109 protein-coding genes (2 of these 109 only partly in view) are annotated in these 110,687 nt (G+C 69.2%); 52 read left to right on the top strand and 57 right to left on the bottom strand.

The annotated features are described in order from the left end of the window. The 5 genes in view from DEIGR_RS02085 to DEIGR_RS02065 are tightly spaced (at most 57 nt apart) and all read left to right on the top strand, a layout consistent with a single transcriptional unit that may run on beyond the window. A protein-coding gene (locus DEIGR_RS02085; protein ID WP_058974870.1) for a TatD family hydrolase crosses the window boundary here: on the top strand, positions 1-523 show its 3' portion. The gene continues 248 nt to the left of window position 1, outside the view; 523 of the gene's 771 nt are visible here — the last part of the coding sequence; its start codon lies off the left edge, out of view; the stop codon is at positions 521-523. A 57-nt stretch (positions 524-580) separates the two neighbouring features. Beyond that, entirely contained in the window at positions 581-895 is a 315-nt protein-coding gene (locus DEIGR_RS02080; RefSeq protein ID WP_058974868.1) for a PadR family transcriptional regulator, read from the top strand. Next, positions 892-1,572 carry a hypothetical protein gene (locus DEIGR_RS02075; protein ID WP_058974866.1) on the top strand — a complete coding sequence of 227 codons (681 nt, stop codon included), beginning with the start codon at positions 892-894 and terminating at the stop codon, positions 1,570-1,572. The genes DEIGR_RS02080 and DEIGR_RS02075 overlap by 4 nt, the downstream gene beginning before the upstream one ends. Next, positions 1,569-2,147, top strand: coding sequence for a hypothetical protein (locus tag DEIGR_RS21150; RefSeq protein ID WP_058974864.1), 579 nt, complete (start codon positions 1,569-1,571; stop codon positions 2,145-2,147). Before DEIGR_RS02075 ends, DEIGR_RS21150 begins: the two co-directional genes overlap by 4 nt. Positions 2,148-2,184: 37 nt before the next feature. After that, the gene (locus DEIGR_RS02065; protein WP_058974862.1) at positions 2,185-2,790 is read left to right on the top strand and encodes a nitroreductase family protein; all 606 of its coding nucleotides are present in this window, start codon (positions 2,185-2,187) and stop codon (positions 2,788-2,790) included. 3 nt (positions 2,791-2,793) lie between these two features. On the opposite strand, the gene DEIGR_RS02060 is transcribed toward DEIGR_RS02065, so the two are convergent. Both DEIGR_RS02060 and DEIGR_RS02055 read right to left on the bottom strand, forming a co-directional pair. After that, positions 2,794-3,834 (bottom strand): alpha/beta hydrolase family protein, encoded by a 1,041-nt coding sequence (locus DEIGR_RS02060; RefSeq protein WP_058974860.1) that lies wholly within the window; start codon positions 3,832-3,834, stop codon positions 2,794-2,796. Further along, the gene (locus DEIGR_RS02055; RefSeq protein WP_083523899.1) at positions 3,834-4,826 is read right to left on the bottom strand and encodes an alpha/beta hydrolase family protein; all 993 of its coding nucleotides are present in this window, start codon (positions 4,824-4,826) and stop codon (positions 3,834-3,836) included. Before DEIGR_RS02055 ends, DEIGR_RS02060 begins: the two co-directional genes overlap by 1 nt. 383 nt (positions 4,827-5,209) lie before the next feature. On the opposite strand from DEIGR_RS02055, the gene DEIGR_RS02050 reads away from it, so the two are divergent. Both DEIGR_RS02050 and DEIGR_RS02045 read left to right on the top strand, forming a co-directional pair. Beyond that, positions 5,210-5,950, top strand: coding sequence for an Ig-like domain-containing protein (locus DEIGR_RS02050; protein ID WP_236704631.1), 741 nt, complete (start codon positions 5,210-5,212; stop codon positions 5,948-5,950). A gap of 22 nt (positions 5,951-5,972) precedes the next feature. Beyond that, a complete protein-coding gene (locus DEIGR_RS02045; protein ID WP_058974856.1) occupies positions 5,973-8,657 on the top strand; it encodes a S8 family serine peptidase in 2,685 nt (894 codons plus the stop codon). Between the two features lie 56 nt (positions 8,658-8,713). Here DEIGR_RS02045 and cmk read toward each other — a convergent pair whose 3' ends face one another. Next, complete coding sequence (gene cmk, locus DEIGR_RS02040) at positions 8,714-9,325, bottom strand: (d)CMP kinase (RefSeq protein WP_058974854.1); 612 nt, start codon at positions 9,323-9,325, stop codon at positions 8,714-8,716. A gap of 101 nt (positions 9,326-9,426) precedes the next feature. Between cmk and DEIGR_RS02035 the strand changes: the two genes are divergently transcribed. After that, positions 9,427-10,200, top strand: coding sequence for a peptidylprolyl isomerase (locus tag DEIGR_RS02035; RefSeq protein ID WP_058974852.1), 774 nt, complete (start codon positions 9,427-9,429; stop codon positions 10,198-10,200). Positions 10,201-10,254: 54 nt separating this feature from the next. Here the strand turns inward: DEIGR_RS02035 and DEIGR_RS02030 are convergent, their stop codons facing one another. The 3 genes from DEIGR_RS02030 to DEIGR_RS02020 are packed head-to-tail and all read right to left on the bottom strand — an operon-like array spanning position 10,255 to position 12,912. Continuing rightward, positions 10,255-11,139: a class I SAM-dependent methyltransferase gene (locus DEIGR_RS02030; RefSeq protein ID WP_058978488.1), complete on the bottom strand. Its 885-nt coding sequence runs from the start codon at positions 11,137-11,139 to the stop codon at positions 10,255-10,257. 34 nt (positions 11,140-11,173) lie between these two features. Then, positions 11,174-12,169 (bottom strand): tRNA (guanine(46)-N(7))-methyltransferase TrmB, encoded by a 996-nt coding sequence (gene trmB / locus DEIGR_RS02025; RefSeq protein WP_058974850.1) that lies wholly within the window; start codon positions 12,167-12,169, stop codon positions 11,174-11,176. Next, positions 12,166-12,912 carry an FAD-dependent oxidoreductase gene (locus DEIGR_RS02020; RefSeq protein ID WP_058974848.1) on the bottom strand — a complete coding sequence of 249 codons (747 nt, stop codon included), beginning with the start codon at positions 12,910-12,912 and terminating at the stop codon, positions 12,166-12,168. The genes trmB and DEIGR_RS02020 overlap by 4 nt, the downstream gene beginning before the upstream one ends. A gap of 67 nt (positions 12,913-12,979) precedes the next feature. Between DEIGR_RS02020 and DEIGR_RS02015 the strand changes: the two genes are divergently transcribed. Both DEIGR_RS02015 and DEIGR_RS02010 read left to right on the top strand, forming a co-directional pair. Beyond that, on the top strand, positions 12,980-13,891 hold the full coding sequence (locus DEIGR_RS02015; protein WP_058974846.1) for an RluA family pseudouridine synthase: 912 nt from the start codon (positions 12,980-12,982) through the stop codon (positions 13,889-13,891). Between the two features lie 72 nt (positions 13,892-13,963). Beyond that, on the top strand, positions 13,964-16,237 hold the full coding sequence (locus DEIGR_RS02010; RefSeq protein WP_058974844.1) for a sensor domain-containing diguanylate cyclase/phosphohydrolase: 2,274 nt from the start codon (positions 13,964-13,966) through the stop codon (positions 16,235-16,237). 232 nt (positions 16,238-16,469) lie between these two features. Here DEIGR_RS02010 and pyrE read toward each other — a convergent pair whose 3' ends face one another. Then, positions 16,470-17,054 carry an orotate phosphoribosyltransferase gene (gene pyrE / locus DEIGR_RS02005; protein WP_058978487.1) on the bottom strand — a complete coding sequence of 195 codons (585 nt, stop codon included), beginning with the start codon at positions 17,052-17,054 and terminating at the stop codon, positions 16,470-16,472. Positions 17,055-17,101: 47 nt separating this feature from the next. Here pyrE and DEIGR_RS02000 point away from each other — a divergent pair, with 47 nt between their 5' ends. From DEIGR_RS02000 to DEIGR_RS01980, 5 genes are all read left to right on the top strand, one after another. Next, positions 17,102-17,305 (top strand): hypothetical protein, encoded by a 204-nt coding sequence (locus tag DEIGR_RS02000; RefSeq protein ID WP_058974842.1) that lies wholly within the window; start codon positions 17,102-17,104, stop codon positions 17,303-17,305. A 175-nt stretch (positions 17,306-17,480) separates the two neighbouring features. Beyond that, entirely contained in the window at positions 17,481-18,233 is a 753-nt protein-coding gene (locus tag DEIGR_RS01995) for a ribonuclease H family protein (protein WP_058974840.1), read from the top strand. 14 nt (positions 18,234-18,247) lie between these two features. Then, positions 18,248-18,772, top strand: a complete 525-nt coding sequence (locus DEIGR_RS01990; protein ID WP_058974837.1) for a hypothetical protein — start codon at positions 18,248-18,250, stop codon at positions 18,770-18,772. Positions 18,773-18,807: 35 nt separating this feature from the next. Then, positions 18,808-21,270, top strand: coding sequence for a glycoside hydrolase family 31 protein (locus DEIGR_RS01985; protein ID WP_083523898.1), 2,463 nt, complete (start codon positions 18,808-18,810; stop codon positions 21,268-21,270). Positions 21,271-21,272: 2 nt separating this feature from the next. After that, complete coding sequence (locus tag DEIGR_RS01980) at positions 21,273-21,680, top strand: DUF1801 domain-containing protein (protein WP_236704630.1); 408 nt, start codon at positions 21,273-21,275, stop codon at positions 21,678-21,680. Positions 21,681-21,687: 7 nt separating this feature from the next. Here DEIGR_RS01980 and DEIGR_RS01975 read toward each other — a convergent pair whose 3' ends face one another. The 11 genes from DEIGR_RS01975 to DEIGR_RS01925 form a co-directional block, all read right to left on the bottom strand. Beyond that, positions 21,688-22,227, bottom strand: a complete 540-nt coding sequence (locus DEIGR_RS01975) for a VUT family protein (protein ID WP_058974833.1) — start codon at positions 22,225-22,227, stop codon at positions 21,688-21,690. A 177-nt stretch (positions 22,228-22,404) separates the two neighbouring features. Beyond that, complete coding sequence (locus tag DEIGR_RS01970) at positions 22,405-23,148, bottom strand: SDR family oxidoreductase (RefSeq protein ID WP_058974831.1); 744 nt, start codon at positions 23,146-23,148, stop codon at positions 22,405-22,407. Next, positions 23,145-23,678 carry a dihydrofolate reductase family protein gene (locus tag DEIGR_RS01965; protein ID WP_058974829.1) on the bottom strand — a complete coding sequence of 178 codons (534 nt, stop codon included), beginning with the start codon at positions 23,676-23,678 and terminating at the stop codon, positions 23,145-23,147. Before DEIGR_RS01965 ends, DEIGR_RS01970 begins: the two co-directional genes overlap by 4 nt. Before the next feature lie 11 nt (positions 23,679-23,689). Then, positions 23,690-25,735 (bottom strand): molybdopterin oxidoreductase family protein, encoded by a 2,046-nt coding sequence (locus DEIGR_RS01960; RefSeq protein WP_058974827.1) that lies wholly within the window; start codon positions 25,733-25,735, stop codon positions 23,690-23,692. Between the two features lie 72 nt (positions 25,736-25,807). Further along, complete coding sequence (locus DEIGR_RS01955; protein ID WP_058974825.1) at positions 25,808-26,473, bottom strand: Type 1 glutamine amidotransferase-like domain-containing protein; 666 nt, start codon at positions 26,471-26,473, stop codon at positions 25,808-25,810. After that, positions 26,470-26,850 (bottom strand): VOC family protein, encoded by a 381-nt coding sequence (locus DEIGR_RS01950; RefSeq protein ID WP_058974823.1) that lies wholly within the window; start codon positions 26,848-26,850, stop codon positions 26,470-26,472. Before DEIGR_RS01950 ends, DEIGR_RS01955 begins: the two co-directional genes overlap by 4 nt. Further along, a complete protein-coding gene (locus DEIGR_RS01945) occupies positions 26,850-27,275 on the bottom strand; it encodes a VOC family protein (RefSeq protein WP_058974820.1) in 426 nt (141 codons plus the stop codon). The genes DEIGR_RS01950 and DEIGR_RS01945 overlap by 1 nt, the downstream gene beginning before the upstream one ends. Before the next feature lie 16 nt (positions 27,276-27,291). Next, on the bottom strand, positions 27,292-27,738 hold the full coding sequence (locus tag DEIGR_RS01940; protein ID WP_058974818.1) for a YdeI/OmpD-associated family protein: 447 nt from the start codon (positions 27,736-27,738) through the stop codon (positions 27,292-27,294). 314 nt (positions 27,739-28,052) lie between these two features. Continuing rightward, on the bottom strand, positions 28,053-29,126 hold the full coding sequence (locus DEIGR_RS01935) for a M36 family metallopeptidase (protein ID WP_058974816.1): 1,074 nt from the start codon (positions 29,124-29,126) through the stop codon (positions 28,053-28,055). A 328-nt stretch (positions 29,127-29,454) separates the two neighbouring features. Next, positions 29,455-30,264, bottom strand: a complete 810-nt coding sequence (dkgB, locus tag DEIGR_RS01930) for a 2,5-didehydrogluconate reductase DkgB (protein WP_058974814.1) — start codon at positions 30,262-30,264, stop codon at positions 29,455-29,457. A gap of 36 nt (positions 30,265-30,300) precedes the next feature. Further along, positions 30,301-30,486, bottom strand: a complete 186-nt coding sequence (locus DEIGR_RS01925) for a hypothetical protein (RefSeq protein WP_058974811.1) — start codon at positions 30,484-30,486, stop codon at positions 30,301-30,303. Between the two features lie 81 nt (positions 30,487-30,567). Between DEIGR_RS01925 and pnp the strand changes: the two genes are divergently transcribed. Beyond that, positions 30,568-32,739: a polyribonucleotide nucleotidyltransferase gene (gene pnp, locus DEIGR_RS01920; RefSeq protein ID WP_058974810.1), complete on the top strand. Its 2,172-nt coding sequence runs from the start codon at positions 30,568-30,570 to the stop codon at positions 32,737-32,739. A 116-nt stretch (positions 32,740-32,855) separates the two neighbouring features. Here the strand turns inward: pnp and DEIGR_RS01915 are convergent, their stop codons facing one another. Continuing rightward, entirely contained in the window at positions 32,856-33,095 is a 240-nt protein-coding gene (locus DEIGR_RS01915) for a hypothetical protein (RefSeq protein WP_058974808.1), read from the bottom strand. Positions 33,096-33,139: 44 nt separating this feature from the next. Next, positions 33,140-35,533, bottom strand: coding sequence for a transglycosylase domain-containing protein (locus DEIGR_RS01910; protein WP_058974806.1), 2,394 nt, complete (start codon positions 35,531-35,533; stop codon positions 33,140-33,142). A 242-nt stretch (positions 35,534-35,775) separates the two neighbouring features. On the opposite strand from DEIGR_RS01910, the gene ttcA reads away from it, so the two are divergent. Both ttcA and DEIGR_RS01900 read left to right on the top strand, forming a co-directional pair. Continuing rightward, complete coding sequence (gene ttcA / locus DEIGR_RS01905) at positions 35,776-36,657, top strand: tRNA 2-thiocytidine(32) synthetase TtcA (RefSeq protein ID WP_058974804.1); 882 nt, start codon at positions 35,776-35,778, stop codon at positions 36,655-36,657. Positions 36,658-36,694: 37 nt separating this feature from the next. After that, positions 36,695-37,399: an HAD family hydrolase gene (locus DEIGR_RS01900; RefSeq protein ID WP_058974802.1), complete on the top strand. Its 705-nt coding sequence runs from the start codon at positions 36,695-36,697 to the stop codon at positions 37,397-37,399. On the opposite strand, the gene DEIGR_RS01895 is transcribed toward DEIGR_RS01900, so the two are convergent. The 4 genes from DEIGR_RS01895 to DEIGR_RS01880 all read right to left on the bottom strand — a co-directional run bounded on the left by DEIGR_RS01895 (position 37,394) and on the right by DEIGR_RS01880 (position 40,607). After that, entirely contained in the window at positions 37,394-38,029 is a 636-nt protein-coding gene (locus DEIGR_RS01895) for a LysE family translocator (RefSeq protein WP_058974800.1), read from the bottom strand. The two genes, DEIGR_RS01900 and DEIGR_RS01895, sit on opposite strands and share 6 nt — an antisense overlap. A 77-nt stretch (positions 38,030-38,106) precedes the next feature. Then, positions 38,107-39,060, bottom strand: coding sequence for an acetyl-CoA carboxylase carboxyltransferase subunit alpha (locus DEIGR_RS01890; protein ID WP_058974798.1), 954 nt, complete (start codon positions 39,058-39,060; stop codon positions 38,107-38,109). Continuing rightward, complete coding sequence (accD, locus tag DEIGR_RS01885) at positions 39,057-39,911, bottom strand: acetyl-CoA carboxylase, carboxyltransferase subunit beta (protein ID WP_058974796.1); 855 nt, start codon at positions 39,909-39,911, stop codon at positions 39,057-39,059. The genes DEIGR_RS01890 and accD overlap by 4 nt, the downstream gene beginning before the upstream one ends. 252 nt (positions 39,912-40,163) lie before the next feature. Further along, complete coding sequence (locus tag DEIGR_RS01880; protein WP_058974794.1) at positions 40,164-40,607, bottom strand: hypothetical protein; 444 nt, start codon at positions 40,605-40,607, stop codon at positions 40,164-40,166. Between the two features lie 180 nt (positions 40,608-40,787). On the opposite strand from DEIGR_RS01880, the gene DEIGR_RS01875 reads away from it, so the two are divergent. The 11 genes from DEIGR_RS01875 (at position 40,788) to DEIGR_RS01830 (ending at position 51,466) form a co-directional block, all read left to right on the top strand. Further along, positions 40,788-41,699: an SPFH domain-containing protein gene (locus DEIGR_RS01875; protein ID WP_083523897.1), complete on the top strand. Its 912-nt coding sequence runs from the start codon at positions 40,788-40,790 to the stop codon at positions 41,697-41,699. Positions 41,700-41,701: 2 nt separating this feature from the next. Then, complete coding sequence (locus tag DEIGR_RS21025) at positions 41,702-41,875, top strand: hypothetical protein (RefSeq protein WP_169796843.1); 174 nt, start codon at positions 41,702-41,704, stop codon at positions 41,873-41,875. A gap of 125 nt (positions 41,876-42,000) precedes the next feature. Next, on the top strand, positions 42,001-42,612 hold the full coding sequence (locus DEIGR_RS01870) for a deoxynucleoside kinase (RefSeq protein ID WP_058974793.1): 612 nt from the start codon (positions 42,001-42,003) through the stop codon (positions 42,610-42,612). Beyond that, positions 42,612-43,235: a deoxynucleoside kinase gene (locus tag DEIGR_RS01865; RefSeq protein ID WP_058974790.1), complete on the top strand. Its 624-nt coding sequence runs from the start codon at positions 42,612-42,614 to the stop codon at positions 43,233-43,235. Before DEIGR_RS01870 ends, DEIGR_RS01865 begins: the two co-directional genes overlap by 1 nt. Positions 43,236-43,304: 69 nt before the next feature. Further along, on the top strand, positions 43,305-43,949 hold the full coding sequence (locus tag DEIGR_RS01860) for a hypothetical protein (RefSeq protein WP_058974789.1): 645 nt from the start codon (positions 43,305-43,307) through the stop codon (positions 43,947-43,949). A gap of 170 nt (positions 43,950-44,119) precedes the next feature. Then, positions 44,120-45,589, top strand: a complete 1,470-nt coding sequence (locus DEIGR_RS01855) for a UDP-N-acetylmuramoyl-L-alanyl-D-glutamate--2,6-diaminopimelate ligase (protein ID WP_058974787.1) — start codon at positions 44,120-44,122, stop codon at positions 45,587-45,589. A 32-nt stretch (positions 45,590-45,621) separates the two neighbouring features. Further along, on the top strand, positions 45,622-47,670 hold the full coding sequence (locus DEIGR_RS01850) for a DUF3160 domain-containing protein (RefSeq protein ID WP_058974784.1): 2,049 nt from the start codon (positions 45,622-45,624) through the stop codon (positions 47,668-47,670). Further along, complete coding sequence (locus DEIGR_RS01845; RefSeq protein WP_083523896.1) at positions 47,667-48,554, top strand: CapA family protein; 888 nt, start codon at positions 47,667-47,669, stop codon at positions 48,552-48,554. The genes DEIGR_RS01850 and DEIGR_RS01845 overlap by 4 nt, the downstream gene beginning before the upstream one ends. Next, complete coding sequence (locus tag DEIGR_RS01840; protein WP_058974782.1) at positions 48,551-49,135, top strand: hypothetical protein; 585 nt, start codon at positions 48,551-48,553, stop codon at positions 49,133-49,135. The genes DEIGR_RS01845 and DEIGR_RS01840 overlap by 4 nt, the downstream gene beginning before the upstream one ends. Before the next feature lie 16 nt (positions 49,136-49,151). Then, positions 49,152-49,832: a hypothetical protein gene (locus DEIGR_RS01835; protein WP_058974780.1), complete on the top strand. Its 681-nt coding sequence runs from the start codon at positions 49,152-49,154 to the stop codon at positions 49,830-49,832. Positions 49,833-50,062: 230 nt separating this feature from the next. Beyond that, a complete protein-coding gene (locus DEIGR_RS01830; protein WP_058974778.1) occupies positions 50,063-51,466 on the top strand; it encodes an RtcB family protein in 1,404 nt (467 codons plus the stop codon). A gap of 542 nt (positions 51,467-52,008) precedes the next feature. Here the strand turns inward: DEIGR_RS01830 and DEIGR_RS01825 are convergent. Further along, positions 52,009-52,659 (bottom strand): HAD-IA family hydrolase, encoded by a 651-nt coding sequence (locus DEIGR_RS01825; protein WP_058974775.1) that lies wholly within the window; start codon positions 52,657-52,659, stop codon positions 52,009-52,011. Between the two features lie 102 nt (positions 52,660-52,761). Here DEIGR_RS01825 and DEIGR_RS01820 point away from each other — a divergent pair, with 102 nt between their 5' ends. Further along, positions 52,762-53,376 (top strand): DedA family protein, encoded by a 615-nt coding sequence (locus DEIGR_RS01820; protein ID WP_058974774.1) that lies wholly within the window; start codon positions 52,762-52,764, stop codon positions 53,374-53,376. Positions 53,377-53,494: 118 nt separating this feature from the next. Here the strand turns inward: DEIGR_RS01820 and DEIGR_RS01815 are convergent, their stop codons facing one another. Then, positions 53,495-55,843, bottom strand: coding sequence for an MMPL family transporter (locus DEIGR_RS01815; protein ID WP_058974772.1), 2,349 nt, complete (start codon positions 55,841-55,843; stop codon positions 53,495-53,497). Between the two features lie 146 nt (positions 55,844-55,989). On the opposite strand from DEIGR_RS01815, the gene DEIGR_RS01810 reads away from it, so the two are divergent. After that, complete coding sequence (locus tag DEIGR_RS01810) at positions 55,990-56,379, top strand: helix-turn-helix domain-containing protein (RefSeq protein ID WP_058974770.1); 390 nt, start codon at positions 55,990-55,992, stop codon at positions 56,377-56,379. A gap of 77 nt (positions 56,380-56,456) precedes the next feature. Here the strand turns inward: DEIGR_RS01810 and DEIGR_RS01805 are convergent, their stop codons facing one another. Then, the gene (locus tag DEIGR_RS01805; protein WP_058974769.1) at positions 56,457-57,242 is read right to left on the bottom strand and encodes an APH(3') family aminoglycoside O-phosphotransferase; all 786 of its coding nucleotides are present in this window, start codon (positions 57,240-57,242) and stop codon (positions 56,457-56,459) included. An 81-nt stretch (positions 57,243-57,323) separates the two neighbouring features. Between DEIGR_RS01805 and DEIGR_RS01800 the strand changes: the two genes are divergently transcribed. The 4 genes from DEIGR_RS01800 to DEIGR_RS01785 all read left to right on the top strand — a co-directional run bounded on the left by DEIGR_RS01800 (position 57,324) and on the right by DEIGR_RS01785 (position 60,190). Then, positions 57,324-58,025 carry a YqhA family protein gene (locus DEIGR_RS01800; RefSeq protein WP_058978483.1) on the top strand — a complete coding sequence of 234 codons (702 nt, stop codon included), beginning with the start codon at positions 57,324-57,326 and terminating at the stop codon, positions 58,023-58,025. 61 nt (positions 58,026-58,086) lie between these two features. Next, entirely contained in the window at positions 58,087-58,989 is a 903-nt protein-coding gene (locus tag DEIGR_RS01795; RefSeq protein WP_058974767.1) for a hypothetical protein, read from the top strand. Next, entirely contained in the window at positions 58,986-59,357 is a 372-nt protein-coding gene (locus DEIGR_RS01790) for a hypothetical protein (RefSeq protein ID WP_058974765.1), read from the top strand. The genes DEIGR_RS01795 and DEIGR_RS01790 overlap by 4 nt, the downstream gene beginning before the upstream one ends. 86 nt (positions 59,358-59,443) lie before the next feature. Beyond that, entirely contained in the window at positions 59,444-60,190 is a 747-nt protein-coding gene (locus tag DEIGR_RS01785; RefSeq protein ID WP_236704628.1) for a CDP-alcohol phosphatidyltransferase family protein, read from the top strand. On the opposite strand, the gene DEIGR_RS01780 is transcribed toward DEIGR_RS01785, so the two are convergent. After that, on the bottom strand, positions 60,169-60,843 hold the full coding sequence (locus DEIGR_RS01780) for a DUF2270 domain-containing protein (protein ID WP_058978481.1): 675 nt from the start codon (positions 60,841-60,843) through the stop codon (positions 60,169-60,171). The genes DEIGR_RS01785 and DEIGR_RS01780 overlap by 22 nt on opposite strands. Positions 60,844-61,216: 373 nt before the next feature. On the opposite strand from DEIGR_RS01780, the gene DEIGR_RS01775 reads away from it, so the two are divergent. Next, positions 61,217-62,545: a S8 family peptidase gene (locus tag DEIGR_RS01775; RefSeq protein ID WP_058974762.1), complete on the top strand. Its 1,329-nt coding sequence runs from the start codon at positions 61,217-61,219 to the stop codon at positions 62,543-62,545. A 48-nt stretch (positions 62,546-62,593) separates the two neighbouring features. Here the strand turns inward: DEIGR_RS01775 and DEIGR_RS01770 are convergent, their stop codons facing one another. The 6 genes from DEIGR_RS01770 to DEIGR_RS01745 are packed head-to-tail and all read right to left on the bottom strand — an operon-like array spanning position 62,594 to position 67,530. After that, entirely contained in the window at positions 62,594-63,238 is a 645-nt protein-coding gene (locus tag DEIGR_RS01770; RefSeq protein ID WP_058974760.1) for an MBL fold metallo-hydrolase, read from the bottom strand. Between the two features lie 33 nt (positions 63,239-63,271). Continuing rightward, positions 63,272-64,207, bottom strand: a complete 936-nt coding sequence (locus tag DEIGR_RS01765) for a DNA polymerase III (RefSeq protein ID WP_058974758.1) — start codon at positions 64,205-64,207, stop codon at positions 63,272-63,274. Positions 64,208-64,215: 8 nt separating this feature from the next. Continuing rightward, positions 64,216-64,977, bottom strand: a complete 762-nt coding sequence (locus DEIGR_RS01760; protein ID WP_058974756.1) for a metallophosphoesterase family protein — start codon at positions 64,975-64,977, stop codon at positions 64,216-64,218. A gap of 53 nt (positions 64,978-65,030) precedes the next feature. Then, on the bottom strand, positions 65,031-66,074 hold the full coding sequence (locus DEIGR_RS01755; RefSeq protein ID WP_407638331.1) for a S66 family peptidase: 1,044 nt from the start codon (positions 66,072-66,074) through the stop codon (positions 65,031-65,033). Further along, complete coding sequence (locus DEIGR_RS01750) at positions 66,071-66,580, bottom strand: GNAT family N-acetyltransferase (protein WP_058974754.1); 510 nt, start codon at positions 66,578-66,580, stop codon at positions 66,071-66,073. The genes DEIGR_RS01755 and DEIGR_RS01750 overlap by 4 nt, the downstream gene beginning before the upstream one ends. Next, on the bottom strand, positions 66,577-67,530 hold the full coding sequence (locus tag DEIGR_RS01745) for a carbon-nitrogen hydrolase family protein (RefSeq protein WP_058974751.1): 954 nt from the start codon (positions 67,528-67,530) through the stop codon (positions 66,577-66,579). The genes DEIGR_RS01750 and DEIGR_RS01745 overlap by 4 nt, the downstream gene beginning before the upstream one ends. 132 nt (positions 67,531-67,662) lie before the next feature. Here DEIGR_RS01745 and DEIGR_RS01740 point away from each other — a divergent pair, with 132 nt between their 5' ends. From DEIGR_RS01740 to DEIGR_RS01730, 3 genes are read left to right on the top strand one after another with little or no spacing between them, the layout of a single operon-like run. Continuing rightward, positions 67,663-68,220, top strand: a complete 558-nt coding sequence (locus tag DEIGR_RS01740) for a 5-formyltetrahydrofolate cyclo-ligase (RefSeq protein WP_058974750.1) — start codon at positions 67,663-67,665, stop codon at positions 68,218-68,220. A 49-nt stretch (positions 68,221-68,269) separates the two neighbouring features. Further along, a complete protein-coding gene (locus DEIGR_RS01735; protein WP_058974748.1) occupies positions 68,270-68,890 on the top strand; it encodes a hypothetical protein in 621 nt (206 codons plus the stop codon). 27 nt (positions 68,891-68,917) lie between these two features. Beyond that, on the top strand, positions 68,918-69,994 hold the full coding sequence (locus DEIGR_RS01730; protein ID WP_058974747.1) for a PilT/PilU family type 4a pilus ATPase: 1,077 nt from the start codon (positions 68,918-68,920) through the stop codon (positions 69,992-69,994). A 77-nt stretch (positions 69,995-70,071) separates the two neighbouring features. Here the strand turns inward: DEIGR_RS01730 and DEIGR_RS01725 are convergent, their stop codons facing one another. The 7 genes from DEIGR_RS01725 to DEIGR_RS20195 form a co-directional block, all read right to left on the bottom strand. After that, positions 70,072-70,440, bottom strand: a complete 369-nt coding sequence (locus DEIGR_RS01725; protein ID WP_058974741.1) for an endonuclease domain-containing protein — start codon at positions 70,438-70,440, stop codon at positions 70,072-70,074. Between the two features lie 56 nt (positions 70,441-70,496). Next, entirely contained in the window at positions 70,497-71,600 is a 1,104-nt protein-coding gene (locus DEIGR_RS20215; protein WP_153013592.1) for an Eco57I restriction-modification methylase domain-containing protein, read from the bottom strand. Further along, positions 71,590-72,435 (bottom strand): hypothetical protein, encoded by an 846-nt coding sequence (locus DEIGR_RS20210; RefSeq protein WP_160329902.1) that lies wholly within the window; start codon positions 72,433-72,435, stop codon positions 71,590-71,592. Before DEIGR_RS20210 ends, DEIGR_RS20215 begins: the two co-directional genes overlap by 11 nt. Beyond that, a complete protein-coding gene (locus DEIGR_RS20205; protein ID WP_153013590.1) occupies positions 72,419-74,251 on the bottom strand; it encodes an ORC-CDC6 family AAA ATPase in 1,833 nt (610 codons plus the stop codon). Before DEIGR_RS20205 ends, DEIGR_RS20210 begins: the two co-directional genes overlap by 17 nt. Next, complete coding sequence (locus DEIGR_RS20200) at positions 74,248-75,156, bottom strand: phosphoribosyltransferase-like protein (RefSeq protein ID WP_153013589.1); 909 nt, start codon at positions 75,154-75,156, stop codon at positions 74,248-74,250. The genes DEIGR_RS20205 and DEIGR_RS20200 overlap by 4 nt, the downstream gene beginning before the upstream one ends. Further along, the gene (gene dnaE / locus DEIGR_RS01720; protein WP_058974739.1) at positions 75,153-80,462 is read right to left on the bottom strand and encodes a DNA polymerase III subunit alpha; all 5,310 of its coding nucleotides are present in this window, start codon (positions 80,460-80,462) and stop codon (positions 75,153-75,155) included. The genes DEIGR_RS20200 and dnaE overlap by 4 nt, the downstream gene beginning before the upstream one ends. Positions 80,463-80,638: 176 nt before the next feature. Continuing rightward, a complete protein-coding gene (locus tag DEIGR_RS20195) occupies positions 80,639-80,860 on the bottom strand; it encodes a hypothetical protein (RefSeq protein ID WP_058974738.1) in 222 nt (73 codons plus the stop codon). Positions 80,861-80,969: 109 nt separating this feature from the next. Between DEIGR_RS20195 and DEIGR_RS01710 the strand changes: the two genes are divergently transcribed. Then, positions 80,970-81,551, top strand: coding sequence for a PAS domain S-box protein (locus DEIGR_RS01710; RefSeq protein WP_153013588.1), 582 nt, complete (start codon positions 80,970-80,972; stop codon positions 81,549-81,551). Positions 81,552-81,746: 195 nt separating this feature from the next. Here DEIGR_RS01710 and panB read toward each other — a convergent pair whose 3' ends face one another. The 3 genes from panB to DEIGR_RS01695 all read right to left on the bottom strand — a co-directional run bounded on the left by panB (position 81,747) and on the right by DEIGR_RS01695 (position 84,482). Continuing rightward, positions 81,747-82,568, bottom strand: coding sequence for a 3-methyl-2-oxobutanoate hydroxymethyltransferase (gene panB, locus DEIGR_RS01705; protein ID WP_058974732.1), 822 nt, complete (start codon positions 82,566-82,568; stop codon positions 81,747-81,749). Positions 82,569-82,650: 82 nt separating this feature from the next. After that, entirely contained in the window at positions 82,651-83,907 is a 1,257-nt protein-coding gene (locus DEIGR_RS01700; RefSeq protein WP_058974730.1) for an MFS transporter, read from the bottom strand. Between the two features lie 95 nt (positions 83,908-84,002). Then, entirely contained in the window at positions 84,003-84,482 is a 480-nt protein-coding gene (locus tag DEIGR_RS01695) for a DUF420 domain-containing protein (RefSeq protein ID WP_058974728.1), read from the bottom strand. Between the two features lie 169 nt (positions 84,483-84,651). Between DEIGR_RS01695 and DEIGR_RS01690 the strand changes: the two genes are divergently transcribed. The 7 genes from DEIGR_RS01690 to DEIGR_RS01660 all read left to right on the top strand — a co-directional run bounded on the left by DEIGR_RS01690 (position 84,652) and on the right by DEIGR_RS01660 (position 93,094). Further along, on the top strand, positions 84,652-85,638 hold the full coding sequence (locus DEIGR_RS01690; protein ID WP_058974726.1) for a COX15/CtaA family protein: 987 nt from the start codon (positions 84,652-84,654) through the stop codon (positions 85,636-85,638). Beyond that, positions 85,635-86,567 carry a heme o synthase gene (locus DEIGR_RS01685; RefSeq protein WP_058974724.1) on the top strand — a complete coding sequence of 311 codons (933 nt, stop codon included), beginning with the start codon at positions 85,635-85,637 and terminating at the stop codon, positions 86,565-86,567. Before DEIGR_RS01690 ends, DEIGR_RS01685 begins: the two co-directional genes overlap by 4 nt. Positions 86,568-86,839: 272 nt before the next feature. Further along, complete coding sequence (coxB, locus tag DEIGR_RS01680; protein ID WP_407638301.1) at positions 86,840-88,063, top strand: cytochrome c oxidase subunit II; 1,224 nt, start codon at positions 86,840-86,842, stop codon at positions 88,061-88,063. Further along, positions 88,060-90,516, top strand: coding sequence for a cbb3-type cytochrome c oxidase subunit I (locus tag DEIGR_RS01675; protein ID WP_058974720.1), 2,457 nt, complete (start codon positions 88,060-88,062; stop codon positions 90,514-90,516). Before coxB ends, DEIGR_RS01675 begins: the two co-directional genes overlap by 4 nt. Positions 90,517-90,697: 181 nt before the next feature. Next, positions 90,698-91,399, top strand: coding sequence for an SCO family protein (locus tag DEIGR_RS01670; RefSeq protein ID WP_058974718.1), 702 nt, complete (start codon positions 90,698-90,700; stop codon positions 91,397-91,399). A gap of 194 nt (positions 91,400-91,593) precedes the next feature. Continuing rightward, positions 91,594-92,586, top strand: a complete 993-nt coding sequence (ruvB, locus tag DEIGR_RS01665) for a Holliday junction branch migration DNA helicase RuvB (protein WP_058974716.1) — start codon at positions 91,594-91,596, stop codon at positions 92,584-92,586. Positions 92,587-92,734: 148 nt separating this feature from the next. After that, positions 92,735-93,094, top strand: a complete 360-nt coding sequence (locus DEIGR_RS01660) for an ArsC/Spx/MgsR family protein (protein ID WP_174518657.1) — start codon at positions 92,735-92,737, stop codon at positions 93,092-93,094. A 12-nt stretch (positions 93,095-93,106) separates the two neighbouring features. On the opposite strand, the gene DEIGR_RS01655 is transcribed toward DEIGR_RS01660, so the two are convergent. The 6 genes from DEIGR_RS01655 to DEIGR_RS01630 form a co-directional block, all read right to left on the bottom strand. Beyond that, entirely contained in the window at positions 93,107-93,613 is a 507-nt protein-coding gene (locus DEIGR_RS01655; protein ID WP_058974713.1) for a hypothetical protein, read from the bottom strand. Between the two features lie 159 nt (positions 93,614-93,772). Further along, on the bottom strand, positions 93,773-94,477 hold the full coding sequence (locus DEIGR_RS01650) for a hypothetical protein (protein ID WP_058974711.1): 705 nt from the start codon (positions 94,475-94,477) through the stop codon (positions 93,773-93,775). A gap of 124 nt (positions 94,478-94,601) precedes the next feature. Beyond that, entirely contained in the window at positions 94,602-95,558 is a 957-nt protein-coding gene (locus DEIGR_RS01645) for a GNAT family N-acetyltransferase (protein ID WP_058974709.1), read from the bottom strand. After that, the gene (locus DEIGR_RS01640; protein WP_058974705.1) at positions 95,555-96,541 is read right to left on the bottom strand and encodes a GNAT family N-acetyltransferase; all 987 of its coding nucleotides are present in this window, start codon (positions 96,539-96,541) and stop codon (positions 95,555-95,557) included. The genes DEIGR_RS01645 and DEIGR_RS01640 overlap by 4 nt, the downstream gene beginning before the upstream one ends. Next, positions 96,538-97,575: a GNAT family N-acetyltransferase gene (locus DEIGR_RS01635; protein WP_058974703.1), complete on the bottom strand. Its 1,038-nt coding sequence runs from the start codon at positions 97,573-97,575 to the stop codon at positions 96,538-96,540. The genes DEIGR_RS01640 and DEIGR_RS01635 overlap by 4 nt, the downstream gene beginning before the upstream one ends. 75 nt (positions 97,576-97,650) lie before the next feature. Then, positions 97,651-98,052 (bottom strand): hypothetical protein, encoded by a 402-nt coding sequence (locus tag DEIGR_RS01630; RefSeq protein ID WP_058974701.1) that lies wholly within the window; start codon positions 98,050-98,052, stop codon positions 97,651-97,653. Between the two features lie 232 nt (positions 98,053-98,284). On the opposite strand from DEIGR_RS01630, the gene DEIGR_RS01625 reads away from it, so the two are divergent. After that, positions 98,285-98,950 (top strand): PIG-L deacetylase family protein, encoded by a 666-nt coding sequence (locus DEIGR_RS01625; protein WP_058974699.1) that lies wholly within the window; start codon positions 98,285-98,287, stop codon positions 98,948-98,950. Between the two features lie 33 nt (positions 98,951-98,983). On the opposite strand, the gene DEIGR_RS01620 is transcribed toward DEIGR_RS01625, so the two are convergent. Further along, positions 98,984-99,277, bottom strand: a complete 294-nt coding sequence (locus tag DEIGR_RS01620; protein WP_058974698.1) for a hypothetical protein — start codon at positions 99,275-99,277, stop codon at positions 98,984-98,986. Positions 99,278-99,448: 171 nt separating this feature from the next. Here DEIGR_RS01620 and DEIGR_RS01615 point away from each other — a divergent pair, with 171 nt between their 5' ends. Then, on the top strand, positions 99,449-101,350 hold the full coding sequence (locus DEIGR_RS01615; protein ID WP_058974696.1) for a putative bifunctional diguanylate cyclase/phosphodiesterase: 1,902 nt from the start codon (positions 99,449-99,451) through the stop codon (positions 101,348-101,350). A gap of 9 nt (positions 101,351-101,359) precedes the next feature. On the opposite strand, the gene DEIGR_RS01610 is transcribed toward DEIGR_RS01615, so the two are convergent. Continuing rightward, complete coding sequence (locus tag DEIGR_RS01610) at positions 101,360-102,475, bottom strand: M20 family metallopeptidase (RefSeq protein WP_058974695.1); 1,116 nt, start codon at positions 102,473-102,475, stop codon at positions 101,360-101,362. A 93-nt stretch (positions 102,476-102,568) separates the two neighbouring features. Beyond that, positions 102,569-102,760, bottom strand: coding sequence for a hypothetical protein (locus tag DEIGR_RS01605; RefSeq protein ID WP_058974693.1), 192 nt, complete (start codon positions 102,758-102,760; stop codon positions 102,569-102,571). A 312-nt stretch (positions 102,761-103,072) separates the two neighbouring features. Here DEIGR_RS01605 and DEIGR_RS01600 point away from each other — a divergent pair, with 312 nt between their 5' ends. After that, complete coding sequence (locus tag DEIGR_RS01600) at positions 103,073-105,067, top strand: S9 family peptidase (protein WP_058974691.1); 1,995 nt, start codon at positions 103,073-103,075, stop codon at positions 105,065-105,067. A 64-nt stretch (positions 105,068-105,131) separates the two neighbouring features. Here the strand turns inward: DEIGR_RS01600 and DEIGR_RS01595 are convergent, their stop codons facing one another. The 3 genes from DEIGR_RS01595 to DEIGR_RS01585 all read right to left on the bottom strand — a co-directional run bounded on the left by DEIGR_RS01595 (position 105,132) and on the right by DEIGR_RS01585 (position 108,701). Then, a complete protein-coding gene (locus tag DEIGR_RS01595) occupies positions 105,132-107,372 on the bottom strand; it encodes a beta strand repeat-containing protein (protein ID WP_058974690.1) in 2,241 nt (746 codons plus the stop codon). A 184-nt stretch (positions 107,373-107,556) separates the two neighbouring features. Beyond that, positions 107,557-108,336: a hypothetical protein gene (locus DEIGR_RS01590; protein WP_058974689.1), complete on the bottom strand. Its 780-nt coding sequence runs from the start codon at positions 108,334-108,336 to the stop codon at positions 107,557-107,559. A 161-nt stretch (positions 108,337-108,497) separates the two neighbouring features. After that, entirely contained in the window at positions 108,498-108,701 is a 204-nt protein-coding gene (locus tag DEIGR_RS01585) for a hypothetical protein (protein ID WP_058974688.1), read from the bottom strand. A 162-nt stretch (positions 108,702-108,863) separates the two neighbouring features. Between DEIGR_RS01585 and DEIGR_RS01580 the strand changes: the two genes are divergently transcribed. After that, positions 108,864-109,811 (top strand): ABC transporter substrate-binding protein, encoded by a 948-nt coding sequence (locus DEIGR_RS01580; protein ID WP_058974686.1) that lies wholly within the window; start codon positions 108,864-108,866, stop codon positions 109,809-109,811. Between the two features lie 55 nt (positions 109,812-109,866). Here the strand turns inward: DEIGR_RS01580 and DEIGR_RS01575 are convergent, their stop codons facing one another. Continuing rightward, a complete protein-coding gene (locus tag DEIGR_RS01575; RefSeq protein WP_046843552.1) occupies positions 109,867-110,088 on the bottom strand; it encodes a hypothetical protein in 222 nt (73 codons plus the stop codon). Positions 110,089-110,182: 94 nt separating this feature from the next. On the opposite strand from DEIGR_RS01575, the gene nth reads away from it, so the two are divergent. Next, positions 110,183-110,687: the 5' portion of an endonuclease III gene (gene nth / locus DEIGR_RS01570; RefSeq protein ID WP_058974684.1), read on the top strand. 176 nt of this gene lie beyond the right edge of the window; 505 of the gene's 681 nt are visible here — the first part of the coding sequence; its start codon is at positions 110,183-110,185; the stop codon falls past the right edge of the window.

Genomic DNA, 110,687 nt, shown 5'->3' with positions numbered 1-110,687 from the left:
CGGCGAGAGTGGCCTGGACGACTACTGGGACGACACGAAACGCGCCGCGCAGGTGTCGGCGTTCGAGTGGCAGCTGGACCTCGCGCGGCGCAGCGGGAAGGTCCTGGTCATTCACACCCGCGATAAGGCCGGGCAGGACAGCGCGCACCGGGGCGTGATGGACGTGCTGCGGGCGTGGCCGGACGTACCGGTCATCCTCCACTGCTTCAGCGGGCACGCCGGGCTGCTACGGTTCGGCCTGGAGCGGGGCGAGCACACGTACTTCGGGTTCGCGGGAAACACGACGTACAAGAACGCACAGGAGATCCAGGCAGCCGCCCGCGACCTGCCCCTGACGCGGATGCTGCTGGAAACCGACGCACCCTTCCTGGCGCCCGTCCCGAAACGCGGCAAACCCAACCGACCCGGTTACGTGCGCCACACCCTGCAGTTCATCGCGGCCCTGCGCGGCCTGGACTCCGCCGAACTGGAGGCCGCGACCGACGCGAACACCCGCCGCGCGTACGGGCTGCCTACCGCCTGACCGCACAGCACGATACCTCGGCTTGAGATGCATCGAAATCAGAGGTATCGTGCAGACATGAACGCCCGCGAGCAACTCCGCCTGCTCATCCTGGCCGTCCTGGGGCGCCAGCCTGAACACGGCTATGCCATCGCCCAGGCCATCAACACCCGCAGCGAAGGCCTCCTGCGCGCCCGCGAAGGCACCCTCTACCCCGCCCTGCACGCCCTGGAAGCCGAGGGGCTCATCGAGAGCCAGGAACACGAGGTCGCGGGCCGCACCCGCCGCGAATACCGCCTGACCGACAAGGGCCGCGCCGCCCTGGCCCGCACCCGCCGCGACTGGCAGGCCCAGGTCGGCGCCGTGCAGGCCGTGCTGGGAGGGAAGGCATGACCGGCGAACTCCGCAGCCTGCTCAGTCCCCGCCTCCAGCCTCCCCGGACCGTCGCGGAGTGGCTGGAGGTCGCCACCGACGGCCTGACCTCCGAAGCCGCCCGCCGCGTCCGCCACGACTACCTGAACCACCTTCAGGACACCCTCGCGGGCCAGCCCGACCTGACCCACACCGACATCCTGCGCCGCTGGGGCTCCGCGCACACCGCCAACCGCGAACTGCGGCGCACCCACCTGACCGTCCGGGACGCCAGCCGCCTGCCCCCCCGACACCTCAGCTTGGGCGGCAGCCTGTGGTCGGCGTCCGCCCCGATAGCTGGCCTGACGGTCGCCGCACTGCCGGACCTGCGGCGCGGCGAAGCCGTCACCCCCTTCCTGCTGAGCGTGGGCATCCTGACCGCCCTGGCCCTGCTGCGCTGGTGGGTGCTGTCCCGACCGCTGCCCCCCACCCGACGCGCCGCTGCGTACTGGCTGACCGAGCCCCTCGGCGGCGCCCTCATGGCCGGTCTGGTGGCCGCGCTGTGGTTCCTGCACACCGGCACCCTGACCCCCGACCGACTGATCGCCTGGACCCGCGAACCCGCCTTCTGGGTTGCCCTGAGCTGCTTATCCTTCCATATCTGGCGACTCTCGCTCGCCGTGAACGCCAGCCGCAAACTCGGCGCGGAGACAGCGTGACCCTGCACGACTGGCTGACCGTGACCCTGTCGGGGCTGGCGCCGGAGGTCGCGGCGCGGCTGCGGGCCGAGTACCTGGGGCACGCGCAGGACATGCTGGAGGGGGGCGAGCCTGTGGAGGCGGTGCTGAGGGCGCTGGGTGATCCGGCGCGCCTGAACGCGGAGTTGCGGGAGCGGTACCTGACGGAGTACGAGGCGAAGGTGCTGGCGGCGCGTTCGCGGGCGTGGTCGGCGCGGGCGGTCCGGGTTCCGCTGCTGATGGGCGTGCTGGGGGCGCTGGCGGTGTCGGTGCTGAATCCGGCGGTGGGGGCCTGGGCGCTGTTGCTGCCGCTGCTGGGCCTGGTGGGCAGTGGGTGGTTGTGGTGGCTGGCGCGGCGGTTGCCGCCGGAGAGGCTGGCACTCCGGGGGTCGTCGGCGCTGGTGTTTCTGAATGCCGTGATGCTGGCGGCAGCTCAGGGTGTGAACTCGTCGCGGCCGGAGCTGATCCTGCCGTTGTTCGTGGGCGCGGCGGCCCTGGTGTTCGCGTGGTGGGAGTACGGTCTGAACGGACAGCTGCACGCCAAACTGGGACGGTAGGCGTACGGGGCAGTGCGGGGCGCGGCATCATGCGGGCATGAACGCTGTGACTGCTAACCCTGCCGCCTTTCCCCCCGCTGCCCTGACGGTGCTGGACGTGATCCGTGCGCGCCGCACGGTGGATATTGGTCTGCTGAGGCCGGACGCGGTGCCCCGTGAGGTGGTGGAAGCGATTCTGGAGGCGGGGATCTGGGCGCCGAATCACGGGCGCACCGAGCCGTGGCGCTTCACGGTGTTCACAGCTGCGGGCCGCGCGAGGCTGGCGGAGGTGTTCGCGCAGGCCTACGCGGCGGGCAGCGCGCCCGACCGGGACAGCGAATCGGCGCTGGAGGCGCAGCGCGCCCGGGCGTGGCGGGCCCCGCTGTGGATCAGCCTGGAACTGCACATGCCCGAGAAACCGAAGATGCCCGAGTGGGAGGAACAGGCGGCTCTGGCCTGCGCGGCGCAGAACATGTGGCTGGCGGCGACGGCGTTCGGGCTGGTCGGGAAGTGGGTGAGCGGCCCGGTGATGGTCAGTCCGGTGGCGGCGCAGGCGCTGGGCGCGCCGAAGCTGCTGGGGCTGCTGGTGCTGGGCTACCCGGCGGCCGAGTTGCCGTCCGCGAACCGCGCGCCACTGGCGGACAAGGTCACCTGGGTGGAGTGACCCCTACAGGTTCTCCTTGAAGAACTGCACGCTGCGGTTCAGCGCCGTGCGGAGGTTCCCGGAGAGGTTGTGGTTGTCGCCGTCGTAGCGGTAGGCGTCCACGCCCTGTCCGGCGTTTCTCAGGTCGTCCGCGAGGTTCTTCTGGAACGAGTACGGGACGTCTTTGTCGTTCGTGCCGTGGTGCAGCTGGATGGGCCGCCCGTTCAGTTCCCGCAGGTACGCGTTGGGGCTCAGCAGGCGCAGGTAGCGGCGGTTGACGGCGTCCAGGGTGCGTTTCTCGCCGGGGGGTGGGTTCCAGTCGGTCGCCAGGACGTCGTAGCTGGCGATCACGCCCGCCCACAGCGACGCGGCTTTCAGGCGGGGGTCGACGATCATGGCTTTCAGGCTCAGCTGCCCGCCCATGGAGTGCCCCCACAGGCCCAGGCGGTCGGGGTTCACGCGCGGGTCGCGCCGGAGGCTGGCGGCGGCGTTCAGGACGTCCACGGTGTAGCCGGGGTCGTCGTACCCGCCGCGCGCCTGTCCCTCGCTGCTGCCGTGCCCGCGGTAGTCGCTTTTCAGGGTGACGAAGCCCGCGCGGGCAAAGGCGTCCTGGTACGCCACGTAGCGTTCGGTGGTGCGGTACTCGGCGGGTGGGATGTACCCGTGGTTGAACACGATGGCGGGCCACCCGCCCTGCGGCGGCGTGCCGCGCGGGACGGTCAGCAGCGCGTTGATCCGCAGCCCCTCGGACTGGTAGCTCACGACCTGCCGGGTGTAATTCTCACCCGCCGCCAGGGTCTGCCGGACGGTCAGGAGGCTGCCCGGATACTCGCGGGTCTTGAGGGCCTGAATGCTGATGGGGTTGCGGGCCACGGCGGCCTTCAGCGCGGTGTCACCCAGGTTCTGGAGGGGGTCCCCGGTCGCGGGCGGGGCGGGCTGGGCCGGGTCGGTCGCCTCCGGCTGGGTCCAGGGCAGCCGCAGCGGCAGGGCGTCCGGCTGGGTGACGGCCACGTACCCGGCGCCCGCCAGCAGGGCCAGCAGCGTGAGGTTGATCAGCGCGCGCATTACAGCCGGTCCCTGAAGAACTGCACGCTGCGGTTCAGGGCCACGCGCAGGTTCCCCGAGAGGTTGTGATTGTCGCCCGGGTAGACGTAGTTCCCGCCCAGTTTCCCCAGTGGGCGCAGCTGCGCGGCCAGGGTCGTGTGGAACGCGACGGGCACGTCCTCGTCGTTCGTGCCGATGTGCAGCTGGATGGGCCCGCCCAGGTCACGCAGGTAGCTGTTCGCGCTGAGGGCGTTCCAGAAGGCGGGGTTCGCGCGGGGCGTGCCGTACTGCTCGACGGCCCGCTTGCGCAGGTTCAGCACGGCGCTGGGAATGCTGGCCGGGACGGGCGCGCGGCGCGTCCAGCTGTTCATGAGCTGGTCGTAGTCGCCGACCACGCCCGCCCAGATCACCCCGGCCTTCACGCTGCGGTCGATGACCATGGCGCGCAGGGTCAGGAAGCCGCCCATGGAGTGGCCCCACATCCCGATCCGGGCCGGGTTCACGCGCGGGTCGCGTTTCAGGCTGCCCAGGGCGTTCATCACGTCGGTGGTGTAGCCCGGCGCGTAGTACCCACCGAGCGCCTCGCCCTGCGAGCTGCCGTGCCCCCGGTAATCGCTTTTCAGCGTGACGAACCCGGCCCGCGCGAAGGCGTCCTGGTACGCCACATAGCGTTCCGTGGTGCGGTACACCTTCGGGGGCACGTACCCGTGATTGAACACGATGGCGGGCCAGCCGCCCTTCGGGGGCGTGCCGCGCGGCACAGTCAGCAGCGCATTGATCCGCAGGCCCTCGGACTGGTAGCTGACCACCTGCCGGGTGTAGTTGCTGCCCGCCGCCAGGGTCTGCCGCACCGTCAGGGCGCTGCCCGGATACCCACCCTTCTGGAAGGTCTGGCGGGCCGCCGGGATACTCATCTGCGCGGCGTCCACGGCATTCAGGGCCGCCTGCGACTGCGCCAGCGCCCCGGTGACGTGCAGCAGGCCCAGCACAGGCAGCTTTCGGAGGGAGATCATGCCCTCAAGCTACGGGGCCACCCGCCCGCTCCACCGCGTCCTGGACGACGTTTCAGGCTTGAGTGATCGCACAGCCGCTCCTCATGACGGTCGCCCGGCGTTCCCCACACCCGGACAGGCCAGTCCGCACACCTCGGCAGCGTCCCCCACGCATATCCATGCACGCACACCCGCCCGGCGCTGAGGGATTTTTCCCACTAGCACTGAGACCAATCTGAGATTGTGCTGAACAAACCTTGCCCCCAGCCGGGGGTGCGCGTATCATCTACAGCCATAGCAACACAATTCCCGGCGTCAACCCGGGAGCCCAGACAAGTCTCACCTCCACCCTAGATGACCCGGGGAACAGGTGACGGTCCTGCATGGGCATTCAAGGAGATCACATGAAGCGACACGGCCTTCTGTTCCTCGCCCTGACCGGCGCGCTGCTCACCAGCTGCGGCGGCCCCGCCGACGGCACGCCGCCCACCCCCAGCGTCACCGCCAGCCCCAATCCCCTGATCGCACCCGGCACCGTCACCTTCACCGCGCAGGCCAGCGACGCCAGCGGCGTGAATCAGGTGATGTTCTACGACAACGGCACCCTGATCGGCACCGACGGCACCAGCCCCTACCAGGCCACCAAGGCCTACACCTTCGCCAACAACGGCGACCATGCCATCACGATCAAGGTCGTCGACAACAAGGGCAACATCGGCCAGGCCGCCACCACCCTGAAAGTCGCCATCGCCGACGCCTTCGAACCCAACGACAGCGTCGCTGCCGCCGCGCCCCTCACCATCGGCGGCACCGCCAACGGCGTCATCACCGCGCAGGGCCGCGACATGGACTACTTCAAGTTCGACGCCGCCGCGGGCGACATGCTGAAACTCACCGTCAAGAGCGTCAGCGTGGACGCCAACAGCACCCTCGACCCCTACGTCATGATCCTGATGCCCGACGGCAAGACCATCCTGGAAAAAGACGACGACACCGGCGCAGGCCTGGAATCCGAGATCCGCTTCAACGCCCCCGTCGCCGGAACGTACACCGCCGTCGTGACCAGCTTCGACATCCACGACGACGCCAGCGCCACCGACGACAAGACCACCAACACCTACCAGATCGCCCTGACCCGCCGCTGAGGCGCCCCCGAGGAGTACACCCGTGAAAAAGACCTTCCAGACCGCGTCCCTGCTGAGCCTGGCCCTCGTGCTGGGCGCCTGCGGGAGCAACAACGCCCCCCAGGCCGTCACGCCCACCGGCCAGTCCCTGAACAAACTGAAGGTGCCGACGCACGTCACGGACCGCTGGTTCGTGGAACTCAGCGGTGACCCCACCGCGCTGAGCAGCCAGAGCGTCGGCGCGCAGCAGGCCGCCTTCCGCACGCAGGCCGCGCAGCTCGGCATCACGTACCAGGAAGTCATGAGCTACCACACGCTCTTCAACGGCTTCTCCGTGAAGGCCAGCAGCGCCGAGATCAGCCGCATCTCCCAGATGCCCGGCGTGCTGGGCGTGTACCCCGTCAAGGAGATCGCCGCGCCCGTCGTGGAACGCAACCTGACCGACGCCCTGACCCCCGACATGTTCTCCGCCATCAAGATGACCGGCGCCGACATCGCCCAGAACGAACTGGGCCTGACCGGCAAGGGCATCAAGGTGGGCGTGATCGACACCGGTATCGACCTGGAACACCCTGCCTTCGCGGGCCGCGTCGTCGCGCAGTACGACTTCGTGGGTGACGACTTCGACTACAACAAACCCGCCAAGCCCGACCCCATCGCCGACGACTGCGGCGGGCACGGCTCGCACGTGGCGGGCATCGTGGGCGGCAACGACCCCGCCAAGGGCTTCAAGGGCGTGGCACCCGAGGTCAGCTTCGGCGCGTACCGCGTCTTCGGCTGCGAGGGCAGCACCACGGAAGACATCATGGTCGCCGCCATGGAACGCGCCTACGCCGACGGCATGCAGGTCGTGAACCTCAGCATCGGCTCCGCATTCGAGAACTGGGAAGCGACCCCCTCGGCCAAGGTCGGCAGCCGCATGGTCAAGAAGGGGATGGTCGTCGTGGCCTCCGCCGGGAACAGCGGCGCCAGCGGCTCGTACTCCATGGGCGGCGTCACCATGGGCGACAACGTGATCTCCGTCGCGTCGGTCAGCAACACCGAGATCGAGGTCAACAGCTTCAGCATCACCCCGGACGGCAGCAAGATCGGGTACTTCGCCGCGACCGGCGCGCCTGAAGCGGTGGCTGGCAGCAGCCTGCCCATCAGCAAGAACGCGGCCAGCAGCCCCACCACCACCAACGACGGCTGCCTCGTGGGCGGCGTCAGCCCCTACGCAGCCGGCAGCATGACCGGTAAGGCCGTCCTGATCCGCCGCGGCAGCTGCACCTTCTACGAGAAGGCCAAGAACGCCCAGGACGCCGGGGCCAGCGCCGTCATCCTGTACAACAACACCGCCGGGTACATCAGCCCCACGGTGGCGGGCGACAGCCCGATCACCATTCCGGTCGTGTCCATCAGCGCCGCGGACGGCGCGAAGATCAGCGGCTTGATCGCCGGTGGCGTGACCATGACCTTCCAGAGCGGCACCATCAACATCCCCAGCCCCACGGCGAACACGCTGGACTCCTACTCCTCGTACGGCATGAGCGCCGAACTGGAGCAGAAGCCGGACATCGCTGCGCCCGGCGGGAACATCCGCAGCGCCTACCCGCTCACCGCGGAACCCACCGGCTACGCCACCCTGAGCGGCACCAGCATGGCCTCCCCGCACGTCGCCGGGGCCGCCGCGCTGATGCTGCAGGCCTTCCCGAACACCAAGGCCAAGGACATGCGCGGCCTGCTGATGAACAGCGCCACGCTGCGCTGGTACCGCGCGGCCAGCGGCACGCTGTTCACCGGCCTGCCCGACTACGTGCAGCGCCAGGGGGCCGGCATGGTCGACATCGTCGGCTCGTACTACAACACCGTGCGCGCCACCCCCAACAAGCTCAGCCTGGGCGAGAGCGCCAGCTTCGCCACCCGCAACAAGGTCGTCGTGCTGAAGAACACCTACAACCGCACCGAGACCTTCACGGCGTACCACTACCCGGCCCTCACGGTCGGCGGGACAACCCTGGCCCCCACCCCCAGCCAGGCGTACGCCACCATGACCATCAACGGTCAGGACGCCGACAAGTCCGACGTCGAAGTGGTCGTGCCCGCTGGCGGCGAGACCGAACTCAACGTCGTGATCACCGCGCCCGCCGGCGCACCCGACAAGAGCCAGTACGGCGGCTACATCGTGCTGGAAAGCAAGTCCGGCCAGAACATGGTGATTCCTTACGGCGGCTTCAAGGGTGACTACCAGAGCATCAAGGTGCTGGGCGACCTGATCATCGGCGGCAGCGCACAGAACTTCCCTGCCCTGGCTGACGACGTGGCGGACACGTACTACACCGAGGGCGAGACGGTGGCGGCGCCCATCGACTACACCTTCAAGCAGGTGGCCCTCGACCCGAACAAGCCCACCGAACTGACGCTGGACGCCCCGTACGTCATCGCGCAGATCTCCCACCAGGCCCGCAAGCTCACCATGGAACTGCTGGACAGCAATGGCATGGTCGTGGAAACCCTGCGCAAGCAGGAGTACCTGGGCCGCAACTGCACGAACAACCTCGCGCAGGCCAGCGACCGCTGCGACGCGTACAACACCTACGGCTGGGACGGCAAGCTCAGCGGCGGCAAGACCGCGCCCAACGGCACGTACCAGCTGCGCGTGAAGGTCCTCAAGGCGCTGGGGGACGAGAGTGTCGCCAGCGACACCGAGGTCTACACCAGCCAGAAGTTCAGCGTCGCGCGCCCCTAAGGGTCCGCACTCGAAACGCCGCTCCCGGTTCCTGGGGGCGGCGTTCTTCATACGGTTCAGCGCAGGTCGTTCAGGATGGTGTCGATCACGCCCTGGAGGGTCAGTGGGCCGGTGTCGATGATGCGGGCGTCGGGGGCGGGGGCGCTCTGGGTGGTGTCCTGGCGGTCGCGTTCGGTGAGGGCGGCTTCGATGGCGGGGATGTCCTCGGGGCGCTCGCGCGCGCGGCGTTCGGCGCGGACGCGGGGGCTGGCGGTCAGGTAGAACTTGTGCGGGGCGTGGGGGAAGACGTTGGTGCCCATGTCGCGCCCTTCGGCGACGAGGGGAGCGGGGAGGGCGCGCAGCTGGGCGTCCACCCACTCGCGGATTTCGGGGAGGGCGGCGACGGTGCTGACCCCGCCGTCCACGCGGGTGCTGTGCAGGTCGGCGGTCAGGTCATGGTCGTCGTTCCAGACGCGGTTGCCGCTGGCGAGAGGTTCCAGACGCACGCCGGAGAGCAGGGGCAGCAGGGCCGCCGGATCGGCGAGGTCGGCCCCGGCCTCCAGTCCGAGGAGGGTCACGGCGCGGTACAGCAGGCCGCTGCTGACATAGGGCACGCCGAGGGCCTGCGCGACGCCGGAGGACACGCTGGATTTTCCGCTGGCGGCGACGCCATCAATGGTCACGATCATCAACTGAACAGTCTACCGCGCCGCGCCCTGTCCCCTCCGGTGCTGCGGTGCACCCTTCGGGTGACGCGCCGCACGCGCAGGCCGCTAGACTGTCACGGACCATGAAACACGCTGCCCTGATCCTCACGGCCCTGCTGGCCCTGACCGCCTGCCAGAAGAAGGACGACGCGACCACGACCGACACGAAGACGGACACGGCCGCGACGGACACCACCCCGGCGACCGATAAGCCCGCCACCGACACGAAGGCGGACGCGACACCCGCCGTCACGAAGCCCGGCCCCGTCCCCGCCGGGTACACCGAGGTGCCGTTCCTGACGACCGAACCCAAGCGCGAATTCAAGGCCGAGCCCGACATGGCCCTGACGGACGGCAAGGACTACTACGCGCTGATCGACACGAGCAGGGGGCAGATCCTCGCGGACCTGTACGAGCAGGAGACGCCCGTCACGGTGAACAACTTCGTGTTCCTGGCCCGCAACCACTACTTCGACGGCATTCGCTTCCACCGCGTGATCGACGGGTTCATGGCGCAGACCGGCGACCCCAAGAGCGTGGACGAGGCGAAGAAGGCCGAGTGGGGCACCGGCGGTCCCGGCTACCAGTTCGCGGACGAGTTCCGCCAGAAACTGACCTTCAACAGCGGCGGCATCCTGGCCATGGCGAACAGCGGCCCCGCCACGAACGGCAGCCAGTTCTTCATCACCTTCGAACCCACCGACTTCCTGAACGGCAAGCACACCATCTTCGGGAAGGTCGTGACCGGCGACGACCTGCTGCCGAAACTGACCCGCACCATGGACCAGAACAACGCCGAGGTGGCGGGCGCCGTGGCGGACCAGATCCTGACCGTGCGCATCCTGACCAAGGGCTGAAGGCCCGTTTCACGGCGGCGCGCTTCCCGGGCGGGGGGCGCGCCGCTTTGTTGCCTACAGTTCCAGGTCAGTGGGCGTCGTGGAGTGCGCGGGAATGGCGGTCAGCAGGACCTCGTACTTGCCGGTCACGAACACCTTGTAGTCGTGTTTCTGGAGGCCGCGCCGGGCGTTGGTCACGTCGGCGGCGAGCAGGCTCAGGTCCGGGCGGGCGTAGTTGCGCATCCGCGCGCCGTACGAGAGGGTGCCGTCCCGGTAGCGGGCGTTCGGGTACCCGAGGATCAGGCCACCGCCCGGCGTCAGGTGCTGGCGGCGCAGCGTGGCGAGCAGCACGTCCTGCCGCACGCCGGGGCTCTGGAGGAGGCTCAGGGCCAGGATCAGGTCGAAGCGGCCCAGGTCCGGGGGCAGGGCGTTCACGTCCGCCGCGTGGATGACCGCCTGGGGATGGCGGTCGCGGGCGGCCTGCGCGGCGGCCGGGTCGAGGTCCACGCCCACCACCTCGAAGGTGCGGTCCGGGAAGGCCAGCGGCAGGGCGTCCAGTTCATGCCCGGCGTTCACGCCGAGCGCCAGCACCCGCCCGCCCTGGGGGGGGTTCACGCGGCGCAGCGCCTCGACGAACGTCGCCAGGAAGACGGGGTCCTCCAGCTTGTTCACGCGGGCCCAGTCGCCGTCCGGGCCGTACCCGGCGTGATCGGGGTCGCGGGCCGGGGCGTGGGCGCGCAGGGTCAGGCGGACCCGCCCCTGCCCTGCCCTGTCCGGGGTCAGCAGGTGCGCGCCGAGCAGGTCCGCGAGGTCCGTCCAGGTGCTCCAGGGGCGGTGCGTGCCGTGCGGGGTCCCCTCGCCCGCGTAGCGGCCCAGGCCCGCGTCGGGGTCGGGCACCTCGAAGGTCACCTCGCCCGCCGCGCGCAGCCGATCCCGCACGGCGGGCAGGAGGACGCTCATGGGTTCGGTCGTGAAGCGCACCGGCACCGGCCCGTCAGTACCCGTGGTGCTTGACGACGGCGCCCTGAGCCTCCAGCCAGCGGGTGACGACGCCCACGGCGGCCTTCACGCCGGTCGTGATGATCGGCCCGCCGAACTTGGCGAGGCGCACGAGGTGCGTGCCGTCCTCGCGGGCGGTGATGCCGATCAAGACCTCCTGGGTCAGTTCGCCCTCCACGACGTGCGCCAGGACGACCCAGCCGTCGCGGCGCAGGCCGGCGTACAGGTCGAGCAGGATGACCGTCCACGCGCCGCCCTCGTCCACGTTGCGGCTGCCGGGGTTGCGTTCGGTGACCTTCTCGAAGGTCTGGGGATTGAAGGTGTCGGGCAGGGTCAGGACGGCGTGGGGCACGGTGGTGGGGTCCTCCGGGTAGGGCGTGGTCGGCCCGTGCGGGACGGGCTGGTGGGCGGTGGGGATGAAGCGGGCGTGGTTGACGCCCAGGCCGAGGTCACGCCACTTGAGGGCGTACTTGGTTTCCAGCGCGGCGGCGGGCGGGTCCGCGCGTTCGACGCGCATGACGCCGCTGGCCCCGGCCTGTTCGCACGCGAACTCGAAGTACTCGTCGTGGTCGGTGGTCAGCAGGATCATCCCGCCGGGCTTCAGGCGGCTGGCCGCGAGCTGGAAGAACGGGACGCGCAGGAGGCGGTGGTCGGTGTGGCCGGCCTTGGGCCAGGGGTCGGGGAAGTTCACGACGATCAGGTCCAGGCCCGCGTGCGGGATGACGGACCGCACGAGGACGTCGGCGGGCATCTTCGTGAGGATCGCGTTGTCCAGGCCCGCGTCCCGCAGGCGGCGGTGCGCCTTGAGCAGCGACACGCCGGAGAGTTCCACGCCCAGGTAGTTGGGCGCCTCGGGGAAGGTCGCGGCGAAGTGCGGCCAGAAGCGCCCGTCCCCGAAGCCGACCTCCAGCACCCAGGGGCGGTCCGGGGTGTCCGGGTACAGGCGCGCGGCGGCGTCGGGGAACCGGAAGTCGCCGAGGCGGGCGATCATGCGCGCACCTCGGCCTGGAGTTGCTCGGCGAGGCGGGCCGCGCCTTGCAGCACACTGCCGTACGTGTGCTCGCCGGGCGTGCACTGCCCCAGCATCCGCACGCGCTCCAGTCGGTTCACGCGGAAGCCGTCCAGTTCACTGGGCGCGGGGGTCAGGAAGCGCACGTCGTAGGGCGGCTCGACCCCCTCGCCCTCGGCGCGGCGTTCCGCCCCGATCAGCCAGATGCCGCTGGCGGTCAGGTCGTCCGCCAGGAAGTCGTACGCGACCTCGCTGAGACGCCCGGCCTCGTCCATGGTGTCCCCCACGAGCAGGCGGCCCTTCAGGAACGCCCCGACGGCCAGCACGCCCAGCCGCGCGTGGAGTTTCGGCCCCTCCCAGGTCGAGAGCACCACCTGCGTCTCTTCCTCGTCCAGCGCGGTGACGGTGCTCTGGAGGAGGTGAATGCCACTCGTCTCCTCCACGCGGGCCTTCAGGTGCCGGTGGAAGGTCCAGCCGTCCGTATCGGGGAGCAGCGCGGCGCGCACCTCCTCGAACAGACTGCCCTGGGGGAACGTCACGCCCGCCGTGGTCGGCTGGTACAGGTTCCCCAGGTGATCGAGCGCCTGCGACACCAGCAGCACGTCCAGTCCCGCGCGGGCCAGCCGCCACGCCAGCTCGGTGCCCGCCAGTCCGGCACCGACCACGGCCACGTCATACAGATGCCCCGGTTGCGGGCGACTTCTCGGCGAGGGCGAACCAAACATCACCGACCAGTGTACGGTTTCAGGGGAAGTCGAACGCGGAACGGCCGCACCCTTTACCCTGTCCCCCATGTCCGACGACGTCCCCTCGAACAGTGGTTTCGCGTTCCGGTCGCAGGTGCGCGCGGGTGGGGAGCGGGTGCTGGCGTTCCTGGCCCGCGAGTACCGGCACTCGGACGGGGCCACCTGGGCGGCGCGGCTGGCGGCGGGCGAGGTGGAGGTGCGGGGCGCCCCTGCGCGCGGGGACGAGGTGCTGCGCGCCGGGGACGTGGTCGTGTGGCACCGCCCCCCGTGGCGGGAGGAGGCGGCCCCGCTGGACTACGCCGTGCTGCTGGAGGACGACGCGCTGGTGGCGGTCAGCAAACCGTCGGGTCTGCCGACGCTGCCGGGCGCGGGGTTCCTGACGCACACGCTGCTGACGCAGGTGCGGCTGCGGTATCCGGGCGCGAGTCCGCTGCACCGGCTGGGGCGCGGCACGAGCGGCGCGGTGCTGTTCGCCCGGACCGGGGCGGCGGGCGCGGCGCTGTCCCGCGCGTGGCGGGAGCATGAGGTGGGGAAGGTGTACCGCGCGCTGGGCTCGGGCGTGCCGGACTGGGACACGCTGGCCATTCAGACGCCCATCGGGCCGGTGCCGCACCCGCGCCTGGGCAAGGTGTTCGCGGCCAGCGCGGACGGCAAGGCGTCGCGCAGCGTGGCCCACGTCCGGGAGAGCCGGGAGGACCGCACGCTGTTCGACGTGGCGATCCACACCGGGCGGCCCCACCAGATCCGCATTCACCTCGCCGCCGCCGGGCACCCGCTGGTGGGCGACCCGCTGTACGGACCGGGCGGCCTCCCGCTGCCTGGTCTGCCGGGCCTGCCGGGCGACCTGGGGTACCTCCTGCACGCCTGGACGCTGCACTTCACGCACCCCGTCACGGGAGAGGCCGTGCGGGTGGAGGCGCCGCCGCCGGACGCGCTGCGGACCGCGCCGGAACGCTGAACCCGGTGCAGACCGGCCTGAAGGGCACTTCCTGTCAGATGCGGGAGAGGCGCGCCGGGTCATGATGACCGCATGGCCCCCGACCCGCCCGTTCCCACCCGCCGCGCCGCGTGGCGGGTCGCGGTCAGGGAGAGCCTGCTGGGCGCCCCGGCGTGGCTGTACGCGCTGCTGACCCTGACGCTGCTGTCCGCCGCACTGAGCGCCGTGGTCATTCAGGACGTCGCGCGGCACCAGCGGACCCTGCTGACCCTGGCCGACGCCCGCACGGCCGCGTTCGCGCTGAATGCCGTCGAGTGGCAGGCCCGCGCGCGCGGCTCACTGGACGCCGACCTGAGTGCCGAGGCCCGCGCGTGCCTCGCGGAGCTGCGCCGCTTCACCGCCCGGCTCGAGCAGCTGAGCCGGGAGGACCTGCTGATCGCGCGGGTGCATCCACATACCCCCGGGGATCACACGCTGAACAGGCAGGTTGCGGCGTACACCGGCGCCGTCCAGACCCTGCTGGACCTGATCGCACGCGGACAACTGGAGGCCGCCGCGCAGGTGGACGACACGCAGGTCGACCCGGCCTTCACGGCGCTGCGCGACCGCATCAGCGACGTCCGCGCCGCCGAGGAAGCCACCGTCGAGATCGGCCGTCAACTGACGCTGCTGCTGACCGCCCTGACCGCGCTGGGCGCGCTCGTCACGGCGGGCCTGCTCGCCGCGCGCCTGAACCGCAGCCTGAACCAGGCCCGCGCGTGGCACGCCGAGGCCAGACGCCAGCGGGAACGGGAGGAACGCGACCCGCTGACCGGCCTGTGGAACCGCCGCAGCCTGCAGCGGCAGTTCACGCTGGCGCAGGCGGCCGGGCCGCTGTGCGTGGCGGTGCTGGACCTCAACCGCCTGAAGGCCATCAACGACCTGGGCGGGCACGGCGCCGGGGACGCGCACCTGACCCGCGTCGCCCACGCGCTGCAGGCCGCGCTGCCCGAGGGGGGCGTCGCGGCCCGGCTGGGCGGGGACGAGTTCGCGCTGCTGCTGCCGCGCCTCACGGGCGACCAGACCGCGCAGCTGCTCGAGGACGTCGCCGCGCAGCTGAACGCGCCGGGCGAGACCCTGCCGCCCTTCGCGGTGGGGGTCGCGCCGGTCACGGACGTCACGTCCCTGGAACGCGTGCTGGCCCTGGCGGACGCCGCCATGTACGAGGACAAGGAACACCAGCGGGCCCAGGCGGGCCGCGACACCCGCCTGGGCGCCAGCGTCGAGGAGTTCACCAGCCGCCTCGAACAGCTCGAGACGCCGCAGGAGGTGCTCGAGGAGGGCCTGGGCATGGCGCGGGACATGCTGGGCTTCCAGGGCAGCACGTACCTGGAACGCCAGGGGGACGCGTTCGTCCTGACGCACCTGGACGGCGAGGTGCCCGCCCCGATGCGTGGCGCGCTGGGGCAGCCCTTCACCGGGCGGCGCGGCCTGACCGCCGAGGTGATCGAGCACAGCGCCACCCGCTGGAGCAACGACTACCCGGCCGAACCGCACGTCCTGACCTCCTGGCTGGAGGCGGGCCTGAAGAGCATCCTGCTCGTCCCGGTGCGGTACGGGGGGCGGCTGATGGGCGTGATCAGCCTGCTGCACTTCGGCACGTGGCGGGTCGTGACGCCGCAGGCCCGCCGCCTGACCGAGGCGCTCGCGTCCCGCCTGGGGCACACCTTCGAGCAGCAGGCGGCGCTGGAGCACCTGCGCCACGCCGTGCAGGGGGGCCTGCTGGCGCTGGGCGCGGCGCTGGAGGAACGCGACCTGGAAACCGCCGGGCACACCGCGCGGGTCGTGACGCTCTCCGAACGGCTGGGCGCCCGGCTGGGCCTGGGCGAGACGGCGCTGCACGCCCTGCAGCAGGGCGCGTCCCTGCACGACATCGGCAAGCTGGCCATTCCCGACGCGATCCTCCTGAAGCCCGGCCCGCTGGACGCGCAGGAGTGGGAGGTCATGCAGCATCACGCCGCGCGCGGGCACGACATCGCCCACCGCCTGCAGGGGCTGCTGCCCGCCACGCTGGACGTCATCCGGCACCACCACGAGCACTGGGACGGCAGCGGCTACCCGGACCGGCTGCGCGGCGAGGAGATCCCGCTGGCCGCGCGGATCTTCGCGGTGTGCGACGTGTACGACGCCCTGACCCACCCCCGCCCGTACAAGGACGCGTGGCCGCACGAGCGGGCCGTCGCGGAGATCCGCGCGCGGCGCGGCACGCAGTTCGACCCCCGCGTGGTGGACACCTTCCTGACCCTGATCGAGGCGCAGCGCGCCGCCCAGGCCGGAACCGCCCCCCAGGTCACCGGGGTCCCGGACCAGCCCCTCAGCGGCTCCTGACCCGGGCCGACGCCTTCAGGTCGGGGCGCGGAGGGGTCCGGGTCAATCGGGATTCGTCCGGATTCCGTCTGTTCCATCGGCCACCCGGTACCCGGATCATACGGACTCCGGTTGAAAGGTTTGCAAAATCTTTCAACCCGAGCGGATGCGAGAAGGAGCAAAGCGGGTTCCGGACGTGGAGCTGGCAATCCGGTGAAGTTCCGGATTGTCAGCGAAACAAACGGAATCCGTATCAGATCTCCTGCAGGGGCAGCGCGGCCAGCCATGCGGGCACCGCGTCCGGGGGGTAGGTGTCGAACACCAGCCGGGTCAGGGCGACCAGGGGGTAGCCCTGGAGGTCGCCGCCGTCGGCGCGGCGGTCCACGATGCACGCGATGCCCACGCAGCGGCCCCCGGCGGCCTCGGCGGCGCGCACGGCCTTCAGGACGCTCCCGCCGGTCGTGAGGACGTCCTCGACGGCGACGAAGGTCTCGCCGGGCTGCAGGGTGAAGGCCTCGCGGATCTTCATGCCGCCCTGCCCGTCCTTCTCGGCGAAGATCGCGCGGGTGCCGTAGTGCCGGGCGGTTTCGTAGGCGAGGACGACGCCGCCCATGGCCGGACCGATGACCAGCTGCGCGTCGATGCCTGCGCCGCGCAGCGCGCCGGCCAGCGCGCGGCCGATCTGCTCGGTGTACTGCGGGTACTGGAGGACGGTGGTGCTCTGCAGGAACTTGGGGCTGTGGCGGCCCGAGGCGAGCAGGAAGTGCCCCTCGTGGTACGCGCCGGCCTGGCGGTACAGGTCGAGAATGTCGAGGCTGGTGGGGTCGGCGTGGGTCATGGTGCCAGTATCCCATTCCTGGCGGGCGGGGCCGGGCATCATGGCGCATGGACACCGTGACCTTTCCGGGAGGAGTGAAGCTGGGCGCGCGCCGCCGACTGCTGGGCATTCCGCTGGCGCAGCTGGCGCGGGACGCCGCGTTGCAGCCCGAGCTGCTGCGCCGCCTGGAGGCCGGGGAGTTCGATCCGCGCAGCCTGCACCGCCTGGCGCGGCAGGTGCTGTCGCGCACGCTGGACACCACCCTGGACTGACCCGCTGGCCCCCGTGCCCCCGTGCGCGTAGGCCGGGTGGCGGATCCGCCCGGCGCGGCCCGCGCGGCATGCTGGTGACCCTGAAGGCTGTCTCAGCCTGCCGCCCGGCCGGGCAGGCCAGACTGAGTGCCGACCGCCCCCGACCTCTCCCCCACCCCTTCCGGAGGACCCCCGCGTGAATCAGGCGTTCGTGGATGCCAGCTGGCAGGAACAATCCGGTCCCGACGGCCTTGCGCGCGGCGTGGGCGGCTGGGGGCTGGTGCTGCTGCGCCCCGGCACGCTCCCCGCGCGGTTCCAGGGGCAACTGCTCGCGCCGGACAACAACGCCGCCGAGGTCCGCGCGGTGCTGGAGGCCGTCCGGGCCGCGCCCGCCGGGGAGGCCCTGACCGTGCACACCGACAATCAGGCGGTGATCGCGTCGGTCGGTCGGGGGCGCGGCCCGGCGCTGCTGGACGAGGACGCCCGCGAGGTGCACGCCGAGGCCCTGGCGCGCGGCGTGACCCTGCGGGTCGTGTACGCGCCCCGCACGCGCCGCCACATGCAGAGCGCGCACGATCTGGCGAACGACGCGCGGCGCGGCACGGGCGCGGCCGGGCTACTGGGCGTGCAGTCGGACGTGCTGATCGAGCAGCGGCCCGCGCAGCCCGAGGCGCGCGTCAGCCTGCGCCGCCCCGGCGAGCGCGTCACCGCGCACGTCCCGCTGGACCTGAGTTCCGACGTGCCGCCCAGCGCGCAGGCCCTGCTGGCCGCCGTGGGTCTCGCGCTGCCCGGCGAGGCGCTGCTGATCCGCCGCGCCAGCCGCGTCGCGCAGGCCCTCTGGCAGCGCCCCGAGCGCGCCCTGCGGCCCGCCGCGCAGGCCCAGTTGCACCACGCCCGCCGCGCCGCCGACGAGAACGGCGTGCAGGTGGACTTCTTGGGCGTCAGCTGAAGTGGTTGGAAACAATGTTGGAAGTTGTCACAGAGACCGTTGCGCTGGAGCGCCTCCGGCAAACGGGGGAACTCTCGCATGTCCGTCTGGCCTCCCTGGATCTGGAGCAGGTGATGGGAGACAGCCTGGAAATGAATATCCGCATCACAGATTGCGTCATCGACGTTTTGAGCGGCGTAAACGTGAGTTTTCTCAGTCTCCTCTCCGTGACCCGTTGCCAGTTGACGACCCTGAACTTCCTTATGGCCTACCTGTCGGGGGGAGCGGTATTCCGCGACTGCCTCGTCACCGGAACCGCAAGTTTCGAAATGGGTGGACACAACGACCCCGGGTGCCCGTTTCACCTTCAGGGCTGCACGTTCGGGGGTTTCGTGAGCTTCTGGGACTGCTGGTTTCGCTCGGATGTCATCATCGAGGACTGCGACTTTCAGTCTGGGAGTAATCTTCTGGGCAACGAAGGAGAGCCGTACCGGGTTCAATTCGACGGGCCGCTCGTCCTGCGAAACGTGAGAGGGGAGCTTCATCTGCCCGGCGGCTGATGTCGGGTGGGCGCAGGCATTACGCTGGTGGGCACATGAGGTTCTCTTCGTTCGCGGTGGAGTCGGGTGGGGTGAGCGCGCCGGGTGGGCAGGGGCCGGAGGTGCGCGTGTGGGGCGAGTCGGACGTGCTGGTGGTCAGTGCGCCGCTGCCCGGGGTGCTGCGGGTGCGGCTGTTTCCGGAGGCCCGCGCGAACGCGCTGGGGTTCCCGCGCATGCCGGTCAAACGGAGTTTCGCGCTGCGGCCGGACCTGCCGGGCGGCGTGACGCTGAACGCCGCCGAGCTGGACGACGAGCTGCTGGTGATCGGCGGGGGGTTGTCGCTGCGGCTGGACCGCGCGAGTGGCGCGTGGCGGGTCTCGACGGGCAGCGGCGCGACCGAGCGGGTGCTGGTCAGTGCGCTGGGCTGGTCGGGGGAGGCGCCCACGCAGCGGCCCGCGCTGGACGCCGAGCGCTTCAATCTGCGCCGCACGCGCCTGAACCTGGATGCCCCGGACGGCGCGATGTACCTGGGTTTCGGGGAGCGGGTGGGGCCGCTGGACAAGCGCGGGATGCACCTGACGTTCTGGAACACCGACTGCTTCCCGCACCATACCGAGACGGACCCGCTGTACGTGTCGGTGCCGTTCACGACGGTGCTGCAGGATGGCCGGGCGCACGGGGTGTTCGTGGACGAGTCCTGGCGGATGGAGGTGGACGTGGCGCGCGCGCACCCGCACGAGTTGCGCTGGGCGTCCTCGGGGCCGGAGCTGGACGTGTACGTGCTGGCGGGGCCGCGCCCGGCGGACGTGCTGCGCCGTTACGCGGACCTGACCGGGTACGCGCCCATGCCGCCGCTGTGGGCGCTGGGGGCCGCGCAGAGCCGCTGGGGGTACCGCACGGCGGACGACCTGCGCGCCGTCATCCAGGGCTACCGGGACCGGAATTTGCCGCTGGACAGCGTGTACGTGGATATCGACTACATGGACGCGTACAAGGTCTGGACGGTGAGCGGCGCGAACTTCCCGGACCTGCGGGCGTTCGTGAAGGAGGCGGGCGCGCAGGGCGTGAAGCTCGTGCCGATCGTGGACCCCGGCGTGAAGCTGGAGGCCGGGTACGACGTGTACGAGGAGGCCGCGCGGGGGGATCATCTGGTCCGCACGGCGCGCGGGGACGTCCTGGTGGGTGAGGTCTGGCCTGACCCGGCGGTGTTCCCGGACTTCACGCGGCCCGAGGTGGTCGCGTGGTGGGCCGGGCGGCACAAGGTCTTCGCGGACGCCGGGATTCAGGGGCAGTGGAACGACATGAACGAGCCCGCGTGCTTCAGCCTGCGCCAGCCGCGCGAGACCGAGGGCAAGACCCTTCCGTACGACGCGCGGCACGGCACCCGCACGCACCTGGAGGTCCACAACGCGTACGCGAACGGCATGAGCGAGGCCAGCCGCCTGGGCTACGCGAAGTTCAGTCCGCAGATCCGCCCGTGGGTGCTGACCCGCGCCGGGTACGCCGGGATTCAGCGGCACGCGACCGTCTGGACCGGGGACAACACCGCCACGTGGTCGCACCTGGCCCTGAGCCTCCCGATGATCCAGGGCCTGGGCCTGAGCGGCATTCCGTTCGCGGCAGCGGACGTGGGCGGCTTCGCGGGCGACACGACCGGGGAGCTGCTGGCCCGCTGGTACCAGGCGGCGGTCGGGTACGCCTTCGTGCGCAACCACGCCGCGCTGGGCACCGCCGACCAGGAACCCTGGCGCTTCGGGGAGGCCGTCACGGACGTGATCCGCGCCGCGCTGGACCTGCGCTACCGGCTGCTGCCGCACCTGTACACCCTGGCGCAGGGAGCGACCCGCACGGCCCTGCCGGTCATGCGCCCGCTGGCGCTGCACTGGCCCGCCGACGAGGACGCCGCGCGCGAGGACACCCAGTACCTGCTCGGCGAGGGCCTGCTGGTCGCGCCGGTCCTGCGGGCCGGGCACCGGCGTCGGCTGGTGTACCTCCCGGCGGGGCGCTGGGCGGCGGTGTTCAACCTGGCTCAGTTCGGCCCCATCCACGCGGGCGGGCAGCACGTCGTCGCGGACGCGCCGCTGGACACGCTGCCCCTGTACCTGCGCGCCGGGACGGCCCTGCCGGTCACGGAGCCCGCGCCTCACACCACCTCGGCCCTCTGGGCGCGGCTGTCGTGGCTGGTGCACGCGGACCGCGCCGGGTTCGTGGGTCAGCTGTTCGAGGACGCCGGGGACGGGCACGCGGGCGGGCGCCTGACCCGACTGGTCGGCGAGCGGCAGGGCACGCGCCTGACCATCCGCCGCGACGCTGAGGGCGACATCGGCACCTTCGAGCAGCGGGAGACCATGCACGTCCTGGGGCTGGGGCACGTCCGCGCCGTGCAGGGCGCGGCCAGCTTCGCGTACGAGGACGGCGTGCTGCGCCTGACCCTCCCGGCCCGCTGGCAGACCGTCACCCTGGATCTCGACGAGGACGACGAGGAACCGGGCGAGGTGGACGCCCTCCCGGTGGACTGACTGTGACGACTCCCGACCCCGTGACCGAGCGCATCGAGGCCCTGACGGACTGGCGTGGCGACACCCTGCGCCGCGTGCGGGGTCTGATCCGGGAGGCGCTGCCAGGCGTGCAGGAGAGCGTGAAGTGGGCCAAGGCGACCTCGCCCGGCGTGCCCGTGTGGGAGCACGCGGGCATCGTCTGCACCGGCGAGTCCTACGCGCGGGCCGTGAAACTCACGTTCCCGCGCGGGGCCAGCCTGCCCGACCCGGCCGGACTGTTCAACGCCAGCCTGGACGGGAACGCCCGCCGCGCCATCGACCTGACCGAGGGGGCCACGCTGGACGAGGCGGCCTTCCGGGACCTGATCCGCGCCGCCGCCGCCGCGAACGAGCAGGCGCAGGCGGCCCGGAAGAAGCCCCGCCGGACCTGACGGGGGATCAGGCGGTGCGGGCGGCGTGCCGGACGCGGATGGCGAACAGCGCGGCGATCAGGTACTTGATCACGACGTCCGCGAAGATGATCTGCGCGATCTGCGCGGGCGGCATGTCGCCCCAGAAGGCCAGCAGGTTGAACAGCACGCTGTCCAGCGGGACGCTCACGGCGTTGCTGGCCAGCACGCGGGTCCACCAGCTGCGTCCCATGAGGCGCTGGTACACGGCGGTGTCCGCGAGTTCCCCGGCCAGGATCGCCAGGAAACTGGCGCCAACGAAGCGCCACGGGGTGCCCGTGAGCAGGGCGACGACCGTGTTCACGATCAGCGCCGCCGCGATGGCGATGTACACGGCGTTCAGGCCGCCCGCGCGGTGGATGCGGTCACGCAGCGTGAACACCGCCGCGAAGAAGATCGTGCCGACACTCAGCAGGCCGTACACGGGCAGCGGAATGAAGGTGTTCAGCGTCAGGTTCGCCAGCAGGATGCTCAGGGCGTACAGGGCGATCAGCAGCAGCGGCAGCGCCGCCTTGGGTGCATGGGTCATGGGGACCTCGGGCCGGGATCGACAGGACAGGTCGAGCGGCAACGCAGGCGCGCAGGCAGGCGCCTGGACGGGGGGTGAAGACCGCCGGGCGGTCGGGGGAAGCGGGCGGAACCGGCAGAGCCCCGGGGACGGGGTCAACCGCGCACCCCGCAGCATACCCCGCGTGACCGTCCGGGTTCAGCGGCCCCCACTGACGTCGAGGGTGGTGCCGGTCACGTACGCCGCCTGCGGGGACAGCAGCCAGAGGATGGCCTGCGCGACCTCGTCGGGCGTGCCGCCGCGCCCCAGGGGGACGCTGCCCGCGAGCCGCGCCACGCGGCCCGGTTCGCCGCCCAGCGCGTGGATGTCGGTCTCGATCAGGCCGGGGCGGACGCCGCACACGCGGACGCCCTCGGCGGCGACCTCGCGGGCCAGGCCGACGGTCAGGGTGTCCACCGCGCCCTTCGAGGCGGCGTAGTCGACGTACTCGCCGCCCGAGCCGAGGACGGCCGCGCGGGAGGAGACGTTCACGATCACGCCGCCCGGCCCGCCGTGCCGGGTGGAGAGTCGCCTGACGGCGGCGCCCGCGCAGAGGAACGCGCCGACCACGTTGGTGGTGAGCACCCGCTGGAGGCGGGCGGAGTCGAGTTCGTCCACGCGCGCCTGCCGTTCCAGCGTCCCGGCGTTGTTGACCAGGGCGTGCAGGCCACCCAGTCCGGTCTGGGTGGTTTCGAAGAGGCGTTCCACGTCGTCGGGGTTGCCCACGTCGGCCTGCACGGCCAGCGCGCGGCCACCCATGGCCTCGATCTCCCGGACGATTCCGGCAGCGGCTTGCGCGTCCTGGCGGTAGCTGAGGCCGACCGCGTATCCGGCCTGGGCGGCGAGGCGGGCGGTGGCCGCCCCGATGCCCCGGCTGCCACCCGTGATGAGGACGGTGGTCATGGGCGCGCCGGGCCGTACGTGAGCAGGAGGACACCCGTGCCCAGCGCCCGCGTGGCGAGCAGGGTCAGGGGGAGGTGCTCCAGGGTGTCGAAGATGCGCTTGCCACGCCCCAGCACAAGCGGGAAGACCATCAGGCGCAGTTCGTCCACCAGCCCACGGCGCAGCAGCGTCTGCGCGAGGGTGCCGCTGCCGTACAAGAGCAGCGGGCCGCCCGGCTGGGATTTCAGGGCCTGCACGTCCGCTGGTACGTCCGGGCCGAGCGCGGTGGCGTTCCACCCGAGCGGGCCGGGGCGGGAGGTCGCCACGTACTTGGGCAGGGCGTTCATGCGGTCCGCGAACGCACCGGTCGCAGTGGGCCAGTACGCCGCAAAGGCCTCGTAGGTGGTGCGGCCCAGCAGCAGCGCGCCGCTGGCGAACAGTTCGTCGCGTTTGAACGGCCCGTCGTCCGGGTCGTACGGCGCACGCCAAGGCGAGTGTTCCTCGTACACGCCGTCCAGGGACACGAATTCGGTGACGATCAGGGGGCGCACGTGGTCCCTCCTCAGCCCTGAGCGGGTTCGATGCGGATGCGGGTGTTGTGGAAGGTGCTCCCACCCCCCAGGTCCGTCAGGGTCTGCGCGGTGAGTTCGTTGATGCTGCGCCCGTCCGGCGCGCTGAGGCCCCACCACGTCCCCTCCAGGATGGCCGCGCCGGGCTGGGCGGCGTCCGTGACCTTCACGCGGCGCTGCACGCTGCCGACCTCGCTGGTCAGCGTGGCGAGCGCCCCGTCGGTCACGCCGGACGCCTGCGCGTCACTCGGGTGCAGCAGCAGGTGCGGTTCCCCCCCCTCGGCGCGGTTCAGATTCGCCAGATTCCCGTACGTGCTGTTCAGGAAGTGATGCGCGGGCGGCGTGAGCAGCCGCACCGGGTACTCGGCGTTCAGAGCGGCCAGGGGTTCGCGGTGGGCGGGCGCCGGGCTGAGCTGCACCTTCCCGCTGGGCGTCTCCGCGCCGTGCGCGTACGGCAGGAACCCGTCGGGGAGGTTCAGGCGGACGCTGCCCTCGGCCTTCAGGCGCTGCGGGGTGATGCCTGCCACGAGGGGGTGGTCGCTGGTCAGCAGCTCGGCCAGCAGGTCGTCCACCGTCCAGTACACGCTGGGCTCGGTGACGCCCAGGCGGCGCGCGAGTTCCTGGAACACCCAGGAGTTCGGTTTCGCCTCGCCGGGGGCGTCCAGCGTGGCGGGGTTGTACCCCAGCCAGTGGTGCCCGTAGCTGGTGTACACGTCGGCATGCTCGGCGAAGGTGGTGGCGGGCAGCAGGTAGTCGGCCAGCCGCGCCGTCTCGGTCATGGCCTGCTCCAGCACGACGACCAGCAGGTCCTCGCGTTGCAGGCCCGCGCGGACCCGCCCGGCGTCCGGGGCGACGACCGCCGGGTTGCAGTTGTAGATGAACGTGGCCCCGAAGCCCCGTTCCGGGCGCAGGGCGGCGGCATACTCGTTCATGTTCACGCGCGCCGCGTCCGGGCGGATCAGGTGCGCGGCCCCCAGCCGGGCGCGGTTCAGCCGGAACGCGCCGCTGGTGCTCAGGGTGCAGCCCCCACCCCGATGCCGCCAGTCGCCCGTCAGCGCCGGGATCAGCGTCACGGCACGGAGATTCGTGCCGCCGTGCTCGTGGCGGGTCATGCCGTACCCCACCCGGAAGTACGTGGGGCGCGTCGTGCCGACCGCGCGGGCGAAGGCACGGATCACGTCCGCGTCCAGCCCCGTCACCCCGGCGGTGCGTTCCGGGGTCCACTCGCGGGCCGCCTCACGCAGTTCGTCGATGCCGGTGGTCGCCTCGGCGATGTACGCCTCGTCCGTCCAGCCGTGCGCGAACAGCTCGTGCATCACGCCCAGCGCCAGCGCGGCGTCCGTGCCGGGAATGATCTTCAGGTGCTCGTCCGCGAAGGCCGCCGTGCGGTTGCGGTACGGGTCCACGCACACGATCCGCGCCCCGGCCTTGCGCGCCGCCGTCAGGTGCGGCGTCAGGTGACTGTTCGTACTCAGGGAATTGATGCCCCACAGCACGATCAGCCGCGCGTGCGCCACGTCCGCCGGGTCCACCCCGAAGCGCGTGCCGTAGCCCAGGCTCCAGGCCTCGGTGCCCGCCGTGGCGCAGATCGTCTCGTCGAGTTCCGGGGCGCCCAGCGCGCGGAACAGCGCGTGCACGTGCGTGCCCTCCATCAGGCCCATGGTGCCCGCGTAGTTGTACCGCAGGATGCTGCCCGGCCCGCGCGTGTCCAGCAGCGTCCGCAGGCGCGCGGCGATGTCGTGCAGCGCCTCGTCCCAGGTCACGCGCGCCCAGACCGGCTCGGCCTCCGTCTTCGCGTTCACGCGTTTCAACGGGTACAGCGGCCGGTCCGGGTGGTTCGCGCGGGCCGGGTAATGCACCGTCTTGGCGCACGCGAAGCCCTTTGTCACCGGGTGCGCGGCGTCGCCCGTCACCTTCAGCATCCGCTCCGGCCCGCCCGGCGCGTCGCGGCCCACCGTCACCTTCAGGCGGCAGGCGTCCGGACAGTCCAGCGGGCAGGTCAGCAGCACATCACGCGAAAGGGAATCGGGCGCGGTCATACCGCGAGGATACCCGCCCCCACCCCACGCCGGGAGGGCCGGTTCAGGCGGGCAGGGCCGGTGAGGTGGCGGTCACGGGAACGCCCGCCACTCCCCTTCCGAGATGACTTCAGTCACGCCGTCCACGATCCGCAGGGCGCTCTGGTCGTCCAGCGCGTAGGCGGGTCCGCCGATCTGCGCGGCCCACGCCTTGGCGTTCGCCATGCGGTTGTCGGGGAAGTCGGGGTAGTTCAGGTGCGGGAAGATCGAGACGTCCACGAGGCCCAGCCCGCGGTCGTCGCCGTCCGTGCCGGGCCAGGACAGGAACTGCGAACCGATGCGGGGGGTGAGGGCCATGCTGCCCGCACTCACGCCCACCCAGACGGTGCCTTCCAGCTCGGGGAGCAGGTCGGCCAGCCCGGACTGCCGTAGCCAGTGGGTCAGGAAGGCCGCGTCGCCGCCGTCCACGAGCAGCACGTCGGCGGCGCGCACCCACGCCTCCCAGCGGTCGCGGGGTCGGTGGGGCAGGGCGAGGAGTTCCAGCAGGCCCACGCTGGCCCAGCCCAGGTCGGTCATCGGGGCGGGGCTGTGTCCGGCGACGAAGCGCCACGCGCTCTCGGGGGTGCACCAGGGGTGTCCGTGCTGCGCGGTGGGGATGCACAGCGCGCGGCACTCCGAGACGGGCTTGCCGAGCAGTTCGACGAGCGCGGCGTGGATGCTGGCGTTTGTGACGCCGCCGGAGGTCAGCAGCAGTTTCATGGCGCGTGGGGCAGGTTGACCTGCCAGGACACGCCGTGCGGATCGTTCAGCCACGCGAAGCGGAGGCTGAAGCCGTAGTCGTCCGGGGGCATCAGGTACGCGCCGCCTGCGCCGAGCGTGTCGCACACCCGGTCGAATTCCTCGCGGGTGTCGCAGTCGAGGAACAGGGACATGGACGGCGTGAACGTGAACGCGTGCGGGATGGGCGAGTCGGTGACGCGCACGCGCTGCCCGCTCAGGTCCAGTTCGGCCAGCTGCACGCGCCTTTCCGGGGTGTCCTGGCGGTGCAGGAGGCGCGCGCCGGGCAGGGTGAGGTACAGCGTCAGGGCGGGCGCGGCTTCGCCCTGGAACATCAGGAACGGGGTGACGGCGCGCATCAGTCCTGGCCGTTCGTCTGGGGTTGCGGGATGACGTTCATCATCCAGTGGTGCCCGTAACGGTCGGTGAGCTGCCCGAACATCCCTTCCCAGAACGAGGGGCTCAGGGGGTGGGTGACGGTGCCGCCCTGCGCCAGCGCGTCGAAGACCTGCCGGGCGTGTTCGAGGTCGTCGCTCTGGAGAGCCAGGGTGACGCTGTGGGTGCGGCCCACGTCCTCGGTCATGTCCGAGGCGTTCAGGATCAGGGGGCCGCTGGTGAGGCTGCCGTGCAGGATGAACGCCTGCATGTGCGCCGGGATCTGTGCGGCGACCGGGGAGTCCGCGACGGTCATGAGGTCCAGGGTGCCACCCAGGCAGGACCGGTAGAACTCCAGGGCCTCGCGGGCCTGACCGCCAAAGCCGAGGTAGGGGTGCAGGGTGAGCATGGGGGACCTCCAGGGGTCAGGTGTGCGTGAGGCTGGCCAGGACGGCCTGAATGCGGCGGGTGCGGGTCGCGTCTGCCCTGGCCGTCTCGACCTGCCGGGCGTGTTCCCGCTGGCGGCTGGGGCTGAGTCGGCTGAAAGCGTCCCGGGCGCCGGGCTGCGCGTCGAGGGCGGATTGCAGGTCGGTGGGGAGGGTCACCTCGCGCGGGGCCGCGTCGGGCGTCAGGGTGACGGTCACGGTGTCCCCGGCATTCAGACCGGCAGCGGCGCGGTGTTCGGCACTGACGGGCAGCAGGGTCTGCCCCCCCATGACGCCCAGGGTGGAGCGGTAGCTGTACGTGCCGTTCAGGGTGACGTGGACGGGCGGGCGGCGGCCCGAGTTCAGTTCCGTGATGACGTGCTCGGGGACGCTCAGGCCGGTGGCGGTCTTGCCGTGCAGGGTCAGGGTGGCGGTGAACGTGGGCATGAGCGCTCCTGGGGGGGTGCGGGGACAGGGCAGTGGGGGGGGCCCGCCTGCGATCTGCGGCAGGTATGGCGGACGTCCGTAATGCCACTGCCCCATCAACGAATACTTATGACCGATTTAGCCTACAGCAGAACATATTGGAATGCAAGTCGCTATTTGATCGCAGTCAAGCCGGGAACCGGATAACGCAGTCTCCTCGCTCCAGCCATAGCCTTCAGAGGCCCTGAAGATGACCCTCAAGACCTCTGCCATTGGGTATGCCACTCGCCCCGCCACGCACTCGACATCCGCGGCGGTGACCGCTGCTGGACGCCCTACTTCAGGATGCCGCGGTCCACGAAGGCCGCCTTCACCGTGGCGGCCGCCTGGGCGCCGTACATCGCCTGCGCGGTGTCCACGGTGTGCTGCGCGGCCGCCGCGAAGGTGGTGTCGGGTGCGAAGCGGAACTGCGCGTTGATGATGATCCGGTCGGCCTTGCGGACGTCCTTCAGTCCCTGGCGGATGTCCCACAGCGCGCGGGACCAGATCTCCCCGTCGGCGTGCACCTCGCCGCGCACGTCCTGGGGGTACTTCTTGTCCGTGTCGGTCCGGCGCAGGCAGTGCGGGGCCGAACTCGTGTAACTCACGGCGTCCCAGTCGGCGATGCAGGTGACGGGCGCCCGGGCCGGCGCGCCGCTGGCCTTCGCCACGGCCTCCCCGACCGTCAGCGCGAGGTAATCCCCGAAGGCCTCGCCGATACTCCCGGCTTCCAGGCTGGTCCCGAAGCCCGGCACCTGCGCGTTGTGCACCGCGTGCCCGTACTCGTGCACGATGACCTCGCCGTCCTCGGCGTCGTCCACGCCACCCTTGCCCAGGCGGATGATGTCGGGCTGGTCGTTCTGGTACGAGTTGTCGATCCCGTACTGGCTGACCTTCAGCGCCTGCTGCCGCCTGTTCACGGGCCGCAGTTCGCTGCCGAAGCCCAGCGACTGGATGTACTTCTGCGCCTTGGTCACCCAGAAGTACGCCATGACCTGCTCGAAGCCGTCCTGATCGCGGGTGAAGTTGAACGGCCCGCTGCCGTACACGGGCGTGCCGGTCTCCGTGACGACCTTCGCGTAGTCGCCGCTCAGGTACCCGCTGCCGTCCAGGTTCGTCAGGGTGACGGGGTAGTACGCGCTGGCGGGCACGGCGGCGGCGCTGTCCTTCCCGTCCGTCAGGGACTGGTCGCCGGTCGTCTGCACGGGGTTCGGCACGAAGGCGCGCGCCGCGACCGAGGTCAGGCCGGTGGCCGGTTTGCCCGCGCCGCCCTGCGCGCTCAGCGTGCCGCCGGCCGGGGTCTGCCCGCACGCGGCGAGCAGCGAAAGACCGAGGAGTCCCGTCAGGGCCGACCGAGGGTTGAATTTCATGGTGCGGGCAGTCTACCCCACCCGCCGGGGGGGAACGGACGCCGCCCGCTCTCACCCCCGGACGGGTGGGCAGAATGAAGGGTTACCGACTCCATGCCCGGCAACCCGCTGTGCTCTTTTCCTGCGGGGCAGCTCTGCGAGTCGCAGCCGCCCGGGTTGAACGTGTTGGCACACCGTTCAACCGGAGCCCGTTTCATACGGATTCCGTTTGTTTCGTTAACAGATCGGAAAATCACCGATCTGCCAACTCCACGCCCAGAACCCGTTTTTCTCCTCCTCGCTCCGCTCGGGTTGAAAGTTTTTGCAAACCTTTCAACCGGAGTCCTTATCAGTCCCAGACGGGCCGGGCGCTCTCCGGGCTGGCGATGCGGGCGGCCTCGCCCACGTCCAGCGCCGCAATGCGGTCCAGGTCCTCGGCGGTCAGCTGGAGGTCCTGCGCCCGGAGGTTCCCGGCGAGGTTCTCGCGTTTCGTGGAGCTGGGAATCACGCTGAACCCCTGCGCCAGCGCCCACGCGAGGGCCACCTGCGCGGGGTTCGCGCCGTGCGACCCGGCGATGTCACGCAGCACCGGGTCGTCCATGACCTTCCCGACCGCCAGCGTCATGTACGACGTGAGGTGCAGACCCTCTGAACGGGCGAATTCCACCAGTTTTCGGTTCTGAAGGTACGGGTGGATCTCCACCTGATTCGTCGCCAGCGGCACGCCACCCAGGATCTCCCGGGCCCGGCGCAGCCCCGCGATGTTGAAGTTCGACACGCCGATCTCGCGCGTCAGGCCCTGCTCGCGCGCCTCGGCCAGCGCCGCGAGGTACTCCTCGGGGCGCACCTCGCCGTTCGGGACCGGCCAGTGGATCAGGGTCAGGTCCACCTGCTCCACGCGCAGCTTCTCCAGGCTGACGCGCAGGCTGTCCAGCAGCGCGTCCCGGCGGTAGTTGGCGGGCTTGATCTTCGTGGTGAGGTACACGTCCGCGCGCGGCACGCCACTCGCGGCGAGCACCTCGCCGATCTCGCCCTCGTTGTCGTAGCCCTGCGCCGTGTCGATGGCGCGGTAGCCCAGCTCCAGCGCGTCCGCGACCACGCGGCGCACCACGTCATCCTTCAGGCGGAACGTTCCCAGTCCGAACTTCGGTACGGTCATGGCCGCACTCTGCCACGCCCGCCCCCCGGGATGACTTCAGCGGATCTTCAGGGACAGCAGCAGCGCGCCGGCGGCCAGTCCCCCCAGCCACCCACTGCCCAGCAGCGCCGCGCCCGCCGCGCACAGCACGGCCAGCCAGCGCAGCGTCCAGCGTTTCGAGAACGGCCCGGCCTCCAGAACCTGACCCGCCACGTTCACCGTGAGTTCCAGCATGTGTGTCATGCCTCCGTCTACGCGCCGGGTGGCGCAGAGGTTGCCGCGCGTCACGGCGCGGGCCTGTCCGGGCGGGATAGACTGGATTTCATGATCGGAAAGACTTACAAGACGATGCTCGGGGAGCGCGAACTGAGCATCGAGACGGGCAAGCTCGCCAAGCTGGTGAGCGGCTCCGTGACCCTGCGCTACGGCGACACGGTCGTGCTGGTGACCGCGCAGGCCCGTGAAGAGAAGAGCACCCTGGACTTCCTGCCGCTGACGGTGGAGTTCGAGGAGCGTCACTACGCCGTCGGGAAGATTCCCGGCAGCTTCCACCGCCGCGAGGGCCGCCCCGGCGAGAAGGCGATCCTGTCAGCGCGCATCACCGACCGTCAGATCCGCCCGCTGTTCCCCAAGGGCTACCGCCACGAGACGCAGGTGATCATCACGGTCCTCAGCGCCGACCAGCAGAACCTGCCGGACGTGCTGGGCCCCATCGGCGCGTCGGCGGCGCTGAGCATCAGCGACATTCCCTGGAACGGCCCGACCGCGTGCGTGCGCGTGGGCCAGATCGACGGGCAGTTCGTGCTGAACCCCACCGCCGACCAGCTCGAGCGCAGCCGCATGGACCTCGTCGTGGCGGGCACCCGCGACGCCGTGATGATGGTCGAGGCGGGCGCGCAGAACGTCGCCGAGGAAGATCTGGTGGCCGCGATCGAGTTCGCGCACGCCGGGATGCAGGGCGTCCTGACGCTGATCGAGCAGATGCGCGCCGAGCTGGGCCAGGAGAAGTTCAACTTCCTGGCCGACGGCGACCTCAGCACGGACCTCGTGCCGGAACTGGCCGAGGCGGCGCGCGCCGCGGGCCTGCGCGACGCGCTGCTGACCGCGAAGAAGAAGGACCGCTCGGCGGCCATCAAGGCGCTGCGTGACCGCCTGATCCAGGCGCGCATCCCTGACGGTGAGGTCGAGGGTGCCGAGGAGCGCCTCGCGGCACTCAAGAGCGCCTTCGGGAAGGTGGAGAAGCAGGAACTGCGCCGCCTGATCCTCGAAGACGACCTGCGCGCCGACGGCCGCAACAGCCGCACCGTGCGGCCCATCTGGATCGAGACGCGGGCGCTGCCCCGCGCGCACGGCAGCGCGATCTTCACGCGCGGCGAGACGCAGGTGCTCGGCGTGGCGACCCTGGGCACCGAACGCGACGAGATCCTCGTGGACGACCTGACCACCGAGACCGGCGACAAGTTCCTGCTGCACTACAACTTCCCCCCCTACAGCACGGGTGAGGTCAAGCGCATGGGCGGCCAGTCCCGCCGTGAGATCGGGCACGGCAACCTCGCCAAGCGCGCCATCCGCGCCGTGCTGCCCACCTTCGAGGAGTTCCCGTACGTCATCCGCCTCGTGGGCGAGGTGCTGGAATCCAACGGGTCGAGCAGCATGGCGACCGTCTGCTCCGGCACGCTGGCCCTCATGGACGCCGGCGTGCCCATCAAGGCCCCCGTGGCGGGCGTCGCGATGGGTCTGGTCATGGAAGGCGACAAGTACCGCGTCCTGACCGACATCCTGGGTCTGGAAGACGCGCTGGGCGACATGGACTTCAAGGTGTGCGGCACCGCCGACGGCATCACCGCCCTGCAGATGGACATCAAGGTGGGCGGCATCACCCCCCAGGTCATGCGTGAAGCCCTGGCGCAAGCCCGCGAGGGTCGCCTGCACATCCTCGGCAAGATGGCCGAGGTGCTCGCCGCGCCCCGCGCCGAACTGAGCCCCACCGCGCCCCGCATCGTCAGCATCAAGATCAACCCCGAACTGATCGGCAAGGTCATCGGGCCCGGCGGCAAACAGATCCGCGAACTCGAAGCCATGGGCGCCCAGGTGACCGTGGAAGAGGACGGCACCATCCGCATCTTCAGCGCGGACGGCGCAGCCGCCGAGGCCGTCAAGGCCCGCATCGAGGGCATCACCCGCGAGGCGAAGGTCGGCGAGGAATTCGACGGCACCGTCGTCAAGACCGCCCCCTTCGGCGCGTTCGTCAACCTGTTCCCCGGCCAGGACGGCATGCTGCACATCAGCCAGATGAGCGAGGAACGCATCAATGCCGTCGAGGACGTCCTGAACGTCGGCGACAAGCTGCGCGTGAAGATCGCGAACATCGACGACCGCGGCAAGATCGACCTGATCCGCCCCGAACTCGAAGGCAAGATCGCCCCCCGCGAACCCCGCCCCGCCCGCAGCGGCGACCGCGGCGACCGTGGCGGCCGCCCACCCCGCCGCGACTGAGGATCAGGGTCGCAGGTTGAACGTTGACAGTTGAAGGAGGGGGCGTGCGGATCAATCGCACGCCCCCCTCCTTCTGCCCTTCCTACAACCCACAGCCCACACCCCACACCCCTCCCCTAGCGGTTCAGCAACCGGTACAGCCCAAAGGCGGTGCCGATCAGTCCGGCGATCAGGGCGGGCAGCAGGGTCGCCAGGGGCGCGTCCAGCAGCAGCAGGGCGCCCAGCAGCGCGAAGGTCAGCACCTCGCCCACGATGCCGGGAATGGACACGCGCGGCAGGTCGCGGGTGAGCAGCAGGACGCTGCCGAACGCCAGCGCGGCGGCCAGCAGGGACATCAGCCAGAACAGGGCCGTCATGCGCGCAGTGTAGAGCGCGGGGGCGGCCCTGTTCCTGCCCGGGGTCAGTTCAGCGGGGGAATCTCGCCTGCGGGGTCGGTGGTGTCCTGCCCGTCCGGGGTGGTCGGGTCGGCGGGGGTCTCGCCCTGATCGCCGGGGTTCTGATCCGGGATGACGGTGGGGTCGGGTTCGACCGGCAGCGGTTCGGGCGGGTTCTGCACCGGCACCTCCGGGGCGGGGTCCGGCGTGACCGGTTCGGGGGTGGGGGTGGGTTCCGGTTCGGGCGTGGCGGGAATGGCGTCCACTGGGGTGGGCTCGGCGGTCGCCTCGGGGGTGGGTTCGGGGGCCGCGACCTCCTCGGTGGGGACGGGCGCGGGTTCCGGGTCGGGCGCCGGGCTGGGCTGCGCGGGCCGCGTGGGCTGGCGGCGGCGGCCGAAGAACCCGCTGGTGCTGCCGCTGCCGTCGCGGGCGACGGGGTCGTTGTCGGCCTCCTCGGTGCGGAAGGCCATGTTCACGTTCCGCACGACGCGGTACGTGACGCCGTCCGGCTCGCGGAAGGCAGCCTCGGGCTGCCCGGCCAGTGCGCCCGCCACGGCCTGCTGCCAGATGGGCGTGGGGATCTCGCCGCTGTACGCCCAGTCGGGCAGCGCCCCGCCCTCCTGCTTCCCGACCCAGACGGCCCCGGCGACGGTGGGGGTCACGCCCGCGAACCACAGGTCCTTGATGTCGTTGGTGGTGCCGGTCTTCCCGCCGACGGGCCAGCCGGGAATCAGGGCGCGCGTGGCGAGGCCCCCCTGGGACGCCGTCAGGTCGTTGACGACGCCGCGCAACATGTCCAGGCCCAGCCAGGCGGCCCGGGCGTCCCACACGCGTTTCGGGGTGGGGGCGGCGCGGGTGTAGATGACCTTGCCGCGCGGGTCCTCGACCTTGCGGACCAGCGTGGGCGCGTAGTACAGCCCGCCGTTGGCGAAGGTGGCGTACGCGGACGCCATCTGGAGCGGGCTGGCTTCCAGCGTGCCGATGGTCAGGGACAGTCCGGCGTTCGCGGGGGGCGTGAGGCCCAGGTCGCGCAGTTTCGCCTCGAAGGTCGGAATGCCGAGTTCCTGCCCGATCCGGACGGTGGGGAGGTTCAGGCTGTGGTCCAGCGAGTAGCGCAGGGTGACGTACCGGCCGGTCCAGCGGCGGTTGTAGTTCATGGGCTGGTAGTCGCCCTGGATGGGCGCGTCAAGGACGGTGTCGCTCTGCTTCCAGCCCTTCTCGAGCGCCAGGGCGTACAGCAGGGGCTTGACGCTGCTGCCCACCTGCCGCCGGGCCTGCGTGGCGTTGTTCCAGTCGCTGGGCCGCGCGTCCGTGAGTTTCTGCCCGACCAGGGCCAGCACCTCGCCGCTGTCCGGGCGGACCAGCGCCGCACCCAGCGTGGCGCCGTCGGGCAGGCGCGCGCCGCGGCTGGCCTGCTCGGCGGCCGCCTGCGCCTGGGCACTCATGCCGGTGTAGATCTTCCCGCCTCCATACAGCGCTTTGCGGCCGATCAGGGGCAGCAGTTCCTTTTCCACCGCCTGCAGGTAGTAGAAGTTCGGGTAGCGCTGCGCGCCCTCGGTCCGCTGGAGGTTCTCGCCCAGGCGGTCCGGGCGTTCCAGGTTTGCGGTGCGCAGCGTGCCGTCCGCGTTCCAGCCGATGCGCCACCCGGCGGGGTAGATGGGGGTCTTCCAGGCGGCGTCCGCCTCGGCCTGCGTGACCTGCCCGTCCTCGACCATGCGGTCCAGCAGGCTCTTCATCAGGGGGCGGTACGACTTGAATTCCTTGTAGCGGCGGTTCGGGGCGGGGATGATCGTGGCGAGGTACACGCTCTCGGCGAGGTTCAGTTCCGACGCGTCCTTCCCGAAGTACGCGTGCGCGGCGCCGCCCGCCCCGATGATGTCGCGGTTTCCGCCGTCGCCCCAGTAGATGACGTTCAGGTACGCGTTCAGGATCTGCTTTTTGTCGAAGTTGCGTTCCAGCTGGTAGGCCAGGACCGCCTCCTTGAACTTGCGTTCCGCGGTGCGCGCGCCCTGCAGGTCGGCGAGCAGGGTGTTCTTCACGACCTGCTGCGTGATGGAACTGCCGCCCTCCAGGTCGTTTTTCAGCAGGCCCTTCAGGAGGCCGCGCCCGATGCCGATCACGTCCACGCCGCCGTGCTGGTAGAAGCGGCGGTCCTCGCTGGTCACGACCGCCTTCTGCAGCCAGGGGCTGATCTGCCCGGCCTTGAGCAGGTCGCGGTTCACGCTGCCGCCACTGCTGAGGCTGGGGGTCAGGGTGCCGACCAGCGTTCCGGCGCGGTCGTACACGCGGGTCTGCCCGCTGAATTCCAGGACGTCCAGGTCGGACACGCTGGGCAGGTCGCGGCCCCAGGCGACCCACAGGCCGCCCACGCCGACCGCTCCGGCGAGCAGGACGCCGCCCAGGACATTGAACGCTCTCATCCGCGCCACTCTAGCGGGTGAGTCTGAACGGAAGCTGCGGCCCCGGAGGCAATGAATGGGGTGGCGGTGGAGGGGGCGGCGGGGGCCGTCATGACAGGCAGTCTGCCACGCGCGGGCCGCTACGCCGTCCACAGAAAGCATGAGCGTCCCTTGTGGCTTGCGGGCCCCCGGGCGGGGGGGCGGGGCGAGGCAGGGAACACTTGCCCCGCCCCGCAGCGCGTACCATGACCCGTTAGCGCGCCATGACCCAGACTGCCCCCACCTCTACCACCGACCCCCGCCTCTTCCAGACGATCGTGAAGGGGGTGGGACAGGCCATCGGCGACTACCGCATGATCGAGGACGGCGACCGCGTGATGGTCTGCCTGTCCGGCGGGAAGGACAGCTACACCCTGCTGGACGTGCTGCTGCACCTGCAGAAGAAGGCCCCCATCGACTTCGAGATCGTCGCCGTGAACCTCGACCAGGGCCAGCCGGGCTTCCCGAAGGACGTCCTGCCCCGCTACCTGACGGAACTGGGCGTGCGCTTCGACATCCTGACCGAGGACACGTACAGCGTCGTCAAGGAGAAGACGCCGGAGGGCAAGACCACCTGCGCGCTGTGCAGCCGCCTGCGCCGCGGCATCCTGTACGCCCACGCCCGCAGGATCGGCGCGACGAAGATCGCGCTGGGCCACCACCGCGACGACATCCTGGAAACGCTGTTCATGAACCTGTTCTTCGGCGCGCGCCTGAAGGCCATGCCGCCCAAACTCCAGAGCGACGACGGCACCAACGTCGTCATTCGCCCCCTGGCGTACGTCGCGGAGGCCGACATCATCCGCTACGCCCAGGCACGCCAGTTCCCTATCATTCCCTGCAACCTCTGCGGCAGCCAGGAGAACCTCCAGCGCAAGGTGGTCGGCGAGATGCTCGAAGGCTGGGAGCGGGAACACCCGGGCCGCCTGACGAACATCGCCCGCGCCCTGACCCGCGTGACGCCCAGCCACCTGATGGACCGCGACCTGTTCGACTTCGCGTCCCTGAGCGTCACGCCCGCCGAGGGCGACCGAGGCTTCGACCCGGACGAGTACCCGCAACGCGAATTCCTGAGCGGCGTTCAGGAACTCGACATGCTCGGCTGAAGCAGCGCGCACGAGGTGGGGCGGGTAGGCTGCCGGGGTGCGTCCCGACCTGCCCGCTCCGCTGCGCTTCCTGGCCTTCGATTTCGACGGCACGCTGACGGATTTCGTCGCGGCGGACATTCATGCGCTGGACACGCTGCGGCGCGCGGCCTGCCCGGACGTGCCGCCAGCAGCGTTCGAGAATCGCGCCGTGGACGAGATCATGGCCTTCCACGACCGGGTGGAGGCCGGGCAGGCTGACCCGCTGCGGCAGGATGCCGAGCGGCTGGGGCGGACGCTCACGGCATACGGCGTGACGCTGACGGAGGAGCACCTGGGCCTGTACACGCGGGCGCTGGTCGCGGCGACGGTGCCCATGCCGGGCGCGGCGGAGCTGCTGCGTGACCTGCGGGGAGCCGGGGTGCGGCTGGCGCTGCTGTCCAACGCGTACGACGGCGCGGCGCAGCGGGCGCGGGTGCAGGCCTGCCTCCCTGACGTGTTCGAGGTGGTGGTCATCGCGGGGGAGGTGGGCGCGCTGAAACCCGATCCCCTGCCGTTCCGGGTGATGCTGGACGCCCTGGGTCTGCCTGCCGGGGCGGGCGCGTACGTGGGGGACAGCCCGGAGCATGACGTGCGCGGTGCGGTCGCGGCGGGCCTGAGCGCGTGGCACGTCCACGCGCACCCGCGCGTGCGCGAGCGGGCGCTGGCGGGCGGCGCGGCGCTCAGCGTGGCGGCGCTGGCCGACCTGCCCCGGCCCTCATGACCCGTGGGGGATCAGGGCGGTGCCCACACCCAGCGCGACGTACACCCCGCCGGACACCTGCTGCTGCCGCCGGGCGAAGGTGCGGCTTCCCTGCCAGCGCTGCCCCAGGCTGCCGGCCAGCAGGGCGTACGCGCCGTCACTCAGGGTGGCGAGGCCCAGGAACACCAGCCCCAGCGTGAGGGTCTGCGCCCACACCGGCCCGTGACCGGGGTGCACGAACTGCGGCAGGAACGCCAGGAAGAACAGCGCCGTCTTGGGGTTCAGGGCGTTCACGACGGCCCCTTGCCGGTAGATTCGCGTCAGGGGCGGCGCGTCCGGCACGGTGACGGTCAGGGCGTCCGGGGTGGGGGCGCGCAGGGTGCGGATGCCCAGCACGATCAGGTACGCGGCCCCCACCCACTTCAGGACGCTGAACAGCAGCGCGCTGGACAGCACCAGCGCCGAGACGCCCAGCGTGGCGGCCAGGACGTGCACCAGTCCGCCGGTCTGCACGCCCAGCGCGGACACCAGCCCGGCGCGCCGCCCCTGATGCAGGCTGCGCGCCACGATGTACAGCACGCTGGGACCGGGAATCAGGATCAGGGCCAGCGCGGCGGCGCTGAAGGCGAGCAGGGTGGGCAGGTCAGGCATGCCCGAGCATAGCCGCGCCCTGCCAGAACAGGCGCGGACCGCCCGATCAGTGACGGGTCCGCGCCGGGTGGGGTGGGTCAGGGCGTTTCGGTGTAGGCACCCAGACGGCGGAAGCGCGCGGCCCGGTCAGTTCGCAGGGTCGCGGCGTCCTGCGCGGCGAGTTCCCGCAGGTGCCGGGTGACGGCCTCGCCGACGGCGCGGGCGGCCTCGTCGGCATTCTGGTGCGCGCCGCCGGTGGGTTCGGGAATGACTTCCTCGACGATCCCGAGTTTCAGGAGGTCCGGGGCGGTCAGGCGCAGCGCCTCGGCGGCCAGGGGGGCCTTGCTGGCGTCCTTCCAGATGATGCTCGCGGCGCCTTCCGGGGAGATCACGGAGTACCACGCGTTCTCCTGAATCAGGACGCGGTTCCCCACGCCGATGGCGAGCGCGCCGCCCGAGCCGCCCTCACCGATGACGACGTTCACGACCGGCACGCGCAGGTTCAGCATGCGGCGGATGCTCTCGGCGATCGCCCAGCCCTGGCCGCGTTCCTCGGCCTCCAGGCCCGGGTAGGCGCCCTGGGTGTCCACGAGGGCCACGACGGGCAGCCCGAACTTGTCCGCGAGGTCCATCAGGCGCACGGCCTTGCGGTAGCCCTCGGGGTTGGCGCTGCCGAAGCGGCGTTTGATCTTGCTCTTGGTGTCGCGGCCCTTCTGCTGCAGCAGCAGCATGACGGGCACGCCCTGCCAGCGGGCAGGACCGCCGATCAGGGCGGGGTCGTCGCCGTAGCGGCGGTCGCCGTGCAGTTCGGTGAACTCGGTGCACAGGCGGTCCACGTAGTCCAGCGCGGTGGGGCGGCCCTGCGCGCGGGCCAGCTGCACCCGTTCCCAGCGGGTCGGGGTGACCCTGGGCTGCGCGGCGCGCAGGCGGTCCACCTCGGCCCGCAGGGGGGTCAGGGCGGCGTCGAGGTTCTGCCCGGTCTTCTGGGCAGTGACTTCCAGGTCGCGCACGCGGGCCTCGAGTTCCTTCAGGGTGTCGATGGGGGCGGTCACGCGCTCACCTCGCGGCGGGTCAGCAGGCCCAGCAGGGACGCGAGGTACGCGCGCTGCTCGCGGCGGTCCACGACGGCGTCCACCATGCCGTGCTCCAGCAGGAACTCGGCGCGCTGAAAGCCCTCGGGGAGGTTCTGGCGGATGGTCTGCTGGATCACGCGCGGGCCCGCGAAGCCGATCAGCGCGCCGGGCTCGGCGACGATCACGTCCGCGATGGTCGCGAAGCTGGCGGTCACGCCGCCCGTGGTGGGGTCGGTGAGCAGGCTGACGTACGGCAGGCCCCGCTCGGTCAGGCCTTCCAGGGCGACGGTGGTCTTGGCCATCTGCATCAGGGACAGCGCACTCTCCTGCATGCGCGCCCCGCCGCTGGCGGTCACGATGATCAGGGGCGTGCCGTGCGCGGCGGCGTGCTCGGCGGCGCGGGCGATCTCCTCACCGACGACGCTGCCCATGCTGCCCCCGGAAAAGGCGAAGTCCATGACGGCCAGCGTGACCGGCACGTCCAGGATGGTGCCGGTCCCGGTCAGGATCGCGTCGGGACGGCCGGTCTTCTTCTGCGCGCGGCGCAGGCGGTCGGTGTAGGCCTCGGTGTCCTGGAAGTTCAGGGCGTCGGTGGGCTGCACCCGGCCGGACAGCTGCGTGAAGCTGCCCTCGTCGAGCAGCACCTGCACGCGCTGAGCGGCGTCGAGGCGGATGTGGTGCCCGCACTTGGGGCACACGTAGGCGCCCGCTTCGAGGTCGCGGTTGTACACCCCTTCCTTGCAGGCGGGGCACTGGGTCCACAGGTCAGGCACGTCCGTGCCCGGCTGCTGCTGGGGGCGACGGCGGCGGAAAAAACGGTCAAGGGCCATGCGGTGTACTCCTCCGTGGGCATTCTAGGCGGCGCGGCCCGCGCGGTTTGCACCGGGTGCAAGGAGCGTCCAGCCGCGCCGCCCGGCGCCCGCACCTCATACGGATTCCGTTTGTTTCGTTGACAGATCGGTAGTCTTCCGATCTGTCAACTCCACGCCCGGAACCCGCTTCTCTCCCGCTCGCTCTGCTGCGCAGTTCTCCGAGTCCGCTCGGGTCGAAAGATTTTGCAGACCTTTCAACCGGAGTCCGTCTCAGCCCAGCTTGGTCTTCAGGTAGTCGTCCATCTGCGCCAGCTGCACGTTCAGGTCGCGTTGCAGGGCGTCCACGCGGGCGTTCAGGGCGGCGACGTCCGCGCCGCCGCTGCCCTGGCCCAGGACCCGGAAGCGCTCGTCGAGGTGCGTCTGGAGCTGCGCGAAGCGGCTGCCCTCCTGCTGGTCGAGGCTGGTCCGCAGGGCTTCCATGTCGCGCAGCAGCTTGGCGCTGTCCGCCTGGGCGCGCAGGCCCGTGATGCCCGCCCAGAAGTAGAAGACCAGGGTCAGGAGGGTCGCCACGATCAGCAGGATCAGGCCCATGGGCACGCCGGTGTACGTGACGAACCCCAGGCTCAGCGTGTGGGGGAACATCAGCGCGTTGGTGTTCAGCACGGCGAACAGGCCCAGCAGCACCAGCACGACGATCAGCACGACGGTTCTCATCCGCTCAGCGTACCGGCGCGCGGGCCGGGCGGCCTTGCGGGAACGTTGACGCTGCGGGCGTCCCCTGCCGGGGGTGGGGCGGGGGTGGCCGTCCGCGCTCGCGGGCCGCGCCCCCTGGTGGACTCGGGTTCAAAGTGATATCACTTTGATAGTCATTCGAGATCGCCCGGAGGTTCCATCATGAACGAACTGCAACAGGCTCCCGTTCCCGCTCCGCAGGGCGGCGTCTCCACCCGCAGCGGCGTCGCCAGCGCCGAACGCCCCGCCTTCGGCCTGCCCGGCATCCCGGTCTTCCTGGTGTGGCTGCTGGCCATGGTGGGCACTGGCGCGCTGTACATCACGTCCGGGTACTGGGCCCTGCTCCCGGTCCTGGCGCTGCTCGGCCTCATCCCGTTCGGCTTCTTCATCGTGCAGCCCAACCAGGCGACCAACCTCACCCTGTTCGGCCGCTACGTGGGCACCGAACGCCGCAACGGCCTGTACTGGACCAACCCCCTGACGGTGCGAAAGAGCGTCAGCCTGCGGATCCGCAACTTCAACAGCGAACGCCTGAAGGTGAACGACGCCGCCGGGAGCCCCATCGAGATCGCCGCCGTGATCGTCTGGCGGGTCGTGGACAGCGCCCGCGCCGTGTTCGACGTCGAGGACTACGCCGAGTTCGTCGCCATCCAGAGCGAGACGGCGCTGCGGCACCTCGCCAGCCAGTACCCCTACGACGAGTACGACGGCGCGGGCATGAGCCTGCGTGGCAACGCCGACGAGGTCGCCGAGGCGCTGGGCCGCGAACTCGCCGCCCGCCTGCGCCACGCCGGCGTGGAGGTGCTCGAAGCGCGCCTGTCGCACCTCGCGTACTCCCCCGAGATCGCCGGGGCGATGCTGCAGCGCCAGCAGGCCAGCGCGATCATCGCCGCCCGGCAGCAGATCGTGCAGGGCGCCGTGGGCATGGTGCAGATGGCCCTGAAGGAACTCAGCGAGCAGGACATCGTGCAGCTCGACGAGGAACGCAAGGCGCAGATGGTCAGCAACCTGCTCGTCGTCCTGACCAGCGAGCGCGGGACACAACCGGTCGTGAACGCCGGTAGCCTGTACTAGCCATGCCGCCGCGCAAGAACTTCCCCCTGCGCATCAGCCCGGAGCTGTACGCCGCGCTGGAACGCTGGGCCGCGGACGACCTGCGCAGCGTCAACGCCCAGATCGAGTACCTCCTGACCCGCGCCGCAAAAGACGCCGGACGCCTGAAAGACAAGAAGAAAGAGGACGGGGAATAGAGGGGCGAGGGTGGAATCCACCCATCCTCCATGTCTCGTCCCCCCTCCCCTCCCGGTCCCCCCGCGCGTGTCAAGGTCTTCATCCACCCTTGAGACTCGCGGGGGACGCTATGCTCAGCCCTGCCATGTACGTTGTCGTCGAAGGGCCCATCGGGGTCGGGAAAACAAGCCTCGCCCGGCGGCTCGCCGCGCGTCAGAACGCCGAACTGAACCTGGAGATCGTCGAGGAGAACCCCTTCCTGGCGAAATTCTACGAGCAGCCCGAGGCGTACTCCTTCCAGGTGCAGGCGTTCTTCCTGCTCTCGCGCTTCAAGCAGCTCTCGGCGCTGTGGCAGCCCGGGCTGTACCGCGACTCGGTCGTCAGCGACTACCTGTTCGACAAGGACTTCATCTTCGCGTCCATGAACCTGCGCGACGCCGAGTTCGCGCTGTACGAGGACCTGTACTCGCACCTGTCGCCGCGCCTGCCCACCCCGGACCTCGTGGTGTACCTGCGCGCCGACACCGACGAGCTGCTGCGCCGCATCGCGCTGCGCGGCCGCCCCTTCGAGCAGGACATGCAGGCCGAGTACCTCGCCAACCTCACGGGGCGGTACGACGAGTACTTCCGCACGTACCCGCACCCGCACCTGATCATCGACGCGGCCGGGATCGACTTCGTGAACAACCCGGACGACGAGCGCGGCCTCCTGGCCCGCATCGACGAGGCCCTGCGCGCCGGACAGGCCGCCGACTGATGTACCTCGCGATCTCCGGGAACATCGGCAGCGGCAAGAGCACCCTGACCCGCATGCTCGCCGGGCGCTACGGCCTGCGCCCCGTGTACGAACCCTACGCCGAGAACCCCTATCTGGAGGACTTTTACGGCGACATGCGCCGCTACTCCTTCCACTCGCAGGTGTACTTCCTGTCGCGGCGGCTGGAGCAGCACCTGAACCTCGTGACCGGCGCCCGCTACGTCATCCAGGACCGCACGGTGTTCGAGGACGCGAACATCTTCGCGCGCAACCTCTACGAGAGCGGGCAGATGGAGGAACGCGACTGGGCCACGTACCGCAGCCTGTACGAGGGCGTGCTGCCCGCCCTGCGCGTCCCGGACCTGCTGATCCACATCGACGCGAGCCTCCCCACCCTGAAGCGGCGCATCGCGCAGCGCGGCCGCGCCTACGAGCAGGACATCCCCGAGGCGTACCTGGGCGGCCTGAATCGCCTGTACGACAGCTGGGTCGCGGGTTTCGACGCCTGCCCGGTCGTACGCGTGCCCGGCGACCAGCTGGACTTCGTGGCGGACCCGCAGGCCTTCGAGTGGGTGTGCCAGCGCGTGCAGGCCAACGGCTACGGGCTGCCGCTGCTGCGCTGACAGGCCCGCAACCGGATGCCCGGTCAGATGAGGCGGCGCGCCGTCCTGCCGCCCGATACGCTGACCGGGATGCCTGCCCTGTCCCGTTCCGTCCTGACCCTGGCCCTGCTGGGCGCTGCCGCCCCCACCCCGCTCGCCCACGCCCAGGGAGCGCCCGCATCCGCCCCGGCGACCCAGCTGGGCTGCCCCGACTGGCTGACCCTGGATCCCGGCGACCTGCGGGCCGCCCGCGTGTCGGCCAGCCGCGCCGTGTTCACCGACGCCGGCGGCCAGCCGGGCAGGGCGTACGTGGTCCAGGGCGACCTGCTCCTGCAGGGGCCCGCCGTGAACGGTCGGCGCTGCAGCTACTTCGTGCGGGGCGGCGTGCCGACCGGCGTGGGCGGGTACCTGAACACCATGCAGGTGCAGAACGTGCCCGCCAGTCCCGCCCTGAGCGGCACCTGGAAGTCCGGGACGGGCACCCTGATCCTCGCGAAGACGGCCGCCGGCACGTGGCGGGTGAAGGGGGACGCGCTGTACCCGACGCCCGGCGGCAGCGCGAACCTGGGCGAGGTGGACGGGACCCTGACCCGCCGGGGCGGCGCGTGGCAGACCGCAGCAGACGGCTGCGAGCTGAGCCTGTGGCCGGTCGGCCCGTGGCTGGTCGCGCTGGACAACGGCGCGTGCGGGGGCCTGAACGTGACGTTCAGCGGCCTGTACACCCGCCAACGCTGAGGGGCTCATACGGACTCCGATTGAATGGGCTGCAAAGCCCATTCAATCCGAGCGGAGGCGAGAAGGAGAGAAACGGGTTCCGGACGTGCAGCCGGCAATCCGGTGAAGTTCCGGATTGTTGGCGAAACAAACGGAATCCGTATCAGGTGGCGGCCCGCTATGATCCCGGCATGCGCCTTGCCGAGCTGGCCGACCACCTGCACGCCCACCTGACCCCTGTTGGCCCGGAGCTGAACCCGGAGGTGACGGGGGTCACGCACAATGCCGACTGGGTGCAGCCCGGCTCGGCGTTCGTGGCGATCCGCGGGGCGCGTTTCGACGGGCACAGCTTCATGGACCGGGTGGCGCAGGCGGGCGCGGTGGCCGTGATCGGCGAGGGCCTCCCGGACGGCGTGACGAGCCCCCTGCCGTACCTGCGCGTCACCAGTGCCCGCGCCGCGCTGGCGGACGCTGCCGCCGCGCTCGCCGGGCACCCCAGCCGTGACCTGCGGGTGGTGGGCGTGACCGGCACGGACGGCAAGACCACCACCAGCTGGCTGGCCCGGCACCTGCTGCGCGCCGCCGGACAGCGCACCGGCCTCCTGAGCACCGTCGGGTATGAACTGCCGGACGGGACGCTGCGGCACTTCCCGGCGCACTTCACGACCCCCGAGGCCCCGCAGGTGCAGGCCACCCTGGCCGACATGGTCGCGGCGGGCGCGGACGCGGCGGTGCTGGAGGCCAGCAGTCACGCCCTCGCCCTGGAGCGCGTGCGGAGCGTCGCGTGGGACGTGGCGGTCTGGACGCACCTGAGCAGCGAACACCTGGACTTCCACGGCACCCTGGAGAACTACTTCGCGGACAAACGCCGACTGGTCGAGGCCGCGCCGTTCGCGGTACTGAACGTGGACGACCCCTGGACCGCGCAGCTGCGCGGCGTCGCCCCCGCCGAGATCACCTACTCCGCCGAGGGGCAGCACGCCGACTGGCGCGCCACCGACATCGAGGAACGCAGCACGGGGCTGCACTTCCACGTGATCAGTCCGCTGGGCGAGTTCGACGCGCACCTGCCGATGATCGGGCGCTTCAACGTCGCGAACGCCCTGGCCGCCATGGCCGCCGCCGCGCACCTCGGCGCGGACTGGGAGGCGCTGGTGGCGGGCCTCGCGTCGTTCCGGGGCGTGCCGGGCCGCATGGAACTCGTGCCGGACACGCGCGGGCGGCGCGTCGTCGTGGACTTCGCGCATACGCCCCCCAGCCTCGAGAAGGCGCTGGGCACCCTGCGCACCACCACGGCGGGCCGCCTGATCGTGGTGCTCGGCTCGGCGGGCGGGCCGCGCGACCCCGGCAAGCGCGCCCCGCTGGGCGAGGTCGCCACCCGCCTCGCGGACCACGCGATCTTCACCGAGGAGGACTGCCGCGACACCCCGCTGGCTGACATCCTGCGTGAGATGGCACGCGGCGCGCAGGAAGCCGGACACACCAACTTCCAGTCCATTCCCGACCGCCGGGACGCCATCCGCGCTGCCATCCGGCTCGCGCAGCCCGGCGACACGGTCCTGCTGGCCGGGAAGGGCCCAGAGGACACCCTGGAACGCGCCCACGAGACCATTCCCTGGAACGAGACGCAGGAGGCCGCGGACGCCCTGCACCTGAGCTGACCGGGCGCCCAGCGGCGTGGTATGACGACCGCATGCGTCCTCTTGCATGCGTCCTGACCGTCAGCCTGCTGGGCAGCGCCCTGGCCGTCCCCACGCCGTACTCGCTCCCCGTGAACCTGGGGCCCCTGAAGTCGCCACTGGTCAGCGGGAACGCCGACCTGGACCTGCCCGGCCTGAACGCCGCGCAGCGCTCGGCGCTGTCCCGCAGCGGCTTCGTGATCACGCCCGCGCAGTGGCGGCAGTTCGACGCCGTGTACGAGAGCACCCGCTACGCGGAGCAGCCGGTGTTCGTCACGGCCGACGCGACGCTGCACGTGTACCACCTGATCTTCGACAAGCTGCTGCGCGACCTGGAACGCGAGTCCCTGGCGCCCGCCGCGCGCCGCCTGACCGCGCTGCTCGTGGCGGACTCGCGGCGGCAGCTGACGGCCCTGAAGGGCACGCCGCTGGAGGCCGACGCCCGGCTGACGCTGGCGTATCTGGCCGTGGCGCAGAAACTGGCGGATCCGGCCGTGACCCCGCCCGCCGAGGTCGCGGCCCTGGTGGCGGCGGAACTGAAGCTGATCGACGCGCATCAGGGCATCGCCGGTTCCCCCATCTTCAGCGGCAGCGGGCTGCGGGAGGATTACTCGCAGTACGTGCCGCGCGGGCACTACACCCGGAGCGAGGCGCTGAAACGGTACTTCCGGACCATGATGTGGCTGGGCCGCATGAACCTGCGGGTGGAGAAGGCCAGCGAGACGCGCGTGGCGGGCCTGCTGACGTCGCTGATGGGCGCGAACGCCGAGGCGCAGAAACTCTGGGCGCGCATCTACGACCCGACCGCGCTGCTCGTGGGTCGCAGCGACGACCTGAACTACCGCCAGTACGCGCAGGCCCTCCGGGCAGCGGCGGGCGGACAGGTGCGCCGACTGGCGGACCCGGCCGTCCTGGCGGCCTTCCAGGCCGAGTTGCGGAAACTGCCGCCCCCGCAGGTGAACAGCGCCGTGGTCGTCGCCAAACCCGGCGAGGGCCGCGAGGTGCGCGACGCGCAGACGCTGGGCTTCCGGCTGATGGGGCAGCGCTTCACGCTGGACGGCGCGGCCTTCCAGCGCCTCGTGTACCGCGAGGTCGGCACGGACGAGCAGCCGCGCCTGCTGCCCAGCGGCCTGGACCTGCTGGCCGTGCTGGGCAGCGACGCCGCGCTGAACGAACTGCGCCGCAGCGGGCAGGCGAAGTACGCGAACTACGAGGCGAACATGGCGAAGCTCCGCGCGAACTTCGCCGCGCTCAAACCGGGCGACTGGACCGCGAACGTGTACAGCGGCTGGCTGTACGCGCTGCAGGCGCTGGCGAAACCCGAAGCGCGCGACGCGCGCTACCCGGCGTTCATGCGCACGCCCGCCTGGACGCGCAAGGACATGCTGACCGCGCTGGGCTCCTGGACGGAACTGCGGCACGACACCATCCTGTACGCCAAGCAGACCATGGCCGAACTGGGCGGCGGCGGGGACCCCCCGGAACCCCCACGCGGATACGTGGAACCCAACCCGGCCCTCTGGGCACGCCTGCAGACGCTGGAGGCCCTGACGCGGCGCGTCCTGAAGGACCAGGGGGTCCTGTCGGAACGCACTGAACTGAGCCTCGACAAGCTGCGCGACATGCTGGGCGTCCTGAGCCGCGCCACCACCAAGCAGCTGGCGGGCACGCCCCTGACCGCCGAGGGGTACGACCAGATCCACTACTTCGGCGGGTGGCTGGAGGAGATGAAGACCGCCAGTGCCGACCCCCAGGACGGCGAGAACGCCAGCGAGTTCGACGAGGACGCCATGGCCGCCGTCGTCGCGGACGTCGCCACCGGCGGGGACAGAACGGGAAATGTCGTTGCCCTGGAGGAAGGCACCGGCTTCATCCACGAGCTGTACGCCGTCGTGCCCGACGGACGCGGCGGGCTGCAGGTCGCGCGGGGCGGCGTGTACTCGCAGTACGAGTTTACGGTGCCCGTCTCGGGCCGCCTGACTGACGAGGCGTGGCGCGCGCAGCTCCAGCGGGGCAAGGTGCCGCCCGCGCACCCCTGGCTGGACGGCGTGCTCGTGAAGTGAAGCGCGCCTGCGCGCTGCTGGCGGGCCTGCTGCTCACGTCGGGCGGGCGGGAAGCCCCCGCGTCCGGCGTGGTCACGCTGGCGCTGGGTGGGGACCTGAGCCTCGCGCGAGGCGTGGCGCAGGCGAACGCCGCCGACTGGCCCGCCACGCTGCGGCCCATCGCGCCGCTGCTGCGCGCCGACCTGACCGCCGCGAACCTGGAATCCCCCCTGACGGACGCGCCGCGCGTGACCCGGGGCATCGACCTGCGCGCCTCTCCCGGCGCGGCGGCGGCCCTGTGGGCCCTGACTCACCTGGGCGTGGTGAACAACCACAGCCTGGATGCCGGGCCAGCCGGGCAGGCCCAGTCGCGGGGCACGCTGAGCCGCGCGAACCTGCATCCGGTCACCGCCGCCCCGATCTTCAGCGTGGTGCGGGGGCAGCCGGTCGCGCTGCTCGCGTGGCTGGACGACGGCGCGACGTCCCTCCCGCTGGCCGCCGTGCGCGCGGCGGCCCGGCGGGCGGACACCGTGATCGTCCTGCCGCACTGGGGCGAGGAATACGGCCTGACCACCGCCCGGCAGCGGACGCAGGCGCGGGCACTCGTGGCGGCCGGAGCGACCGTGATCGCCGGGAGCGGCCCGCACGTCCTCCAGGGGCACGAGGTCCTGACCGGGCCGCGCGGCGCGGCGCTGGTACTGTACAGCCTGGGGAACCTGCTGTTCGACCAGCCGTTCCCGTCCGCGCAGCTCGGCGCGGTGGTGCGCGTGCCCCTGCCGGACGTCACCCGTGCCTGCGCGGCCCCCACCCGTACCCGCGCGGGCCGCGTGAGCCCCGCCAGCGGCGTGCAGCGAGCGCAGGCCCTGATCCGCCTGGGCCTCCCCGCCTGCCCGGAGGCCCGGTGAAGGGATCCGCCCTGCTCCTGCCCCTGCTGCTGGGCGGCGCGCTCGCGGGCGGCGGCAGTCTGCCCTGGCGCAGCCTCACCCCGGCGGGCGACTGGACCACCAGTGCGGCCGTGCAGCCCGCGCAGCCCTGCCCGTCCCTGACTCTCCCCCCCGACTGGGAGGTGCGAACCGGCGTCCTGGCCGACGTGACCGGCGACGGCACCCCCGAATGCGTACTGGCCGTGTGGCGACCCTGGCGCGACTGGCACACCGCCCGCTGGAGCGCGCGCCCCACGCCCATCCAGGGCAACCGCGACGCACGCGGATTCAGCAGTCACGTGGCGGTCCTGCGCCCCCTGGGCGGCGGCCGGTACCGGGAGGTCTGGGTGGGCAGCGCCCTGTTCCAGCCGGTCTCGGCGCTGACCGTGCTGCCCGGCGGGACGCTCGCCACGCTGGAAACCACCTACGCCGCGCCCGGCGCGCCCGCCCGAGCGCTGAGCCTGTGGCACTGGACGGGCTTCGGCTTCCGCCTGGACCGCCGCGCCCCCGCGCTGGCCCGCGAGGTGCACCCCGACGCGCTGGGCCGCCCCGCCGTCCGCTGACCCGGCATGATGGGGCATGCGCCGCCTCTGCCTGCTGATTGCCGCCTCGCTTCTGCCCGCACACGCCGCGCAGGTGCCGGTCCCGACGCCCACGGGGGGTATTCCCGCCGGGGCGACCGTCGCCCGGCACGAAGGGCCTGCCGTGACCGTGCAGACCACCGCGCCTGCACGCGCCGGATGGTTGACCGGCCTGCGCGTCACCGCAGGAGGCACCAGCCGCACGTTCCCCAAGTGGCGGACGATCAGCAATCCCACCTTCTGGCCGGGCCTGAGCGTCACGGACGTGACCGGCGACGCCCGGCCCGAGGTCCTCGTGACCCTGATGACCGACGAGGGGACCGGCGTGGCCGTGTTCGATGCCCACGTGCTGAGCCTCCCGGACCTGCGCGAGTGGCCGGTCACGCCGCCCGTCCCGTACCTGCGGCAACAGGTCCGCTTCGGGGCGAACAGCCTGACGCTGCCGGGCCGCAGCGTGAAGCTCCCCCCGCTGCCCGGCGTGCCCCCCGGTGAGGCGACCCGCATCGGCGATCAGGTCCGCTGGACCGTGCAGGGCGGCCAGTTGACCGCGCTGGTCGAGGTGCAACGCGCCTGGGCGTTCACGGGCCGCCTCGTCCTGACGTACCGCGCGCAGAACGGGCGGCTGATCCCCGACCGGGTCCGCTTCGACCCCACGCCACTGGACGAGCTGCCGGAGTAGGCACTGGCCTACGCCGCCCATCCGCCACCATGCGGATGCCCGCTGCCCCACCCGCGCGGCACACTCACCCAGACCCGATCAGGGAAAGGAGGCGACCATGCCCGCAGGTACACCCGACAGCACCACAGCCGACGCCCCGGACGGCGATCCCGGCGACCGGACACCCACACCCGGAGGCTCCACACCCAGAGGCGCAGTCGCCTCCCCACCCACCTGAAAGAGAGACACCCATGAACGGCAAACACCTCGTGAAACTCGGCCTGGAAAAGAAAGCCATCGCCCTCGCCCAGACCGCCGCCACCCAGCGCGAAACCGCCGGACTGACCCGCGACGACATCCTCAGCGAACTACGCGCCGTGCAGCAGAACCCCGCCGCGTACGCCGAGGGCGGCGTGTACGCCCCGCTGGCCGCCGAACTCCTCGCGCAGCAGGCCGTCCTCGACGCCCGCCGGGGCAGCGACCTGCGCGCCCAGCCCCTCCCCTACCCCACCTGGGGCGCGGACCTGATCGACCCCGGCGCGCACCGTCAGATGGACGTCGCCATGCGCCTCCCCGTCAGCCGCGCCGGAGCGCTCATGCCCGACGCGCACGTCGGTTACGGCCTCCCCATCGGCGGGGTGCTCGCCACCGAGAACGCCGTCATCCCCTACGGCGTCGGCGTGGACATCGGCTGCTCCATGATGCTCTCGGTCCTGCCCATCCAACCGGGCGCGCTGCGCACCGACGACGCCACCACCCTGCTGCTGAAGCACACCCGCTTCGGCGCGGGCGTCGCCTTCGAGAAACGCGACCGCCAGGACCACGACGTCCTGCACGAGAGCACCTGGCAGGACCAGCCCATCCTGCGCCACCTGTACGACAAGGCCGCCACGCAGATCGGCACCAGCGGCAGCGGCAACCACTTCGTCGAATTCGGCACCCTCACCCTCCCCACCGCCGACCTCGGCCTGGACCCCGGCGAGTACCTCGCCGTCCTCTCCCACAGCGGCAGCCGCGGCTTCGGCGCGCAGGTCGCCGGACACTTCACCGCCCTCGCCGAACGCCACCACCCCACCCTCGCGCCAGAAGCGAAAAAACTCGCATGGCTCCCCCTCGACCACGAAGACGGACAGGCGTACTGGCAGGCCATGACCCTCGCCGGCCGCTACGCCCTCGCCAACCACCACCTCATCCACACCCGCCTCGCCCGCGCCCTGAACGTCACGCCCCTCGCGCAGGTCAGCAACAGCCACAACCTCGCCTGGAAACAACAGGTCGGCGATCAGGAACTCATCGTGCACCGCAAAGGCGCCACCCCCGCCGCCCAGGGCCAACTCGGCCTCATCCCCGGCAGCATGGCCGACCCCGGCTACGTGGTGCGCGGCCTCGGCCACCCCGGCGCCCTGAGCAGCGCCAGCCACGGCGCCGGACGCCAACTCGGCCGCAAAGCCGCCGCCAGCACCCTCAACAAAAAAGACGTCCAGGCGTACCTCACCACGCGCGGCGTCACCCTCATCGGCGGCGGCATCGACGAAGCCCCACAAGCGTACAAACGCATCCAGGACGTCATCGCCCGCCAGGACGACCTCGTGAACGTCATCGCCAGCTTCCAGCCACGCGTGGTCCGCATGGATACCGGGAGTGAGGACATCTGACGAGCTGACGGTTGATGGGCTGCGTCTGCGGAGGGCTTCCCCACCCCCCAGCCCCCTACCCCAGAGGGGCAGGGGGAGCTTTCGCTGCGCTCGGCAAGGTATTGCTCTGAGGTGGTCGGCGAGTATGGGGCGGGGACGGCCACTGATGGGGCTGCATGCCTCCGAACTCGCCGCGTGCGCCCCGCGCGCTGCGCGCACGACGGGCTCCGTTGCCACGACGATGGGTTGGCCCCATACCTTGGTGCGTGCCGCAAGGTTCTACCTTTTCTCGCTTTGGCAAAAGCGTGGTTTTCAAAGTCGATCAGCGGATCGCTTCAGGTTGCCCTGCCACCGAACGCAGACCACCACCGGCCGTCGTGCGCGAAGCGCGCGGGCCAACGTGGGGGGCGGAGGATGGCGTCGAAGCCGGATACGTTACTGCCCAACACAAACGCGCCGCAGGAGTAAAAACTCTTGCCCAGTGCCAACGTAAGCCCCCCCTGCCCCTCTGGGGTAGGGGGCTGGGGGGTGGGGCAGCCCGCCGCAGGCGCAGCCACACGACTTCACCCCCGAACGGTGCCCAGCAGGGCTTCCAGCCCCCCCTCGTACCCTTCGACGCGCCCCCATTCGGGCAGGAAGGCTTGTGTGCGGGTGACGTCGTTGGGCACGACGACGACGTGGAGTCCGGCGGCGGCGGCGGCGGTGGCGCCGTTGAGGCTGTCTTCGACGGCGAGGCATTCGTGGGGGTGCAGGCCGAGTTGGTGGGTGGCGAGGGTGTAGAGCTCGGGGTGGGGTTTGACGCGGGTGACGTCGTCGCGGGTGGCGAGCGTTTCGAAGTGGTCGTAGAGGTGGTGGTGGTGGAGCCAGCGGGTGACCCAGGCGCGGTCGCTGCTGGTGGCGAGGGCGAGGCGGAGTCCGGCGGGTCGGATGGCGTCGAGGACGTGGCGGACGCCGGGGCGGAGGTCGCTGCGTTCGATGGTGTGGTGGATGTCGGCGCGCAGGCGTTCGTGGGTGGCGTGGCGGTCCTGTTGGACGCTGTCGGGGAGGCCGAGCCAGGGGTCGAAGGCGTCCCAGGTGCCGATGCCGCGTTGCCAGTCGCTGAGGTTCAGCTGGCGGTCGTGTTGGTGGTAGAGGGCCTGCCAGTGGGTGAATTCGGGGGTTTCGGTGTCGAGGATGGTGCCGTCGAAGTCGAAGATCACGGCTTTGATGGTCATGCGCCGAGTGTAGGGGGTGGGGGGTGGGGGGCGGTCGTGCGTGAAGTGGGCTTCACTTTGGGTGGACGCTTGCCCTGTGGTGGGGCGGGTACGCTCGGGGGTATGGCCGAGTGGGTGCAGAATTTGATGGACAGCATGGGGTACCTGGGGATCCTGCTGTTGATGGTGCTGGAGAACGTGTTTCCGCCGATTCCGAGTGAATTGATCATGCCGTCGGCGGGCTTCGCGGCGTCGCGTGGGGATCTGAATCTGGTGCTGGTGATCCTGATGGGGACGCTGGGGAGTGTGATCGGGACGCTGCCGCTGTATTACATCGGGCGGGCGTTCGGTGAGGACCGGCTGGTGGCGTGGGCGGATAAGCACGGGAAGTGGTTGACGCTGAGTGGGAAGGACATCAAGAAGGCGGACGACTGGTTTGACCGGCATGGGTCGAAGGCGGTGCTGTTCGGGCGGATGGTGCCGGGCATCCGGTCGCTGCTGAGTCTCCCGGCGGGCATGAGTGAGATGCCGATGCCGAAGTTCCTGCTGTTCAGCGCGATCGGGTCGGGCTTGTGGGCGTCGTTGCTGGCGGGGGCGGGGTTCCTGCTGGGGGAGCATTACGACCGGGTGGAGCAGTACGTGGGTCCGGCGAGCAAGATCATTCTGGGGGTGCTGGTGGTGGCGGCTGTGGCGTGGTTCCTGCGCCGCAAGCGCGAGCAGGAGCACGCCGAGGTGTAAGTGGGCAGGGAGGAGTGGGGTGTGGGTTGTAGGAAGTCAGAGGGGCGACCGCAGATGCCGGTCGCCCCCTTTCTTTTGCCCTTCCCACTCCCCACGGCCTACTCCCCACAACCTCTGTTCAGTGTTCGAGGCGGATGTGCGGCAGGCGTTTGTCGAGCCATGCGGGCAGCCACCAGTTCCACTTCCCGGCCAGTTTGAGGAAGGCGGGCACGAGGACGAGGCGGACGAGGGTGGCGTCGAGGGCGACGGCGATGGCGAGGCCCAGGCCGATGCTCTTGCTGGCGACGACGCGTCCGAAGATGAAGGCGGAAAAGACGATGAACATGATGATGGCGGCGCTGGTGATGATGCGGGCGGTGTGGCCGACGGCGAGCACGACAGCCTCGTCGTTGGGGTGTCCGGCGAGGTATTCCTCCTGCACGCGGGAGAGCAGGAAGATCTCGTAGTCCATGCTGAGGCCGAACATCACGGCGAACAGCAGCACCGGGAGGCTGGCGTCGAGCACGCCGACGTCGCCGGGAATGCCGAGGGGCGCGGCCAGGACGCCCTCCTGCACGATCAGGGTGACGAGGCCGATGGCGGCGCCGACGGTCAGGGCGTTCATGAGGATGCTTTTCAGGGGGATCAGGAGGCTGCGGAACGCGACCATCAGCAGCAGGAACGTGCCCGCGAAGACGGCAAGGACGACGGTGGGCAGCGAGTCGGTGATGGCGCGGCTGAATTCCTCGCCGCCGACGGGCGCACCGCCGAGCAGGTAGGCGTAGCCGCTGGCCTCGATGGTGCCCCGGATCTGCCGTTCGAAGGCGGGAATCTCGCGGGCCGGGAGGGTCCGGTCGGGGATGACGGTGACGCGCAGCAGGGTCCGGTCGCGGCTGAAGGAGCGGGTGGTCAGGGCGCTCAGCGCGGCGAGCTGGTCGGTGCTGCTGGCACTCGTGCCTGCGAGGTCGCTGGGGGTCAGGAAGGGGCTGAGGACGCCCTTCACGCCGGGCAGGGCGCGCAGGTCCGTCACGAGCGCCTGGAACTTCGCTCGGCCCTGCGGGGTGTAGCGCTGGCCCTTCAGGTCGAGGATCACCTCGAACTGGCTGAGCAGTCCGCCCGCGCCGAGCGCCTCGACGTCTTTCAGGGTGTCCCGGCTTTCCACGCCGGGCGTGAGCCCCCACGCCCCGGCGTACCCGGTGCGGATGTTCAGGGCGGGCGAGGCGAGCAGCAGCAGGAAGGCGGTGCTGCTCAGCACGGCGATCCAGGGGCGGGCGGTGACGCGCCGCGCGAAGGCCGTCCACGCGCCGGAGGCCGCGCCGCTCTGCGCCCAGCTCAGGCGGGTGAAGCGCGGGTGGTTCACGCGGTCACCCAGCAGCGCCAGCAGCGCCGGGAGCGCGGTGAGGCTGGCCAGCACCGTCAGCAGCACGGCCAGCACCCCGCCGATCCCGATGGAGCGCACGAACGCGATCGGCGGGAGGATCAGGCCTGCCATGGCGATGGCGACGGTCAGGCCGCTGAAGGCGACGCTGCGCCCGGCGGTCTGCACGGTGCGTTCGGCGGCGCGGCGCGGGTCGGGCGTGCGGGGGCGACCGGATTCCTCCGATTCCCGGCCCACTGGAACGGCACCAGTGGCCCGTCCATCTCCTGAACTCCGGTCGTTGTGGCGGCTCCCTCCGGTCGGGTTCGTCTGCGACTCACCGCCATCTTTATTCAGTTCCTCGCGGAAGCGGTTGACCATCAGCAGGGCGTAGTCGATGCCCGCGCCCAGGCCGAGCATGGTGATCACGCTTTGCGCGAAGGTACTGACGTCCATGACGTGCGTCAGGCCGTACAGGGCGGCCATGGCGACACTGATGCTGAGCACCCCGACGGCCAGCGGGAGGCCGGTGGCGACGAGCGCGCCGAACACGACGAGCAGCAGCGCGCCGATCAGCGGCAGGGCCACGAGTTCGCTGCGTTTGGTGTCGCTCTCCGCGAAATGCGTGAAGTCGTCGGCGATGGCCTGCCCGCCAGTCACGCGGATGTCCAGCGCGGCGCTCTCTGTCCGCGCGGTGTAGGCGCGCACGCGGCGCAGGGTGTCGCTCGCGCCGTCCAGCAGCGGAATCTGCGCGAGGGTCAGGGCCAGGGTGCCGTCCTCGGAGCGGGTGCGGTAGGGGCCGCCGCTCTGCGCGGCGGTGACGCGGGTGACGCCGGGTACGTCCTCCAGGCCGTCCAGGAAGCGCTGGTAGGTGGCGTCGCCCTGGGGGGTCCCCAGCGGCGGCTGGCTGCGGGTGACGAGGACGACGGTGTTCGTGTCGCGTTCCCCGAAGCGGTCGCGCAGAAGGTCGGTGACGCGGGTGGCTTCGGACCCGGTCAGGCCCCCGGCGGGGTCGGCGGTCAGGGCGGCGGGGGCGCGCGCAGCGAAGGGGAGGCTGAGGGCGGCGGCGAGCAGCCACGCGAGCAGCACCGCCCAGGGGTGCCGGGAGACGAGTCGGCCGAGGGTGCGCATGAGCCCGAGTAGAGCACGGGCAGGCCGGGCAGACCGGAGGGCATGCGACGAAGCGCATTCGGCATCAATTGGCACCATCTTTCACCATCTATTGACATCAGCTATCAGATAGCGCAAGATAACCTCACCTGAGAGGAGGTGCCGGAATGAACGAGACGAACATCCCCACGGACGAGGTGCTGACCCTGGAGGAACTGGCCGCCTACCTGAAGGTGAGCGAAACCACCGCCTACACCCTGGTGCGGAGTGGTGAGATCCCGGGCCGCAAGGTCGGCCGGGAGTGGCGTTTCCTGAAAGCCCGCGTGACCCACTGGCTGATGCAGGCCGGGACGGAGGAAGACATGGAGAAGACCGGATTCGTGCAGCGCGATGAACTGGGCGGGGAATTCAGGCAGGAAGGGGGCCAGGAGTACGTGGCCCTCTGGCTCCCCATCACCCGCGAGGAGAAAGCCGCCCAGATCGAGAAGGCCACCCGCGACGGCGTGAACGTCAGCGAACTGATGGCCGACTACCTCCGCAGCTGGGTCAAGGCGTAAGGGCAGGAAGTGGGAAGTGGTGAGTGGACGGTGGAACCCCCACCCCGCTCACCACTTCCTACTGCCCACTTCCAGGTTCAGAACAGTTCGTCGTGCAGGCGGTAGTACGTGAGTTTCGTGTCGTCCACGAGGGCGCGGCCGTACAGGTCGAGGAACATCCCGGCGTAGCGTTCGCCCAGTTCGCTGCGGACGCTGCGGTGGGCCAGTGCCAGGTCGGCGTGCCGGTCGGCGATGCCGAGGCGGCCCACGTCGATCAGGCCTTCGACGTACTCGCCGTTCAGGATGATGTTGTCCAGCGTGGCGTCGCCGTGCGCGACCACGAGGTCGTCCTGGGCGGGGCGGGTGCGGGCCAGTTCGTTGAAGACACTGGTGGCGCTGCGTCCGGCGTGGTCGTCGTCGAAGTCCTGGCCGTCGATCAGTCCGGCCTGCACGCGTTCGCGGGCCAGGGGCAGGGTGACGTCCAGCGTCTGCCGGAATGGGCAGTCCCGGATGGGCAGGGCGTGCAGTTCGCGCAGCGCGCGCGCCAGGAGGTTCACGACCCGTTCGGGGTGCAGCCGGGCGTCGGGGTGGCTCATGGGGATGCCGGTCAGGCGGGTCATGGCCAGGAAGTCCCGGTCCGCCCCGGTCTCGAAGGCCACGACCTGCGGGGCGGGGATGCGCCCGGCCAGCCAGCGGAGCCGCTCGCGTTCCTGTTGCAGCGTGCTCGTGGCGTGCGGGGTGCGGGGCTGCATCTTCAGCACGTGGCGGGTGGATCGCCAGACCTGCGCGCCGCTCTGGCCGCCGCTCACGCGTTCCCAGCGGGCGGCGGGCAGCACGCGTTTCAGGGCGTCGGGCAGGGTGGGGCGGTCCGGAACGTCGGTCACGCCGGGCAGTCTGGCAGCCGCCCTGACCTTCAGGCAAGCGTGAAGGTCCGCCCCCACCGCGCGTCCCTGCGGCCCGGGATGATGGGGGGCGTGACCCGCCCCTCCTCTGCCCCGCGCTCCCCGAACCCCGAACCGTCCAAGCGGGAGTGGTTCAGCGAGATCATCGGCCGCACGCGCTTCGTGGTGCTGATCGCGGTGATCGCCGTGCTGCTCGTGTCGTTCAGCCTGTTCCTGCAGGGGACGCTGCTGGCGCTGCACACCATCTGGGATTCCTGGCGGGACACGTTCACGCAGGGCATCGCCAGTCAGCAGGGGCGGCTGGCCGTGGAATTCCTGGAGATCGTGAGCACCATGCTCAAGGCGGTGGTGTTCTACCTGATCGGGGTGGGGCTGTACTCGCTGTTCATCACGCCGCTGAACCTGACGTCCGCGCTGGGCGTCGAGAGCCTCGCGGATCTGGAGCAGAAGGTCGTGTCGGTGATCATCGTGATTCTGGGCGTGACGTTCCTGGAGCATTTCGTGCGCTGGGACAAGCCGCTGGACACGCTGTACTTCGCGGGGGCGCTGGCGCTGGCGGGGGGCGCGCTGGTGTTCTTCCAGCGGGTGCACCGGGGCAGCGGCGGCGACCTGGGGCAGCCGCAGTCGAAGGTCCGCGCGCGGCAGGAGCTGTTCGAGAACCACACCGAGCAGCGCCACATCGACGATCACGAGGTCGAGGTCGCCGAGCAGGCCACCCAGGCCAAGCAGGAGGGCAAGGTGGACGCCCAGGAAGGCAGCGGCTGAGGTCCCGCCGCGCGCAGGGCCCTGGACACCTGGCCCCCCGCGCGCGGGTACACTGTTCAGAATGAGGGTTGGTCTGCTTGAAACTCACGCCGCGCGCCTCCCGGGCTACTGGGCGGCGTTCCTGAAGGAACTGGGCTCCGAGCCGGTTCTGCCCGCCCTGGACGACACGGAGGCCCTGACGCTGGGCCGCGAGAGCCTGCCGAACGAACCGCTGGGCGTGCAGCTCGCGCTGGGCCGCATCCTGTCGATGGGCCGCGTGGACGCCGTGCTGATCGCGCAGTGGCCCGCCGCGAGCGGCGACGCCTGGAGCGAGGCGCTGCCCGACCTGCTCGCGCGGCGCATCAGCGGCCTGCCCACCCTGATCGGCGTGCCCGACGGTCCCGAGGGCCTGGAGGGCGCCGCGACCGAGCTGGGCCTGCGCGTGTCGCAGAACGCCGGTCGGGTGCGGCTGGCGCTGGAGAAGGTGCGGCCCATGGCGCAGGACCCGCGCGCCGCGCAGCCCGCCCTGACCCGCGCGAGCCGCGCGACGGTCGCCGTGATCGGCCCGCGCGCCCTGCTGAGCGAGCCGCTGGTGGCCGCTCCGCTGCGCGCGGCGCTGGACGACCTGGGCCTGTACGGCGTGTTCAGCCATGAGCTGCCGGTCGCGGACGTCCTGAAGCGCGCCGAGCGCATGGAGCAGCCCCGCGCGACCGCCGGGGACCGTGAACTGTTCGGCGCGGTGTCGCTGCTGGGCGGCAAGGGCGCCGTGAAGGGCTTCGTGTTCGTGAGCGGCGCGCGGGACGGCGCGACCGCCAGCGCGCTGTCCCGCCTCGCGGAGCGGCAGCACAAGCCCACGCTGCTCCTGAACGTGGACGGTCAGGCGGACTTCCCGGAACTCGCGGCGTTCCGCGACCGCGTGGCGTCCGGCGGCACGGCCCGTCCCGCCCCCGGCGGCGCGGACAGCGCGGAGGGTGAGGGCGCGTGAAGCTCTGGCGCTGGCTGACCACCCCGGACCCCGCGCCGGGCTTCACGGCGGGCAAGATGCTGAAACTCACCGCGCGGGTCATGCTGTTCGCGCTGGTCGCCACGCTCCTGAGCGGGCTGCTGCAACTGACTCCGCTGAAGGACACCCTGAACACCTGGTGGGGCAGCCTGCTGTTCGTGCTGCTGCTGTACATTCCCGCCGCGCGTTTCCTGACCATGGACACCTTCGCGCCCCGCCGCCCGGTCACCACGCCGGGCACGGGCGCGAAGGGCGCAGCGGCGAAGGGCAGCAGCGCGCAGCGCCGCAAGGAACGCAACCGCTACGCCGGGGTCCGCAAGGGCGCCCCCAAGTACGGGGGCCGCCGATAGAGTCCGGGCTCGCCCGCACGCGCAAGGCCCGCCCGGCGCGCGAGTGGGCGGGCGAACGTCTGTTCCGCCCGGCAGCGCAGCTGCTCGTGCCGCCCCTGGCGCGGCTGAACGTCAACCCGCAGCACGTGGTGTTGCTGCACACTGCCCTGGGCCTGTACGCCGCGCTGCTCATCCGGCGCGGCGAACGCCTGCGGCCCGCCGCGCTGCTTCAGGTCAAGACCGTTCTGGACAACCTGGACGGGCAGCTGGCCCGCGCGACCGGGCAGACGACCGAGACCGGTCGCTACCTGGACACCGAGGGGGACCTGCTGGTGAACCTCGCGCTGAACGTGGCGATCCTGGGCCGCCCGGGCGTGCCGGTCACGCTGCTGCAGAGCCTGATCCTGACCGTGGATTTCCTATGGGAGCGGGAGTACCGGGCCGCGCGCGGTGAGGTCTTCCGCGAGGGCGCCGCGCAGGCCGGGGATGACCCGGTCGTGCTGGGGGCCCTCCAGGCGGTGTACAGCGCGTATTTCGTGCCGCAGGAACGGGCGCTGGACCACGCCTTCCAGAGCCGGCTCCGCCGCGTGACCGGGTCGGCCACGCCGGGGGCGGCGCAGCGGCAGGCGTACACGCCGCTGGCCGTGAACACCCTGAGCGCCAACCTGGGGCTGGCCACGCAGTTCCTGCTGCTGGGCGCGTGCGTCCTCGCGGGGCGCCCGCACTGGTACGCGCGCAGCCTGGGCGTGCAGGCGCTGGCCCTGGCCGGCACGCAGCTGTGGCGGGAAGCGCAGGTCCGCGCGGCAGGACCGGACGGGCCGGACCCTGCCGGTCAGCCCTCTTCGAGCGGGTAGGTGCGCGCCGCGCGGGCGGCCAGGGCGATCAGGTGCGCGTAGAAGCCGCCCACGAGCGTGAACACCAGCCAGCCGGGGAAGTTCCCGATGTCCGCCAGGGAGAACGCCGCCGGGAATTCCAGCACCCAGCCCTTGGGCTGCGCGAGGTCCAGTTTCGCGAACCACGCGGCCAGCACCGCCGCGTAGATCCACAGGTAGTTGCGGTTCAGCCGCCAGCCCAGCGCGTCGGCGCGGCTCATGGGACTGCGCGGCTTGCTCAGTTCCGCCAGCAGCAGCTGGTGCCAGCCGGGATCCACCCGGTCGCCTAGCATGGCGGGGTAGAAGAAGCGTTCCATGATCCGCACGCGGTGGTGCGCGATCTCGTACGTGCGGAAGCGGCGGGCTTCCAGGCGCAGGAAGAAGTAGTTCATGAACATTGCGAACAGGAAGGTCGCGTGGCTGTTGTTCACGTCACCCAGCGCGAAGGACGCCAGGCCCGCGGTGGTCACGACCGACCAGTTGGTGGTCATGTCCAGCCGCTGGCGGTAGGCGGTCATCTTACCGACCTCGGCGCGGTACAGGTGGATCAGGGCGTTGGCGGTGTTCGTGCTGTAACTCACGTCGGTGAGGCCCGCAGCCGCCTGCGCGCCCGGTCCCAGCCCTGTTCCCGGCATCACGTTCTGCATTCTTGCACGGTGTTCATGGAGGGGCCTGTCAGAGGCATGATACGGATTCCGTTTGTTTCGCCAACAATCCGGAACTTCACCGGATTGCCGGCTCCTCGTCCGGAACCCGTTTCTCTCTTACTCGCATCCGCTCGGATTGAACGGGCTTTGCAGCCCATTCAATCGGAGTCCGTATGAGGTCCGGCGCGGCGCATGCTGAGCGGTGGGGCGACGGGCGCCTCCCCCCAGGTGGCGGGGTGGGCCGCGCAATGGAACTCGCTTCACAAATGACCACCCGGGCCGCGTCCTATGGTTTCCAGACCGTTCCCACACGACCCACTCACCGTGACCGGGCCCCGCTGCCCTGCACGCCGGAGGTTGCATGAACCGTACCCGTCTGTTTGGCCTGCTGACCCTCTCCGTCCTCCTGGCTGCCTGCGGGCAGACCCCGGCCCAGCTGACGCCCGACGCCACGCAGGCCGCCGCGCCCGCCTTCGTGGACGGCGAACTGCTCGTGCAACTCAAGGGCGGCGTGAACAGTCAGGCGCTGACCAGCCTGAGCGCGCTGGGCGTGCAGTCCGTCGAGACGCTGACCACCGTGAACGGCGCTGCGCTGCTGCGCGCCCGCATCACCGACGGTCAGGGCGTGACCGCCAAGGCCCAGCAGCTGCAGGCCAGCGGCCTCGTGCGTTTCGCGGAACCCAACTGGACGTACCAGACCCAGGCGCTGCCCAGCGACAGTTACTACACCAACGGCACGCTGTGGGGCATGAAGGGCAACTTCGGTTCAGGCGCCGAGACCGCCTGGGCCGCCGGGAAGACCGGCAGCAAGGGCGTGTACGTGGGCATCATCGACGAGGGCTACCAGTTCGACCACCCCGACCTGCGGGGCAACGCCTGGCTGAACCCCTTCGATCCGGTGGACGGGAAGGACAACGACGGCAACGGCTACGTGGACGACACGCGCGGCTGGGACTTCGCGAACAACGACAACACCATCTATGACGGCGGCACGCGCGGCAGCCTGGACGCGCACGGCACGCACGTCGCCGGGACGATCGGCGGCACCGCGAACGACGGCGGCGTGGTCGGCGTGAACCACAACGTGACGTTCATCAGCGGCAAGTTCCTGGGCCGCCGCGGCGGGAACACCGCCGACGCCATCAAGGCCGTGGACTACTTCACGGACCTCAAGACCCGCCACGGGCTGAACATCGTCGCCACGAACAACAGCTGGGGCGGCGGCGGCTACAGCCAGGCCATGTACGAGGCGATCGTCCGCGCCGCCAAGGTGAACATCCTGTTCGTCGCGGCCGCCGGGAACAGCGGCACCGACAACGACGCGACCGCCAGCTACCCCAGCAACTACGACACGACCGCCGGCGCCGGGTACGACGCCGTGATCGCCGTGGCCGCCATCGACAAGGCCGGCGCGCTGGCCTCGTTCAGCCAGTACGGGAAGACCAGCGTGGACATCGGCGCGCCCGGCGTGGCGATCACCAGCAGCGTGCCGTACAACAAGTACGCCAGTTACAACGGCACGAGCATGGCCACCCCGCACGTCACCGGCGGCGTCGCCCTGTACGCCAGCCTCAACCCGAACGCGACCGCCGCGCAGATCCGCGCCGCGATCCTCGGCAGCGCCACGCCCACCGCCAGCCTGAATGGCAAGACCGTCACCGGCGGCCGCCTGAACGTCAGCGGCTTCTAAACCCTCCTCTACCCGGCGCCGCCCCCGTTGACTGGGGCGGCGCCCTTCTCATTGCAGGAACGGGTTCGTCTGGATTTCCGTGGCGACCGTCGTGCGCGGCCCGTGCCCCGGGTACACCACCGTGTCGCCCGGCAGGGTCAGCAGCTGCTCGCGGATGCCCGCCAGGAGCTGCGGGTGGTTCCCGCCCGGCAGGTCCGTCCGGCCGATTCCGCCCCGGAACAGCGTGTCCCCGGCGACCACGAGGCCCGGCGCGGTGAACACCACGTGCCCCGGCGCGTGCCCCGGCAGGAAGCGCGCCGTGAGGGTCAGGTCGCCCGCCGTGAACGTCTGCCCCGGCGTGATCTCATGGTCGGGATCGGCGGGCTGGATGAACGGGAGGTTCCAGCGGGCGGCACTCTGCGCGCCCGCGCGGTACAGCGGCAGGTCCGCCGGGTGCAGCCACACCGGCACCTGCAGCGCCTCGCGCAACGGCTGCACGGCGCCGATGTGATCGAAGTGCGCGTGCGTGAGCAGGATGCCCCGCACCGTCACGCCCGACCCGCGCACCAGCGTCAGCAGGCGCTCGGCGTCGTCGCCCGGGTCGATCAGGAACCCCTCGTTTCCAGCCCCGGCGATCAGGATGGCGTTCTCCTGGATGGGGCCGGTCGGCACCGACCAGAGGCGCAGCGCGCCGTGCGTGAAAGGAGCACTCATGCCCGGCAGTCTACGCCGGGGGGACCGTCCACTTCAGGCGTGCCCGAAGGCGTCCCGCAAGGCCAGCGCGAACACCTGGAAGCTCAGGCTGGGGCTGGCGTACGCCTCCAGCGCCTCCTGAAGGGCGGTCAGGGCCGTGTCGGCACGCGCGCGGACGTGCGGGGGCTGATCCCGCCACGTGAAGCGCAGCGTCTCGGGGTGCCACGCCGGATCGAAGCGTTTCTCCAGCGCCTCGGCGGCCTCCAGGGCGCCCAGCAGACTCTCGCCGAGCGCGTTCGTGAGTTCACGGGCGTCCTGCAGCGCCCCGCGCACCGGGTCCGGGTCGGTCAGCACCCCGGTGCGTCCTGCGGCGAACGCCACGAGTTCCGCGTCGGGGTCCTGCCCGGCGCGCAGCAGGGCGCGTTCCAGCGCCGGGTCGCTGACCGGCGTGACGGTCAGGCGGGCGCTGCGACTGACAATGGTGGGCAGCACGGCGCGCAGGTCCTCGGCGAGGAACACGAACAGCGCGCCGTGCGGGGGCTCCTCCACCAGTTTCAGCAGGGCGTTCGCGGCCTCCGGACCGAGGTACTCGGCGCCCTGCACGATCACGACGCGCCGGTTGAAGGTGGGGCGCACCTCCAGGAACTCGAACACGTGCGTCTCGTACTCGCGGGCCTTGTCCCGGCCCGACAGGACCGCGCCGATGGGAATCAGTTTGCGCCGCGCGGCCTTGCCGGTGCTCGTCGTGGCGCGCGGCTCGACGAGCAGCAGGTCCGGGTGCGCGCCGGCCGCCAGGGCCCGGCACGACGGGCAGGTGCCGCAGGCCTCGCCGTACATGCCCCGCGCGCCCTGACAGTTGTGCTGCGCGGCCACGGCGCGCGCCACGTCCAGTTTCCCCACGCGGGCCGGGCCGGTCAGCAGCAGGGCGTTGCCGCGGAAGGCCCCGGTCTGCTCCAGCAGCGGACCGTGCGGGTCGGCGGCGGTCGTCACGGCCGCACCTACTTGCCGATGGCGAGGCGCGCGGCGAGCACCTGCGGCAGGCCGGCCTCCAGCGCCGCCTCCTGCGCCCGCTCGATGTCGTAGGCCACGCGGAACACCTCGAAGTAGCCGCGCGCCGAGTCGTAGATGGCGTAACTGGCCTTCGGGTTCCCGTCGCGCGGCTGCCCGACGCTGCCGGGGTTCAGGATCACGCGGGTGCTGGGCGCCACCATGTAACTCCCGCCGTCCGGGAAGGCCTGCACCTTCACCCAGTCCCCCACCGGGGAGTTCAGCGTGGCGTACGCCGCCGGGACGTGCGTGTGCCCCACGAACCCCAGGCGGCCCTGCCACTGCGTGAAGGCCTCGCGGGCCGCCGGGACGGAATCGGTGTAGTGATCCAGGCTGACCGGCGTGCCGTGCCGGTACCGGGCGCCGACGTCCGGATCGTCGATGCCGTCGCGCCACAGCCGCACCCACGCGACGTCCCGTTCGGACAGGCGCGACAGCTGCCACGTGAGGGCCATGCTGACGATCGAATCGCGGGATTCCTTGCGTCCGGCGGCGTACTGCAGCAGCATCTCGTCGTGGTTGCCGAGCACGCAGATGGCGTCCAGTTCCCGCAGGGCGTCCAGCACCTCGCGCGGGTGCGGGCCGTAGCCCAGCGCGTCGCCGAGGTGGATGACCTGATCGAAGCGGCGTTTCTCGGCGTCGTTCAGAACCGCCTGCAGGGCGGTGTGGTTCGCGTGAATGTCAGACAGCAGCAGCAGCCGCACACCGCCCATGATAGCGCGCCGCGCGTCTGGAACGGATGTGGCGGCCCCGGCCGGAGGTGAGGTCAGGGGAACACCGTCACGCGACCCGCCCCGGGGTCGAGCCGCGCCGGGGCGCCCAGCGGCAGGGTCAGCTGCGGACTGGTGTGCCCGAAATCCACGTTCGCCACGACCGGCAGGTCCGGACGGCCCGCCTCGTGCAGGACGCGGCGTACCCAGGTGTACAGGTCCGCGACCATCTCGGGCGTGTAGCGGCGCGGGCGGGCCAGCAGCAGTCCCGCCAGCCCACCCAGGATGCCCTGCGCGGCGAGGTTGCGCAGCCAGTACCCCACCTGCCGGGGTGGGGGGACGTCCTCGCTGGTCTCCAGGGCCAGGACCGCGCCGCGCCAGAGGGCCGGTTCGGGCCAGCCGGGCGTGCCACTGAACATGTCCAGCACCTCGATGCAGCCGCCCAGCAGGTGCCCCTGCGCGGGCGCGTCGCCCTGCAGCCACACCCAGCCGTCCCCGGCGTCGAAGGTCCGGGGGACTTCCTGCGCGGCCTCGTCGGCCCAGTCCGGGCTGACCTGCGTCCAGCCGGGCGCGGGCGCCAGGTCGAATGGGGCGGGCGGATCGATCAGCGCGCGCCTCACCCCCTGCACCACGTAGGGGTGCATTCCGCCGTTCTCCGCGAGGTCGGTCAGCAGCGCCGGACCGTGATACGCCATCACGCCCGCCCGCACGAACTGCGTGAGGGTCACGGTGGTGTCGCTGAAGCCCAGCAGCGCCTTCGGGTGCGCGCGGATCACCTCCGGGCGGAGGAACGGCAGCAGGCGCACGCTGTCGTCCCCGCCGATGATGCTCACCATCCCGTGAATGTCCGGCGACTCCAGCGCCCAGTGCAGGTCGTCCGCGCGGGCCTGCGGGTTCGCCGCCAGGAACGCCGGGCCACGCAGCGCGTTCGGGGCGGCCACGACCTCCCACCCGAATTCCCGCGCGACCTGCCGCACCCCGGCCCGGTAGCGGTTCATGACCTCGGTCACGAAGCCGCTGGAGAGGCTCAGGGCCGCTACCCGCGACCCCGGAACCAGCCGCGGTGGGCGCACAAAGGTGGGCGCTGGCGGCGCCGTCAGCACTCCAGGACCAGCCAGTGCTCGGCGTGCACGCGGCCGTCCCGGCGCACCGCGTCCGGCTGGGTGCCCCACACGCGGAACCCGCAGCGTTCGTACAGGCGCCGCGCGGCGTCCTGCGAGTCCATGACGGCGAGGTGCAGGGACGTCACGCCCACCCACGAGCGCGCCAGCGCCACCCCCGCCCGCACGAGCGCCGCGCCGAGGCCCTGCCCACGCGCCCCCGGGGCGACCGACACGCCGTACACATTGACGCGGTGCGCCAGCGGCGGGGCCGTTTCGCGCACCAGGGTCAGCAGGCCCAGCAGCTGACCGTCCACGAAGGCCCCCAGCGTGACCCCCGCCGCGTCCGGCGCGAGGCGGGCCGCCAGCGCGTCCTCAGGTTGCGCCGCGAACTCCGGGGCAGTCATCATGAATGCCGCCGGGTCGGCCTGCAACGCCGCCAGCCGCGCGGCGCGGTAGGCCGGGGCGTCCCCGGGCGTCAGGCGGCGGACCTGCACGGCCGTCACACGCGCTCCGGGACGCCACCCAGACTCACGACCTGCGCGGGCGTCGGGCGAGTCGCGCCCACCACGCGGTCGCGCCAGTTCAGGACGTGCCCGTCCACGCGAACCGCGCGGGTCAGGCGCAGGTCCAGGTCCGTGACCAGCCAGCCCGGCTCGTTCCAGCCGAGCTGCGCCACGACGCCGTCCTCCGGCAGGCCGTTGTCCGACGGGGCGTACACGCCCGCCGCGCCGTGTGCGTCCTCGACCGCGTACGTCCAGGGGGCGTCCGCGATCAGCGGGGCGTGCAGCGCGTACAGCTGGTTTTCCAGCGCGCGGGCCATGCTGCCCACCCGCACCCGCGTGAAGCCCGCGCGACTCCCGGTGAAGGACGGCACGACCAGCAGCTCCGCACCGCCCTCGGCGAGTTCGCGCGCCAGGGTAGGGAACTCGCTGTCGTAGCAGATGGCGATCCCGAAGCGCAGCGTCCCGCCCGGCAGGGGCAGGTCGAACACCGCCGCGCCCTCGCCCGGCGCGATGTGCCACTCCTCGGCCTCAAAGCGGGTCATCAGCAGCTTGTCCTGATGTGCGTGCGTGCCGTCCGGACCGAACACGAACGCCCGGTTCACGAACACCCCCCCCTGCGCCACCGGGTAGCTCCCGGCGACGATGCCCACCCCGTACTCGCGGGCCAGCCGGGCGTGCAGCGCCAGGAAATCCGGCACGAACGCCTGCAACGCCGGGCGCATGCCGATCACGTCATGATGCAGGTCCGTGGGCAGCAGGCTGATCAGTTCCAGCGGCGCGTACTCCGGGAACACCAGCAGCCCCGCGCCCTGCCCCGCCGCGTCCGCCACCCAGCGCGAGAGTTTCGCCTCGTACGCCGCCCAGTCCGCCAGGAAGTCCACCGGGTACGCCGCCACTGCCACCCGCACCGCTGCCACCCGCACCACCTCTGCCCGCACGCCATCACTCATGCGCCCGAGTGTAGACCCCGCGCCCACGCCGCGCCGCCGCCAGATGACCTATGTGGGAGGGTGTGGGTTGTGGGATGTAGGAGGACCACCATCAGCCATCCTCCATTCCCCACGCTCTGCTAGCGTGCGGGCATGACCACGGCAGGCGCAGTCCGGGAGGGCGTGTGGGACGACCTGATGGGCCGTCAGGCCTGCGCGTACCCGCTGCCGCCGCACGGGCACTGCCCGAACTTCACGCACGCGAAGAAGGCCGCCGCGCAGCTGCTGGCGCACCCTGACCTGATAGGACAGCACACCCTGATCGTCGGGCCCGAACGCGCGCTGCTCCCGCTGCGGCAGCAGGCGCTGAAGGCCGGGAAGACCCTGTACGTCCCCCACCAGAAGAAGGACGGCTGGTACTGGCGCGTCACCGACCCGCGCGGCGCGCGCCTGAGCACCCTGCCGGAGTACGGCGAACCCACCCTGACCCCCGAGGGTGCGCAGGGGGCAGTTCTCGCGTGCGTCGCCGTGGACACGCGCGGCGCGCGGCTCGGGAAGGGCTTCGGCTGGGGCGCACGCGGCCTGAATCTGGACCTGCCCGAGTACACCCTGGCGCACCCGCTGATGCTCCGCGAGGCCCTCCCCTGCCCCGCCGACTCGCACGTCAGGCTGATCGGCCTGCCCGACCGGGTCCTGACCTGCCCCCCCTGACCCCCCCGGCGGACGGAACCCCACCCCCGCAAAGCGCGTACCATGCGGCATGAGCCAGCGAAGAACCAGCCCCGCCGTGCCCGCCCTGATCACGGTCGCCACCGTCGGCGTGGCCGCCGGCGCCGCGTACCTCGCCCGCACCCGCCAGCGCGACATCAAAGGCGCCGTCGTCAGCCGCGTCCTCGAGCGCCCCGCCGGCCGCAGCTCCTACCAGGAACTCGCCCACAGCCTCGAAACCAGCGGCACGCACCTCACCGGCCGCGCCGCGCGGGCCGCCGACACGCACGCCAACCGCGAAGTCCTCGCGCACATCATCGGCATCGAACGCTGGGGCCAGCACCGCCTCGGCGCGGCACTCGGGAAGCACCCCGACCTCAGCGCGCCCTACCACGCCCACCGCCCCCCGCAGGACACCACCCTGCCCCAGCTGCAGGCCCTGATCACCAGCACCCGCGCCGCCAGCGTCGACCTCGCCCGGCAACTCCACACCCGCCCCCCCAACGACGACCAGACCATCCCACACAACAGCCTCGGCCCCATGACCGCCAAGGCCTGGCTGCGCTACCTGACGCACCACGCCGACCTCGAAAGCCGCAAACTGCGCGGCGCGGCCCCCCAGACGGGGGTCATGAACCCCGCCGAAACCCACCCCAGCGCAACGAAACTGTAAGACCCCAACCCCTACCCTGAGGGCACCATGAGTGTCCTGAACAGCGTACTGACCGCCATTGTCAAAGAAGGAGCCAGTGACATCCACCTGCGCACCGGCAGCGCCCCCGCCGGGCGCATCAACGGCGAGATCAAACGCTTCGGGGAAACCCGCCTGGGCCACGAACACGTCGAAGCCTTCACCCGCGAAATGATGAACGGCCCCATGTGGGACGACTTCACCACCCGCCGCGAAGCCGACTTCGCGTACGGCATCCCAGGCCTCGCCCGCTTCCGCGTCAACGCCTACTGGCAACGCGGCAGCATCGGCCTGATCATGCGCGTCATCGAAGACAAACCCATCCCCACCTTCCAGCAACTCGGCCTCCCCGTCGAGACCTTCGAACAGCTCGCGCAGCACGAACGCGGCCTGATCCTCGTCACCGGCCCCACCGGCAGCGGCAAGACCACCACCCTCGCCAGCCTCCTCGACCACATCAACGCCACCCAACCCGTCAACATCGTCACCCTCGAAGACCCCATCGAGGTCCTCCACAAAGACCGCATGGCCATGATCAGCCAGCGCGAACTGGGCCTGGACACCATGAGCTTCGCCAACGGCCTGCGCGCCAGCATGCGCCAGGACCCCGACGTCATCCTCATCGGCGAGATGCGCGACAAGGAAACCGTCGAAGCCGCCCTCAGCGCCGCCCAGACCGGCCACCTCGTCTTCAGCACCCTGCACACCCAGGACGCCATCCGCAGCGTCAACCGCATCATCGACTTCTTCGCCCCCCACGAACGCGACCAGATCCGCCAGGGCCTCAGCGAAAGCATCGTCGGCATCGTCAGCCAGCGCCTCCTGCCCAAAGTCGGCGGCGGCCGCGTCCTCGGCCTCGAAATCATGCTCGGCACCCCCACCGTCCGCGAATGCATCAAAGACCCCGAACGCATGGAAGAAATCAAACAGGCCCTCCAGGAAGGCGGCGCCCGCGGCATGCACACCTTCGACCAGCACCTCGCCCACCTCGTCCAGGAAGGCCTCATGCACGAAGACGACGCCCTGCAGAGCGCCACCAGCCCCCACGAACTCAAGATCATGATGATGCGCGCCAAATACGCGTAAGCGGAAAAACCCCTCTGCTGCGCAGAGAACCCCTCAGTCAGCTGCGCTGACAGCTCCCCTCACAGGGGAGCCTTTTTTTATCGCTGGAGTGCCGATTCGATCAGGGCGGCCACACCCGGCAGGTTCAGCATGACCTCCACGTTCCGCACGCGCAGCACCCGGATCCCCGCCCCCGCCAGCACCCGCGACCGCTCGGCGTCATACGCCACAGCATCCGGCGAATCATGCGACGCGCCGTCCACCTCCACGCACACCCGCGCGGACGGCGCGTAGAAATCCAGGATGAAACCCAGCAGCGGCACCTGCCGACGAAACCGCGCAGGATGCGACCGCAGCAGATCGAACCACAACCGCCGCTCCGCAGACGTCATGGCCCGCCTCAACTCACGCGCACGCGGCACCAGAATCTTCAAGTTCAGGTCACGGAAAACGCGAATTGACAACATGGTTCATCTAGGTCAACACATTTTGCTTTTTACAGATTCAATAGTTTTTTGACGTGTTATATGACAGACTGCACCATAGATCTTTCGCCCACTCTTTCATCACTGCTATTTTCTAATTCAAAATTAAAAAGCAACTCATTCAAACGAGAAATGGTTGTGTATTTTGCACAGTGTCCTGAGTATATAGCTTCTAGTTTTAGATAATTATTAACTAAATACCAGTGCAGCAAATCTATCATGTCTCCCTGTATAACTATTACACAGTCGGAAACCGCCAGTTCGCCTTCATGTATTTTGATTTTATTTAATTTTGGACTCCCTACTCGAGGCAGCAATATAAATCTACCAGAAACAATCCTATATTTAGTATTCCTGTTTATAAACAACGCCTTGGTCGCATCAATATTTGTAGTATGCACAAATGGAATTCTATTCTTGCCAGATCGAGTGTAAATACGGCCGTCCAAAGAGTGAATTGGCACATTGCCTCTCGTTAAGCTGAAACTAGATGATTTTTCTGATTCTCCAGGTATACCACTTTTACATAATTTACAAAACTCTACATCTTTATAATTTTCAATACGGATTAAAACCGTTTCTACACTAGCAGATGCAAAATGACCTCTTCCGAATCTCTTTATTTCTGTAATATCCGCACTGTTTACTAATGATAAGATTATCTTTTTATCCATTTCGGACGTTAATATATTAGTAGGAACTATACAATACATTACTCCATTGCTAGATAGGAATCTAAGAGCGTGCAAAATATGTTTCATGGCTCTGCTAGATTTAATGCTTACATTGCCTATATTTGTGTTATATTTACTAGCTCCACGCATACTGTATGGGGGATTTAATATTATCAGATCACATTTTCCGTAAAATCCCAAAAAGTCAGCGCATTCCTCTCTTTCAAAATCTACATTAAATATTTCTGTCTCATAATTAAAAAACAGGTTTTTATTTATCACTGCACGGTCAATATCGTTAAGAATAATTTTTCGAAGAGATATATTATCTATAATTTTTTTAATGAGTTCACCACTAGCGCAAGAGAAATCCGCAGCTATGCCAAAATACTTTCTTCCCCCTTGGATCAAATCATTGATTATGTGCGCCGAAATAGCTTCCGGGGTAATATGTCTGTCAATTTTCATTTATCTCCGCGTGGCTTACTTCGACCTTTATTCTTTTTAAGGGCAATACAGGAGCATAAGGCTTTGGATGATCATAAATTAGCTCGAACTTATCCGGATTTCTACTGGCGCACACGATAGCACCGAGACATTGAATTCGGGGACCCAGTAGGCCTATACGAATTTTATGTTCAGGAAATTTTTGCGCCAGCTCTTGCAAAAAATTGACGGTTTCTTTATATCCGAACACATATATATGCTTAACCCTTCTATATATAGCATCTTTAAGTAAAAACACTCGATTAGATATTAGTGCATCTTGGTAGTGCGTTGGTTTTAATCCCCTAAGACTGATAATGGGGTATATATCTGCAGATCTGGGCTCTATTGCATTATAGAGATATAATGCTCGGTTTCCTTGGAAACCAAGTATTGGCACAAATATCTGAGGCTGATCTGAGGAAAAGACAGGAGTAAAACCCTGTATTGGCTCGATTTTTGTACTTATTTCAGTATTAATCCCACCAAAATCGCGGTCTATAGGGAATACATCCCAATATTCGGAAGGCGCATGGTAAATCACATTTGTTTTCAATTTCCCCAACACAAGAGCTCTAACTATAGGCGCCCATACTGTCAAATCTAAATCAGTTATATCCAAGGTAAATTGATCTGAAATTGAGCCAAGTCGCTCTTGGATGGCCTCTTCGTCAAAAAGTGGCAATTCAAATGTATCTTCACCGAAAAGCATTACTACCTTTCCATTCTTATCGGATGAAGGATTAACATAGATTGTATTTTCTTTAAAATTTTCCAATTTACCTAAATATGCAACCATCTTAATCAAAAAGCCCACCTTTTTCCTCGATACGGGCCGAATCTTTAAGAATAGACTTAACCCCATATTCTGGGTTTTGCTTTATTTTTTCGAATGACTCAGAAGTGATGCTGAATTTTCTGCCCCTTCTATTACTATAATTAAACTTTGGAGAAAATATAGGATGCAATGAGTAATCATACTCGCTAATCTCATCCTTTCTGGTCTGTTTTGTCTCCTTAGATTCCAACAAAACATAATGCATTACACATCTTCTGACAAATTCTTCTGTTTCTTTATGTAATGATATATCGCTTATGTTAAATTGATTCAACTCTGGAGATTTTTTGACTATATTTCTGGCATAATAACCAAATATTTTACCAAACCCTACCACAATTTGCTGATATTGAGGACCATCATATGATAGACCAGCGATTTCATCGAACACCGATTGAGCAACATCTTTGCAAGATTTGGTTTGCGTTTCAGCATCAATCTTAGACGGCAGACTGCCTTTATTTTCTTTCACGGCAGTGAGTAGGGTGCTTTCCAGCAACATTAAGATAAACCTGATATTGTTACCCGACAGACCAACATAAGTTTCCCAACCGCAATAATATTTTACTACCCCTACTTTTCCGGTTCTTATTTTGAATAGGAGGTCGAATTTATAGTTCTCAAAATTCGTAATCCAATTCGAGTCCTTTTCCAAATAGGCCTTTATTTCCCTATCCAACGAACTTTGGTTTTTTTCTACTAAGTAGTAAATATAGAATTTCTGCAACTCAGTTAGCTGGTGTATTTTATCAATATTGACCAAACTGGTCAATCTAGATATGCTCTCATTAGTAGATTTGTTTCTCTCTTTGATTCCGAGCTTGATGGCCTCTGCTTCCATGTCCAGTTTCTCTAGCAGAAGTTTTATGTTAATTTCCGGACAACGGATAGCACTACTTCCCTCTTGAATGCGACGTAACCTAATATTGCACACATTTCCCGCAAATTCACTGAACTCACTAGTCGACACGCGCTCATCTATGTCTATTTTCGCATAATCTTGAGGCGAGAATAAAGGCTCATCGTCAGCTAATGTATATTTTGTTTTTAATCCATTCTTTTTCGCGCCTACCTTATATACGAAATTCCCTCCACAGTGTTTAACTAGAGTATTAAATATTTTTTGCTGCCAACTATGCAAGTTTTCGAATTCATCAAAAATCAGATATATGAATTTTTTTGATAAAGACTGGGACTCCGATATACTACTAAATAATTCACCTACAGGGATATTCAATATAGATGTATTTATCTCTTGAATTTTTTTGGGATTATTAATAGCTCGAGAGAACGATGAGATTTCCATTCGAAGACTGGCGAACGCGCCGGTTATAGAATTAACGGGACTCAAACCGAGACTAACCATCATTGGATTAAGATCTACTTCTTCGTCTTTTATAATATTGTCATTTACCAAATTTTTAAGCAAATCCAATGTCATCAAGCATATTCTTAAATTTAAGTAATGGCTAAATAAAACTGTCCAAGCTTCGCTACTTATATCTTTACCCGAAAATGAGTTAGCAAGCCCAATCTCAAATTTATGATAGATTCCAAAATAATTTCTATCAATTTTTTTAGATATTTCTTCTTTTTGGAAACTATAAGCCATAGATTTCAGAGCAGTAGTTTTACCAGTGCCCCGCCCACCTATGAGGAAACACGGTCTAGGAGTGACCAATTCAGGAAAGTATTTTGGCTCGGTATAGTATGAATGTAAATCCTGCATCCATTCACTTCTATAGCTCGAAAAAGCCGCAGTTATTACAGACTCAATAGCCATTTCATCACTCATGCGTGCCTCCTCAACAGATGTATTTCGCTTTCATCCTTAGACCATAGTAATGGAAGTGTTGAGTCTGGAGTCGAGTTAAAAAATGCCAAAGTTAGCGCCAATTCTCCCTGGCCCGCTATTCCAAGACCAGATTTATTAAGCTTTTTATTCATAGAATTGATGGCTTCAAATACATTAATAGTATTAGTCAGCCATTGAGGGAAGTATTTAGGTATATTTGTGAGCAAATTGTATTCATGGTCAATGGTAAAACACGGGTAAATAATTGAGCCGTATTCCTCAAATCTTTCTAAAGAATATTCCGTAGCGACTATTGGAATATAAGCAATTTTGGCACGCCTAGAACGCCATAGATCAAAAAGAGAAGTATTCTGGCCGCATATTATAAATTCTTTTTTCATAAGAGCATCAAATTGCTGGCCAGTTGACATTATATCATCAACAAAAATGATCTCTAGCATCTCTCCATTTTTACAACTTCGGATTAGGCCTTCAAGAGAAGGAAAATATTTATCATCTTTATATTTACTGCTTTTCCTTACCAAACTTGTAAATCTGAAGCCACTATCGACTGTCACCTCACCTCCGCCAGAAATTGGGATAAACTTAACCGCATCAGAGAACGCAGCATTCGATACCAAACTGTTAACTTTTTGCAGAAGTGAGGCTTCGCAAAAAATTTCACTCATATATACAATTGAGTTAACCAGATAAATAGCAACCAGTTTTTCTCCTGAATCTTCAAAATTATCTATAAATGCAGTGTAGTTAAATTTTCTCCAATCATATTCTCCCATTTGGAATAAGGCTTCTATCTTTGTTCGCAAATTTTCATAACAGAGATCGACCATCTCATCAAGCGTCCGATCCATAAATGCCGTGTCATCGGTTTGTAATAAAGTCACGCCCGCATGCCCCCATTTTGTTTGTTCATCCAGGCGGGGGGTTTGGGGGCGAAGCGGCCGAGGATGGTCTGCTGGTCGTAGGCGAGGTACGCGTCGGCCCAGGGGAAGGTGTGGTTGAGGACGCGGATGGCGTCTGGGCTGCCCATGCCGTGGTCGAGTTGGTACAGGACGAACTGTTCGGGTGTCTCGAGGCGGAGGTAGGTGGGCATGCTGCCGGCGTGTTCGTCGAGGAGGCTCTGGAATTCGCCGAGGGCGTCTGGGGTGGCGTTTTCGAGGTCGATGGTGACGTACATGACTTTGGGGACTTCGCCGAGTTGTTCGGTGCTGACGACTTCCTCGGCGATGGCGCGCAGGCCGCCGTCTTCGCTTTCGAGTTCGACGATGACGAGGGCGGGGGTGTCGTTGACGAGTTTGTCCTGGATGCGGTCGTAGGCGCGGCTGAACGCGACGAGTTCGGTCTGGCCGCTTTCGTCGGCGAGGATGAAGCGGGCCATCATGCCGCCGGATTTGGTGGGTTTCTTGACGACGCTTTCGATCATGCCCGCGAGGACGGCCTTGATGCGTTTGCCGGGGGCGACGTTCTGCGTCTGGAACCACGTGTCGAGGTCGGAGATGCGGCAGCTGGCGGCTTCGCGCAGACCTTCGTGCTGTTCGAGCGGGTGGCCGCTGATGTAGAGGCCCAGGGCTTCCTTCTCGATGCTGAGGCGTTCCAGGTCGGTGTAGGGGATGACGCCCGCCCTGAGTCTGGGTTCGGGGGCGACTTCCTGCGCGCCGAACAGGGCGTCCATGCCGCTGTTGGCGAGCGCGGCGGCGCCCTGCGCCCAGGTCATGGATTCCTCGAGGCTCTCGAGGAGCTGGCGGCGGTCGCCGAACTGGTCGAACGCGCCGCTCTTGATGAGGCTTTCCATGGCTTTGCGGTTGCAGACCTTGTTGCCCAGGCGGGAGCAGAAGTCCGCGAGGCTCTTGAAGGTCCCGGCGCGTTCGCGTTCCTCGAGGATCTTCAGCACGGCGCCCTCGCCGAGGCCCTTGATGGCGTACAGGCCGAAGAGGATGTCCTGCCCGACGACCGCGAAGTCGGGTGCGGACTTGTTGATGTCGGGGGGGAGGACGTGGACGTCCATCTTGCGGGCGTCGCTGACGTACTCGGCGACCTTGTCGCTGTCCTTGCGTTCGACGGTCAGCAGGGCGGCCATGAACTGCACGGGGTAGTTCGCCTTGAGCCACGCGGTCTGGTACGTGATGACGCCGTACGCGGCGCTGTGGCTGTTGTGGACGATCAGGTCGTTGGCGACGAAGTTGTGCGTGCCGGGGACTTCCAGATCGTAGGTCTGCGCGTGCCCGGCGGGTTCGATGCTGGTGATGGTGTCCCAGTACAGGTCGTCGGAGCACAGGTCGCTCAGGGCCGGGTCGTCGAAGAAGTCCGCGAGGGTCTGGATGGTGGCGCGGCGGAAGCCTTTCTTGTGCGCCCTGGGTCCCCCGTAGAGTTCTTTGGTGCTGACGCCGCTGCGGGTTTCGATCTCGCGCCAGCCGAGGCCGCTGGCGATCTTGGCGGTCTGCACGCGGGTCTTGACGCTGGCGGGCAGGGTGTCGATGGTCTCGCGGTGGGGTGGGGTAGCGGCGTAGTAGGCGTGCAGGGCGTCCAGTTGCTTGTCGCGGCCCACGATGTGTGGCGCGATGACGGTCAGGAACTGGTCGATGGAGCGCCGCCCGACCAGATGAACGGTGTACCCGGTGCGTCCGGCCACGTCGTCGCCGCGCCGGTAGGTGAAGTGTTTGCGGGTGACCCTGGCGACCATGCCCAGGCGCAGCAGCAGGTGGGTGAGGTCATCGGCCAGCGCGCGGGAGGCGGTAGCGGCGTACGGGGTGGTGTTGCGGTTGCCGAACAGGAAGCCGTCGCCGGACCAGTAGCGGCCGATGAGGACGGCCAGCGAGGCGTTGTTTAGCCGGAACGCGGCGGCGGGGATGGCCTTGGCGTCGGCTTTCACTCCCACGAGACCCAGCGCTTCAAGCCACTGGCGCACGCCGGACTTCCCGCCCGCCCCGTCTGTCCCGCTGCCGCGCACGCCGCTGCCCAGGTACACGTCGTGCACGTTGCGCCGCTCTGGGCGGACGGTCACAGTGGGGCGGGTGTTCGGGAACTGCCGGGCCTGGGTGACCATGTCGGCCACCTGAATCTCGCTCTGGGAGTACAGGTACGCGCCGTGTGGGTGGCAGGTGTTGCCCTCGGCGAGCATCCAGCCGAGCAGTGCCGCCTGATGGTCGGGCCACGCCTCGCTGCCCAGTTCGGGGAGGCGGGCGGGCGCGGCGATCCGGTCGCCGGCTGTCAGGTCTTCCACGTTCTGCCAGCCGTCCAGCGTCAACAGCGGGTGGTTCCCGGTGGCGGTCAGTTCGCGGCCCAGCGCGGTGCGGACGCGGAAGACGGGTTTCACGCCGTTGTCGAAGAACTGCCCGGTGGAGCGCAGTTCCAGGCGGTACGCGCTGTTCACGCTGGGCAGCTGCACGGGCTGGCCGTCGCGGTACAGCTCCTCGATGCGCCGCAGTTCGCCGCCCGCGACGGGCACGCGCGTGTCGCCCGTCAGACACTTGTTGAAGCCGTAGTTCGCGAACGCGTCGAGCAGGTCGAACAGCTTGTTGCCCTCGTCCTTGGGGACGCCGTTGCCGCCTGCGCCCTCGACGAAGATCTGCCGCTGGCGTTTCATCTCCTCGGCGTCCTTCTTACCCATCGCGCGGCGCAGCAGGTCGGCGCCGCCTAAGCTGAATCCGGCGACTTCGGAGGCGATCTGCATGATCTGCTCCTGGTACACGGGGATGCCGTAGGTTTCGGCGAGGATCTTTTCGAGGTACTGGGCGCTGTTCGGGAAGCCGTCGCGGACGTAGTCCACCTGTTCGAGGCCGTGGTGGCGGCGGACGTAGGTGGGGATGTTCTCCATCGGGCCGGGGCGGTACAGCGCCGAAAGGGCGATGATGTCCGCGAGGCGGCGCGGTTTGAGGCGGCGGCTGGCGTCGGCGATCCCGGCCCCTTCGAGCTGGAAGACGCCCTTGGTGTCCCCGCGGCTGAGGAGTTCGTAGGTGCGGGCGTCGTCGAAGGGAATGTCGTCGAAGGTGCCGTACCGGGCCTCGAAGTCGGTGCCGGATTCCTTGAGGATGCGTTTGGCTTCATCGAGGAAGGACAGGGTGCGCAGGCCCAGGAAGTCCATCTTGATCAGGCCGATGTCCTCGACGGCCTTCATGTCGTACTGGCAGACCATGCCCGCGCCTGAGGTGTCGCGCATGACGGGCACGAGGTCGGTCAGTTGCGTCTTGCCGATGACGACCCCGGCGGCGTGGACGCTGGCGTGGCGGGTCAGCCCTTCGAGTTTCTGCGCGAACTCGTACGCCTCTTTCAGCTGGGCGTCCTCGTTCAGCATCTGCTGGATGTCCGGCACGGCCTCGCGCGCCTGTTCGAGGCTGTAGCTCTTGCCGAACTTGATCGGAATGAGTTTTGACACCTTGTCGACCTTGGCGTACTCGAGGCCCATGACGCGCGCCACGTCCTTCAGGCACGCCTTGGACGCCATGGTTCCGAAGGTGGCGATCTGCGCGACCTTGTCCTCGCCGTACTTGTCCTGCACGTACTGGATGACTTCGGTGCGCCGGGCGTCGTTGAAGTCGATGTCGAAGTCCGGCATGGAGATGCGGTCCGGGTTCAGGAATCGTTCGAACAGCAGCTCGAATTCCAGGGGGTCGAGGTTCGTGATGCGCATCGCGTACGCCACGAGCGAGCCTGCGCCCGAGCCACGGCCCGGTCCGACGCTGATGTCCTGATCCTTGGCCCAGTTGATGTAGTCCGCGACGATCAGGAAGTAGTCGGGGAAACCCATGTTGTTGATGACGCTCAGTTCGTACTCGGCGCGGCGCAGGATCACCAGCGCGTGGCGGTGGTGGGCGCGGGTGGTTTCCTCGCCGTGCTCGCCGTCCAGGGCGATGCTGGTGTCGCTGTCCTTCTGCGCGGCGCGGCGGCAGTCCTCGTGCGCGTAGGCGGGCAGCGGCCCGGAGTCCACCTCGGCCTCCATGAGTTCCAGCGCGGGGTACTTGGTGTACTTCTCGCCCGCCGCCTTGCCGCGCGCTTCCCACTCGCTGCCCGCGAAGGCCAGCAGGGTGTACAGCGTCTCCAGGTCGCAGCTCTGCGGGTCGCACCCCCCCGCGCGGTCCAGCACCTTCTGCGCGTCGGCGCCCAGCGCGGCCAGGGTGCGGGTCGCGTAGTCGCGCAGCAGCCCTTCCGTCGCGTGCGCCGGGTAGCGTTTCACGGTCCCGCGGTACGTCTGCACGCGCAGTTCCTCGGGCATGGTGCGGCCCTCGGGGATGGGCAGGGCGGGCATCTGGTACACGCGCTTCTTGCCGACCGGGAGGTCCACGTTGCACATCTCGGCGATCAGGGCGGTGTTGTCGAAGGGTTCCTCGCCCCACTCGCTGACCGGCAGGGACGCCTGCATCTCCTCAAGGTTCTTCACGTAGAACTCGTCGCAGGGGAACTTGAAGCGGTTCTCGTCCGCCAGGGTCGCCTTCGTCTGGATGGCCAGCAGCGTCTCGTGCGCGGTGGCGTCGCTCTTCTTGACGTAGTGCCCGTCGTTCGTGGCGACCATCCCGATCCCGAGTTCCTGCGCCCAGGCCCGCAGGATGGGATTGTTGCGCTTCTGCTCGCTCAGACCGTGGTCCTGGATCTCGATGAAGTAGTTCTCGCCGAACAGCTCGCGGTACCACAGCAGGCGTTTCTTGGCGTCGTCCTCGCGGCCCTGCAGGAGGAGTTGCTGCACCTCGCTGCCCAGGCACCCGCTGAACGCAATGACGCCCTTGTGGTGCTCGCGCAGCAGTTCGTGATCGATGCGCGGCTTGTAGTAGTAGCCTTCCGTGTACCCGCGTGAACTCAGGCGGCAGAGGTTCTGGTACCCCTCGAAGTCACGGGCGAGCAGCGTCAGGTGGAAGATGCCTTTCTCGCCGTCCTGCGCGCGCGTCCGGTCGCGGCGGGTGCCCTCGCCCGGCACGACGTACGCCTCGTACCCGATGATCGGCTTGACGCCCATCCCGGTCGCGTAGTTGTAGAAGTGCACCGCGCCGTGCATGTTTCCGTGGTCCGTCATGGCCAGCGCCGGGGTCTGCCCTTCCGGCGTGACCTCCTTGGCCCACTTCAGCAGGTCCTTGAGTTTCGCCGCGCCGTCCAGCAGCGAGTACTGCGTGTGCTGATGCAGGTGCGCGAACTTCTTCGGGGTGCAGCAGGAGCCGTCCGGAACGTGAATGTGAGGCTTCGCGGAATCGGCAGACGCGGTCATCCAACCAGGATAGAGCCCGCCCGGTCACGGCGCTGTGACACCGGGACTTGACGCGCCTACCAACCCGAATGCGGCAGCAGCAGGTGATCAGCCAGCAACACCCCCGCCACCAGGACCCCCAGGCCCAGCACCCCACCCAGGACCACCCGCTGCCCCGCGCGGCGCGTCACCGGAGGTCACACCCAGCCCAGGAACGCGAACACGCCGATGATCAGCAGTTGCAGTCCCGCACACAGGCCCGCCACGACCGTCGCCACCTGACCGTGATGCCGGTCCAGCGCCGAGGTGTACCCCACGTTGAACCCGATCATGACCGCCGTCAGCAGCGCGAAGGTCCCCACGAGGCCCACCCCGCCGCTCAACAGCAGGCCAGGGAGACAGCCAGTCCGGAAGTTCATCCGCTCCGAGGGTACCGGCCCCGGTGGCGGTCCGCACGCCGATCTGCGGCCCCGTTCAACGTGGGGGGACGTAAGAACCCTGCAAGGGCGGGCGGGGCACCCTGTACTCATGAGACCGGGTCAGCTGGAGTTGAGGGTGGCGTACGTGCTGTTCGCCCTGCTGATGCTGGAGTCGTTCCTGGTGGCGCTGCTGGTGCCGCGCCCGCAGGCGTTCGTGGTGATCCTGCCGGTCCTGGTGACGCTGGGCGTCGCGGGCTGGTTGGCGCCGCGGCTGGTGAGGCTGCTGCGCGGGCACCGCGAGCTGAAGGAGGCGTACGGGCAGGAGCTGACCTTCGCGCGGCAGGTCATGGAGTCCGTCGAGCACGGCCTGACCGTGACGGACGAGGACGGGCGGTTCGTGTTCGTGAACCGGGCGTACGCGGGGATGCTGGGCCTGACGCCCGAGCGGGTGCTGGGGCGCACGCCGTTCGAGTTCACGGTGCGGGAGGACCACGCGGCGCTGCGGGACGCGCGCGATCACCGTTCGGCGGGCACGTCGAGCACGTACCGCACGCGGCTGCGCCGCCCGGACGGGTCGCTGCTGGAGGTCGTGATCACGGGCTCGCCCCGCTGGCATGCAGGGCGGATCGTGGGGAACGTCGCGGCAGTCGTGCCGCTGCGCGAGCTACGGGACGCGGACGACGGGGCGTAGCGTCAGCACAGGCTGCGTCAGTACCGTTCAGGGAGGGTCATACGGATTCCGTCTGTTTCGCTGACCATCCGGAACTTCACCGGATTGCAACCTCCACGTTCGGAGGGGCGCTTTGCTCCTTCTCTGCTGCGCAGCTCTGCGAGTCGCATCCGCTCGGATTGAAAGATGTTGCAACACTTTCAACCGGAGTTCATCTCAGTACAGCTTGTCGAGCACGTCGTCTTTCATGACGAAGGCATTGTCGCGGGTGGGGAACTCGCGGGCGCGGACGTCGGCGGCGTACGCGGCGATGGCCTCGCGCGCGGCGCGGCCCAGTTCGGCGTAGCGCCGGGCGATCTTCTTCTCCTCGCCCTCGTAGATGCCGAGCAGGTCGTGCGTGACGAGCACCTGCCCGTCGCAGTTCACCCCGGCGCCGATCCCGATGGTGGGGACGGTCAGGCGGTCGCTGATGAGTTTCGCGAGCCGCGCGGGGATGGCTTCCAGCACCACGCTGAACGCCCCGGCGTCCTCCAGGGCCAGGGCGCCGTCCAGGGTGGCGCGGGCGCCCGCGTCGTCCTTGCCCTGCACGCGCAGGCCACCCTGCGCGGTCGCGGTCTGCGGCATCAGGCCCACGTGGCCCATGACCGGAATGCCGTTGCGGGTGAGGGTCTGCACGACCTGCAGGATCTCGGGGGTCGCGCCTTCCATCTTGATGGCGTCCGCGCCGGTCTCCTGGATGACGCGCACGGCGTTGCGCATGGCGTCCTGCACGCCGGTGTGGTACGTGCCGAAGGGCAGGTCCACGACCATGAACGTGTCGGGCGCGCCGCGGCGCACGGCGCGGGCGTGGTGGATCATGTCGCCCAGCGTGACGGGCGCGGTGCTGTCGTAGCCCAGCACGACGTTCCCCAGGCTGTCGCCGACCAGGATCAGGTCGACCCCGGCGGCCTGCGCGTGCTTCCCGCCGGGGTAGTCGTACGCGGTCACCATGACCAGCGGCTGCGCGGAGTGCTGCAACTCCGGAATGCTGCGTTTCATGCCCGGAGCGTAGCAGGGCGCGCGGGAGGGGAACGGTGACCGGCGCGGGGAACAGGCTGGGTCGAGCGGTCTGCGTCCTCCCTCAGTCCTCGATGTCCGCGAGGTTCATGGCGCGCAGTTCGGGGGCCAGCGCGGCGGTGGCGGCGACGACGATCAGCGTGACGATGCCGCCCAGCCAGACGCTACGGGCGGTGCCGAGCAGGCGGGCGGCGACGCCGCTCTCGAACGCGCCGAGTTCGTTGCTGGCCCCGATGAACATGCCGCTGACGGCGTTCACGCGGCCGCGCATGTGGTCGGGGGTGTTCAGTTGCAGGGTGGCGCTGCGGATGACCATGCTGATCCCGTCGAACACCCCGGCGGCGACCAGGGCCGCGACGCTCAGGGCGAGGTTGTGGGACAGGCCGAAGACGATCATGCTCACGCCGAAGCCCGCGACGGCCAGCAGCAGCGTGCGGCCCGCGCCACGTCCGGGTGGGCGGCGGGTGGCGAGCAGCATGACAGCCAGCGCGCCGACGCTGGGCGCCGCGACGAGCAGGCCCAGCCCGGTGGGGCCGACCCGCAGAATGTCGCTGGCGAACACGGGCAGCAGCGCGATGGCCCCGCCGAACAGCACGCTGAACAGGTCCAGGGCCATGCTGCCGACCAGCACCTGCCGCTGCAGGACGAACGCGAGGCCCACCTTGATGCTCTGGCCCAGCGGTTCGCCGGGCGTGAAGGCGGGGCGGCCCTTGCTTTTCACGTAGACCACGCAGCCCAGCGAGATCAGGAACAGCCCCAGTGCGAAGGCGTACGCCGCCTGCGGGCCGCGCCAGGCGTACAGCGCGCCGCCCAGCGCCGGGCCGATGATCGCGGCGGCCTGCCACGCACTGGACCGCCAGGCGCTGGCGCGCAGCAGCAGTTCGCGCGGCACGACCTGCGCCTGGAAGGCCGGGAGGGCCGGGTCGGAGAAGCCCCGCGCGACGCCCAGCGCGAAGATCAGCGCGAGCAGCGGCCAGATACCCCCCGCCTGGGCGTGCGGGGCGTACAGCGCGAACAGGGCCGCGCACAGCACCTCTGCGCCGATGGTCAGCAGCAGGATGCGGCGGCGGTCCGTCCGGTCGGCGACGACGCCGCCCAGCAGCGCGAGGCTCAGGGCCGGGATGGCCTCCACGAGGCCCAGCAGGCCCAGCGTGAGTGGGTCTCTCGTGAGCTGGTACATCTGGTACGCGACGGTCAGGGCGACGGCGCGCGAGGCGAGGGTGCTGGTGACGGCCGCGACGAGCATGGCGCGGAATTCCGGGTAGGCCAGCACGTCCCGCCCGGCTGGGGGGGTGGGGTCAGGCGAGGTGGGGACGGTCACCGCGTGAGTGTAGGCGCGTCTGCGCCCTCCCGGCTCGGGGTGTGCAGGACAGGGGGCGACCCGCCAGGCCGTCCCCCCGGTCCGTCGTGACCGCGTCAGCTCTTGATGACCTCGCCGTAGCTGTGCAGCACGAGGTAGATGATCCAGCCGGTCACGGCGACGTACAGCCACACCGGGACCGTCCAGCGGACCCAGGCGCGGTGCTTGTTGAAGTACCCGCGCGCGGCGGGCAGGTCGATGTTGTTCAGGGTGCGGGCGGCCTTCAGTCCCTTGTACGCGTTCCACAGGGCGCCCAGCGCCAGCGGGAGGTTCGCGGCGGCCAGGATGATGTGGCTGATCAGCAGCACGAAGTACGCCGTGCGCCACTCCTCGGGCCCGGCGTATTTCTTCTCGTAGCCCAGGCCCAGCCGGGTGAGGTACAGCACGAGGAAGATGGTGGCCAGGGTGCTGGCGACGATCATGGCGCGCATGTGGGCTTCACGCAGGCCACGTTTGATGAGGTACACGCCCACGATGAGGGCCAGGCCGCTCAGGACGATCGTGATGACCGCCCACTGGTTGATGGTTTCCGCCATAGTCCCGCCCAGTGTACGGGGGGCGGCGCAGGTCAGGTGTCCGCGCCCGGTGGGGGAAGCGCACAGAGCCGGGGGACAATCTTCTGCGGGGGGGGCCGGGTAGAATGCTAGGCGAGAGACCCCCGCCCTGGCCGCCTGTGGCCGGGCCTGGGCGGCGAGGATGGTGACGATGAGTGGAACGCTGACAGTTCCGCGCGCCCGCGCGGGCGCGTGGCTCCCCCGGCTGGCCTGGGCGGCGCTGATCTATAACGTGCTGGTGATCCTGTGGGGCGCGGTGGTGCGCATCACGGGCGCCGGGGCGGGGTGCGGGGATCACTGGCCGCTGTGTAACGGCGTGGTGGTGCCGCAGAGCCCCACGCTGCATACCGTGATCGAGTTCAGCCACCGCCTGACCAGTGGCGCCAGTGGCCTGCTGGCCATCGCCCTGGTGGCGCTGGCGTTCCGCGTGACGGGCAAAGGCCACCCGGCGCGGCTGGGAGCCGTGCTGTCCTTCGCACTGATCCTGCTGGAGGGTCTGGTGGGGGGTGTGCAGGTGCTGCTGGGCCTCACGGCGGACAGTACCGACCCGGCGCGCGGGTTCGTGCAGGGTGTGCATCTGGCGAACACGTTCCTGCTGCTGGCGGCGCTGCTGCTGACGGCACTGTGGGCCAGTGGCGCGCCGGGCCTGCGCCTGCGCCGTCAGGGGCTGGTGGGCGGCTGGAGTTACGTGGGCCTGGGGCTGATGCTGGTGCTGGGCATGGCGGGCGCCGTGACGGCGCTGGGGGACCTGCTGTTCCTCCCGGCGGACGGCAGCACGCCCATCGAGACGGTCAAGCGGGATTTCGCGGTGACGGCCTCGGTCATCGAGAACCTGCGGGTGGTGCACCCGATGCTGGCAGTGCTGACGAGTGCGTTCCTGGTGTGGCTGGGCGTGTTCCTGCGCCGCGAGCGGCCGGGCGCCGAGGTGAGCCGCTGGAGTGGCGTGCTGTGGGGCGTGCTGGCCGCGCAGATGGTCGCGGGCTTCGCGAACGTGGCGCTCAAGGCGCCGGGCTGGATGCAGCTCGTGCACCTGCTGCTGGCGCTGGGGCTGTGGCTGGCGCTGGTCATGCTGGTGTACCGGGCCCTGACGGACCTGTCCGTGCAGGGTGGGCGCGCTAGGGTGGGGGGGAACGTATGACGACTTCCGAGCCCATCCCCGCCGAGACCGCGCCCGCCCGGGCGACGTGGCGGGACTACCTGTCGCTGACCAAACCCAAGGTCATCAGCCTGCTGCTCTGGACGACCGTCACGGCGATGTTCATGGCCGAGCGGGGCGTGCCGGACCTGTGGCTGCTGGTCGTCGTGAGCCTCGCGGGGTACATGTCCGCGGGTTCGGCGGGCGTGTTCAACATGATCATCGACCGCGACATCGACCTGAAGATGGCGCGCACCGCCCAGCGGCCCACCACGAGCGGCCTGATCAGCACGCGGGACGCCGCCGCGTTCGGCGCGGCGCTGCAGATCCTGTCGTTCGCCATGCTGTGGGTGTGGGCCACGCCGCTGGCCGCCTGGATGAGCCTCGCGGGCTTCCTGACGTACGTGGTGGTGTACACGCAGCTCCTCAAACGCAACACTTGGCACAACATCGTGCTGGGCGGCGCGGCCGGGTGCTTCCCGCCGCTGGTGGGCTGGGCGGCCGTGACGGGCGACCTGAACCTGTTCGCGTGGTTCCTGTTCGCGATCATCTTCTTCTGGACGCCCGTGCATTTCTGGGCGCTGGCGCTGATGATCAAGGAGGAATACCGCGAGGTCGGGATTCCCATGCTGCCCGTCGTGCACGGTGACAAGCTGACAGTGGCGCAGCTCGGCCTGTACGCGATCTACACGGTGGTGCTGTCGGTCATGCCGGTGTTCTTCCGCGAGGTCGGGGCGATCTACTTCGTGGCGGCGGCCGGGCTGGGCGGGTGGCTGCTGGTGCTGTCCTGGCGTCTGTACCGGCACGTGATGGCCGGGAAGGCCGTGGAGCGCAAGGTGGCGGTGCCGCTGTACCTGTACTCGATGCTGTATCTGGCGCTGCTGTTCGTGGCGGCGGCGGCCGACCGGATGATCTTCGCGGCGCTCGGCTGAGCGTTTCTGCTTCGCGCGGCCCCTGGACACCAGCTGCCCGGGGGCCGCGCGCTGTGATTCCCACCTCCCGGGAACCCGGATGGCGCATGATGGACAGGAACTGGAGGAAGGTCAGGACACTTGCCCGAGACTCATCTGGTCTCATGGGGGGTATGCCTGACCGGTCGGTAGAATGTGGGCGGTATGCTTGAACGCTGACCGCGAGTGGCGGCCCAGCGTCAGGCGCACCCCCGCGTGACGCTTTAGACTGCAAGCAGAGGAAAGGAGTGACGTTGAATACCACCACACACCGCCACAGCGGCACACGGAGGCGAGTCCGGCAGGCCCTGCCCATCGCGGCGATCCTGGGCGCGACTCTACTGACCGGCTGCCAGCAGGTGAACCAGTCCCTGACCATCGGGGACATGGCATCCGCTTACAACCGGGAGATCTTCTGGATGAGCATCTGGGCGATTGCTCTGTCCATCATCATCTTCATCGGCGTGTCGTACGCGCTGTTCTACACGGTGCAGAAGTTCCGTGAAGACAAGCACGACGCGCCGCCCGCCCAGTTCCACGGGAACAACAAGCTCGAGACCATCCTGGTGGCCGTGCCGGTCGTCATCGTGATCCTGCTGAGCGTGCTGGCGGTCAAGAGCATGGCCGCACTGAACCCCACGCCCAACCAGGCGACCAAGGTGGACGTGCTGGCCCGGCAGTTCTGGTGGAACTTCTCGTACCCCGAGACCACCAGCGACGCGGGCGGCGTGGTCACCAACGGCAACGAGATGATCATGCCAACCAAGGAAGCCGTGGCCCTGACGGTCACGAGTGGCGACGTCATTCACGGGTTCTGGGCCCCGAACATCGGTGGTCAGCGCGCCGCGATGCCCAGCGTGAAGAAGACCTGGCAGGTCGACAACGACCGCGCCGGCGTGTACCAGGGCAACTGCTCGCAGCTGTGCGGGGCCAGCCACGCCAACATGCGTTACAAGGTCGTCGCGCTGGATCAGGAGCGGTACAACACCACCCTGGCCGCCATGAAAGCCTACCGCGCCCCCGAACCCGCCCCCGGCAGCGCCGAGGCGCGCGGCTTCGCGCTGTTCATGCAGGGCAAGGCCAGCACCGGCGCCGTGGCCTGCGCCAGCTGCCACCGCGTGCAGGGCACCCCCGCCGCCGGCGTCGCCGGCCCGGACCTGAGCTTCTTCGGCACGCGCCGCACGCTGGGCGCCGGCATGTGGGAAGCCATGACCGACGCGCAGTGGACCGACGCGAAGGCCGCGGGGGAACTGCACGCCTGGCTCAAGCAAAGCCCCGTGGTCAAACCCGGCAGCCTGATGCCCCGCTACGACGGCGGCGAGTACATGGTGCAGGGCAAGAAGGTCAAGGGCGGCACCCTGACCGACACCGAAATCGATGATATTGCCGCCTACCTGCGCAGCCTCAAGCTGCCGGAAGAAGCGGACTACTGGAAGGGCACGCCCGTGCACGGCGCACCCGACGGAGGCACCCAGTGACCGTTCAGCATGCCCCCGTTCAGGAGTCCGGGGCCCGCCCGGGCCTCTGGGCCGTCCTGAAGGACTACATGATGACGACCGATCACAAGAAGATCGGGACGCTCTACATCGTGACCAGCATCCTGGGCTTCGCCATCGCGGGGATCCTCGCGGTGCTGATCCGCCTGCAGCTGGCCATACCGGACAACACCTTCCTGGTGGGCAACACCTACAACCAGGTGCTGACCATGCACGCCGCGCTGATGATCTTCTTCTTCCTGATCCCGATCGGTCTGTTCGGCTTCGGGAACTGGTTCCTGCCGCTGCAGCTGGGCGTGCGGGACGTGGCGCTGCCGCGCATCAACACCTTCGCAGTGTGGCTGTTCATCTTCAGCCTGATCCTGGTCGTGCTGGGCCTCGCCAACGGCGGCGCGCCCGGCGTCGGCTGGACCTTCTACTACCCCCTGAGCGTCGACGCGAACCAGACCGGCGTGACCGTACTGATGGTCGCCCTGACCCTGAACGGCGTCGCGTCCCTGCTGGGCAGCGCGAACTTCGCGGCCACCATCGTGAACATGCGCGCACCCGGCATGAGCCTGTGGCAGATGCCGATCTTCGCCTGGAGCATCTTCGCGACCTCCATGCTGCAGCTGGTGTCCCTGGGCGGCCTGACTGCCGCGGCGCTCGTCACGTACCTGGAACTGAAGCTGGGCCTGAGCATGTTCAACCCCGGCATCGGTGGCGTGCCCGTGATGTTCCAGCAGTTCTTCTGGTTCTACTCGCACCCGGCGGTGTACGTGATGCTGCTGCCCTACCTGGGCATCGGCGCGGAGATCGCCAGCACCATGGCCCGCAAACCCATGTTCGGCTACCGCGTGATGGTGTACTCGATCCTGGGGATCGTGCTGGTCAGCCTGCTGGTGTGGGTCCACCACATGTTCGCCGTGGGCCTGCCCGAGGCGTGGCAGATCGCGTTCATGATCGCCACCCTGATCGTGGCCGTGCCGACCGGCGTGAAGATCTTCAACCTGATCGGCACGCTGTGGGGCGGGCGGATCATCATGAAGTCCCCCACCTACTGGCTGGTGGGCTTCATCTTCAACTTCCTGATCGGCGGGATCACCGGCGTGTCGCTGGGCCTGATTCCCTTCGACTACCAGGTGACGATGTCGTACTACGTGGTGGCGCACTTCCACAACGTGATGATGTTCGGCACCGCGTTCCTCGCCATGGGCGGCCTGTACTACTGGTGGCCCAAGATGACTGGCCGATTCCTGAACGAGAAGCTGGGCCTGGCGCACTTCTGGCTGTTCATGATCGGCTCGTGGATGACCTTCCTGCCCCAGTACATCCTGGGTCTGCTGGGCATGCCCCGGCGCTACTACACCTACCCCGAAGGCAACTTCGCGTGGACGGAACTGAACTTCATCTCCACGCTGGGCGCCCTGACCCTGCTGGCCGGCGGCATCGTGTGGGTGTGGAACATGCTCCAGAGCTTCCGTCAGCCCGCCACGGCCTCCGCCAACCCCTGGGGCGGCTTCACGCTGGAATGGACGGCGGACAGCCCGCCGAAGGCCTACAACTTCGCGCATGACTTCCCCACCACCTTCCCCACCGAGCGCCCCCTGTACGACTGGGAGCAGAGCGGGCAGACCCTCACGCCCGTGGACCCCAAGAGCATCCACCTGCCGCAGGACAGCATCTGGCCGTTCATGACCGCCGTGGGCCTGCTGCTGATGGGCTACGGCCTGAGTTTCGGCTGGTTCACGAACTACAACCCCGCCACCGGCCTGCAGCCCTTCGCGGACGCGACCTTCGCGTTCAAGCTGGCCACGGTCGTGCTGTACCTCAGCATCCCGGTGTTCCTGTACAGCCTGTTCAAGTGGGCGGGCACCCGTGAGTACGCCGTACCGGTCGCGCACCACCACCTGACGAAGTACGACAACGGCTTCATGGGCATGGCCTGGTTCATCATCAGCGAAGTCGGCCTGTTCGGCGTGCTGATCTCCGGGTACGTGTACCTGCGCGTCATCGGCGCTGCCGAGCCGCCCGCGCTGCGCCCCAGCATCTGGCTGGCCGCGCTGAACACCCTGGTCCTCGTCGCGAGTTCCTTCGTGATTCACCGCGCCGAGCAGGACAACCACCACGGGAAACTCACCCGCTTCCGCATCGGCATGTTCGTCACGCTGCTGCTCGGCGCGATCTTCATGATCTTCCAGGTGTACGAGTTCACGCTGTTCGGCGTGGAAAGCGACTGGAAGCAGAACCTGTGGCAGGCGTGCTTCTTCACCATCGTGGGCCTGCACGGTCTGCACATCCTGATCGGCGGCACCGGCATCGCCCTGCCCTTCTACCAGTCCCTGACCGGCAAGATGGACAAGTACAACCACGGCTCGATCACCCCCGCCAGCCTGTACTGGCACCTGGTGGACGTCGTGTGGCTGCTGATCGTCGCGATCTTCTACGCCTGGTAACACCGCGCGCAAGACAGAGGGGGACGCCTGAGCGGGCGTCCCTTTCGCGTTGTGTGGGAGGCACACTGAAACTCGCGGTCGTTCCCCACTCCCCACTCCCCACTCCCCACTCCCCACTCCCCACTCCCCACTCCGCTGTCTGGGGACACGTCACCCCGGCCCTCTCCCCTACCCTGCGGGCATGACGGGTGTCTCGAAATGGGTGACGGCGGCGCTGCTGGTGGTCGCGGCGGTGCTGGGTGGACTGCTGGTGATGCGGCGGGCCGCGCCGGGCGTGTCGGCGGGTGAGGCGCTGGATCAGCCGAAGGCCCTGAGCGCGCTGGCGCTGGTGGATGACCGGGGGCGGGCGACGACGCTGGCGGCCTCGGACGGGCGGGTGCGGCTGGTGTTCTACGGGTTCGTGCGCTGCCCGGACGTGTGCCCGGCGACGCTGGCGAGCCTGAAGAACACGTACGCGGCGCTGAGCGCCGAGCAGCGGTCGCGGGTGCAGGTGCAGTTCGTCACGGTGGACCCCGGGCACGACACGCCGGGCGTGGTGCGTGAGTACCTGGACCGCTTCGATCCGGCGTTCACGGGCCTGACCGGGAAGGCAGAGACGATCGACGCGGCGGCGCGGGAGATGTTCGTGGCGAACGTGGCCCCGATGCCCACGGAGGACCACAGCGCGCACATGGACATGGGGCAGGGGCAGACGGCCAGTGGCGCGTCGAATGCCGCCCAGGTGGGCGCGGCAGCGGCGGTGGCGGCACGGATTCACGGGGATCAGGTGAGTGTCGTGGACGGTCAGGGCCGGTTCGTGCGGGTGTACGGGAACCTGGACGTGGTGGGCGGTGACCTGGAGCGGGATCTACCAGGGCTGATCCGGCTGTACGCGGGGCGCTGATAGGGACTCCGGTTGAATGGTTTGCAAAAACCATTCAACCCGAGCGGATGCGAGAAGGAGAGAACCGGGTTCCGGACGTGGAGTTGACGACCCGGTGCCGTTTCGGGTGGTCAACGAAACAGACGGAATCCGCATAAGGCTGAAACGGCCCCGGCGTATTCCGCTGACAGCGAACTTGCGCTAGACTCTCTGTTATGACTGAACCGCTCGACGCGGCCCTGCGGCCCAAGACCCTGACGGACTACGTCGGGCAGGCGCGACTGAAGGAGAAACTCGGCGTGTACCTCCAGGCCGCGCGCGGCCGAAAGGAGGCGCTCGACCATACCCTGCTGTTCGGCCCGCCCGGCCTGGGCAAGACCACCCTGGCGCACATCATCGCGCACGAACTGGGCGTGAACATCCGCGTGACCTCCGGCCCGGCCATCGAGAAACCCGGCGATCTGGCCGCGATCCTCACGAACAGCCTCGAGGAAGGCGACGTGCTGTTCATCGACGAGATCCACCGCCTGGGCCGCGTCGCGGAGGAGCACCTGTACCCCGCGATGGAGGACTTCAAGCTGGACATCGTGCTGGGGCAGGGCCCGGCGGCGCGCACCATTGAGCTGCCGCTGCCGCGCTTCACGCTGGTCGGCGCGACCACCCGCCCGGGCCTGATCACGGCGCCCATGCGCAGCCGCTTCGGGATCATCGAGCACCTGGAGTACTACACGCCCGACGAGATCGGCGTGAACCTCCTGCGCGACGCGCGCCTGCTGGGCTTCGGACTGGACGAGGAGGCGGCCGTCGAGATCGGCGCCCGGGCGCGCGGCACCATGCGCATCGCCAAGCGGCTGCTGCGGCGCGTGCGCGACTACGCCGACGTGGCGGGCGAGACGACCATCGGCCTGCCCCGCGCGCAGGACGCGCTGGACAAACTGGGCCTGGACAGCGCGGGGCTGGACGACCGCGACAAGAAGTACCTGGAAACCCTGATCCACCGCTTCGCGGGCGGCCCGGTCGGCGTGGACACGCTGGCCACCGCGATCAGCGAGGACAGCCTGACCCTGGAGGACGTGTACGAGCCGTACCTGATCCAGCTGGGCTTCATCAAGCGCACGCCCCGGGGCCGCGTGGCCACCGCGCATGCCTACGACCACCTGGGCCTGCCGGTCAGCGGCGACCACGACCTGGGCTTCTACACGAACTGAGGAACGCGGGCGGCAGGGAGTGGGCAGTGGTGAGTAGGAAGTGGATCGCGGGTGATCGCGCCCGCGTCGGTTGACGGTCATCGGGCGACGTGCCCGCCCACCTCCGACCGACCCACTTCCCACTCCCCACTGCCTCTACACTTGAGGCATGAGCGAGTTGCAGGTGCAGGTGTTCGGCACGCGCAAGAGCAAGGAAACCCGCGCCGCCGAGCGCTTCTTCAAGGAACGCAAGATCAAGATCCACTTCGTGGACCTGAAGGAGCGGCCCATCGCCAAGGGTGAGCTGAGCCGGTTCGTGCAGAAATTCGGCCTGAACGCCCTGCTGGACCTGGACGGCAAGGCGTACGAGCGCAGCAACCTCGCGTACCTGCGCACCACCGAGGACGGCGTGATCGCGAAGATCATCGACGACCCGGAGCTGCTGCGGCTGCCGCTGGTGCGCGCCGGGAAGCACCTGACGGTCGGTGAGGACACCGAGGGCTGGAAGGCGATGGTGGCGGGCGGCTGAACCGCGCGGCGTTCAGCGGCGGCGCATGAAGCCCAGGCGGGACCGCGCCGCGGCGGGCGCGGCCGGTGGCGCGGCGCTGGTCTCGTACTCGCGGATGGCGATCTGCAACCATTCGGGCGACCCGCCCCGCTCGAGCAGTTCCGCGCTGGGAATCCACTCGGCGGCGCTGAGCAGGTGCGGGTCCGGCTCGAGAATCCCGGCGCTGTACTCCGTGCCGAAGATCAGGTGCAGGCGCGCGTCGGCGTGCCCGCCCTGCGTGCCGCGCGCCACGTACGACCCGGCCAGCCGCAGGTCACTGACGACCAGTTTCACCTGCTCGCGGATCACGCGCCGCAGGTGCAGTTCGACCGGGTTGTTGCCGGGTTCGGCGTTCAGGATCAGGCCGGGCAGGCCCTGCGCGCCGGGTTGCAGCGGCTCCAGCGGGCGGGTGATCAGGTAGGCGCCCTGGTGGTGGATCAGCGCGAACGCGCCGACCTGATAGGCGACTTGCCGGGTGGATTCGGTGTGCGGGATGGTCACGGGTGCACTCCTGTGAAGCGCGCGGCTTCATGAAAAATGTTACACGGCGCCGCGGCGGGCTGACGCTCCCCTCTCGGGTGGGTCGCGGGGGGTGGCGGGCACGCGCAGCCGGTGACCCGGGCGGCGCGCACGGTCCACTCTGGATAGCACGCAGGCCGCTTAAGATCGAACGGACTTCTCCGCCCTCCCCATTCGGGGGTGCGGCGGCACCAGCACCTGCGCGCCCAGTTCGGCCGCCAGCGCCAGGAACGCCGGATCATGCGCCGGGTTCGTCCACGCCGGGGACTGCACCAGCAGCAGCGACGTCACCCGCGCCGGGTCGGGCAGGGCCGCGCCGGGCCGCGCCTGCCGGGCCAGGGTCACGCGGTCCAGCAGCGCGGCGGGCAGCAGGTCACCCAATTCGCCGCGCGTGCGGTCCAGATCGAAGCCCTCCGCGACGGGCAGCGCCGCGTGCCAGTCCGGGTACAGCGTCGTGACCGTGCGGATCAGGCCGCGCGCCAGCCCCAGCCCCGCCCAGTTGCCGGGCCGCACCCGCGCCGGGTCGCCACTGCGGCTCCCCAGATCGTGGTGAGAGTCGAGGTTCAGCACGTCCAGCCCCGGATACCGTTCCAGCCACGCCCAGGCGTCCGCGTGACTGAGCGTCACGAACGCCGGCACGCCCACGTACGCGCGCAGGGCCTCCCAGCCGGAGTACAGCGGGAAATCCGCCTCCAGCACGTCCCAGTCCTGCCCACCGCGCCCGCGCGCGCGGTCCACCCACGCGCCAGAGCGGTCATGGTCGAGGTCCCGCGTCCCCCAGATCGGCGCGTCGAATACCAGTTCCCGCGTGCCCGAGAAGGCGTCCCAGTCGATACTCAGCAGCACAGACACAGCTTACGCGGATGGCGGATGGCGGATGGCGGATGGCGGATGGCGGATGGCGGATGGTCAACAGCGTCTGCGCGGCGTGCCCGCCCAGGTCAAGCCGACCCACTTCCCACTCCCCCCTTCACCCGAAGCGGATCACGTACGACACGCTGGCGGGGTCACGGACGAAGCCGAGGCGGTCGTTGATGGCGAGCATGGGGGCGTTGTCGCTGGCGTTGTCGGTGCGGATGGTGGTGGCGTTCAGGGTGCGGGCGGCGCGGATCGCGGCGAGTTTCAGGGCGGTGGCGATCCCCTGGCCGCGCCAGGGGCGGGTGACGCCGGTCAGGCCGGTCAGGAGGTCCGGGCTGGCGTCGCTGCGGAACAGGGTGGTCTGCCCCGCCCACGTGCCGTCCACCTCGGCGATCAGGTACGCGTCCGGCAGGAGGCCGGGGTCGCCGAGGATGGCGTCCTCGAACACCTCTCGGCTCAGGGGAGTCGCGGGTTCGGCGCGCGGCACATCCTGGCGGACGTCGCTCATGAGGGCGTGCAGGCGCCGCGCGAGGTCCGGGGTGCCCGCCTCGCGCAGCTCGGCCAGACTGCGGATGCGGACGCCCCGGGCGTGCAGGCGGCCTTCCAGCGCGGCGTACGGGGCGGGGTCGAAGTCCGGGACGTGCAGGGCGGACATGAAGTACCGCCTGTCGCCCGTGAACCCCCGGCGGGTCAGGAAGCCGGGCGCGACCGGGTGGTCCTCGCGGGCCAGGATGCGGGCGGATTCGGCGTTCCGGGCGCGCAGGGCGGCGTCCAGGTCCGCCCACAGGGCCGCGCCCGCACCCCGACCCTGCGCGGCGGGCGCGACGGCGAGGTCCAGGCCGTACCGGTCCGGGTGGAACGCACCGGGATTCTGGTAGTACGCGGCGACCCCCAGCACCTCCGGTCCCTCGTGGGCCACCAGCACGGCCCAGCCGTACCCCCAGTCCTGCTGTTCGCGCATCTGGCGGCGCAGGTCCTCGCCGGTCAGGGGATCGTTCGGGTTCGCGCCGGTCAGGATCGCGGCGGCGGCGTCCCACTCGTGCTCGGCGATGGGGGCGACGGTGATCATGCGTCCACCTGACCGCGCTGCATCTCCACCCACGCGACGCGCGGGCGGAAGCCCAGGCGGTCGTTCAGGGCCAGCATGGGCGCGTTGGTGGTGGCGTTCCCGGTCCAGACCTCGCGGGCACCCAGGTCCCGCGCGACGCGCAGCGCGGCGACCTTCAGCGCCAGCGCCAACCCCTGCCGTCGCCACGCGCGGGTGGTGCCGGTCAGGCCGGTGTTCAGCCGCCGCGGGTCGTGCAGGTCGCGGTGCAGTTCGGACAGGGCCGCGACCTCGCCCGCCGGGGTGACGGCCAGCAGCGTGCCGCGGGGCAGGTGCTCCGGGCGGTCCAGGCGCGTCAGGAAGTCCTCATAGGCGACCGGGGTCGCGGGGGCGGTGCGGGGCACGTCCTCGCGCGCGGCCAGCCAGCCCGCGTAGAACGCGCGGTGGGCGGCTTCCTCGCCCAGTTCGGCGCTCAGGTCGGCCAGGGTCACGGCCCGCAGCCCGGCGGGCAGGGTCGCCCGGTCCGCCCAGGCGTCCGCGTCGAAGTCGGCCATGTCGAGCACGTTGTCGAAGAACCGCATCACCTCCCGGAACCCCCGCGCCGTCAGGAAGTGCAGGCTGCGCGGTTCGTCCTCGTACGCGCCAGCCAGGACCTCGCGCGCGCCCCGCGCCTCCAGGTGAGTGGTGACGTGCGCCGCGAGCGCCGCGCCGACCCCCTGGCCGCGCGCGCCGGGGTGCACGCCGACCTCGGCGTGGTAGCGGTCCGGGTGGTACATCCCGCCGAACTGCAACGCGGACGCCGCACCCAGCAGCGCCCCGTCCGGGGTGTGCGCCACCCACTGCGCGACGTGCAGCCCCAGCGGGTGCGACCGCAGCGAGTGCAGGTCGTGGGCCAGCGACTCGGCGGTCTGCGGGTGGCGGGGATTCACGGCCGTCAGCAGGTCCGCCAGGGCGCCCAGGTCGGCGTCCGTGGCGGGCCGCAACGCGAAGGATTGCGGGGCGGTCACGCCAGCTCCGGGGGCACGGGGACGGGGCGGCGTTCGCCCGTCACGGGGTCCAGGTGCAGTTCGTAGCGGCTGCGGGTCGGGCCGCGCCGGAAGCCCAGCGCGCGGTTCATGCCCAGCATGGCCTTGTTGGGCGGGTCGTTGAACGTGCGGATCTCGCCGCCCCCGGCAGCGGCCAGGGCGCGCATCGCGGCGACCTTCAGGGCCTTGGCCACGCCGCGCCCGCGGTCCTCGCGGCGCACGCCGGTCATGCCGATGACAAAGAAGCCCGCCGGGTTGCTCATCAGGGTGCTGTAGCCCACGTACGGGCCGGTTTCCGGGTCGTTCACGTCGGGGCGCAGGGATACGAAGGACAGCTCGTGACTGAAGGTCGGGTCGTCCAGTTCCTGCTTCACCCACGCCTCGAAGGGCCGCCGGGTGAGGGTCTGCCCCATCGGCACGTCCTGGAAGAGGCGCCAGTCGAGTTCCCACAACCTGCGGTTCCGCTCCGGGTCCCCGGCGAGGTCCGCCACCGGGCGCAGCTCCACGCCGTCCGCCGCCACGGCCGCCATCAGGTCGTCGAAGGCGCCCAGTTCGGCGTCGGCCGTGTGTAGGCGGGACTCATAGCGGTCCCAGGTGCGCACGTAGCCCCGCGCGGCCAGGAACGCCCGGCCCGGCGCGTCCTCGTCCTGATCGCTGAGCATCGTGCGGAGATCCTGCGCGCCCCGTTCGCGCAGCGCGGCGAACGCGTCGTCGTACAGCGCCGTGCCCACCCCGCGCCGCCGGGCATCCGGGTGCACGACCACCCGCCCGAAGTACCGCCAGTCCTCGAACGCGAAATCGTCATGCCCGACGTGACTGACCCCCACGATCCGTCCGCCCTGCTCCGCCACCCGCTCGCGGCGGTACAGCGCCGGGTCGTGCGCCTCGTCCCAGGTGGCCATCATCTCGGCCGTCAGGGGCCACTCGGGATCGGCGGCGCTCAGCAGGGCCGCGACCTCGGCGAAATCGTCGGGTTTCTGCATGTCGCGCAGCGTGACGGGCTGTGGGTCGGTCATGCGCCCATCATGCGGGCCGCCCGGCCAGCGGTGCATCCGCCAGCACGCCTACGCACCCCGCCACCGAAGTCGCCGCTACCGGGGCCGTTTGAAGAAACACTCGCTGCTGACGTGGTACGCGCTGCCCGCCACGTTCTCGTAGGGCACGCAGGTCACGAGTTCCCACCCGGCGCGGCCCAGCGCGTCGAAGGTCAGCAGCAGGTCCCAGGTCACCTGCACCGGCTGACCCACCACCCCGGTCACGAAGGCGTTCAGGGCCTTCAGGTCCGGGGTCAGGGGGCGCCGCTCCTCGAAGGTGCGGGTCAGGGTGGGGGTCATCCAGCGCAGCACCGCCCGCGTCGGCGGGACCTCCTGCTCGCGCGGAGAGGCGGGGTACTCGGTCAGGACGTACAGCCGGGCGTACGTCCACCCAGGCGTGGAGGCGGAGGCAAGAGCAGACAGGGTCAGCAGGGCCAGAGCGAGCAGGGCGCGGCGCATGCAGGCAGCGTATCCGGCGCGTGCCCCGCGCGGTGACGCCTGCGCGGGCCTATGCTGGTCGGATGAGCGAGGGACTGAACAGGACTCCGGTGGAATGGCTGGTCAAGGCCATTCCATCCGAGCGGATGCGACTCGTAGAGCTGCTCCGCAGAGTAGGAGAAGAGCGGGCTCCGGGCGCGGAGTGGGCAGAGCGGCGTCCTTCCGATCTGACCACGCAGCAGACGGAGTCCGCGTGAAACTGCTGCTGATCGTGCCGCACCCGGACGACGAGGTGTACGGCGCGTCGGGAACGCTGATGGGCCACCTGGAGGCCGGGGAGGCCTGCGGGCTGGTCACACTGACGCGCGGCGAGGCGGGGCGCACGCTGGGCCTGTGCGACTCGCCGGAGGAACTGGCGCGGATGCGTGAGGTTGAGCTCGCGGCGTGCCTGGACGTGATCGGCCTGACGGGCGCGGAGGCGCGGGCGGCTGGGAGTGTGTTCGAGCACCACCGTTTCCCGGACAAGTACCTCAAGGATCAGCCGCTCTCGGCGCTGACCGAGGTGGCGCGCGAGGCGATGGTGCGCCTGCGGCCCGAGGTGGTCCTGACGTTCCCGCCGAACGGCAGCAACGGGCACCCGGATCACGTGACCACGCACCGGGCCGTGAAGGCCGCGTGGGACGCCCTGCCGGACGGCGAGCGGCCCCGCCTGTGGTACTACGCGTCGGACGTGCCGCCGGAGAACGAGGCGCTGCGCGCGGAGTGGCTGCCGCCGAACGTGCGCCATGACGTGACGCGTTTCGTCGTGCGCAAGTTGCAGGCCATCGCGTGCCACCGCACGCAGGCACTGAGTACCGTGGACTTCATCCGCAAGTTCCCGGACCGCGTGACCGAGGAGACCTTCCACGAGGTGAGGTGAGGGCGCGGGGAGTGCTCCCTGCCTCCCCCACGCCTATTCCCAGTCGCTGACGGGGATGAACTCGACGTTCTCGCCGTCGGTGGCGGTGACGCGGTAGCTGCGGTCGAACCGCACGAGGAGTTCGCCCCGGTCGAAGTGCTGGGGGCTGACGACGGGTTTGCGGAAGAGGTACGTGCCGTCGTCGTCCACGCCGATGTGGGCGCCCTTGGTGAAGCGGAATTCGACGACTTCCCCGTGGGGGCGGGTGCGGACGCGCACGCGGTACGTCTGCGCGTCGTCCTGTTTCACGTTCGGGTTGGCGGGCGTCTTGCGGAACAGGTTGAACACGGGGTGGGCCTCCGGAAGGCAGGATAGCGCCGCCCCCCCCGTTCGGGGGACCGTGTGAGGTTTCTCGCGTTTGGGACGGAGGAAACGCTTCCAGCCGCGTGGGTCGGGCGTTCCCGGCGGGCCGCGCAGTATGAATTCTGTGCAGGCGCGCCGCCTACGCTCAGGGCAGGTATGGGGGAGGGAAGCGCCGCACAACGTGATCTGATCGCCGTCTGGCGGCGGATGCTGCTGCTGGGCCTGCCGGCCGTGCAGGCGTCGGTGGTGCTGGCCGCGCTGCTGGGCCGCGGTGACACCTGGGACCGGCTGGTGGACCCGGCGCTGTACCTGGTCCTGAGCGGGGTGCTGGTCGCGGCGTGGCTGGCGGTGCTGCGCGGGCGGGAAGTGCGCGCGGTGACGCTGCTGCTCACGGCGGGCGGTGGCGCCGTGCTGGGCGTGAAACTGCTGCTGCTGGCGCTGCTGCCCGTGCCGCGGCCGCTGCTGCCGGAACTGCTGGAGACGCTGGTGTGGCTGCCGGTGCTGATCACCTGGATGCTGCTCAGTGACCTGTCGCGGTCGGTGCGGCGCGCGCTGAATCTGACGGTCCTGAGTGTCGCGGCACTCAGCGCGCTGCTGCTGCTGCGTCCCGTGACGCAGGGCGCGGCGCTGGACATGGACGCGCTGCGGGCGCTGCTGCAGATCAACCTGGCGGCGGCGGTGTGCCTGTACGGCGCGTCGTACTTCGTGCGGCGCAACGACACGCTGGGCCGGGCGCAGGGCGAGCAGCGGGTGCTGCGGCAGCTGGTGTACACGGACCTCCTGACGGGCCTGCCGGGGCGGGTGCGGCTGGGCGAGCACCTGCGGGAACTGGCGGGGCGCGGGGGGACGTTCGCGGCGCTGGTCGTGGACGTCGACGCGTTCAAGGTCGTGAACGACACGCTGGGTCACGCGGCCGGGGATGACCTGCTGCGCGGCGTGGCGCAGGAACTGCAGCGGCTGGTCCCGGCGGGCAGCGGCGTGTACCGCCTGAGCGGGGACGAGTTCGTGGTGCTGCTCCCGCACGCGGACGCGCCCGGCGCGCAGTGGGAGGCGCAGCGGCTGCTGACGCACGTGCCCACGCGGCCCAGCCTGCAGGTGGGCATGGACATCACCCTGAGTATCGGCCTGAGCGTCTACCCCGAGGACGCCACCGAACCCGAGGAGCTGCTGCGGCACGCGGACAGCGCCATGTCCGCCGTGAAGTGCGCCGGGCGGCGGCAGGTGCGCCGCTACCAGCCGCAGCAGGACGCCGCGACCGAGCGGTTCCAGGTGCTCGCGCGGGACCTGAGCGTCGCGCTGGCCCGCGAGGAACTCAGCCTGCACTTCCAGCCGGTGTTCCGCCTGAGTGACCTGCGGCCCGTGAAGGCCGAGGCGCTGCTGCGCTGGACGCACCCGCAGCTGGGCGCCGTGTCGCCCGGGGAGTTCATTCCCGTCGCGGAGCGGGTGGGGCTCATCGCGCCGATCGGGGCGTGGGTGCTGCGCGCGGCGTGCCTGGAGGCGCTGCGCTGGGGGGACGTGACGGTCAGCGTGAATGTCAGCGCGGTGCAGCTGCTGCAGGCGGAGTTCCCGCAGGTGGTGCAGGGGGCGCTGCGTGACACGGGCCTGAGTGCGCGGCGGCTGGAACTCGAACTGACCGAGACGGCCGCCCTGTACGAGGACACCCGCGCGGCGCAGACCCTGGAGGACCTGCGGGCGCTGGGCGTGCGCCTGAGCATCGACGATTTCGGGTCCGGGTACTCGAACCTGTCGCGCCTGCGGACCCTGCCGATCACGGGCGTGAAACTGGACCGCTCGTGCATCCAGGGCCTGCCGGACGGGCCGGGCGGACCGTTCGCGCGGGCGCTGCTGGAGGCCGTGCTGGGCCTGACCCGTCACCTGCCGCTGGACCTGACCGCCGAGGGCATCGAGAACGCCGCGCAGCTCACGGCCCTGCGGGATCTGGGTTGCCCGCTCGGGCAGGGGCACGGCCTGTCGCGCCCGCTGACCGCGACGGACTTCCGGGCGCTGCTGCACACCCTTCCCCCCGCCGGTGGTCAGGCCGGCGCCGCGGCGTCCTGACCGCAGAGGTCACACGCGGCGGAGCAGTTCGGTCAGCAGGCGCACGTGGTCGGGCCAGCGGTCCAGGCGGACGTGTTCGTGCTGGGCGTGCGCGCCGTCGCCGGGGGCGCCCAGGCCGTCCAGGGTGGGGATGATCGGGGCGGTGAAGTTCCCGTCGCTGCCGCCGCCGACGACGGCGTGCGTGAGGTCGAAGCCCAGCTCCCGGGCGACCGCACGCGCCTGCTCGAACAGCGCCAGGGTGCCTGCGCTCTGCTCGAAGGGGGGACGGTTCAGGCCGCCGCCGACCTGCACGGTCACGCGGGGGTCGCGGGGCGCCCAGGCGCGCACGGCGGCGTCCACCCGCCCGGCCTCCGCGAGGGTGCTGACGCGCAGGTCGATCTCCAGCGTGGCGTGCGCGGGGATGACGTTCACGGCGCTGCCGCCGCGGATCAGGCCGACGCTGACCGTGGTGCCCTGGTCCGGGCGGGCGAGGGCCTGGAGGTCCAGGGTGGCCTGCGCGGCGGCCGTGACGGCACTCGCGCCTTCCTCGGGTTTGTTTCCGGCGTGGCTGGCGACGCCGGTGAAGGTCAGCGTGTAGCTGCCGGTGCCCTTGCGGCCGGTCTTCAGGGCGTGGGTGTCCGCGACGGGCGGTTCGACGACCAGCGCCACGCGGGCGTCGTGCGCGGCGCGTTCGATGTGCTCGCGGCTGCTGGGACTACCGATCTCCTCGTCGGGGGACAGCAGGACGGTCACGCCGCCGCGGGGCCACTGGCCGTTCAGGGCGCGCAGGGCGTGGAACAGGCCCACGATTCCGGCTTTCATGTCGTACGTGCCGGGGCCGTGCAGGCGGTCGCCGTCCACGCGCCAGGGCATGTCCTCCAGCGTGCCGTGCGGCCAGACGGTGTCGGCGTGCGTGAGGATCAGCACGGGCCGGTCGGCCGCGCCGGGCTGCACGCCGAAGCGGAACACGCGGGTGCCGCCGCCCAGCGCGTGCGTTTCGGCGCCCAGGTCGCGCGCCCAGCCCTCGACGACGTCCATGACGCGCTGGATGGCGGCCGGATCGGTCGAGGGGGACTCGAGGTCGGTGAGGACTTTCAGGTCGGCCATCAGGGCCTGCAGCGCCCCGCCCGGTGTGGTGGTGGTCATGCGCGGATGCTAGCGCCCGTACGTGAAGGTGCGCCCCGGCACAGCAGTCAGGCCCCACTCGTGCGAGGGGGCCTGACCGGGAGCGGCGGGGCTTCAGCTGAGCAGGGCGACCTGCTGGGCGTCGAGTTTGAGTTTCGCGCTGCCCTTGAGGTACAGGTCGTGCAGGGCCTGCTTGCCGAACAGGCGGGCGAGGCGGGTGCTGGTCATTTCGATGGTGCGGCCGGAAATTTTGAGTCGGACGACGTCAAAGGTGCCGGGAACCCAGGTGCAGGACAGTTCTTGCATAAGACCTCCAGGGATGGTGAGGCGGTAGGCGCCAGTTCGGATTGACGGGGCCGTGGATCGGGTTGACGTGCGGACGGGAACAGCATGGGCTCCGTTCGTCAGCGTTCGGTGGGCTGGCGACAGGGGCGTGGGCCTGTGGGGGGCCGGGTAAGATCAGCGTAAGGGAAACGCGTTTGGAAATAGAAAGACCCGTTCCACTTTCTCTTTAGCCAGCGATCATGAACCCCCGGATGCGGCTCGCGTCCCGCCTGGACGATATTTTGGGAGCGCTTCCGTTTCGTCCCGGGGGGCGGCTGTGCTTGACTGTGGGGCATGACGCAACCCACCCCCGGGCCCGAGAGCCTGCTGGCCCTGGTGTTCCCCTCCGACCCGCAGGTCAGCCCGGACGGCACGCGCGCCGCGTTCGTCCTGACCCGCATCGAGGAGGACGACCCCCACAAGCCCGACGCGGCCCACGCGAAGCCCCGCTACAAGTCGCAGATCTGGCTCGCGGACGCGCAGGGCGCCCACGTCCTGACGCGCGGCGAGGGCCGCGACGGCAGCCCCCGCTGGTCACCAGACGGGCAGACCCTGGCCTTCACCCGCAAGGTCGGCGAGGGCGCGCAGCTGCACCTGCTGCCCCTCTCGGGCGGCGAGGCGCAGGTCGTGACCCGCTTCCGGAACGGCGTCTCGGACCTCCACTGGAGCCCGGATGGGCAGTACGTGGCGTTCATGACGACCGCCGACGACGAGGACAAGCGTGACGAGCGCGGCGAGGCCCGCGTCATCACCAGGCCCCGCTACCGCTTCAACGGCCGCGACTGGCTGCCCGAACGCGCCGCGCGCCTGTACCGCCTGCACGTCCCCAGCGGCGAGCTGCGCGAGTGGCACGCGCCGGAGGTCGAACTGGGCGGCGTGACCTGGCTGCCCGACAGCAGCGGCGTGCTGTTCATCGCCGCGACCGACGAACTGAGCGGCGCGCACTGGCAGCAGGAGGTCTGGCACCTGTCTCTGCACGGCACGCCCCGGCAGGTCACCCGCTGGGCGTCCGCCGTGAACGCCGTCGTCCCCCACCCGGACGGTCAGCGGTTCGTGCTGGTGGGCCGCCCCGCCGGGCAGGGCAACACCGAGCACACCCACCTGTACCTCCTGCCCCTGACCGGGGACGCCGACCCGGTGCGGCTGGACGCCGGGCACGACCACCCGGTCGGGAACGGCGTGGGCGGCGACTGCCACGTGGGCGCCATGCCCGACAAACCCGCCTGGCTGGACGACCGCACCCTGCTGTTCAGCAGCACCGTGCGCGGCAGCTGCGGCCTGTTCACCGCCACCCTGACCACCGACGGACAGTCCGGCACCGTGCAGGCCCACACGCACGACCCGCAGGGCGTCATCCCGGCCTTCACGGCGCGCGGCGGTGGCCTCGCCCTGATCCGCGAACGGGCCGACCGATTCCCCGAGGTGATCCTGAACGGCCAGCCGGTCACGGACCTGCACGCGAACCTCCCCTTCCCGGCCCGCACGCCCGTCCGCGTGGCCTTCCCCACCGAACTCGGCGAGGGCGAAGGCTGGATCATCCTCCCCGACGGCACCGACACTGTCCCCGCGATCCTCAGCATCCACGGCGGCCCGCACACCGACTACGGGCACGCCTTCACGCACGAATTCCAGCTGTACGCCGCGCGCGGACAGGCCGTGTGCTACAGCAACCCACGCGGCAGCCTCGGCTACGGACAGGCCTGGGTGGACGCCATCCACGGCCGCTGGGGCACCGTCGACGCCAGCGACCTCCTGACCTTCTTCGACGCCTGCCTGGACACCCACCCCCGCCTGGACCGCACGCGCACCGCCGTCATGGGCGGCAGCTACGGGGGCTTCATGACCAACTGGCTCACCGCGCACACCACCCGCTTCCACGCCGCCATCACCGACCGCAGCATCTGCAACCTCCTGTCGTTCGGCGGCACCAGCGACATCGGCCTGCGCTTCTGGGACGACGAACTCGGCCTGAACTTCCACCGCCGCGCCGACACCCTGAAACTCTGGGACATGAGCCCCCTCCAGTACGTCGAGAACGTCAGGACCCCCACCCTGATCGTCCACTCGGTCCTCGACCACCGCTGCCCCATCGAACAGGCCGAACAGTGGTACGCCGCCCTCACCCTCCACGGCGTGCCGGTGCGCTTCGTGCGCTTCCCCGGCGAGGACCACGAACTGAGCCGCTCCGGCCGCCCGGACCGCCGCCTCACCCGCCTGACCGAATACCTGAACTGGCTCGACCGGTACCTCGCGCCCAGCACCACACCTGCCGAAACCGTCACCGCCTGACCCAGGCAGCAGAGCGGGGCGGAGGTTCACGGTGAACGTCCGCCCCGCACGCTGCGCTGCGCGCTTACTGTTCGTTGAACACGTTGTTCGGGTTGTTCCCGGTGACGCTGCCACCCGTCTGCGTGAAGGTCGAGGTGCGGGAGTTGAATACCCCGCCGCCGTTCATCTTCGCGGTGTTCCCGGTGATGCTGCCCGAGGTGATGGTCAGCGTGCCGCCGTTGTTGATGCCGCCGCTGTTGTATTCCGTGGCGCGGTTGCCGCTGATGGTGGCTCCGGCCAGCATGAACTGCGCGGCGGGCTTGTCGCCGTAGGGGGGGCTGACCTGCACGCCCCCGGCCCAGCGGCCCTCGTTGTCGCTGATGGTGCCGCCCGTGACGGTCATGTTCGCCCCGGCGTACAGTTGCACGCCGCCCACACCTCCCTGATTCTGCCCGGTGCCGGTGGCGCGGTTGCCGTTGATGCTGCCGCCCACCATCTTGATAATGGCCTCGCCGACCATCCCGCCGCCCCACTGGGTCGCGGTGTTTCCGGTGACGGTCGCGTTCAGGGTGAGGGTAGCGTTGGCGGCGTTCGAGCTGAGGAACTGAATGCCGCCGCCGGTCGTGGCGGCATTGTTCCGGATGATGAGGCCGCTGCCGAACGTGGCGGTCATGGGGGTGGTGGCGTTCCAGACGCCCATGAAGACGCCGCCGCCCCCGCCAGTGGCTTTGTTGCCTTCGATGGTGGCGCCCGCGAGGTTGATGGTGCGTCCGGCGCTGATGCCGCCGCCGTCCTTCCCGGCGGTGTTGCCGCGCACGGTGCCGCCGGTGACGGTCAGGCCTGCCGCTTCGGTGCGGACGTTGATGCCGCCGCCCCAAGTGCCTGCCGTGTTGTTCTCGATCAGGCCGCCGCTGACGGTGACGTTCCCGCGTTCCTCGGTGCTGATCGCGCCGCCTTCGAAGTCGGCTTTGTTGCTGCTGATGGTGCCGCCCTGCACGTCGATGCTGCCCCGCCAGGTTCTCAGGCCCCCGCCGTTGGCTGTGGCGGTGTTCTGCGTGACGGTGCCGCCTTTCACGGTGAGTTTCGAGTTCTCGCTGACGGCCACGCCGCCGCCGGTCTTGCTGGTGTTGCCTTTGATGGTGCCGCCGAGCAGGGTGGCCTGGGTGACGTCGCCCGCCACCATGAGCCCGCCGCCGCCAGCGCTGGCGGTGTTTCCCTCGATGGTCGCGCCGGTGAATTGCAGGTCGTGCCGGACGGACAGGCCGCCGCCGTACATGGCCTTGTTCCCCCGGATGGTGCCGCCGGTGATGTTGGACATGGCGTGCAGCCACAGGCCGCCGCCGTCGTTGACCTGCGCGCCGGTCAGGGTGTTGTTCTCGACAACCGTGCTGCCACTCATCTCGAAGGTGGGCAGGATGAAACTGTCGCAGGCGCTGGTCTTGCAGGTAGCCAGGGCAACCACGCCGCCGCCCAGGTACGTGGCCGTGTTCCCGCCGATCGTCCCGCCGCTCAGGGTGGTCGTGCCGCGAGCGTGGATGCCGCCGCCGGTGCAACCGGTGTAGCCTCCGCCAGTCACCTCGACCAGCGGAGCGGTGCAGGCGTTGTTCGAGACGCTGCCCGCAGTCATGGTGAGGCGACTGCCGACCTCGCTGCGGATGCCGCCGCCTCCGTTGAAGGACTTGTTCGCGGTGACGTTTCCGCCGGAGATGGTCAGGACGCCCAGGTTCAGGATGCCGCCGCCACCCCCCTGCCGCAGAGCCCCGTCGGCCGGGTCGGCGAGGGTGGCCTCGTTCCCGGTGACGTTCGTGCTGCCTTTCAGGGTGAGGGTCGCACCTTCCATGTTGTAGATGCCGCCGCCCATGTTCGCCTTGCCGCCGGTGACGGTCACGCCGTCCAGCGTGAGGGTTCCGGCGTTGCTCAGGACGCCGCCGTACGTCACGGTGACGGCCTGACCGGTCAGGCTGGTGGGCAGCACCGCCCCGGTGCCACCCTTGAGCGTGCCGCCCTGCATGGTGACGGTGGCGCCCTTGGCGATGTCCAACGCGCGGCCTTTTCCGGCAGCGTCGATGGTGACGCCCGTGGCGATGATCGTCACGTCCCTGTCGATGCTCAGTGGGCTGGCGAGGGTCAGCGTTCCCGTACCGGTCAGGCGCAGCGTGTCGCCACTCTTCGCGGCGGCCAGCGTGTCCCGCAGGCTTCCGGCGCCGCTGTCCGCGAGGTTGGTGACGGGCGTGCCGATGGGTTCGGGCGTCCCGCCCCCACCACCACAGGCGGCGAGGGTGAGGGTCAGCAGGATCAGGGCGGGCGTGTGTTTCGGTGCGGTCATGGTCTTCCCTCCATGCCCCCAGGGCGGCCGGGCGGAGGGAATGGTGCCCGCCCGCGCGCTGAAGGTGACTGGAGTGTGGAAAACGGGCAGTGACCGCACCGTGACCGGCCGAATGCCGACCCAAAGAAAGAGGCCGGACGCTGTGGTCCGGCCCCCTTTCAGGTGTGGGTGTTCCTCGTCTGCGTTACTCGTCGTCGCGGCGGTTGTTCCAGCCACGGTCCGCGCGGGCGCGGGGGCGGAACTCGCCGCCCTGCTCGGGACGGTCTTCACGGGGGCGGAACGCGGGGCGGTCGCCGCCACGGTCTTCACGGGGACGGAAGCCGCCACGGTCACCGCCGCGGTCGCCACCCTGGAAGCCGCCGCGCTCGCCACGGTCGTCGCGGGGGCGGAAGCCGCCACGGTCGCCGCCCTGGAAGCCACCACGGTCTTCACGGGGACGGAAGCCGCCGCGGTCGCCGCCACCCTGGTACCCGCCGCGGTCCTCGCGGGGACGGAAACCGCCGCGGTCACCGCCACCCTGGTACCCGCCACGGTCCTCGCGGGGACGGAAGCCACCACGGTCGCCGCCGCGGTCTTCACGGGGGCGGAAGCCGCCACGGTCGCCGCCGCGGTCGCCACCCTGGAAGCCGCCGCGCTCGCCGCGGTCCTCGCGGGGGCGGAAGCCGCCCTGGCCCTGGCTTTCGCGCATTTCGCGCATCTCGCGGCGCAGGCCACGGATTTCCTTGCCCTGCGCTTCGAGCAGTTCCTTCAGTTCGGCCAGGACGGCCATCAGTTCGTCGGCGTCGATGAATTCCTCTTCGAATTCCTCGCCTTCGGCACCTTCGGCGCTGACGCTGGTGTCGGCGGCGGCTTCTTCGGCGTCGAGGACGGCGTCCTCGTCGGGTTCACCTTCCAGCTGGGGGATCAGGTCACGCAGTTCTTCTGGCGTCTGCTCACCGGGGCGCAGCTCGTTGTTGTCGGTCATGGGTTTTCTCCTTTGATTCCTGCCGCCGCCACCTGTGCGCGCGCGTTTGCGCGGCCGGGGCACGGGCTCCCGGAGGCCGGGGCGTGTGCGGGCGTGCCCCCGAGTGTACCACCCGTCAGGCTGGGGCGGGCGTTGCGGGGGCGTTCATGCGCGTGGGGCGCTCAGCGGCGGAAGTAGGCGCGCAGGGCGGCGCGGGCGACGGTCCAGACGATCACGGCGGCCACGGCGGCAAGCAGCAGGGCCAGCAGGGGGTTCCAGGCGGCGCCGAGCCACAGGGCCAGGAAGGTGAACACGGCGGACGCCGTGGCGATCAACGTGGCGAAGCGGCGGGCGTTGTCGTCCGGCGTCCAGGAGTTCAGGTCCATGCGCGCAGCGTGACACGCGCGGGCCTCGCCTCGTGTCCCACGCGCTTTTATCGGACTTGCGGATTCGGCTCATCGGGCGGGCTGATGAGACGGGGGCCGGGTCGGCAGGCGAGGGCAACGCGGGTCACGGCGCGGTCAGCTGGCCCGCCTATACTGCCTCTCATGAAGCGTGCCGCTTTCCTCCTGCTGGGCCTGCTGGCCACCTCCGCGTCCGCGCAGCGCACCGTGAACATCGGGCTGGGGTACAACCCGGACGTGCAGTTCACGCCGTTCTACGTGGCGGACAAACTCGGGTACTTCCGCGCCGAGGGTCTGAGCGTGAAGTACCAGCACGGGTACGTGTCGCAGCTGCTGCCGCTGCTGCTGCAGGGCAAGCTGGACTTCGTGGTGGGCGACCCGGAGGACGCGATCTTCGCGCGGAACCAGGGCGCGGACGTGCGCTACGTCATGACGATGTACCAGAAGAACCCGGTGACGGTCTTCAGCCTCTCGCCCCTGAACGGCCCCGAGAGCCTGAAAGGGAAATCGGTGGGCATCCCGGGGCCGTTCGGCAGTTCGTACCACGCGATTCAGGCGGTGCTGGACAGCGCGAACCTCACCGAGGGCCGCGACGTGCGCCTGAACTCCATCGGGTTCACGCAGGTGGACGCCGTGCGCGCCGGGCGGGTGGACGCCGCCGTGGGCTACGCGAACAACGACGTGCTGCAACTGGCCCGCACGAGTGGCAAGAAGGTGTACACGCTGGACGTCGAAGGCGCGTACCCGATGGTCGGAGTGGGCCTGATCGGCACCGGTAAGAGCCTGACGGGGGACCTGGCGAAGAAGGTCGTGCGGGCCAGCCAGCGCGGCGTGAAGTTCACGGTGGCCGACCCGGCCCGCGCGTTCAAGCTGGCGCAGCCCGTGTTCGGCGCGAGCGGCAGCCTGGACGTCCTGCGAGCCAGCGTGCCCCTGATGACCGGCCCGTACACGCAGGCGAACGGCCTGGGCGCCATGAACCCCAGCGCGTGGACGAAAGCGGTCGCCGCGCTCGTCAAACAGGGCAAACTCCCGGCTGGCTCGAAAGCGACCGACTACTATTCGAACGCCTACATCAGTAAGACGCTGAAATAAGGGCGCGGGGAGCGGGAGGCGGGGCGCGGTGGTGTGGCCCCGCCTCCTCTGCTGGTTACAGGACGCCGCCGCCGAGGAACAGGCGCAGCGCGGCCAGTCCGAGGACGACGACGTTCAGGGTGGTCGCACCCCGGTCCCTGGCGAGCACGGCGAGGATCAGGCCCAGCACGGCGGGCGGCAGCACCAGCAGCCAGTTCAGCCAGCCCAGCAGGGGCAGCAGGCCCAGCAGCAGGCCGATGGCGGCGAGGATGCCCAGCAGGATCGCGGCGAGTCTCATGCTTCCAGGTACGCGGATCGGCCGGCGTGGGTTGCGGCCCCTGTCTGTCCCAGGCGCGCGGACGTGCGTGACGGGCGGGGTGTAGCGTGGCGGGGTGACTGGGCAGACAGGCGGGAAGAAGAAGAGTGCGGCGAGGCTGCCGCCGGGCGCGCGGGTGCGGGCCCCACAGGTCCTGACGGCGCTGGAGGGCCTGTACCCGGACGCGCGGACGGAACTGGAGTTCCGCACGCCGTTCGAACTGCTCGTGGCGACGGTCCTGAGCGCGCAGGCGACGGACGTGAGCGTGAACGCCGCGACGCCCGCGCTGTTCGGCGCGTACCCGGACGCGCACGCCATGAGTCAGGCTGAGGCCGAGGACATCGAGCCGTTCATCCGCCGGATCGGGCTGTACCGCGCCAAGGCCCGCAACCTCGCGGCGCTGGCCCGGCTGCTGGTCGAACGGCACGGGGGCGAGGTCCCGAACGAGTTCGACGCGGTGGTGGCGCTGCCCGGCGCGGGCCGCAAGACCGCGAACGTGGTCCTGTCGAACGCCTTCGGGTACCCGGCGATCGCGGTGGACACGCACGTCGGGCGGCTGGCGCGCCGCCTGGGCCTGAGCA

This window comes from Deinococcus grandis, from assembly GCF_001485435.1.
Lineage (GTDB): Bacteria > Deinococcota > Deinococci > Deinococcales > Deinococcaceae > Deinococcus > Deinococcus grandis.
The sequence above is the reverse complement of the archived record's forward strand: the minus strand, read 5'-3'. Positions and strand labels throughout refer to the sequence as shown.

Coding starts and splice junctions, on each gene's coding strand:
- DEIGR_RS01645 (WP_058974709.1), bottom strand. CDS start 95,558: ATGATCACCGTCGCCCCCATCGCCGAGCACGAGTGGGACGCCGCCGCC.
- DEIGR_RS01745 (WP_058974751.1), bottom strand. CDS start 67,530: ATGAGTGATGGCGTGCGGGCAGAGGTGGTGCGGGTGGCAGCGGTGCGG.
- DEIGR_RS02080 (WP_058974868.1), top strand. CDS start 581: ATGAACGCCCGCGAGCAACTCCGCCTGCTCATCCTGGCCGTCCTGGGG.
- DEIGR_RS02050 (WP_236704631.1), top strand. CDS start 5,210: ATGAAGCGACACGGCCTTCTGTTCCTCGCCCTGACCGGCGCGCTGCTC.
- DEIGR_RS01815 (WP_058974772.1), bottom strand. CDS start 55,843: ATGCGCACCCTCGGCCGACTCGTCTCCCGGCACCCCTGGGCGGTGCTG.
- DEIGR_RS01855 (WP_058974787.1), top strand. CDS start 44,120: ATGCGCCTTGCCGAGCTGGCCGACCACCTGCACGCCCACCTGACCCCT.
- DEIGR_RS01605 (WP_058974693.1), bottom strand. CDS start 102,760: ATGCAAGAACTGTCCTGCACCTGGGTTCCCGGCACCTTTGACGTCGTC.
- DEIGR_RS01875 (WP_083523897.1), top strand. CDS start 40,788: ATGAACGAACTGCAACAGGCTCCCGTTCCCGCTCCGCAGGGCGGCGTC.
- DEIGR_RS01595 (WP_058974690.1), bottom strand. CDS start 107,372: ATGACCGCACCGAAACACACGCCCGCCCTGATCCTGCTGACCCTCACC.
- DEIGR_RS01775 (WP_058974762.1), top strand. CDS start 61,217: ATGAACCGTACCCGTCTGTTTGGCCTGCTGACCCTCTCCGTCCTCCTG.
- DEIGR_RS02010 (WP_058974844.1), top strand. CDS start 13,964: ATGGCCCCCGACCCGCCCGTTCCCACCCGCCGCGCCGCGTGGCGGGTC.
- DEIGR_RS01880 (WP_058974794.1), bottom strand. CDS start 40,607: ATGAGAACCGTCGTGCTGATCGTCGTGCTGGTGCTGCTGGGCCTGTTC.
- DEIGR_RS01955 (WP_058974825.1), bottom strand. CDS start 26,473: ATGAAACTGCTGCTGACCTCCGGCGGCGTCACAAACGCCAGCATCCAC.
- DEIGR_RS01895 (WP_058974800.1), bottom strand. CDS start 38,029: ATGCCTGACCTGCCCACCCTGCTCGCCTTCAGCGCCGCCGCGCTGGCC.
- DEIGR_RS01760 (WP_058974756.1), bottom strand. CDS start 64,977: ATGGGCGGTGTGCGGCTGCTGCTGCTGTCTGACATTCACGCGAACCAC.
- cmk (WP_058974854.1), bottom strand. CDS start 9,325: ATGATCGTGACCATTGATGGCGTCGCCGCCAGCGGAAAATCCAGCGTG.
- DEIGR_RS01850 (WP_058974784.1), top strand. CDS start 45,622: ATGCGTCCTCTTGCATGCGTCCTGACCGTCAGCCTGCTGGGCAGCGCC.
- DEIGR_RS01660 (WP_174518657.1), top strand. CDS start 92,735: ATGAGCGAGTTGCAGGTGCAGGTGTTCGGCACGCGCAAGAGCAAGGAA.
- dkgB (WP_058974814.1), bottom strand. CDS start 30,264: ATGACCGTACCGAAGTTCGGACTGGGAACGTTCCGCCTGAAGGATGAC.
- DEIGR_RS01835 (WP_058974780.1), top strand. CDS start 49,152: ATGCGCCGCCTCTGCCTGCTGATTGCCGCCTCGCTTCTGCCCGCACAC.
- DEIGR_RS02075 (WP_058974866.1), top strand. CDS start 892: ATGACCGGCGAACTCCGCAGCCTGCTCAGTCCCCGCCTCCAGCCTCCC.
- DEIGR_RS01735 (WP_058974748.1), top strand. CDS start 68,270: ATGAGCCAGCGAAGAACCAGCCCCGCCGTGCCCGCCCTGATCACGGTC.
- DEIGR_RS01585 (WP_058974688.1), bottom strand. CDS start 108,701: ATGGACCTGAACTCCTGGACGCCGGACGACAACGCCCGCCGCTTCGCC.
- DEIGR_RS01865 (WP_058974790.1), top strand. CDS start 42,612: ATGTACCTCGCGATCTCCGGGAACATCGGCAGCGGCAAGAGCACCCTG.
- DEIGR_RS01820 (WP_058974774.1), top strand. CDS start 52,762: ATGGCCGAGTGGGTGCAGAATTTGATGGACAGCATGGGGTACCTGGGG.
- DEIGR_RS01860 (WP_058974789.1), top strand. CDS start 43,305: ATGCCTGCCCTGTCCCGTTCCGTCCTGACCCTGGCCCTGCTGGGCGCT.
- DEIGR_RS02020 (WP_058974848.1), bottom strand. CDS start 12,912: ATGTTTGGTTCGCCCTCGCCGAGAAGTCGCCCGCAACCGGGGCATCTG.
- DEIGR_RS01580 (WP_058974686.1), top strand. CDS start 108,864: ATGAAGCGTGCCGCTTTCCTCCTGCTGGGCCTGCTGGCCACCTCCGCG.
- DEIGR_RS01730 (WP_058974747.1), top strand. CDS start 68,918: ATGAGTGTCCTGAACAGCGTACTGACCGCCATTGTCAAAGAAGGAGCC.
- DEIGR_RS01710 (WP_153013588.1), top strand. CDS start 80,970: ATGAGACCGGGTCAGCTGGAGTTGAGGGTGGCGTACGTGCTGTTCGCC.
- pnp (WP_058974810.1), top strand. CDS start 30,568: ATGATCGGAAAGACTTACAAGACGATGCTCGGGGAGCGCGAACTGAGC.
- DEIGR_RS20205 (WP_153013590.1), bottom strand. CDS start 74,251: ATGAGTGATGAAATGGCTATTGAGTCTGTAATAACTGCGGCTTTTTCG.
- DEIGR_RS20195 (WP_058974738.1), bottom strand. CDS start 80,860: ATGAACTTCCGGACTGGCTGTCTCCCTGGCCTGCTGTTGAGCGGCGGG.
- DEIGR_RS01670 (WP_058974718.1), top strand. CDS start 90,698: ATGACGGGTGTCTCGAAATGGGTGACGGCGGCGCTGCTGGTGGTCGCG.
- DEIGR_RS01590 (WP_058974689.1), bottom strand. CDS start 108,336: ATGACCGACAACAACGAGCTGCGCCCCGGTGAGCAGACGCCAGAAGAA.
- trmB (WP_058974850.1), bottom strand. CDS start 12,169: ATGATCGCCCGCCTCGGCGACTTCCGGTTCCCCGACGCCGCCGCGCGC.
- DEIGR_RS01695 (WP_058974728.1), bottom strand. CDS start 84,482: ATGGCGGAAACCATCAACCAGTGGGCGGTCATCACGATCGTCCTGAGC.
- DEIGR_RS02000 (WP_058974842.1), top strand. CDS start 17,102: ATGGACACCGTGACCTTTCCGGGAGGAGTGAAGCTGGGCGCGCGCCGC.
- DEIGR_RS01915 (WP_058974808.1), bottom strand. CDS start 33,095: ATGACGGCCCTGTTCTGGCTGATGTCCCTGCTGGCCGCCGCGCTGGCG.
- DEIGR_RS02065 (WP_058974862.1), top strand. CDS start 2,185: ATGAACGCTGTGACTGCTAACCCTGCCGCCTTTCCCCCCGCTGCCCTG.
- accD (WP_058974796.1), bottom strand. CDS start 39,911: ATGGCCCTTGACCGTTTTTTCCGCCGCCGTCGCCCCCAGCAGCAGCCG.
- DEIGR_RS01940 (WP_058974818.1), bottom strand. CDS start 27,738: ATGCCCACGTTCACCGCCACCCTGACCCTGCACGGCAAGACCGCCACC.
- DEIGR_RS01870 (WP_058974793.1), top strand. CDS start 42,001: ATGTACGTTGTCGTCGAAGGGCCCATCGGGGTCGGGAAAACAAGCCTC.
- DEIGR_RS01600 (WP_058974691.1), top strand. CDS start 103,073: ATGACGCAACCCACCCCCGGGCCCGAGAGCCTGCTGGCCCTGGTGTTC.
- DEIGR_RS01740 (WP_058974750.1), top strand. CDS start 67,663: ATGACCACGGCAGGCGCAGTCCGGGAGGGCGTGTGGGACGACCTGATG.
- DEIGR_RS01990 (WP_058974837.1), top strand. CDS start 18,248: ATGTTGGAAGTTGTCACAGAGACCGTTGCGCTGGAGCGCCTCCGGCAA.
- DEIGR_RS02035 (WP_058974852.1), top strand. CDS start 9,427: ATGAAACACGCTGCCCTGATCCTCACGGCCCTGCTGGCCCTGACCGCC.
- DEIGR_RS01685 (WP_058974724.1), top strand. CDS start 85,635: ATGACGACTTCCGAGCCCATCCCCGCCGAGACCGCGCCCGCCCGGGCG.
- DEIGR_RS01690 (WP_058974726.1), top strand. CDS start 84,652: ATGAGTGGAACGCTGACAGTTCCGCGCGCCCGCGCGGGCGCGTGGCTC.
- DEIGR_RS01960 (WP_058974827.1), bottom strand. CDS start 25,735: ATGACCGCGCCCGATTCCCTTTCGCGTGATGTGCTGCTGACCTGCCCG.
- DEIGR_RS02015 (WP_058974846.1), top strand. CDS start 12,980: ATGTCCGACGACGTCCCCTCGAACAGTGGTTTCGCGTTCCGGTCGCAG.
- DEIGR_RS01630 (WP_058974701.1), bottom strand. CDS start 98,052: ATGCGCCGCGCCCTGCTCGCTCTGGCCCTGCTGACCCTGTCTGCTCTT.
- DEIGR_RS01970 (WP_058974831.1), bottom strand. CDS start 23,148: ATGACCACCGTCCTCATCACGGGTGGCAGCCGGGGCATCGGGGCGGCC.
- panB (WP_058974732.1), bottom strand. CDS start 82,568: ATGAAACGCAGCATTCCGGAGTTGCAGCACTCCGCGCAGCCGCTGGTC.
- DEIGR_RS01830 (WP_058974778.1), top strand. CDS start 50,063: ATGAACGGCAAACACCTCGTGAAACTCGGCCTGGAAAAGAAAGCCATC.
- DEIGR_RS01725 (WP_058974741.1), bottom strand. CDS start 70,440: ATGTTGTCAATTCGCGTTTTCCGTGACCTGAACTTGAAGATTCTGGTG.
- DEIGR_RS01615 (WP_058974696.1), top strand. CDS start 99,449: ATGGGGGAGGGAAGCGCCGCACAACGTGATCTGATCGCCGTCTGGCGG.
- DEIGR_RS01825 (WP_058974775.1), bottom strand. CDS start 52,659: ATGACCATCAAAGCCGTGATCTTCGACTTCGACGGCACCATCCTCGAC.
- DEIGR_RS01770 (WP_058974760.1), bottom strand. CDS start 63,238: ATGAGTGCTCCTTTCACGCACGGCGCGCTGCGCCTCTGGTCGGTGCCG.
- DEIGR_RS01635 (WP_058974703.1), bottom strand. CDS start 97,575: ATGACCGACCCACAGCCCGTCACGCTGCGCGACATGCAGAAACCCGAC.
- DEIGR_RS01780 (WP_058978481.1), bottom strand. CDS start 60,843: ATGCCGGGAACAGGGCTGGGACCGGGCGCGCAGGCGGCTGCGGGCCTC.
- DEIGR_RS01800 (WP_058978483.1), top strand. CDS start 57,324: ATGGGGGGCGTGACCCGCCCCTCCTCTGCCCCGCGCTCCCCGAACCCC.
- DEIGR_RS21025 (WP_169796843.1), top strand. CDS start 41,702: ATGCCGCCGCGCAAGAACTTCCCCCTGCGCATCAGCCCGGAGCTGTAC.
- DEIGR_RS01610 (WP_058974695.1), bottom strand. CDS start 102,475: ATGACCACCACCACACCGGGCGGGGCGCTGCAGGCCCTGATGGCCGAC.
- DEIGR_RS02060 (WP_058974860.1), bottom strand. CDS start 3,834: ATGCGCGCGCTGATCAACCTCACGCTGCTGGCCCTGCTGGCGGGCGCC.
- DEIGR_RS01795 (WP_058974767.1), top strand. CDS start 58,087: ATGAGGGTTGGTCTGCTTGAAACTCACGCCGCGCGCCTCCCGGGCTAC.
- DEIGR_RS02030 (WP_058978488.1), bottom strand. CDS start 11,139: ATGAGCGTCCTCCTGCCCGCCGTGCGGGATCGGCTGCGCGCGGCGGGC.
- DEIGR_RS01950 (WP_058974823.1), bottom strand. CDS start 26,850: ATGCGCGCCGTCACCCCGTTCCTGATGTTCCAGGGCGAAGCCGCGCCC.
- DEIGR_RS20215 (WP_153013592.1), bottom strand. CDS start 71,600: ATGAAAATTGACAGACATATTACCCCGGAAGCTATTTCGGCGCACATA.
- DEIGR_RS01935 (WP_058974816.1), bottom strand. CDS start 29,126: ATGAAATTCAACCCTCGGTCGGCCCTGACGGGACTCCTCGGTCTTTCG.
- DEIGR_RS01575 (WP_046843552.1), bottom strand. CDS start 110,088: ATGAGACTCGCCGCGATCCTGCTGGGCATCCTCGCCGCCATCGGCCTG.
- ttcA (WP_058974804.1), top strand. CDS start 35,776: ATGACCCAGACTGCCCCCACCTCTACCACCGACCCCCGCCTCTTCCAG.
- ruvB (WP_058974716.1), top strand. CDS start 91,594: ATGACTGAACCGCTCGACGCGGCCCTGCGGCCCAAGACCCTGACGGAC.
- DEIGR_RS01910 (WP_058974806.1), bottom strand. CDS start 35,533: ATGAGAGCGTTCAATGTCCTGGGCGGCGTCCTGCTCGCCGGAGCGGTC.
- pyrE (WP_058978487.1), bottom strand. CDS start 17,054: ATGACCCACGCCGACCCCACCAGCCTCGACATTCTCGACCTGTACCGC.
- DEIGR_RS01810 (WP_058974770.1), top strand. CDS start 55,990: ATGAACGAGACGAACATCCCCACGGACGAGGTGCTGACCCTGGAGGAA.
- DEIGR_RS01975 (WP_058974833.1), bottom strand. CDS start 22,227: ATGACCCATGCACCCAAGGCGGCGCTGCCGCTGCTGCTGATCGCCCTG.
- DEIGR_RS01945 (WP_058974820.1), bottom strand. CDS start 27,275: ATGCTCACCCTGCACCCCTACCTCGGCTTTGGCGGTCAGGCCCGCGAG.
- DEIGR_RS02055 (WP_083523899.1), bottom strand. CDS start 4,826: ATGATCTCCCTCCGAAAGCTGCCTGTGCTGGGCCTGCTGCACGTCACC.
- dnaE (WP_058974739.1), bottom strand. CDS start 80,462: ATGACCGCGTCTGCCGATTCCGCGAAGCCTCACATTCACGTTCCGGAC.
- DEIGR_RS01985 (WP_083523898.1), top strand. CDS start 18,808: ATGAGGTTCTCTTCGTTCGCGGTGGAGTCGGGTGGGGTGAGCGCGCCG.
- DEIGR_RS01925 (WP_058974811.1), bottom strand. CDS start 30,486: ATGACACACATGCTGGAACTCACGGTGAACGTGGCGGGTCAGGTTCTG.